The following is a 115,343-nucleotide window of genomic DNA, read 5'->3' on the forward strand; positions in this document are numbered from 1 at the left end:
TTCTTTACTGAATTTAGTCATAAAAAAGTACACCTCCAAAAGCTAGATTTTTCATCCAACATTTGGGGTGCACTTCACTTCCAAGCAGTTCTTTACATAATGGGTCATTACCATGATGACTCTATTTTCAACTCATTACTATTATTCTTGATGATTCCTGAGAGTTCTTAATCAACCTGTCGTTTATTCCAGCTTGAGAATAGATACTTCATAAGCGATCTTCGTTTCCACATTGCCTTCTTCATCCCGTTTCCGGTACTCTCTGCTTTGTATTCTGCCGGTGATGATAATTTTCGTTCCCACTGCAAGGTTTGCCGCATAGCCTGCGTTTCTTCCCCAGGCAATGCATGGTATGTAATCGGATTTGTTATACATTCTATTGACAGCCAACATAATATCGCAGATTTCACGACCCAGCGGGGAGATTCTGCCAATGGGCTTTTTACAGATGAATCCTTCCAGATTGATTTTATTTTCATGGGCAGGGAAAGGATCCTCGGTAATCAATTTGAATTCCCGGGCAAAAACCACTACGTTGAGTTTATTTCTTCCGTCCTGTTCCTCATTGTAGGTCCTGATCTGCCCCAGGACTTCAACCAGACTGCCGGTTCCAAGCTCTACATTCCAAATCAGCCTTTCAGATACGATGATTTGTATCATGTCCCGATAGCCGCTCTTCCGATCCACCCCTATAGAAAAGCAGTAGAATGTTTCTCCATAGGATTTATGACTGACCACCGGTTGTGTTAATACGATCCCTATCAAAATTGCGCTGTTTGTTTCAAATCCCTTTTCTTCCATACCTTCCATCACTTTTCCCCCTTTTATCTTTTAAAGGTTGCCGTCCCTTCTATTATCCTTTTGCTCATGCATAAGAAACCGATCTCTATAGTTTATTCACCAATATTTGCGATATTACATATTTTTCGCGTTGAGCTGGGAAAGTCTCTGACATAATTGGGCATCAATTTTATTTTATGACGGAAAAAGAAAAAAACGGACAAAAGTCCGTTTTCTATGATTCTATTTTTGGAATTTTCATGCCGGTTTGGCTTTCTGATTTTCAATGATTTTGTTTTTCTATTGATTGATCGTGAGATCCTTGATGACTTCTCCGGCAAGAATCAATCCTGCAACGGAAGGCACGAAGGCAATACTTCCCGGAACTTGTCTGCGGACGGTACATTTTCTCTTGGTATCAGGCGGACAAATGCAATTGGTTTTGCAGCTGTTTTCCTCACTTTCAATAGGCTTAAGCGGCGGTTCCTTGGAATAGACAACCTTCAGGTTTTTAATTCCTCTTTTTCGCAGTTCAAACCGCATTACTTTAGCCAGAGGACACATGGTTGTCTTATAAATATCCGCCACTTCAAATTTTGTGGGATCCAGCTTGTTTCCGGCTCCCATGCAACTGATTATAGGAACGTTGTTTTCTTTTGCTCTTTCTATTAAAACCAGCTTCGAAGAAACCGTATCGATGGCATCCACAATGTAATCATACTTTGTCAAATCGAATTCATCAGCATTTTCAGCAGAATAAAAAGTTTCATGCGCAGTCACTTCAACCTTTGGATTGATTTCCAAAATCCGATCTCGCATCATTTCCACCTTTTTTTGTCCCACCGTTTTCCTCGTAGCAATAAGCTGGCGGTTGATATTGGTAAGGCAGACTTTATCATCATCGAAAAGATCGATGGCCCCAACTCCGCTCCTTACCAGAGCTTCCACCGTAAACGTTCCGACACCGCCAATTCCAAAGACCGCTACTCTGGCCTGCTGAAGCCTATCCATACCTTTTGCTCCAAGCAGCAGTTCTGTTCTTGAAAACTCATTTAGCAATTCTATATTCCTCCGTTTCCGAAACACAATTCTCTATAACCCAATTCTTTAACAACATGATTCATTACAACCTAATTCTTAGCAATATTCTTTACGGTATTATTCTTTACAACATAATTCTCTGCAATACAATATCCACTTCGAAACAGAAGTGGATATCGCATATTATATATCTTAAACTGAGGAGTTGCAACGTTTTTTCAAAATATCTTATTCAGCAAATAATGGCGTTGACAGATATCTTTCACCGGTGTCAGGAAGAAGTACCACAATGGTTTTTCCTTCGTTTTCCGGACGTTTCGCAATCTGCGTAGCTGCGAATGCAGCTGCTCCTGATGAAATCCCGATCAGCAGTCCTTCAACCTTGGAAAGCTCTTTTCCGGTTTCAAAGGCTTCTTCATTCTCTACGGTATAGATTTCATCGTAAATCGAAGTATTCAAAATTTCCGGTACAAATCCTGCGCCGATACCCTGGATCTTGTGTGGTCCTGGGGTTCCCTTGGATAATACCGGTGATGCCGCCGGTTCAACCGCAATGATTTTCACATTTGGATTTTGGGATTTCAGATACTCCCCTACCCCTGTGACAGTTCCTCCGGTTCCGATTCCGGCTACAAAGATATCAACCTGGCCATCTGTATCCTCCCAGATTTCCGGACCGGTGGTTTCTCTGTGAACGGTTGGGTTGGCCGGATTGTTGAACTGCCCCGGAATAAAGGAATTCGGGGTTTGCTCTGCCAGCTCTTTGGCTTTTTCAATAGCGCCCTTCATGCCCTTTGCACCCTCTGTCAGTACAAGTTCGGCACCATAAGCCTTTAAAAGATTTCTTCTCTCAATGCTCATCGTTTCAGGCATCGTCAGGATAGTTCTGTAGCCTCTGGCGGCTGCAACGGATGCTAAACCGATTCCTGTATTTCCGCTTGTAGGCTCGATAATGACCGCACCTTCCTTGATCAGACCTTTTGCTTCCGCATCATCAATCATTGCTTTCGCAATTCTATCTTTTACGCTTCCTGCCGGATTAAAATATTCCAGCTTAGCGATAAGCTTTGCTTTCAACTCGTGCTTTGCTTCATAATTGGTCAACTCCAATAATGGGGTTCTTCCGATCAGTTCTGTTAAACTTTTATAAACCTTTGCCATAGTTCCATTCTCCTTTTCTAATCTCTGATATTTTAAATTTTAAAAACGCTGTGTCTTTTTCATTCATAGTTTTCATACCAAATTACTATGAATTTCTTTATAATCCTATTATATTCCTTTCTTTTTATTTGTCAACAACTTTTTTAATTTTTTTCATACTTTTCCTATATGAATTAAAGGTTATTGACTTATCCTTCTGATTTATATAGAATAATTTCATAATAAGATAACAAAAAAAGTCACAAACAATAGGATACGGAGTGTTGTTTTACAGAACATTCTCTTAGTATATGCTTATCGTTAGGAGATTAGAAATATGGATCATCAATTTGACGAGATTATAGACAGAAGTAATACCAATTCTATTAAATATGATTTTGCATCAGAAAGGGGTATGCCGGAGGATCTGATCCCTTTATGGGTAGCGGATATGGATTTCCGCACACCCCCTGCCGTTACCGAAGCCTTGATCAATGCCAGCAGCCATGGCATTTTCGGTTATTCCGAAGTAAAAATGCCGTACTTTCAAAGCTTGCAAAGCTGGTATCACAACTATTTCAACTGGGAATTGGAACGGCGCTGGCTGGTGAAAACCCCCGGTGTCGTTTATGCCATCTGTACTGCCATCCGTGCCTATACGAGGCCGGGAGACCGTATCTTAATACAGCGTCCGGTGTACTATCCTTTCAGTCATTCCATTTTGGACAACGACAGGGTGCTGGTTAATAATCCGCTGGTCTACCGAGACGGAAGCTACTCCGTTGACTTTGAGGACTTTGAAAGGAAGATCAAAAGCAATGATGTCAGGTTATTTATTCTTTGCAACCCACATAATCCGGTGGGACGTGTATGGAGCCGTGAAGAACTGGCCCGAATGGGAGATATTTGCCTGAAATACAATGTTATCGTCGTATCCGACGAGATCCATGCCGATTTTGTTTACCCTGGGTTTGTTCATACCGTATTTGCTGATCTGAAGCCTGAATTCTCACAGAATTGCGTGACCTGTACGGCGCCAAGCAAGACCTTCAACCTTGCCGGATTGCAGGTGTCCAATATCTTTATCAGCAATAAAGAGCTGCGGGATTCCTTTCGGAAAGAAATCTATCGTACCGGCTACAGCCAGTTGAACACCCTGGGTCTTACGGCCTGTTATGCCGCTTACACGGAAGGACGCCCCTGGCTTGAAGAGCTGAAAAGCTATCTGATGAAGAATGTAACCTATGTAAAGGAATTTTTACAAAAGGAGCTGCCTGAGATTCGATTGGTTCAACCTGAAGGAACTTATCTGCTCTGGCTGGATTTTCAGGCCCTTGGACTTTCCGAGGAGGAACTTGAAGATCTCATCGTAGGAAAAGCGAAGCTATGGCTGGACAGGGGCACTATGTTCGGGCCGGAAGGAAAGGGTTTTCAGCGCATAAATATTGCATGCCCGAGAAGTACCTTGGAAAAGGCCATGAATCAACTCAGGCATGCAGTAAAATCATAAGTGAGCGAGTGAATAGAATGCATAAAGTGAATAGGATGCATAATAAGAGAGCTAGTAAATGGGCTGCTCTAAATTAGAAAGAAGCCCCTCCATATTTCGTATGAAGCAGCTGATGGGATTTTCCGCCCAAGGGCTGCCCCAGGAATTTGTCGTACAGTTCTTTTATATCCGGATTTTCATGGGATTTTCGTATCGGTAGGTGCCTATCTATTTGATATAAGGATCCCATTCTTTTTTGCTTTACCTCATGGTTGGTGCCATAGGGCTGGCCCCCTCCTCCGATACAGCCTCCTGGACAGCACATTACCTCTATGAAGGTATACTCTGCCTGGCCGGCCTTGATCATTTCCATAACCTTCTTTGCCTGAGCCAGACCATGAACGATGGCTACCTTTACGTTTTCCGTCCCAAGCTTCAGGGAGGCGGTCTTCATTCCTTCCATTCCCCGGAGATCGGTAAACTCTAATTTTTCCAGGGTCTCTCCGGTTACGACTTCGTAAACGGTCCGCAGAGCAGCTTCCATAACGCCTCCGGAAGCACCAAAGATGGCGGCCGCTCCTGTGGAACAGCCGAGCGGGGAATCAAAGTCGCTGTCGTCCAGAAGGGTAAAGTCAATCCCGTCATGCTTCAGCATCCGGGCGAATTCCCGGGTGGTTAATACGATATCCACATCCCGGTACCCGCTTGCATTCATTTCAGGTCTTGCCGCTTCATGCTTCTTTGCAGTGCATGGCATAATGGAAACCACGGTAATATTTTCCGCCGGTATTCCTGTTATCTGAGAATAATATGTTTTTGCAATAGCTCCGAACATCTGCTGAGGGGATTTGCAGGAGGAAACATGGGCAAGGAGTTCTGGATAATATTTCTCAATATAGTTGATCCATCCCGGGCTGCAGGAGGTAAGCATGGGCAGCACGCCTCCCTTTTGAATCCTTCCAAGAAGCTCATTACCTTCTTCCATGATGGTAAGGTCCGCCGCAAAATTGGTGTCAAAGACTCTGTCAAATCCCAGACTTCTGGCAGCAGCTATCATTTTTCCCGTAGAGATGCTCCCCGCCGGCAGATCATATTCCTCTGCAACGGAAACCCTGACCGCAGGTGCGATCTGTACGATCACATGCTGTCTACTGTCAGCGATGGCTCTCCAGACTAGGTCCGTGTCGTCTTTTTCATGAATGGCTCCTACGGGACAGGAGATGGCGCATTGTCCGCAGAGCACGCAATCCACATCTGTCAGTTCCTTCCCGTATTCCGGTGAAATACAGACATCAATGCTTCTGTTATGGGTATAGAGAATTCCTACCTGCTGGATCCGGTGACAGACCTCCGCACATCTTCCGCATTTGATGCATTTGTTGGGATTTCTCACCAGTGATGCGGTGGATCGGTCCAAAGGCATATCCTCCAGCACTTTTTCCCCTTTGATATCACTGATGCCAAATCTGGCTGCCAGCTTCCGCAGCTCGCAGTTTCCGTTTCGGATACAGGTCAGGCAATCCTGGGGGTGATCCGCAAAGATAAGCTCCAGAATAGTCCGGACCGTTTCTCTTACCCTGGCCGTATTGGTCTGAATTTCCATGCCTTCCTGCACCTTTGTGGAACATGCAGTGACCAGATTCCTGCTCCCTCCCAGCTCTACCGAACAGATCCGGCAGTTTGCTTTCACACTTTGATCGGGATGGTGACATAAGCTTGGGATATAGATTCCGCATTGTTTTGCAGCTTCCATAATGGTAATGCCCTGTTCCACCTCAACCTGTCTGCCATTGATCATCATCTTAACCAGCTTCTTCAACTTACCACCTCCTCAAAATATTCCTCCGCATTCCAATCCACGCAGCACTCCAGGTATTCATTCTGATAATAATTCAGAGATGAGGCCAGACTGTTTCCTGCCGCCTGACCCAGGCCGCAGAAGGAAGCCTGCTGAATGGCACGGGTATATCTCTTTAAAGTGGATACATCTTCCATTCTTGCTTCGCCCGCAAGAATCCTTCTTATAAAAATTTCCGCCTGCCGCAGGCCCTCTCTGCAAGGCGTGCACTTTCCGCAGCTTTCATGCAGAAAAAATCTCACCCGGTTCTGCACGTTCTCCAGGATAGATCTGGTATCATCCAGCACAAAAATAGCTCCGGAACCGATGGTGATCCCGGCATTTCTGCATTTATCGTAATCCAGGGGGATGCTCAGCATGGATTCAGGGACCAGGACACCGGAAGCCCCTCCGATATTCACCGCCTTGATAAATCGCCCGGGAAGTGTACCCCCACCGTAGATCTCAATAATTTCTTTAAAGGTGGTGCCGAAAGGCACTTCGAAAACCCCTTTTCTTCGCACATCTCCGGAAAGGGAGATCAGTTTCGTTCCCCGGCTTGACTCCGTGCCGATCCTTTGATACCACCTGGACCCTTTATGTATAATCACCGGTATATTGGACAAGGTTTCCACGTTTTGGATCAGGGTTGGTTTTCCCCAAAGCCCCTGCTCGGTTGGATAAGGAGGCTTCAATCTCGGTCTTCCCTTTTTCCCCTCGATAGAGGAAAGAAGAGCTGTTTCCTCACCGCACAGATAACTTCCGGCTCCCGAGAAAATTTTAAGCTCCAGATCATATCCGCTTCCCATAATGTTTTTCCCCAGAAAACCGGCATCCATTGCCTGTCGGATGCTTTCTCTCAGTTTTTTCTGAACCTCAGGGTACTCATGGCGTACGTAAATATAGCCTTTTGAAGCTCCGGCCAGATAGGCGGCAATGGTGATCCCTTCCAACAGCTGGAAAGGCAGGTGGGTCATGACAAAACGATCCTTAAAGGTGCCCGGTTCCCCTTCATCAGCATTGCAGATGATATAGCGCTCCCGCTCCTTATCTTGACGGACATTTTGAATTTTTTGCCCTGTAGGGAAAGCCGCTCCTCCACGGCCTCGGAGTTCAGCATCCTTAAGTTCAGCCAGGGACTCTTCTTCGGAACCACTCAGTACTTTTGCCAGCGCCCTGTATCCGTTTCTTTGCTGATACAAGGCAAGGCCGACGTATTCATCCATTTTGATATTAAAAATCAATTGATGATTCTCCTGTAGCATGTTCTTCTTCCTCCTTTCTTTCTTTACGGAATTTCTGAATAATCCCCGGCAAATCCTCCCTTGTCAAATCACCAAAGATCTGATCATTGATTTTAATCGCCGGCGACATGTAACAGGCACCCAGACAATTCACGCTTTCCATGGTAAATTCTCCGTCATCGGTAGTTTCTCCGATGGTAATCCCAAGGATTTCCTTTAACGCTTCCAGAATTTCTTTTTTCCCTGCATTTTCACAGGGGGCGTTGATACAGACTCTAATGATATTTCTCCCCCTTGGCGTAAGAGAAATTTCGCTGTAAAAGGATGCAGTGGAATAAACTCTGCCTCTGGTAACGTGCAAGGCTCTGGCGATTTCACCCACTGCACTTTCACTGATATAGTGATTTGGGTTTTCATCCTGAACTGCAAGAAGCACCTGAAGCAGCGGCGGATATCGGTCATCCGCCTCAAAGGCAATCTCATTTATCTGACTTAAATTCATACCGTAAATCTCCTCCGTCGTTATTTATGAGGATCATTTTATGGGATAGAATTTCATTTGTCAATAATTGTTATTTTTTAAACTTTTTTTCATAATAAATAATTTGTGAAAGTTTAAACAAGAAGTTAAATGGCTGAATTTCAACGTTGTCATTAAATTAACGGGATGGAATTTGATATATTAATAATTTATCAATAGGCAAAAGAAATACCTGAAATAAAAAAACCCACTCCGATGCATGACCTGCATGAGTGGGTCTTGATTTTATTAATTTGCAACCTGTTTTCCCGCATGATCCATATGATAATTTTCTTTCATAATCAACTGGCCTACGGGAACGATCTGATACCCATCTGCCTGAAGCTTCTGAATGACCAGCGGCAAGTACTGCTCCACATGTTCCGCGTTGTTGTGGAAAAGAACGATGGAACCGGGTTTTACATTCCGGGTTACCCGTTCAACGATCTGCTCGGCGGAGATATCCTTCCAGTCCAGACTGTCTACATCCCACTGAATCACATAATATCCGCTGGCTTCGCAGGTCTCAATCAGGCCATTGCTATAGGCGCCGAAGGGAGGACGGAAAACCGTTGGTCTCACTCCTGTAATCGCTGCAATTTTCTCTTCCGGGCCCTTCAATTCCTTTACGATTTCTCCCGAAGACAGTTTTGACATATTGGGATGGCTGGAAGAATGGTTTCCGATCTCATGACCCCTTTTATGAATTTCTAATACATCTTCGGGGAATTTATCCACCCAGAACTCTACCAGGAAAAAGGTAGTCTTTACACCATACTGGTCAAGAATATCCAAGATCGGCTTTGTATGCTCATTGCCCCAAGCTGCGTCAAAACTGATGGCCACCTTTTTTTCTGTTGTATCTACCGAATAAATGGGCAGCTTTTTGCCCTCTCCAAATACGGTATGAAAACCCAGAAAGCTTGATCCTGCCGTTAGAACCACTGCGAAAGCTATAAAAATGGCAGCACCTTTCAGAAACACTCTATATTTTTCATGAAATCTCACCTTATGCACCCCCATAAAGACGTCAGAAAGACGTTATCGTTACAGTTTATTCGGACGCTTGGCTATTATTACTTATATTTGCTGTAAGATATTAACATCTTCCGGCTTTTCCGACATAGCCGCCAGCTGCGGAACGATTTCTTTAAAATGATCTGCTTCCATATGCCGGTTCAGCAGCTCCATGCTTTCCCATTCCTCTATAAAAGTGAAAACCGTTGGGTTGTTTATATCCTGATAGAGCTGATATCGTATACAACCCGCATCTTTGCTGTTTGTATCTTCCACAAGCTTTTTAGCCAAAGTCATAAAATCATTGACTTTCTCTTCCCGAATATAATTTTTTGCCACTACATATATCATGTAAAATTCTCCTTATCAGTTGGCGGTCTTACAATGTTTGCTGCTGCGCTGCCATTGTAAATTGGCCTTATTATAGTTATGATTTTCTAATAGTGTACTCTATCCACATAAAATTTACAATACCCGGCCTTTATTCCGCCCTGTCTTTGTTGTGACTTGCGGTAAGATGCTTTATACTGAGATTAGAAATGAAAAAGAAACTCTTACATGCGCAATATCATGCAAGAACCGGTTTCCTTATTTATGCTATTCTTAAGTCAACTGTTAGGAAGGGAGTCCGTTTCAATGAAAAACAAAAGAAATGAAGTCCGAACCGTGTGTTATGATCAGGATTTGAATATAGATGCTTACCATTTTGAAGGCATTATGCAGAAATTCCCCAATCATTTTCATGATTATTATGTCATCGGCTTTATAGAAAAAGGCAGCCGGTATCTTTTATGCAATCAGCAGGAGTATCAGGTCAATTCAGGTGATGTCGTGATATTTCATCCTCGGGATACCCATACCTGCGAACCGGTGAGCGGAAAAACGCTGGACTACCGCTGCATCAATATCCAACCGGAAACGATGCGGCAATCGGTCATGGAAATCACCGGAGAAGAAACGCTCCCCCGTTTTACTCAAAACGTGATTTACCATAGTGAAATAGCCTCCTCTTTGAGAGAGCTGCATCTTATGATTATGGAAGGGGAAAGGGATTTTAAGAAAGAGGAGCGGTACTATTTTCTGCTGGAACAATTGATTACAGAATATGCCGATCCTTTTGCCTACTCTATTTCACAGAATTCAGCAGCGGCAGAGCCTTCAACGATTGTCAGAAGTCTCTGTGAATATCTTGAAAAAAATTACGCCAAAACCATATCTCTGTCGGATCTAAGCTCTCTGGCAGGCTTAAGTAAATATCATCTTCTGCGTTCTTTTACAAAAGAGATGGGCATATCTCCCTACTGCTACCTTGAAACAGTAAGAATAGAAAATGCAAAGAAACTGCTGGAGAAAGATATGCCTTCCATTGAAGTAGCATACCAGACCGGTTTTTCAGATCAGAGTCATTTTACCAACTATTTCAAAAGGCTTATCGGTATTACACCGAATCAATACAGAAAGATATTTGCAGATAAGGGGAAAAATATTTAGCAAACTGGAGGTTATTTATGCTGGAAAAACATAGAACAGCTGCCGGTCACCTGGCGGCATTGATTACCATTCTTATTTGGGGAACTACATTTATTTCAACAAAGATATTGCTGATTGATTTTACTCCGGTTGAAATTCTGGTGACACGATTTGTTATGGGATATTTCGCATTATTGATGGTATATCCTCATCGTATCAAAACAAAGGGGATCAAAGAGGAAGCCCTTTTTCTATCCGCCGGATTATGCGGTGTCACATTATATTTTCTGATGGAAAACATTGCATTGACTTATACGCTTGCCTCTAACGTCGGCGTGATTGTTTCCGTTTCTCCTTTATTCACTGCGATATTAGCCCATTTTCTTTTAGAAGGAGAATCCATGCGTACCTCCTTTATAATAGGATTTATCATAGCCATTACTGGTGTTATCCTGATTGTTTTAAACGGAAGTTATATTTTGAAGCTGAATCCGATAGGCGACCTTCTTGCCACTTTGGCGGCATTGGTCTGGTCTGTTTATTCCATTCTTATGAGAAAAATCAGTGATCTGGGCCAAAATTCCATCGGCTGTACCAGAAGGGTCTTCTTCTACGGACTGATCCTGATGACGCCCTGTCTGTTTTTTCTGGACTTTGATCCGGAGTTCCGCCAATTCGCAGAACTGCCCAATCTCTTGAATCTGCTGTTTCTTGGCTTAGGTGCATCAGCCCTTTGTTTTGTCAGCTGGAACTGGACCTTAGGGGTTCTTGGCGCGGTGAAAACCAGCTTATACATCTATGTCATACCGGTTATCACTATCGCTGCCTCTGCACTGATTTTACGGGAAACAATCACTCCGGTTGCCTGTGCCGGTGTTGTACTTACGCTAGCCGGGCTGTATTTGTCCCAGAGAACACCGCAGAGAACATCCCCGGATACATCCCAAGAACAGCCTAAGGCTGTGCTGGAAGAAGATCTGGATCTATGATTTTATTTGCTCGTCAGTGCTGCCTCGGAGAAGCCATATTTGACAAATATTAGGTTCCGTCCTATAATTTATACTACAAAGATCTGATAAGTTTAGATTTCTATTATTCAAATAAAAAGTGCATAAATCGAAAAAGGCAGAAAGCGGTGCAGGTATGAAGAAATTATATCAGGAAATAGAAAAAAAGCTGGAGCAGGGTGAGAAAACAGCCTTGCTGACCTATATTCCCCAATCCGGGGGCAGTCTTGAAAAAAAGATTCTCGATGAAGCGCAGGCAGATCAGGAGCTTACTCTGGCGGCAGCCCAGGCTTTCCAGAAGGGATATCCTCTTACCGTAGAGCAGGATAACAGAACTATCCTGGTGGAACCTTTTTATCCCAAGGAACGGTTAATCATTCTGGGGGGCGGTCATATTGCGCTGCCCTTGGTTGAGTTTGCTGCCAAGACGGGTTTTTCCGTCACAGTAGCGGACGATCGTCCTTCTTTTGCGAACAAGGAACGGTTTCCCCTTGCCGATCAGGTGATCTGCGAAACCTTTGATGACTGTTTTGATCTTTTAAAACTCACGGAGTATGATTATGTGGTGGTGATCACCAGAGGCCATAAGCACGATGCTCTGTGTCTCAGAAAAATTTTGTCACAGAAGGAAACCGTATATCTCGGAATGATTGGATCCAAGCATCGGGTAAATGGAATCAAACAGCTTCTGGCAGAGGAAGGTTTTGATCAGGAACGGATCGGCAGGATCTGCACACCCATCGGACTGCCTATCGGGGCAATTACACCGGAGGAAATCTCCATTTCCATACTGGCTGAAGTCATCGGCAGAAAACGTCTCGGAAATAAGGACAAGGGATCCATCAACCGATCCGAAATCGATCTGAATGTATTGCATACCATCGGCAGTCAAAAGACGGATACCTGTTCTATCGTAACCGTCATCTCTACAAAAGGCTCCGTACCCAGAGGGGCCGGGGCAAAGATGATCGTGTATCCCGACCGGAGCATTTCCGGCAGTATTGGGGGCGGGTGCAGCGAGGCGGCAGTCATCTGGGATGCCATGTCTATTATCGGTACGGGAAAACATGAAATCAAAACCATTGATCTCACTGGAGATGTGGCAGAAAGTGAAGGCATGGTATGCGGCGGTATCATGAAGGTCTTGATTGAAGATATGATCTCCCATCAGTAATCAAACAAACAAAGTAAATAGGGGAGCAAAGAATTGAAAGGATGTGCAGAAAATGACAAGAGAAGAAGCATGGGAGCTTTTAAATGAATATAATAAAGATCCGTTTCATCTAAAGCATGCCACCATTGTAGAAGGTACCATGAAGTATTTTGCAAAGCTTTTGGGTTACGAAGAAGAAGCGGATTTCTGGGGAATTGTGGGCCTTCTCCACGATCTGGATTTTGGCATGTATCCGGATCAGCACTGCATCAAGCAGGAAGAAATCATGAGAGCGCGCAGCATAGACGAAAAAATCATCCATGCAACGGTGAGCCATGGATATGGAATTACGGTGGACGTGAAACCCGAGCATGAAATGGAAAAAGTCCTCTACGCAACGGACGAACTGACCGGTTTGATCGGGGCTGTAGCCCTGATGAGACCCTCAAAAAGCGTATCCGACCTGGAATTGAAATCTGTCAAAAAGAAATTTAAGACTCCAAGCTTTGCCGCCGGCTGCTCCAGAGAGGTTATCCAAAAAGGCGCCGAAATGTTAGGCTGGGATTTGGATTACCTGATTGAACAGACCATCTTAGCCATGAGAACAGTTGAAGAATAATAAAAACAAAGAAATACAGAATTAGAAAATCATAGAAGTTCCAGAATATAAAAAGATTAAAATTTGAACCACTGGAGGTTAGTCCAGTGGTTCTTTCGTTATAAAAAGCTTATTTAAAATTCAGGTATATTATTTGCTTCTTGCCCGGTATTTCAGTCCAGCCCCTCCGGCTGCCAGTAAGGCTCCGATTCCATAGAGTGCCAGTGCCGGAAAACCGCCGGTCTTCGGCAGCGGTGCTGCGGGAATCTCTTCATCCAATACCGGAATTACCGTTTCGGGTACAGGTGCTGCAGGTGTTTCCTCATCCTGAACAGTTACGGTTCCTCTGTATTTGTTAGGGGTATTGTCGGTGCCGCCGCTGCTGTAAGTAACCGTTGCAGGATCATCATCACTTATCGACTCCTGACCATAATAGCCTGTGGCTGTAGCTGTATTAGTAAATGTATTTCCATTCCAGCTTCCGTAATTGGATGTTCCAAGCAACCCTAAATTAAAAGTAATTGATTTTGAAGTAGTTGCTTCTGCTGCTAGGCTTCCAATATCTTCATAAATACCAATCTGTGGATCTGACAGTATCACTTTGTCAAAATCATAATCCCCATTGTTTGTTATCTTAAACGTGTAGGTTACGCTGGCTGATTTTGAATTTACAGTAGCAGGGGCCACATCTTTTACAATTTGTATTGCCGCTTCACTTGTATCCGGATTATTTATGATCAGTGTGTTTACAAAAGTTACCTCTTTAATATTTCCCGATACAACAATGGCTTCTTGTGTCGTTATTAGTGTTTCATATCCTGATGCGGATTCTTCTTCAACAACATAAGTTCCTGGTTCCAAATCCTGAATCAACAGGCTATCAACCTCGGCTGCAGAGCCCGTTGCAACGACATTGTTTTCAGCATTATATACGTTGAAGTTAAAGTAAACAGCTGAATCGGTTACATTTGGTACATTCTTTATGATTCTAAGTTTGCCAGGGGCTATATATTCAGGATTATAAGTGACTGTAGCCTGGTATGAATCTGATACCGTTACCTTTCCATATTTTCCCGAAACTTCTGCTGTATTTGTAAATGTGTTATCTTCATCCCAACGATCTTCGCTAAGATTACTTAGATTGAATGCAACTTGAGTGGTGTAACCAGCACCTTTCACAAGTTTTCCAATGTTAATATCTATCCCGAGGAGCTCATCTTTCAAAACTACTGCCTTCAGGTCTGTCTCACCTGAATTTAATACCGTAAAGGTATAGATTACTTCAAAGCTTTTGGAGTTAACTATACTTTGGTCAACGGACTTAACTAAACTCACTTCAGGGTCAAGATTTAATATACTATTTAGCCAAAGATTTATAGACCCGGAACCTTCTGCAGAATACTCCATTGGTTCTACTATTCCATGACCTTGCGGGCCAAGATCACTGCCTTGATATGTTATATCACCATATTCACTAAAAGTAACGACAACTTTTGTAAGCTGCGATAGAATGTAATCCTTTGAATCAGAGCCATCCCAAACGTTGCCACTACCTTTTGTCAAAGTTATTGTATCATTTCCAAAATATACAACAACGTCGGTAATCGTTTCACTTAATCCATCCATAAAATGAACAGAAGTATTTCCAATAACTGACTGTACTTCGAAGCTCAGGTTTTGTAGTTCTTCACCATCAGGCTGTAATCCTTCACTTGTACGCTGTATTTGTTCATCTAATTCCTGTAGTTCACCTTCACCTGTTTCTTCAGCAAATACCATTGCCGCGGAACTAAAAGCTAAAAGAATTGTTAATAGGAATGCAATTATTACCTTATATTTTTTTCTCATTTTATACACCTCTCTTTCTTTTTCAGACACACTTATTTGACAGAATTATTACGTCCCTCGAAATATGCAAGGTTTTCCTTTCGTTTTATGGTAAAGAACATGTCTGAACCATCTTTCGTTCAAATGGGTAGCCCTTATCACCTCCAAGTTTATTTTTTAGAGATGCGGAGATATGATATAATTTTGTCCAATAAAAAAAGCCATCATGTTTCATTTCTCCACTCTCCGTATAGAAGAATATGGTAATGAAATATGTGGCAGCCGGACAACCATTTCAGTTTTTTAAGACTGATTAAGGTTCCTGGCTTTGCGTCCCTACCTTTCGAGAGGTTTGCCGTTTCAATATTTCTAATTTAGATATATTTAACTACTTCGTTAAGCACTTAATAAAAAATGGGGTCGGTTTTTATTTTTTTCAATTTCTTTATAAGGAGATTGTACCCAATATCTTTATTACTAATCATTGTATTTCTATATTACTAGTCACTGTATTTCTATCATGAAAAATCGCTTCTCCACTTCCAGAGAAAACCAACGGTCAGCTAAAAAAAGATGCACTTGTGTGCATCCTTCATCATCTGTTCTCTTTCTAGTTACATTATTTCAATGTCTCATTCATGCTTCCGGTACGATATCCCATCATATCCAGAGCGACATAAGTAAAACCGATCTTTTTCAATTCCTCATGGATTCTGTAACGGGTCTCCCTTTCCATGATCTTTTCGATTTCCGCTTCAGCAACTTCAATTCTTGCAAGCGTATCATGATGGCGTACCCGAACCTGACGAAAGCCCAGATCCAGCAGCAGTTGTTCTGCTTCATCCACCATTTTGAGCTTCTCCGGAGTAATGCTTTCTCCATAAGGAAATCTTGAAGAAAGGCAGGCAAAGGACTGCTTCTCCCAGGTGGGAAGGCCCATTTCTTTCGATAACTGACGGATTTCATCCTTATTTAAATCGGCATATCGAAGAGGACTTTTGATTTCTAATTCACGGATAGCCTCAAGGCCGGGACGGTAATCCCCCATATCATCCATGTTGGAGCCCTCGATGACCTCCTTCAGCCCTTTTTCCGCTGCCACCTGCCTGATCTTTGTAAATAGTTCACTTTTGCATAAATAGCAGCGATTTACCGGATTTTGTGAAAATCCTTCGATATCCAGTTCCTCCGAATCCACAATGATATGTTCGATACCATGGTTCTTTGTAAAGTCCATGGCTTCCTTCAGCTCCCGTTCCGGAAAGCTGCAGGAACGTGCGGTAACTGCCACAACCTGATCCCCGAGCACCTCCTGAGCTGTCTTCAGTAGAAAAGTGGAATCCACCCCGCTGGAAAATGCTACGGCAACACTGCCGAGGCTCTTCAGGTATTCTTTTAAATTGTTATATTTCTCTTGTATATTGTTCATACTTCTTCCTTTACTTTTTCAGATGCTGTTCCACGGTTTCTACGATGAGCTCCACATCGGCCAGAGCTCCCTTTCCCAGATCACCGCAGGCCAAATAGCTGGATTTCGGTTCTATAAAGTAGTATCCCAGTTCGGAAAGCGTTTTGATATTTCTCTGAACGATAGGATTTTCATACATGTTGGTGTTCATGGCAGGGCAAATATAAACCGGAACGTCCTTCAAAGCCATGACGACGGTAGTAACCATATCATCTGCAATTCCATTGGCAATTTTTCCAATGATGTTGGCGGTGGCAGGTGCGATGAGGCACAAGTCTGTTTTTTTGGCAAGGGATATATGCTCTACCTTATCAGGCTCATATTCCTGAAACATATTGGAATACACCCTGTTTTTCGTCAATGTACGAAAGGTCAAAGGAGTAATCAGTTCCTGGGCACTTTCGGTCATCACCGCTTCTACGTGGTAGCCGTCCTTTGTCAGTCTGTTGGCGATGTCTGCAGCTTTATAGGCAGCGATGCTTCCTGTTACACATAATAAAACATTTTTCATAGGCCGTGACTCCTTTCCCTGAGTTTTTCATCGATGCTATTTACGATTCCCTCAGCAATCTGCTGTTTCGTACTGAACGTTTCATACTCCCCGTCAGCAGAAATCAGATAGCCGATATGCTTGTCCCCTTCAATTTGTGTTAAATCATTGGCGAGAACAAAATCACAGCGGTTTTTTTCAAGCAGCCGGCAGGCGGTATCGATCAAGACTTTCTTTTCTACATTGGTAAGGAGCTTGAAACCAACTAAAAGGCTGCCTTCCTGCAGTTTTTTGATTTCTCCGATTACCTTTGGAGTTCTTTTTAAGAGGATCACCAGGTCGTCGATATCGGAGCTGATTTTCCCCTCTATGAATCCGGGATGCACTTCTCCGCCATTGTTTTGGATCTCTTCAAGAGTGGTGACACCTCTTACGGAGTAATCACTTACCGCCATGGAGTGTATCACCGCATCGATTTTATTTTCACTTAGAATTTGTTTTAGTGCATCCAAAAGTCCTTGGGTGCCGGATACTCTTACGACCTCAACTTTTTCATGGCTGGGTGCATGGGTGCTTTTGTCACAAAGGTAATAGATTTTACCGATTTCCATGCTTTCATTTTCGAGAAATGCTTTGGCAACGGCCAAACCGAGCTTTCCCGTCGCGAAATTGGAAATGACTCTTACTTCGTCTATTTTTTCACTGGTTCCCCCTGCAGTGATCAGAATATTTCTTACCACCTGGATCCCTCCATATTATTATAAAGTGTATTGATTTTTAATTTTTTCGGTAATATTTGAATGTCCAGCGGAAATTCGGCACCCTTTTCACCATCCACATCGGTGCTTACAAATTGATCGGATTCTACGCGCAGTTTCTTTGTTTGGAAGAAGACCACGTTTTTATTTTCATGATGCTGGCCTGTCATAACATTAAACAGTAAAGGCGGCAATTCTATAATCGGCATTTCTTTAAACAGCATCACATCCAGCAAACCGTCATTGACTTCTGCCTTTGGCGCGATTCTTTTAAACCCGCCTGCGGAGCGTCCATTCATGACCAGCATAAAATAAATTCTATCCTCTGAGCTGTATTCATCGCTGGTGATTTTTACAGGAATCGGCTTGATATTGGGTATTTCCTGTACCCCCTTCAGGTAATAAGAGATGACTCCCAGCGTGTTTTTCACATTGGGGTCTGTCTTTTGACTCACATCCACAAGAAAACCCATGGCCGCAACATTGATAAAATATTTGTCGTTGACTTTGCCGATATCCGTGTAGGTATAATTCTCGTCCAAAGCGATCCGCATCATGCTTTCAATATCATGAGGAAGATCAAAATAATAAGCGAAATCATTGGCTGTTCCCGAAGGGAATATGGCCAGCGGCAAATCAATCTTATGATTCAGCATGGCATTCACCACAATATTGATGGTTCCGTCACCGCCTGCCGCAATAATCTTTTTGTATTCCTTGGGATTGAGATCCTTCAGCACCTCGTTGAGAATGCCCTTACGGTCTGCTCTGACAGGAACTACAAAAAGTCTTTTCTTCTGAAACTTTTCTATGATTAAATCCAGGTTATTTTTAAAGAGTCCGTTTCCAGCGTTTGGATTATAGAACAATAACACCTTATTCTTCTTCATTTTTCAACAGATCCCTCACCTTTCCGATTAAATACAGCGATCCGGCAAATACTGCCACATCGTAGCGTGAAAGCCGTTCTGCAACCACCTGACAGGCATTTTCAGGATTCGGTATTGCAATGCAATGATTTCCAGCCTTTTGTACATGTCTGCAAAGTTCATTTGCAGAAAGCTTTCTTGGGTTGTCTGGTTCCGTGGCAATAAAGTCATCCGTGATGAGGCTGAATTTTTCTACCAGCTTGTCTATTTTCTTGTCTGCAAGCATCCCGATAACCATTAAAATTTTTTTTCCTGTGAAATGCTCCTTCAGCGCAGCCCCCAGGGCCTCAACTCCGGCTTCGTTATGGGCCCCGTCAATAATCACATAAGGATCTTTTCTCAGGACTTCCAATCTTCCGGTTTGTCTGGCTTTCTTCATGCCCGTATAAATTCTTTCCTTATCAACACATATTATATTCTCATTTTTTAAGACTTCAATTACCGACAAAGCACAAATTGCATTGCCTACCTGATGCATTCCGATCATAGAAATGGAAAGATTGCGATAATCTTCTTCCGCAATCCTTACATCAAAGGTATAACCATCCACGGTCTTCACAATATTTTCAGGCTGTATTGAAGAAACCGGGTAGCTCTTGCTGCCTTTTTCTCCGGCAATATCCAGTATTGCACGGGCGGCTCCCGAGTCTGAAACGTTAAAAATGACAGGTACGTTGGATTTTATGATGCCGGCCTTTTGTGTTGCTATTTTCTCCAAAGTATTGCCTAAATATTCCATATGATCAAAGGAGATTGAGGTAATGACAGATGCAACGGGATTCTTCATGATATTGGTGGAATCTCCTGTTCCTCCCAATCCAACCTCCAGAATAAGAAAATCGATCTCTTTTCTGGCAAAATAGGCAAAGCCGATAGCGGTAATCAGTTCAAATTCCGTAGGAGAGTCCATGCCCTCCGAAAGCATCTGCGATACTTTTTCCAGTACCGCTTCCGTACAGGCGGCCAGATCTTCTCCGGAAATTTCACTGCCGTTGTATTCAATTCTTTCTGTAAACCGCTGCAGATAAGGAGACGTATACAGGCCTGCCCGATAACCGTTCTCCTGCAATACAGAATACAGATACCGGCATACGGAGCCTTTTCCATTGGTACCGGCAACATGAATGATCTTCATCCTGTCCTGCGGATTCCCCAAAAGCTCCATAAGCCGAGTCATTCTTTCCAGTCCAAGCTTGCTGCCAAACTTCTGAAAACTATGAATCTTTTCAATTGCTTCCTCGTATGTCATGTTATTTATCCTTATTTCACTTTTTTCTCTACCAAGACCAGTCTGTCGGAGATCTTCACCAGCATATCTTCATATTTTGCCAATTTATCCTTTTCTTCCTGAATGACCTTCTCCGGAGCTTTGCTCACAAAGCCTTCATTGGAAAGCTTCCCTTTTACCCTTGCCACTTCTCCGGTGAGTCTGATTTTTTCTTTCTGGAGCCGCTCCAGTTCCGCCTTGTAATCTACCAGGTCATCCAAAGGTATATAGATTTCCGCATTTTGTATCACTGCGGACATGACTTCTTCCGGTACCTGAGACTTCTCCGTAATAAAGGTGATTTCCGTAATCCCAGCCAGACTCTTGATGAATCTTTCACCGGCTTTGATATCATCCATTTCCCTGCCGGATGACAGGATAACGGCACTCAGCTTTCTGGACGGAGCTGCCTCCGCTTCCGCTCTGATATTACGGATGCTTCGAATGGCTTCCATAGCCAGTTCCAGCCTTCTTACTTCTTCTGTGAATTCATAGGCTTCCCTGTATACCGGCCAGCTTTCCTTGATCAGGAAACCTTCCTGATTGTCAGACTCTGTATTCTTTGGCAGGAAGCCCCAGATCTCCTCAGTTATGAAAGGCATATAAGGATGCAGCAGCTTCAGCATGTCCTTCAGCGCTCTTACCAGTACCGTACGGGCAATCTGTTTATCCGCTTCATCATCTCCGTACAATCTGCCTTTTACCAATTCGATATACCAATCGCAGTATTCATTCCAGATCAGCTCATATACTTTCTGAGCAGCCAGAGAAAGTTCAAACTTATCCATATTCGCCGTCACTTCCTTGACAGCTGCGTTAACTCTGGATAGAATCCATTTATCCTCATCTTTTAATGCAAGCTGATCCAGTTCTTTCCCCTCCGCCAGAGGCTTCATATTGCCCTCTTCATCCTGAAGGTTCATGATCACAAACCGTGAAGCATTCCAAAGCTTGTTGGCAAAGTTTCTGGAGGACTCCAGCTTATCGGTTTTAAATCTCATGTCATTTCCGGGTGTAATACCGGTCATGAGCATAAAGCGTAAAGCGTCTGCTCCAAATTGATCGATTACTTCCAGAGGATCAACGCCATTGCCCAGAGATTTGCTCATTTTGCGGCCTTCCGCATCTCTTACAAGACCGTGAACATAGACGTATTTAAAAGGCACCTCGCCCATCAGTTCCAAACTGGAGAATACCATTCTGACTACCCAGAAGAAAATGATGTCATAACCGGTTACCAGAACATCCGTCGGGAAGAAATACTTCAAATCTTCTGTTTCTTCCGGCCATCCTAACGTAGAAAAAGGCCATAGTGCAGAGCTAAACCAGGTATCAAGAACGTCCTCGTCCTGTTTGATATGGGTGCTTTGACACTTCGGGCATCGCTGTGGAGCAGTGGCTGAAACCACCATTTCGCCACAATCCTGACAATAGTAGGCAGGAATTCTGTGTCCCCACCATAGCTGTCTTGAGATACACCAGTCTCTTATATTTTCCAGCCAATGCAAGTAAATCTTCTCGAAACGCTCGGGCACGTGGATGAGATCCTTGGTCTTTGCCGCCTGTATGGCAGGCTGAGCCAGATCATACATTTTTACGAACCATTGGTCGGAGAGCATCGGTTCGATAACAGTATCGCAGCGATAGCATCCGCCGATAGGAATTACTTTTTCTTCTATTTTTACAAGGTATCCGGCATCTTCCAGATCCTTCACCCATGCTTTTCTGCACTCAAAGCGGTCCATACCCTCATATTTGCCTGCCAGTTTGTTCATTGTAGCGTCTGCATTGATACAGGACAGACTTTCCAGCTGATGTCTTTCTCCCACTTCAAAATCGTTGGGATCATGAGCCGGCGTGATCTTAACGGCTCCTGTTCCTTTTTCAGGATCCGGATACTGGTCTGCAATAACGGGAATTTCTCTTCCCACCAGTGGCAGAACAACCATTTTACCTACAAGATCCTTGTATCTTTCATCATCGGGATGCACTGCGATGGCTACATCGCCGAACATGGTTTCCGGTCTTGAAGTGGCAACGGTGATTCCCTCACCGCCATCAGCACCGGGATATCTGAAATAGTAGTACTTTCCGGACTTGTCCTCATGTTCCACCTCGGCATCGGAAAGTGAGGTTCCGCAGCTTGGGCACCAGTTGATCAGCCTGTTTCCCCGATAGATAAGGCCTTTTTCATACAGTTTTATAAAGGTGTCGATTACAGCCTTGTTGCAGCCTTCATCCATGGTGAAACGCTCTCGGTCCCAATCGCAGGAATTGCCCAACTTTCTCACCTGCTGGGTGATCTTGCTGCCATAGGTGTGTTTCCATTCCCAGGCACGTTTCAGGAATTCTTCTCTTCCCAGTTCTTCCTTGGTTTTCCCCTCTTCCGCTCTGATTTTATCCGCCACCTTTACTTCCGTGGCAATGCTGGCATGATCCGTACCGGGCAGCCAAAGGGCACTGAAGCCCTGCATTCTCTTCCATCTTGTCAGAACATCCTGCAGAGTCTGATCGAGAGCATGACCCATATGAAGCTGACCCGTTATATTTGGAGGCGGCATGACGATGGTGAATGGTTTCTTGGTTTCGTCTATTTCCGCTTTAAAAGCATGGTTCTTTTCCCACATTTCATAAATTCGATCCTCAAAATCTTTCGGATTGTATGTCTTTGCTAAATTCTTCTCCATGTTATCTCCTCTTTACTATCTCATAAACTTCATTCAGTGACAGATGATTTTCTCTTGCAAGTCTTGCACAATCTTCGTATTCCGGCTGGATTCGCTCCAGCCCTGAGACCGTAACCGACTTGACTCTGATTTCACCAAGCTCTGTTTTTACCGTTTTGATTTCCCGGTTTAATGTGATCCGGCGGATTTCCCTGACTCGAATGCCAATACTTGAAGTTTCCCGAAAGATACATTGGGAAAGCTTGTTTACATCGGCACTTTTAGACAAAAGTGAAAGCATATAGGCCGGTCTGTTTTTCTTCATATAAATAGGGGTAAAAAACACATCCAATGCACCTGCATCCATAAGCAGTTTCATGGTATACCCCAGTGTTTCTCCTGTACTGTCATCAATATTGGTTTCCAGCAGGCTTACTGTATCCCAGCTGATCTCAGGATTTTCAAATCCCGCCGGGTGCGGATTCTCCTGCTGCGAATCTGCCTTTGACTTTGTCGTTCCAAGCACCACCCTCAGGGCATTTAATCTGCCTGTCTCTGTTTTACCGAAGCCATATCCGACTCCTTCAATGGCCATTTCCGGCATCTTGCCGCAGCTTTCCGAAACCGTTTTCAGGATGCCGAAGCCGGTAGGTGTTACAAGTTCCGCTTGAATATCCTCGGTAACGATGGAAATGCCGCTTCCCTGAAGCATCTGGATCACCGCCGGTACCGGTATGGGGAGCCTTCCATGTCTGCAGTTGACAAAACCCTGCCCTTCATGCACCGGAGAACAGTAAACTCTGTCCACCTGAAGCATATCAATGCAGACTGCAGCCCCTACGATATCCACGATGGAGTCAATGGCGCCTACTTCATGGAAATGCACCTCTTCTATGGTCTTGCCGTGGACCTTTGCTTCTGCTTTTGCAATTTCCGTAAAAATGGCTATGGACAAAGCCTTGGCTTTTTCACTTATGGTACTGGCCTGGATAATCCGGGTAATATCCGAAAGACTTCGTTCTCTTTCATCATGTTCATGATGCCCGGAATGAATATGTTCGTGGGTGTGGGGATGGTCGTGGTCATGGCTGTGGCCCTGCAGATGGTCATGGCTGTGATCCTGCAGCTGGTTGTGGCTGTGATCCTGCAGCTGGTCATGGCTGTGGCCCTGCAGATGCTCATGACTGTGGCCGCTGGTGAGAGTCACTTTCACATCGGTACCCGAAATGGAATATCGATTCATTTTCCGGATCTCGATCTGATAGCCATCGATCCCCAGTTTATTAATTTCCGAAATGACGGTTTCCGGAGACAGACCTAAATCGATCAAGGCGCCGATACTCATATCACCGCTAATTCCGGCAAAGCAATCAAAATATAATATTCTTTCCATCTTTAATCCTCTATCTATGAAAACCGGGTTTCCCCGTTATTCAGCATACCCTAATTTATTAATGTTGGATGCAAGATATCCGGCTCCAAAGCCGTTATCAATATTTACGACCCCTACCCCTGATGCACAGCTGTTCAGCATGGTCAGCAGTGCGGAGATTCCTCCGAAGCTGGTGCCGTATCCGACACTGGTAGGCACCGCAATCACCGGCTTGTCCACCAAGCCTCCGACTACGCTGGCTAAAGCGCCTTCCATACCTGCAACTACTATGATTACGTTTGCAGCGCGAATCAGGTCCAAGCGGGCAAAAAGCCTGTGAATTCCTGCAACGCCAACATCGTAAATCCGCTCCACCCGGTTGCCGATGGTTTCCGCCGTAACAGCGGCCTCCTCAGCAACGGGAATATCTGCAGTTCCGGCAGAAACCACAGCTATATAGTGATCTCTTACAACAAGCTCTTTTCTTTTTATGACGATGATCCTGGCTGCCTCATGGTAAACTGCATCCGGAACCATCTGCTTCACGAGTTCATACGTCTCTTGAGATGCTCTGGTAGCCATAATGTTGGTATTACTCCGCATCATCTTCTCAACGATGGCGACTACCTGTTCCGGTGTTTTTCCTTGGCAAAAAATAGCTTCCGGATAGCCGGTTCTGAGGTTCCTGTGCTGATCAATCTTCGCAAAGCCTAATTCTTCATAAGGAAGATTTTTTAATAGTTCCAGGGCCTCATCCGGCATTTTTTCGCCTTTGGCCACCATATTCAGGATATTTTTCAAATAGGATTGATCCATAATAAACTCCTAAAAGGTTTCTTCATTTGTAGATTGCTACTCAAGAAATTTTATATGAAAAATAAGGAATTGTCAAAGTTTATCTATGTTTGCGGATTCTTTGCATCAAGCTGCCTTTGAAGACTCAAAGGCACCTCCAGCCCGCATTCCTCCATAAGTTCCTCATTGCGAAAGAGTTTATAGGGGCTGCCATCTGCAAATACGGAACCTTTCTTTAAAATAACCACTCTGGCACATAGGTCCAGTACCAGATCCAGATCGTGGGTGGCGATAACCTTCGTAAGCGAAAGCTCTCCCAGCAGCCGAATCAAATTGCGCCTGCCCCTTGGATCCAGAAAGGAACTCGGCTCATCCAGCAATACAACCTCCGGCTTCACAGCCAAAGTCGCAGCCACTGCCGCACTTCTCTTTTCCCCGCCGGATAATTTATACGGCGCTCTGTCCAGAAGATGCTCAATTTGAAGGAGCTCTGCCGTCTCTTTCACGCGCCGTTCCGTTTCATCCGCACTGCAGCCATAGTTTCTTGGACCGAAAGCGATATCTTCGGAAACCCTGGACATAAACAACTGATCATCCGGATTCTGAAAGACAAATCCCACCATTCGTCTGATTTTGTCCAAATTGCTTTTATTTAAAACCAAATCATTAATTGTTATCGTTCCCTCTTTCGGCATTTGGATCCCTACCAGGAGCGAAAGCAGCGTGGATTTGCCTGCACCGTTAGCTCCTACAATAGCTACCGTGCTGCCTTTATCAATATTTAAGCAAATTTGATCTAAAGCCTGATTCCCATCTGGATATGCAAAGCCTACATCTTGTAATCGAATCAATTTAACTTCCCCCTTCCTGTTTTAACCGATTGCAGTTCCTATCAATAAACTGAAATTTACAAATCGCAGCAGTAAAAATAAGCTGCATAACAGAATCCAATAAACGGTATCCTTCCATTTCATGCTTTCGGAGACTGCGTTTGGAAAATCTCCCTGATAGCCTCTGCATTTCATTGCGAAATAGATACGGTCTGCCTTATCAAAGCTCCGCAGCAGAAGCTGTCCCAGAAAGGAGCCTGCATGATGGAGCTGGATTCCCTTTTGCTTTAAGGAACGAAGATGATAGGCCGTAACCATATGACCGGCTTCCGACATAATCAGGCGCAGATAGCGAAAGGTCAGCATCATCTGTACAATAAATATTTTGGGAACCTTTTTCTGTATTAATTCATGTGAGATTTTATCCATAGGAGTGGTAGCAATCAGGATCAATACGGACATTACCGTCAGAACGGTTTTCAGGATAATAGAAAAAAACGAAAGAAGTCCATAGGTTACAGGGACCTGAAAAAGCATAAATACAATTTGCCTGTCCAGAAACAGATTGGACAGACCTGCAAAAAATGAAAAAGGCAATGCCACCAATAATCGTGACAGCACCAGGCCATAAGGAATCTCTCCCAGGGACATGATCAGGATTGGATATAAAAAGAAAGGGATCATTCCGCTAATATCATATTTATCAAAGGAAATTACAACCACCAGATAAAAGGCGGTTGTAATCATTTTTGCCATTGGATGAAGAGAATGAACCCAGGTTTGGCCCTCGGAAAGTTCATCCAAATTCTTTATTTTATTTAAGGACTGTGTTAATTTTGACATTTAACCTTCTTCTTTGAACGAGTTATAAAATATCCGGCAAGCCCTGCTGCACCCAGTGTAATGGCTCCTCCCAGAATTCCGGATGCTGCCGTTCCGGCCAAGGCACTTGATTCATCGCTGTTCTTAAATCCGTAATCAGGAAGGAAAGCGGTTCTTCCCTGGATATCTGCTGCGGCATGATACGCAGAACCCCCTCTTTCCAGCTCAGCCGTGCCTGCTACACCTTCCATGGACCATTCCAGCCCGTCCGGATAGGCAGAAGCAAACGAAGACAGTACACCTCCTATAAAAACTGTTACCGCAATCAATACTGCCAGAACTTTTTTCCCTGTCATGGTCCCGCTTCTTTCCATGTCGGCTTCACCATCCAAAAGTACCGGATTTGCCTGATAGATAAAGCAGAGTACCGCAGCGGTTGCAATCCCTTCTACCAGACCGATAGCGAGGTGTATCGGCTGCATGAGCATCAGAAAGGAAAGGAAAGGCAGTTCAGTAACACCTGAGATCAAGGTTTCCAATACTACGGAAAATGCTCCCAGCTGCAGCCCGACGATGACTGCTGAAATAGCTCCCAGGGTAATACGCTTCGGGGTAAAGGATTTTTTAACAATTGGTTTGTATAGCAACGGATAAGCAACAAAACAAGCGAAAAATCCCATATTTATGATATTGCAGCCCAGAGCCAACAGGCCTCCGTCAGCAAAAAACAACGCCTGAATCAGCAAAACTGCGGATAAAACCAAAAAGGCGGCATAGGGTCCCAAAAGGGCTGCCAGAAGGATGCCTCCTCCGATATGCCCGCTGGATCCGGTTGCAGGAATGGTAAAATTGATCATTTGTCCCGCAAATACAAAAGCCCCCATGACTCCCATCAAGGGAACCTTTTTCTCGTCCAAATCCTCCTTTACTTTTTTTACTGAATATCCTATGGTGCCTGCGCTGACCGCCAGCATCACTCCGCCGACCGCAGGTGTAATTAACGCATCTGCCATGTGCATAATCTGACACTCCCTTCTTACGCAAAAAAATACCATGAAGCATGAAATTCATAAAATCATCACGCACCTTCATGGTACTAATCAGCAATCAAACAAATATATAAAGGTTTCTTTCATATATTTTCAAATACCGGGGGTGCCTTCTTGACACCTTTTCAACATTTTAATTATATACTCCCTATTCCGCATTGTCAATAAGGTATGGAAGATCAAGAAAGCTTTTCCTGTGCAGCGGGCAGATTCCATGATCGTCAAGCCCCTTATAATGCGCTTTTGTGCCGTATCCTTTATTTTGCTCAAAGGCGTAGTAAGGAAATTCTTTCGAGAATTCCTTCATCATGTGATCTCTGGTAACCTTTGCAATGATGGATGCTGCAGCGATTGAGACGCTTTTGCAGTCTCCTTTAATGATGCCGTTCTGAGGAAGTTTCACATCCTTTAAGGTGAGTGCATCTACCAGAAGGTATTCAGCTTTCGGCTTCAGCGCCAGGACGGCCCGCTTCATGGCAAGTTTTGTTGCCTCCAGGATATTGATCTCATCAATCACTTTATTATCGACCATTCCGACACTATAGGCGATTGCTTTTTCCTTAATTATGTAAAAGAGTTCTTCCCTTTTTTTCTCGGACAGCTTCTTGGAATCATCCACTCCGATTACGTCAAAATCCTCGGGAAGAATTACGGCGGCAGCCACAACGGGACCTGCCAAAGGTCCTCTGCCCACCTCGTCAACGCCGGCGATATAGCGAATGCCTCTGGCGAACAATTCCTTCTCAAAAGCCATCATTTCCAGAAGCTTTTGCCTCGCCAGAAGCTCTCTTTCTTCTTTCTTCACTTCGATTACTCCTTCGATTAAACCTTTTCCAAGGTAATCCTCCCGATCACTCCTGCTCTGAATTCATCCATGACGGTTCTTCCCGTTCTTTCATAGTCGATTTTCCTGCCGGCCTGGATAAACCCTCTCTTTTCTGCGATTCGTTCCATAGTTTCCAGGGGTGTTGCGCCCAGCTCCTCCAGCTTGTATCGGTCCTTCAGAAGATCCGCATAATCGTTCTGCAAAACGGTGATCAATTCCAATGCAAGGGTGGCGATATCGAGAATTTCATCCTTGATAGAACCGCAAAAAGCCAAGTCCAAGCCTGCGCTGGGGTCTTCGAACTTCGGCCATAAAATACCCGGGGTATCCAAAAGCTGCATATCATTTCCCAGATTCAGCCATTGTTTCCCTCTCGTAACGCCGGGTTTGTTTCCGGTTTTGGCACTTTTTTTCCCCGTAAGGCGATTGATCAGCGACGATTTTCCCACGTTGGGAACACCGACAATCATCATTCTCAGTGCCTTCTTAATGATTTTCCCCTCATTCTTTTCCTCCTGAATGGAATTCAGAAGCTTCATAAGCTGTGGCGTACCCGCTCCGGAAGCACTGTTCATGATCAAGGCATAATACCCTTTGGATTTGAAATGCTCCACCCATTTATCCGTTGCCTGAGGGTCTGCAAGATCACTTTTATTCAGGATGATGATTCTTCTTTTATTCTTGACTAATTCGTCTATAATGGGATTTCTGCTGGATACGGGAATACGGGCATCTATGACCTCAATAACGGTATCCACCATTTTAAGGTTTTCCTGTATCAGCTCTCTGGTTTTTTTCATATGGCCCGGATACCAGTTGATATGTTCCATCTTTCCTATCCTTTCTTGTTCCCATAAATTGAAAAAAGTGGCTGAGCCACTTCCGCTAGGGAACCCAACGGCTTCGCCTCCTACGCAAGCTACGCTTGCTTCGCTGTCCGTTTTGCCAAGCCAAGCAACGGCCTGTGGCCTCCGACTCGCTTTGCTCGCTGCTGTCCGTTTTGCCATTGCGGCTAAAGCCGCGGCAAAAAGGCAAGCTTGGGGCAAAAAGGCTATGGTTCCCTTCGGCGGCCGCCAAGCGGCCTGAGCATCCTCCTTAACGGCAGAGGGCGGGCCCCTCTGCACTCCCTCTTTTTATCGAATAGGAAACGATATTTCCCTATTCGATAAAAAAGGGGAACCGTAACGGCTCCCCACATTTTTTTATTTCATTTCTTTGCTCTTAATCTTAGCAGCTTTTCCTGTTCTTTCTCGCATGTAGTTGAGCTTCGCTCTTCTAACATCGCCTTTTCTCACTACTTCGATCTTGTCGATTCTAGGTGAATGAATCGGGAATGTCTTTTCCACACCTACTCCGGAAGCAATTCTTCTTACCGTAAAGGTTTCTCCAAGCCCGCCATTCTGTCTTTTCAGAACAAAGCCTTCAAAAATCTGAATTCTTTCTCTATTTCCTTCTTTGATCTTAATGTGTACTTTGACTGTATCTCCAACTGAGAACTGTGGGATATCTTCTCTCACATATTCCTGTGCAATGACCTTCATTAAATCCATTATATATTCCTCCTTTCCTCATAGACGTTCTTGGTATCCTAGCATGTACTTTCCTGTCCGGTACACGATATCCAGAGGACCGCCCGTAATACACCAGAAACTATTTTAACATAATCCAAAATCCAAATCAAGTCTAAATTTCTATTCGAATTACACCGGTTATGCTGATTTTCAATTCTGGTTAAGCTCTTGGATGTGTTTTATCATAAACCTCTTTAATACGATTTTTTGAGACGGAAAGATAAATTTGGGTAGCCGTTATATCTTCATGTCCCAAAAGCTCTTGAAGAGACTTTAAGTCCGCACCGTTTTGGATCATATGGACGGCAAAGGAATTCCTGAGGGTCTGAGGGGTTAATTTATTTTCAATCCCCGCTAGTCTTGCATATTCCTTCAGCAGTTTCCAAAGTCCCTGTCTGGTAAACCGTCCGCCGGAGTAATTCAGGAACAGCGCTTTTTCACCGGCTTGATCCTGATGTATTAATTTTGACCTGATTTCATAAATATATTCTTCAACCGCTGCTCTTGCGGGTCTTCCCATGGGTATGATTCTCGCTTTGCCGTGTTCCCCGGTGCAAGCCACGAAACCCATTCGAAGGTTCACGTCTTCCACATTCATTTCAATGATTTCACTGACTCTGAGACCGGTGGCATAAAGCAGTTCAAGAATTGCCCTGTCCCGCTTTCCCTTTACGGACTGATCCGGCTGCTGCAAAAGTCGGTCGACTTCTTCCAGAGATAAATACTCAATATTTTTTCTTTCTATTTTCGGCGACTTTATGTTTATGGTGGGATTTAAGGTTATGTAATTCTGTACTGTCATAAATTGATAGAATCCTCTTAATGAAGCAACTTTCCGATTTACGGTTGCGGCTGATTTTCCCTCATTTTTGAGCTTTAATAAGTAAGCTACCACTTCGGTATTGCTGATCTGGGTCAAGTCCGTAATTCCTCTTTCACCCATCGCGGCACAAAACTCAAGGATATCACGCTGATAGGCTTCCAGCGAATTTTTGGCCATCTTTTTTTCTGTTTTTAAATACTGCATAAATTCATTTAAATATCGGTCCATAGGTCACTCCATAATGTAATTTCTATCGTCTTTTCATCGCCTTTTTATAGGGTACGAATTTAGTATAGCGTAAGACTTTTAAGTTTACAATAATATTTTTTATGTTTCGATTTAACAAATAATAATTTGTGAATCCGGGGCTGCTGTATAAGAAAAACCTGTACTAAATGCTAGCTGTTGTACATACCTTAAATAGAGAGGTATGAGAGGAGGATCATAATGAAAAGACATACGTTAAATCATACATCAAACCTTGTAACAGGAAGCAGTACCAGCTTTGCAGCTGCTTTGTTTTTTTTCATGTTGGGGATATCTGCAGGTGTTTTCACAGAGCTGTTAATGAATAGTACGGAAAAGGAGAATATGATAAATTATTTAGGACAGTATCTTCTTCTGTCAAACTATAACGATGTTTCCTTCTCAAAGATTTTTTTCAGTTCAGCAGGAAACAATCTTATTCTTTTATTGATCATGGCCGTATCAGGCCTGACCGCCATCGGTTTTCCCATAGCACTTGCCGCACTGACCTATAAAGGCATGGCACTGGGATTTTCCGCTGCATTGCTCATAGATTCCATGTCCTATAAAGGCGTTGCACTGATCTTCACCTCTATGCTGCCGCAAAATCTCATCTTGATTCCCGCGATTCTCATAGCCGGAATTGCCGCATTGAATGTAGCCTTCCATACCATCTCCAACCGTAGGTTCGGGATGAAGAAGAGCCTGGTTGAAAGCTCCGGCTCCTATACCTTTATAAACATTATCCTGATCGTCGCCGTGTTAGCCGGCAGTTTTATAGAATCCTTTATTTCTCCATTATTGACTCAACTAATAGTATAGCAGCAATGGTTTTCGCATCTTCTATCTCCCCGCTCAGTACCATTTGTTTTAGTTCGGATCTGTCATATTCCAGAATGTCAATGGATTCATTATCATCAAAATCCGTCTCGCCAGGGGTAAGACCCGATGCGAGATAAAGATAGATCACTTCAGTGGAATATCCGATGGAGGAATAAAAGGATGTGAGAAAACGAATTTCCCTTGCGGAATAGCCGGTTTCTTCCTTCAATTCACGTTCTGCGGTTAATCGGTGATCCTCCCCTGCCTCAATTTTTCCTGCAGGAACCTCCAGCACTGCCTTTTCGGCAGCTTTTCTAAACTGTTTTACCATCACCATTTTTCCGTCGTCGGTAACTGCAGCCAGTGCCACGCCGCCATTGTGCTCAATAATTTCCCGGTAAGATGTCTGGTTGTCTTTTACCGTTACTTTATCCCGGCGAACATTTAAAATCCTGCCTTCATAGATACGTTCACTGGAAATGGTTTTTTCTTCAAATACCATGGTTTCACCTTCTTTGTTGCTTGTCCGCCCAATCTGACTGTTTAGTAAAGCAAATTGCCGGCAAACTATTTCGTCATCATTTTCGACTTTTCTGAAGCAGCTTCGGCTGCTTTTTTTACAATATCCTGAAAACCTCTTTCCTTCAGGACCTGTACTGCCTCTATGGTAGTACCGCCGGGAGAGCAGACATTCTCTCGCAGTGTCACAGGATCAATTCCTGTTTCCAGCACCATTCTTGCAGCGCCTAAAACTGCCTGGCCGGCAAAGACCACCGCCTGTTCTCTTTTCATACCGCCTGCCACTGCACCGTCAATCAATGCTTCAATAAACATGTAGGTATAAGCTGGACTGCTTCCACTGACACCTATTACCGTATCCATCAGACTTTCATCCAATACTTCCGCCTTGCCGATGGAGCGGAACAGCTCTGCAACACCCTGAAACTCTTCATCATCAAGATGATCGTTTTTCGAAATTGCCGTCATTCCTTCGTTTACCATAGCCGGAGTGTTTGGCATAACCCGAACCACTTTCGGATTCTGATGCTTGATAAAGCTTTCAAGATAACGGATGCTGATGCCTGCAGCGATGGAAACAAGAATCTGGTGCGGTTGATACACTTCATTGATTTCCGGCAAAATCATTTCAAAAATATTCGGCTTTACGGCAAGAACGATAATCTCACTTTTCGTCACCAAGTCAGCGATGCTTTCACAGCTTTGGATTCCAAGATCCCGGGATAGTGCATCCAGCTTGCTGTTCTCTTTATCGTAAGCATAAAGGTCGTGATTGCTGTTCTCATGTACCGAAAGGTATCCCTTCATAATAGCGGTGCCCATATTTCCTGTTCCGATAAAACCAATCTTCATTATCTTTCCCCCTGCTTTCCAAAGAATACAGTACCTTTTCCCGTACCTGCCATGGCATTTTTAATAACGTCTTTCTTTTTTCCGTTCACAAGCACCATGGGAATCCCGTATTCGTTTACTCTGCGGGCAGCCTGAATCTTTGTCACAATGCCGCCGGTTCCGAAACTGCTCTTGCCTCGAGAATCTATTTCATCGAGCAGACCGTCAATATCATATACTTCATCGATGAGTTCCGCGTCTTTGTGATCCTTCGGATTTTTATCAAAGACACCGTCGATGTCACTCAGGACAATCAGCAGATCCGCATTCCATAAGGTAGCAGTCAAAGCTCCCAGGGTGTCATTGTCTCCGATCTTGATTTCCTCAACACTGACGCTGTCATTTTCATTGATGATAGGAACCACACCTTCATCCACCAAAGTAAACAAGGTATTTCTTATATTCAGCGTTCTGATGTGATCGCCAAAATCGTCTCTGGTGAGGAGCATCTGTCCTACATGGAGATCATAGTCCCCAAAAAATTCCTTGTACGCATTCATCAATTCAACCTGTCCGATGGCGCAGAGTGCTTGCTTATAGTTGATATCCCCTCTTCTGCTCCATTTATTGATGGCAGCTACGCCGCAAATTCCTGCGCCGGAGGAAACAATAATCAGGTGCTTTCCCTGTCCGATAAGCTCTGCCACCTGCTCCACAATATTGTGAAGCGTTTCCTTATTGACATGTCCTTGATCATCTGAGAGTACATTACTTCCAATTTTAATTACAATTTTCTTACTACTGTGAATTACTTCTCCTATTGCGCTCATACTAAACCCTTAATTCTACCTCTCCGCCAATAAAGGCCTCATTTTCCCTGAGTATTGGCATGATATATTCTTCTATAAATTCCGATGTCTGTTCTGCCGATCTGCCGATATAGTCCGACGGCTCCAAAAGCCCTTTCACATCTTCCAGTGTTAATCCAAAGGTTTCATCTGCAGCGATTCTTTCCAGCAAATCGTTTTTAAGACCTTCATCTTTTACTTTTTTTCCGGCTTCCATAGAATGCACTCTGATCCGCTCATGGAGTTCCTGTCTGTCTCCGCCTTTTTTTACAGCCTCCATCAGAATATTCTCCGTTGCCATGAAAGGAATCTCATTCATGATATGCTGATGGATGACCTTGTTGTGTACGATAAGGCCAGTTGAAATATTTCTGCAGATATCCAGTATTCCGTCTACTGCCATGAAGGCCTGGGGAATCACGATTCTTCTGTTCGCCGAATCGTCCAGGGTTCTTTCAAACCATTGGGTACTGGCGGTATCTGCCGAATTATCGGTGCAGTTCATCACAAATCTTGCCAGGGACGCGGCTCTTTCACTCCTCATGGGGTTTCTCTTATAGGCCATGGCGGATGATCCGATCTGATTGGCTTCAAAAGGTTCTTCCACTTCCTTCAGATGCTGCAGCAGTCGGATATCGTTGGTCATTTTATGAACACTTTGACCGATTCCGCTTAATACAGCCAGAACCATAAAATCCAGTTTTCTGGTATAGGTTTGTCCTGATACGGCTACCGCCTTCCGGAATCCCAGTTTTTCCACCACCATTTCATCCAGCTTTTTCACCTTCTCCATATCTCCGTCAAAGAGTTCTACAAAGCTGGCCTGCGTGCCGGTAGTTCCTTTTACGCCCAAAAGAGGCAGCTGTTCGATCAGTCTTTGACATTCCAGGTAGTCGAAGTAGAAATCCTGAAGCCATAAAGAGGCTCTTTTGCCCACCGTGGTAAGCTGTGCTGCCTGAAAATGAGTGAAGCCCAGGCAAGGAAGGGATTTATATTCCAGCGCGAAATTGCTGAGTTTTGCCATGAGATGAACCAGTTTTTGCCGAATCAGCTCTAAAGCCCGCTTCATGACGATAATATCCGTATTGTCACCAACATAAGCGCTGGTAGCCCCCAGATGGATAATCGGTCTTGCTTTCGGGCATTGCAGTCCGTAGGCGTAAACATGGGACATAACATCATGCCTTGTCTCTTTTTCTCTTTTTTCAGCATCTTCGTAATTGATTTTATCTTGAAATTCTTTCAGTTCAGAAATCTGTTCTTCCGTAATAGGAAGTCCCAGTTCTTTTTCCGCTTCTGCAAGAGCGATCCACAAAGCTCTCCAGGTTGAGAACTTGACATCTGATGAAAAAATGTATGCCATTTCCTTACTGGTATATCTGGTAATCAATGGGTTTTCGTATCTGTCTCTGCTCATTTCACTTCCTCTTCCTTCTTATATATTTATAATATCTGCATTTTTAACAACCAATTATATAATATTTTTCACTCAAAATCAAGAACGGCTACCTTTGTTTCTCACAAAAATAGCCGTTGAAAAAGAGGCTGTGCAAGCAAAACACAGCCTCTCAAGTTTTTCCGTTCAGATTCAACCTATCTCGGTTCAATAATAAGTTTAATTGCAGTTCTTTCTTCTCCGTCTATTAATATGTCCGTAAATGCAGGTATACACACTAAGTCTATACCACTGGGTGCTACAAAGCCCCTAGCAATGGCGATTGCTTTAATCGCTTGATTTAGAGCCCCCGCTCCGATTGCCTGGATTTCTGCCCCCCCTTTTTCCCTCAATACGCCTGCCAAAGCTCCTGCTACAGAGTTAGGACTTGACTTCGCTGATACTTTTAATACTTCCATTGTTGTAACCTCCCTTAATACTTGTTAAATATTCCCTTTTGAATAGGTTTTGCTTTACTATATTCTTTGTGCATTATTATATTCCTCTTTTTTCCTTTTAAAAACCGTTCGACATAAAAAAATTTTTTTATTTATTTTTTTGTCGAAGACTTGCATTTCGTATCATAATTAGTTATAATGTGTTCGTGGTTATCCCCCTGATAACCTCATTAATCTCTAATCCCAATACCCCTTTTGAACAAAACAAACTGCTCCCCTGCAGTTTGTTTTGTTTTTTGCAGCTTTAAAAGGCCGATTTATGTTACAATAAATCAGAAAGGTGGTGATATATTGCATATTGAAGAAAAAAACTACCAGGATCCTTTTTATCATTCCAATATTTTTAATTTTTATTTTAAAAATTTAAAAATTGGTATTCTGGATATCGAAACTACAGGATTAAATCCGGATCGGAACAGGGTGATTCTCGGCGGCCTTGTCACAAAAGAGGACGACGGCATTCGCTCCCTTCAAATTTTTTCCGAATCCAGAGAAGAAGAAGCCACCTTATTGGAAGCGTATCTGAATGAGATTAAAAAGCTGGATGTTCTGGTCAGCTACAACGGGGACCATTTTGACCTGCCTTTCCTGAGTAAACGATTTCACTTTCATGGGCTCTGCAAAGAATTTCACAAATCTCCCCTGCATTGCTTTTCCATGCATAAAAGTTTGGATTTATACCGAACCGTAGACCGCTATTCCAATATCAGAAAAAGCCTTCCCAACCTGAAGCAGAAGACCCTCGAAACCTATCTGGGGCTGTGGTCTGACCGTTCCGATGAAATTTCCGGAGCAGACAGTGTTGAAATGTACTATGACTATTTAAAAACGAAGGATGAATCTCTGCGTGAAAAAATCCTGCTGCATAATAAAGATGATATATTACAGCTTACAAGGCTCATGAAAATATTGGACAAGCTGGATCTGCATGAAATCATGTTCCACACCGGGTTTCCGGTTTTCCTGGAAGACAAGCGGCTTCTGATAGAATCCATAAGCTTGAAAAAAGACGTCCTTTACATAATTGGCAGACATAAAAATATCCCTATGGAATATCGCTGCTACAACAGTGCCTATGCGGCGGAGCTGTCTCATCGAAATCAGCAGCTGTTTATAAAAATACCCTGTCGGGCTGCTCTGGATTGTCTTTATATCGACTTGGAGGACTTCCGGATTGATTCGGCACAACTGGAAAAGTATCCGGGCTATCAAAGCGGTTACCTCCTGGTGAAGGAAACGGACGCGTTGAACTATTTGGAGGTCAACCATTTTCTAAGGCTTTTGCTGGAAGAAATTTTAAAAGAACTTTAATCTGAATGGTCATAAACTTCCATCATTTTATGGTATAATAAAACGTAATATGAAAATCAGTCAATGAAACCAATGGCTCGCAGTACCAGACTGAATCAAGAAACTAATAGAAGAAGGATTCGAAAACTATGAATACCCGTTCCAGACTTGATGAAGTGTTTACAAAAGCATTTCCGGTACCTTTTGATGATGCCTCAAAATTTGTCTTTTTTGGAGATGTCCATAGAGGTGACGACAGCTTATCCGATGAATTCGGAAGAAATCGTCATATCTATTATCATGCCTTGAATTATTACTATCAAAACGACTTTACTTATGTGGAGGTTGGGGATGGAGATGAGCTCTGGGAACATCCGAAATACGATCATATCCGTTCCGCTCATGTTTCTGTTTTTGAAATGCTGAAGAATTTCCATAAAGCCAATCGATTTTATATGCTCTTCGGCAATCATAACATGCAGCTTCGTGATCCTAAATATGTTAAGGATCACCTTTATCATATCTATGACGAATATCTCGATTTAAAAGAGGACTTGTTTCCAAATTTAAATGTCCATGAAGCGCTGATTTTAAAGCACCGCAATTCCGGTCAGGAAATCTTTGTTGTACATGGACACCAGGGGGATCTCATAAACGATCAGCTTTGGCGTGTCTCCTATGTATTGATTCGCTACATATGGCGTTTTCTGCATGTCCTTGGAGTGAAATATGCTGCAAGCCCTGCAAGAAACCGCACGAAGCGGCATAAAATAGAAAAAAGTTATAATAAATGGAACGAACAGCGTGATATTATGATTATCTGCGGCCATACACACCGGCCCAAATTTCCGTCCTGCAGCGAGCCTGCTTATTTTAATACGGGCTGCTGCATTCATCCGAGGGGCATCACCTGTCTGGAACTAATGTACGGAAAAATCATGCTGGTTTCCTGGAACATGCACAGCAAGAAGGACGGGACCGTATATATCAAGCGGACTCTGATCAAAGGGCCTGAGCCGATTTCCACCTACCGAACCCAGGGAGTATGCGCAGCCAAAAAAACGAAGGGCATTCTCAAATTTTTTCAAATAAATCCCGGGGAACCGGTCAGTGAAGCAGAATAAAATTTTATTAAAGGAGATGGAGATAGATTCATGGATCATATCATAGAACTTACCAAACAAATCAAATCCGACAGTTTTCTGATGGCAAACCTGAGCGGCGAAGTAAGAAATCAAGCCTTGTCCAAAATAGCCCAGGCTCTGTTGTCAAATCGTGATCAAATTCTGGAGGCCAATCAATTGGATTTAGACCGGGGAATAGATGCAAAGCTCTCCTCACCTATTATGAAACGGCTAAAATTTGACGATCAGAAATTATCCGATGTAGTTGACGGAATTCAGAGTTTGCTTTCCCTGAAAGATCCTCTATGGACGAAGCTTTTGGAGCGGGAGCTGGATGATCAGCTAAAATTATATAAGGTAACCTGCCCTATCGGAGTGATTGGGGTCATCTTTGAGTCCCGTCCCGATGCCTTGGTGCAGATTGCCTCCCTCTGCTTAAAAAGCGGAAACTGCGCTATTTTAAAGGGCGGAAGCGAAGCTGCCCACACAAATAAGGTTCTATTTGAAATCATTCATAAAGCCGGAGTTGAGGCCGGTATTCCGGAGGGCTTCTTGACCTTGATTGAAAATAGAGCAGATATCAACGAGCTTTTAAAATGCCACGAATCCATCGACCTGTTAATTCCAAGAGGCTCCAATGAATTTGTGCAATACATCATGGAACATTCCAAAATCCCCGTAATGGGTCATGCTGACGGTATCTGCCATATCTTTGCAGACAAGGATGCAGATCCGGACAAAGCCATACCCATTATCGTAGACGCCAAGACCCAATATGTAGCGGCCTGCAATACCGTGGAAACCCTGCTGGTCCACCGGGACGTTGCTGAAACGCTGCTGCCTGCTGTAAAGGAAGCCCTGGAGAAAAAAGATGTGATTATCAGAGGCTGTGAGAGAACTAGAGAAATCATATCCTGTGAAACGTCCGAAGAGAAGGATTTTGAAACGGAATATCTGGATTATATCATCTCCGTTAAAGTGATAGACAGTCTGGAGGATGCTATTTTCCATATCAATAAATATGGCTCCCATCATACGGACAGTATCATTACGGAAAATTCAGAAGCCGCCGAAAAGTTTATGCTTCTTGTCGATTCCGCAGGTGTTTATCAAAATTGCTCCACCCGTTTTGCAGACGGTTTCCGTTACGGCTTTGGAGCGGAGGTCGGAATCAGTACCGGAAAGCTGCATGCAAGAGGACCAGTAGGGCTTGATGGTCTTGTTACCTATAAATACAAACTATACGGAAACGGACAGATTGTTGCCGATTATGCGGAAGGCAGAAGCAGTTTTAAATTTAAAGATTTATAAAAGAATATATTATAATAAATATAATTATGAAATAAAAAAATAAAACTGACGGAATCAACGAAAGCATCTGCCGGAGCAGATGCTTTTATTTATGAATTGCCATATTCAAACCTGTTTTGAAACCGTATCATTTAAAGCTGTTATGGATTTCTTATATTGAAAGCTGTTTCCCTTCCATTTTCATCACATAGTCTTTAATGGCTCTGACAGCATTATCAATATGAACGCCCAGCGGCTGCTCCTCTACACTGACAACATGTATATTGCACCGGTTAATTGGCAGCAGCACTTTAAATGCCCTGCTTTCACCGATGGCACAGGCCATTTTCGGGCTCAGTTCTCCCAGCATTGAATTTGCGTTGATGATGGCGATGACACCTACGACGATATCAATATATTTCATATTGTGGACAATGGCATTTTCTCCTGTAGCACCGTCATCGGCTCCTGCCCTGAGCATCTGGCCTGTAGCCACTGAATTTGTTCCCAACGCCAGGACTTCTTCTCTGGGCATTTCTAATTTTATTTTTTCAACGATAGCTCTTCCAATTCCGCCGCCTTGTCCGTCTACTACTGCAATTCTCATTTTCTATCCCTCATCTCTTCATGTTCTCCCTCTATTATATACAAAACTGCAATAAAATCAATGCAGCATGAAATTTCAAGTATACTCTACCATATAGACTTTTCCATTTCTCCGTGTTATTCTGTGAAATAGATAACATGATTCTAATGAAATTTTAATCTTGGTCAAATTTTTCTTGAAGGATTCGACCCTATAATGAAACCATATTAAAAATATTCTATCAAGGAGGAATTCAATATTATGGTAACATTAGAACAAGTAGAAAAGCTTCGAGAATATGCAAATATTTCTTATGATGAGGCAAAAATAGCGTTAGAAAATGCGGAAGGTGATATTCTTCAGGCATTAATTGATCTGGAACGTCAAGGGAAAGTGGAATCACCGCAGGGCGGAGGTCAATATGTTTCCGGTGCAGTCAATGTGATCAGCACTGCCGGAAGCGAAAAAGAAAACCGGAATCACCACGGAAAAGAGAATGTCCATTACGGGAAGGAAAACGGCCGTGAAGGCTCCAGCTTTGGTCAAACCATGAATCGTTTTTTCAAATGGGTCGGCAGAGTCATCCACAAAGGAAATGTGAATGCTCTGATCGTGGAAAAAAACGGTGATCACATCATCAAACTCCCGGTCACCGCATTGGTTCTGCTTCTTGTCTTTGCATTCTGGTTCGTCATTCCGTTAATGATCATCGGTTTGTTCTTCAGCTTCCGTTATTCTTTTCAGGGACCTGACCTGGGATGCGACAAAGTAAATGATGCTATGGACTCTGTAGCCAGAGCCGCAGAAGATTTCAAAAATGATATTCGCAAATAAAATGTAAATGAATTGCTATGGGAGGATGTTATGCAGGAACGCATTTTAATCATTGAAGATGAAGAAAAGCTTGCCCGCTTTGTAGAGCTGGAACTGGCTTTTGAAGGATATGTAGTGGAAAAAGCAATGGATGGAAGAACAGGCCTTGCTCTGGCACAATCAAAGGCCTTTGATCTCATCGCACTGGATATCATGCTGCCCGGACTCAATGGTCTGGAAGTATTAAGGCGGATTCGCCAGACTTCATCAGTGCCTGTCATCATGCTGACTGCCAGAGATGCTACCATGGATAAAGTTGCCGGATTAGATGCCGGAGCCAATGATTATATTACCAAACCCTTTGCCATCGAAGAGCTGCTGGCCAGAATCCGTGCAGTTCTTCGAAACAATGGCGCCAATCACGAAAACAGCAGACAAAATAAAAGTGAGGGTCACTGCCTGGTTGCAGGTGAACTGGTAATGAACCCCGACAGCAGAGAAGTATGGGTAAAAGACACATCTGTAGACCTTACCAAACGGGAATTTGATCTGCTGGCCTATCTGCTTCAAAACAAAGGCCTTGTCATGAGCCGGGAGCGGCTGCTTGACCGGGTTTGGGGTTATGACTTCGCAGGCGAAACCAATGCAATCGATGTTTATATCCGCTATCTGCGGGCAAAAATTGAAGAACCCTTCGGTTTGAAAATCATTCAAACCATACGGGGTGTGGGGTACGTGATTCGTGAAGAATAAGGAAACGCAAAATAAAAAGAGAACTTCGGAAAACAGCAATACTGCAGGAAAAGTCAGACTATCCCTGGTGATGAAACTGAACCTTCATACCTTCAGCTATGCAATAGGGGTATTGATCACGATAAATATTTTAATTTGTATGATGGTTTTATTCTATTCTTTATGGGTTTCTGAAGAAAATGCAGTTATCATAATGGGAGCAGATGCCTCTTCAGAAGTAAAGAATCTGGATTTTCAGGTGGAAAAAACTGATGACAAAGAGCTTGGTATTGATTTATGGCCATACCTTCATGAGAAAACTCCTTTAAAGGATTATGAAGTGCTCAGAAAAATCGGCTATAAAACGAAGGGAGACCCTTCCCGATGGCTTGAGGGCTACTATTACCAAATGAACTTTCCTGAGGAAAACACACTCATCACTTATGATCTGGGTGCTGCTTTGAGTCGGCCGATTCCTCTGTTTTACGTTCTGCTGGTTCTGGAAGCACTGATTCTGTTAAACGGCTTGCCTAAAGGGATAAGAAGCGTACGCCGGATTCTCCGTCCTCTTTCCGATATGACTCAACAAGCGCAAAATCTCTCTTCTGTCGGTTCTCTTCCTCCTGAGGAAATGAAACGACTGCGCGAACTGGCAGGAACCATAAGCAACATCGATGCCTCCAGGCTGGACAAACGGCTGCCGGTAGACGGTTCTCAAAGTGAGCTTTCCGCTTTGGCCTCTGCCATTAACAGTATGCTGAACCGAATTGACGAAGCTTATGGATCTCAGGTTCGTTTTGTATCTGATGCATCCCACGAACTGCGAACACCGATATCTGTCATTCAAGGCTATGCCAATCTTTTGGATCGATGGGGTAAAAACGATCAGGTCACCATGCAGGAAGCTATCGACGCAATAAAAAGCGAGTCCGAAAATATGAAAGAACTCATCGAGCAACTGCTATTCCTAGCAAGGGGAGACAACGAAACCCTCCACCTTTATCCTGAGGTCTTCGATGTTTCAGAGATGATTGAGGAAATTATAAAGGAAACACAAATGATCGATCCCCTGCATACTTTCCGGATGAAGGCTACTGAACCCAATCTGATCTATGCAGACCGTCAGCTTATGAAGCAGGCATTGCGGATCCTCATTGACAACAGCATCAAATATACACCTGAAAATGGTGAAATTGTGGTTGGTGTAAAGGGTGAAACGGATCAGATAAGAATTTCCGTACAGGATAACGGTATTGGAATCGATGCGCAGAATCTTCCCTACATCTTCGATCGATTCTATCGATCCGATGAGTCCAGAGCCAGAAAAACAGGCGGTTCCGGTCTCGGGCTTTCGATTATGAAGTGGATTATTGACAGGCACGGCGGGACCATTGAGGTCCTCAGCAGGAAAGACATTGGAACCCGTACCACCATTCATCTTTCCAAAGCAGCGCTGCCGGCGGAAGATTGGATTCAGAAGACGGAAGCTGAAACATCATAAATATTGATATAGATCGTGTAAAGGAAAGAGCGTCTTTCGCTACTTTCCTTTTTTCTTGTTTTCATACATGAGTTGGTCTATTTGCCTGATAAACTCCTCCACTTTCATCTTGGAAGAATAGTCATAAACACAGTATCCCATGCTGAGTTTTATTTCATACGGCTTTCCGCTGGTCTGATTATATGCCCTCACATTGTTGTTGATACGATAGATGATCATTTCCAGATGTTTAATACTGTCAATATCCAGCACAGCAATGAACTCGTCCCCTCCGAAACGGGCAATAAAGCTCTCCTTTTTTAAACTGCTCTTCAGCAATCCAACCGTCTCCTGAAGAGCCTCATCTCCCACATGATGACCAAAGTTATCATTTATTTTCTTAAAGTCGTCAAGATCGATGAGAATGGCAGAAAAGGTCTTGTTTTTAGAGGTGTTATTGATTTTATCTCTCAAATGATAATCCAATATCCTTCTGTTAAAAACTCCGGTTAAATAATCCGTATTCAGTCCCATATCCTGAATATTAAAATATACAATCAGTAAGGAAATGGTCAGGCCGCTCCAATTCAGGGAGATACCGTAAAATGCCACCTGCAGCGCACTCCCCACCAGTTGAGGAATGGGAAACAAAAGCAGAGATTTATAATATCGTTTATCTATTTTTCTACGGTTAAAGAGGATAAAGAAAAATGTGTAATTTACCACAGAATAGCATAACAGCACATGAACCCAGAAATAAGGGCCTCTGTGATATACGTTATTAGAATCGATAGAATAATACCATCCTGTTTTAATACTCATGAGAGAGAGTAATCCGTTAACAAAGACTAAGAGACAAGCCGCAATGATGACTCTTGTAGCTCTGTTTCTATTGTGAATTACTTGAAAATAGACATAAAGCAGCCAAAGAGCAACCGGCACAATGGCAAAAATATAGAGAATCAGATTACTGATTTGGTTTCCGAATAAATTAAGATTCCCAGACTTTTCATTGAAGTACCAGGCCGAGGTATCAACAATCAACAGAAGCATGCCTACCTTGACGATAAACTTAAATATTTTATAGGTAACCAGCTGTTCTTTCATCTTCCGTTCATTAGAGTAAATCAGAACCAGAATTATGAAAGAAAAGATATTCAGTTGAATGATTTGAGCCAGTTCCATGAACGACATATTCCTTCCCGTTTTTCCTTTATTCTACCATAAGGTATCAATTTCTTCCAGTTTTTCGTTTGTCAACAAGTTGGTATCATTATCCATTTAATTAAAATAAATTTTTTTTGTTTTGACAAAGCATTTCATTCTGTAGTATAATTTACACCGTACTCTGAATTTCATGAGGTATGCGCCCATAGCTCAGCTGGATAGAGTCGCTCACTACGAATGAGAAGGTCGGGGGTTCGAATCCCTCTGGGCGCACCATTGAAAAAATGAGATATCCCATAAAAAATTAGGGGTATCTCATTTTTGCATTTAGTCAGGCGGTCCGCAGACCTACGGTCAAGGACGGCAAACACGAAGTGTTTGTGGAAATCCCTCTGGGCGCGGATAAAATAAAGATGCCGAGCAACGAGAAGTACATTGGAAATGTCGTTATTGCTCCGGGAAATTGCTGTTACTGCTAAATTGATTAAACTTATGGCCGATATTATAATTAGCACTAAAATCCTGATGTTAAAACAGGAGAGAATTACGAAAGGCAAGCCCATGATGAGGAGGGTTTTATAATTTGGACAATGTCGATATGGTTTATACACTGCTGATTCTATCCACATTGGTTGTGCTATATTTTTTATTGTTAGTAGCACAAAGAAAACAGAAAAAACAAATTCATTATGCTGTTTTAAGTATAACGATAAGTATTCTAATATGGAATGTTGCAGTATTATTGTATCAGACTTTTGACAATGTCCCGTGGATATTGTCAATTTGTGAACGATTGTACTTTTTGGGTACGATTCTAATATCGATTTCAATATTATTTACCGGGTTAATATTTGCTCGAACCAAAATAAAATTTACCTGGAAGCATACATTGCTGTTTATCGTTCCCGTCATCTCTATCGCGGTTCTTCTTACGAATCAGAGTCATCACTTGTTTTATACTACTTTTAGCCTGATACCCTCCGAGCAAAATTTTGGAATCTATTTTACCATACATACGATATATTCCTATCTGTGTATCGGGATCGGGTTGGCTTATCTTATAGTTTTCTCTATTAAAAATTATGGCGTTTTTTCTAAACAATCATTGTTAATATTTATTGGCCTTATGATTTCATTGATCATTGATGCTATAAGCACATTTAAGATCTTTGATTGGTCAACAGCAATTGAAAATATTGCCTTTGCCGTTACCATTAGTTTCTTTATATTAGCGACGGTAAAGTTTGATTTCCTAAATGTAATACCCATCGCCTTGCAAACAGTCGTTGATTTGATTTCTGACAGCTATGTGGTTATTAATGAGGATTTTGAAATCATTGATTACAATAAAGCTTTTGTAGGTGGTTTTGCCGGGGCAGCCAGAAAAGTTGGCATTATGGAGATAATCAAAAAAAATTATAGTGATTCCGATTTTAAGAAGTTTATGGATGTTTTAGACGAGGCAGTTCATGAGCAAAAAAAAGTAAGCTTTGAAATATCCAGATCCGTAGGTAAAGATCTCACCTATTATATGGTGGAAATCACACCTATTTATATCAGCGGCAATCATATAGGAACCATAATTTTAAAAAAAGATATCACGGAGCATAAAAACAATTTAAAGAAAGTCATGCAGCTCAATGAAAAGCTGCAGAGTTTGGCAACTCGAGATTGGCTGACGCAGTCATATAATAGATATTTCTTTGATGAAAGATTACAACAAGAGATTGACCGTGTAAACAGACTACAGATCTATGGTCAGGAACCATGCAAAGGAGCTAATAATTTTGGATTAATTATGTTTGATATAGACTATTTTAAAATCTATAACGATAACAACGGTCATCTGACAGGAGATGAACTTTTACAAACAATTGTTACTGTTGTTAAAGAAGTGTTGTATCCAACTGATATATTATGCAGATATGGTGGAGAAGAGTTTGCCGTTATTTGTTGCCAAACTTCAGAGGAAGGGATTAGAATAGTTGCAGAGAAGATAAGAAAAGCTGTGGAAAATTATGATTTTATGTTTCAGGACAAACAGCCAGGCGGCAACCTGACAGTTAGTGTTGGCGCAGTATGCTGCTCAACAAATGCAAAAAAAGATGACTTAATAAAAAGAGCTGACAATAATCTATATTTAGCCAAAAGCGGCGGAAAGAATAAGGTTGTTTTTTAACGCAGGTTAGCACTTGTTTTTAAACAGGCTTGCATTTATTTTGTCAACATTAACCAGGGAGCTGTCACACTAGCGTTGAAAAATCGCTTGTGCCCAGCTCCTTTTCACATGTTTTGGGGAGGTTTTCAGGGTATTTGAAGTTTATTATATAGTTACACAGGGCCATAAATTTGATGGCTATTTATCTTTGCTGATAAGAACGGTTTTTGTGACCGAATCCCAGACCACTTCTCCGCCAAGAGCAACAACAACCGATTTGATAGGCAGATATATCCTTCCGTTGACGTTTTGAGCAGCGGTATCGATGGTTTGCTGTACTCCGTTAACAATTATATAATTTTTCCCAACTGGTACTTCCACCTTTATCCCGTTTTTCTCGACGATTGCCGTCTTTGTTGAGCTATTCCAAGAAACTGTTGCACCATAGCTTTCCAGCGTTACTCTAAGCGGAACTTGGGTGCGGCTGGCGCCATCAATGAAGGGAACCCCTGATTCGGTTATAAATTTGACATCATAACCATCAATATTAATATTAACAGCTCCTTTAATCGTTTGGTATGGTGTTCCGTTTAGTATGTATGGATATGTTGTGATCCCAAGACCCCCCAAGGAACTTATTTTTGAGGAATCTATCCAACAAGCAGGACGAACCCCATATAACTTTAACTCAATAGATCTGCCTTCTGCTCCGGTATACCCGCCTATGCTCCTATAATCACCTATATACTGGGTACTCATAATCATATTGTAAGGGATCAGATTATCATCAGACATATAATTATCCCTTAATAGATATGCCTCCATATTACTTGTAAAATTATAATTATCCTTCAGCATATTTTTTACAGTCGGTAGTAAGTCGGTTTTACCAACACGATCTCCCATAACCTCATACGCCTTGATATATTCAGAGAGACTTAAAAGAAATACTTTATCGGAAACCGTCCTGCTGTATGCATTATCAAAGTATTTTGCCGCATCATACATATCCCATGTACCTTGGGGTATTTCAATATAACGACTTCCGCTTTCTTTTAAATTTTGTTCGTATTGAATTAAATAGGATTTGTTATTTACTTCTTTTATTAAGCTAGCTTCAGCTGTGGAAAAATTTTTGGCACTGAGAAATCCACCTTCACCCGGAATGTATCCGGAATCAAAACTACTCTCATACGGATTTACTTCTGTTGTATATTTAATCTTTGAAGCATCCGATTCTACGGAATTCAACCAGTCGCGCAAAGTACTGACTCCCCATTCAAACCTTGCGTAAAGCTTTGAAGTTGCAGTTTCGGTTGGGGAATGCCATGTATAAGTAAATTGCTTATTAAAATCCGGAACATCATACGCCTTTGACCCGATGAGGTTATCAGCAAATATTAAGGGGTTTCCGGCTTCATCAATGTCAATGACAGTCCAGGTCAATTTTTCGCCTAAATATGAACCGAATTGAATCTTATCACCCTCTTTAAAGGTGTTTCCAGCGGCACTAACCGAAATTGGGTTAAGTAACATAGCTGCAATCGTCAATACTGAAATTATTGCGCATATTTTTTTGATTTTCATAACTTCCTCCTTCTGAATAAACAAATGACCTATTTATTTTACTCCATATTTTGGTAATTTTCAACATATAATGGTTTCTACCGCCTTGGAAAACCAAAGCAATAAACTTCGATTTGGTGGCAGCACCTCCGCATTACGACGCCATCTTTTCTCGGAGAAATTAAAACACAAAGGCGTCCTAATGGTATTACCAAATACCAAAGGACACCTTCGCGTTGAGGAGTTAAATTGCATTGTTTAGAGGACACAAATTGATATAATGAGAGATTATTCTATTATTTATACTGCCAAACTTCAGGAAGTCGCGTTTCTGAGCTGTTTTTAACGTCCCAGCAAACCCGCTTTAATTCATCCAGTCGTTTACAGCCAGTGAGCTGCCACGATTACGCTCCGTAGCGGAAATAACCAGCTTCTGATCCGGTGTGACAAACACTCCCGCACCATAACGGAAATGCACACCAAAAGTACCGATTCCGCCCCCTGTGCTGATCATATGAATTTGGTCAAGCTCTTCTCCGATGGTCCAGTTTCGCGTATCGATTTGATACAGATATGCATAATCTGCATAGGACACCCCTTCACTCCGGGACCATAATCCAATCAGATAAACATCATTGGTATCTTCTTCAGTGACCAATCCAAACCCCTGAAAATCCTTTTCGAAACCAAAGCTTCCCACCTCAGAGAAGGATGCATTTTCAAGCCCTCCGGCAGCTGGCGCACGATAAATATGATAAACACTGTTACTCTCATCCAAATGAGCAACAATCAGCAGATAGTATGCGGTCCCCGTTGCGTCTTCGTAGGTGGTAATGCCCAAAGCCCCTGCCTTATGATTCACCGCCAGGTCAAAGGATTCAACCCTGCGCAGCTCCTGCACCGGCAGAGAACGCAGATCATACAGCGCGATATGAGCCTGAGTCTCCTGCTCAGTTGGCACCAGAAGATAATCGCCTATCCCCTGTACCCCTCCCGGATGCCTCCAGTCCTTTCGATAGGTCTTAAACCCATACTTGTCATTACCATTCTTCGTACCGGCAACGATATGGGCATAAGAAGCAGTTGAGACGCTGTGTGTCAAGAGGGCGTAGCGGTTTCCTTCCGCATTATCATACTGTGTATACCCCTGAACGTGACATGAAACAGCATCATAATTTCCGGTAAATCCCTGGAGGTTTGTCAAGCTGCCGTTAACAGGCAATGCATCGAAAGCAGCCTTGACGTTGGGAATCGCTGCTGCGCGGTCTGCCGCAGCGCTGGGAACATACAAAGCTTCCAGCGACACTGTGCTAACAGAATTTCCTCCTCGTAAAAACGAAGCATACACCGTGCGTCCGCTGCTATCGGTACCAAACGCAAGCACGCGGTTAGGACCGTCACTGTCACGTGTGTGCTGCCCTTGCTTCTGCCCAAACCACCAATTATTGCTCAGGCCGGATTTGCCTTGGGCAAAGGCAGCATCTGAAAAGGTAACCGTTATACCCTGGGGAAAGCCCGGAGCGGTAAGCGAAAGCGTCAGGTCTCCAATGAATGCAAAATTGAGCTCTCCTGCCGTGTGGTCAAAGGTTGTGCGGTCTCCGTTCACACTGTCGTCATTAAATCCTGAAAGCCTTGCATTGAACCAGGAAGCCACAGTCTCCGATCCGCTGCGCCCGACCTCAAAGGAAAACTGCCCGTTCGACAAGGTATGAACCTGTCCGACATAGTTACGCCCATTAGGATCTTGTCCCGGAGTAATACTCAGTTCTTTCACTGTGAAAGTGCCGTTTGTAATCTGGATTCCCCCTGAACCCTGTAAGGTCACAGTATTGTTTTGATATGACATTGAGGCGCTTACCTCCGCTTCTGGGGTAACCTCTTCTCCTTCCGGCGAGGTGGCTGCGGCCATACCTCCCATGCTCAAAACTAATCCTGCTGCGAGCAAAATGCTCAAAAATCGTTTGGTGCGGTTTTTCATTGATTTCTTCCTCCTTTCATCTTCGAGCAGTAGAAATCTACAAATCAAAGATTTGTGATTTCCTTGCATAAGTTCGCTAACAATTTGCTTCACGAATTGAGCGAGCTAAGAGCAGTAGAAATCTACAAATCAAAGATTTGTGATTTCCTTGCATAAGTTCGCTAACAATTCGCTTCACGAATTGAGCGAGCTAGTAGAGGGAAATTCAAAAATCAGCAATTCTATTCCCATCAATGTCATAGTTTTTACTTTTCTCCGGCTAACTCCGCTTCACTTTGCGCCTTTACCTTAGCACGATGATTTTTCCAGGCAAACAGGAGCAGTGAGCCGGCCGCAATGAGCAAAAATGCGAGACTGATCGGACGAGTGACGAAAATACTGAGGCTGCCATCCGACAGAATGAGTGCACGCCGAAAATTCATTTCTGCAAGGGGTCCAAGTACAATTCCAAGAAGAATCGGTACGAGCTGAAAATCCATCCGCCGCAGGAAATATGCCAAAATTCCTACCACAATGATAATATAGACGTCATACAGGCTGTTGCTGGTGGAATACGCACCGGCAACACAGAACGTCAGCACGATGCACGCGAGAATCTCATATGGAATACGAGTGATGTGCGCATAGAATTTTGTAAACACACTGCCGATGAGATACATAAAGATATTGACCACAATCAGCCCCAGCATGATTGCATACAAAATATTTCCTTGATCCCGAAACAGCATCGGACCCGGCACCATTCCGTGTATCATGAATGCACCCATAAGAATCGCAGTCGCACCATCACCCGGCACACCAAGTGTCAGCATCGGAATCATGGTTGCACCGCAGGCACCGTTATTGGCCGATTCTGAAACCGCAACACCTTCGATTTCACCTTCGCCGAATGTTTCCGGATGTTTGGAGGTCGTTTTGACCTGATTATACGCGATAAATGCCGCGAGGCCGCCTCCGGTCCCCGGTGTTGCACCGATAATCATGCCGATCAGCGAACCAATTCCGATGGGCTTGCGGCAGCGCTTGTATTCCTCACGAGTCACCTTGCATTTGGTGATGCTGGATGCGTTGACGGTTTTTCTATCAGTACGCGGATTATACTGCGATTTCACCATGATTTCCGAAATCGCAAAGAGTCCAATCAGCGCAATAATCAGATTGATCCCGCTCATCAGATTAATTTTTTCGAAAGTAAAACGCGTTGTTCCGCTGATATTGTCCATACCGATGGTAGAAATGAAAATACCGATGCACGCGCCGATCAACCCCTTGAAAATGCTTTTGTTTGATACCCCGGCAATGACGGACAGGCCAAATACTGCAAGGGCAAGATACTCCGCCGGACCGAAAAGCAAAGTAATTTTCGCAATCTGGGGTGCAAGGAACATCAGCGAAAGTGCACTGACCAAACCGCCGATGGTCGAAGCAAACAACGCCATAGAGAGCGCCTTATATGCCTCTCCTTTTTTGGCCATGGGGTAACCGTCAAACAACGTGGCGGCATTTGCCGAAGTGCCTGGCGTGTTAATTAGAATTGCGGTAATCGAACCGCCATAAGTACCGCCGCAATAGATTGCAAGCAGCATCAGAATTGCCATTGTCGGCTCCATGCCATAGGTTAGCGGGATGCAGAGAATGATACCCAGGTCCGATGTCAGCCCCGGGATTGCGCCAACGACGATGCCAAGCGCCAACCCAATCGGGATAATCAAAAAGTTCTGCCACTGCAGAAGCGTCTGCAGACCGGCAAGGAATAAGTCCATTTTTCTCCCCTTTCCTGTTACGGCAGCGAAACTCTCAGTAACATCTTGAATACGAAATACACGACGCCTACCATTGCCAGCGGAATCGCATAATAATACCACTTACGCGCACCATAAAACAGCAAAATCGCAATGGTCAGCAGCACAGTGGAAATCAAAAATCCCATCCAGGTGAGCGCTGCCAAATAGGCCAAAAGGATGATCGCGTAAACCACGCTTTTGAGCTCCTTGCGAAAGCAGTCTGAGATCAGGCCGGCCCTTGTTAGGACAACTTCTTTCTTTGGCAAGGTGAAGATGCCTTGCAGGAGCAGACCGAGAGAGAATAAACCCATTCCTCCAATTACGATTTTAGGCACTGTCTGTGCATTAATCGCCGAGGTTTCCATTGTATTGATCTGACTTGGGATCAGCAGCCACAGTACCGCCGCTGCAACCAAAAATACAGCCCCCGAAATAATTTCCGAATTATATTTCAGCTTCATTCTATCACCTCGTCTTCACAGGGGCGGCAGCGGGACCCGATCGGAAAGCGAGTCCGCTGCCACACTGAACGCTTATGTAGTTGTTATTCAAGGAGTGTGATATAATCTACCATTGCCTTGCTCTGTTCATCAATCTTTTGCAGGATTTCAACTTCCGTACCATCCCATGCCTTCATACCCATTTCAGACATGAATTTCTGGAAATCAGGATCGGCATACACATTCTGGATAAACTCGGTAAGAACCTTTTTCTTTGCATCATCCACCGTGGAGCGTACTGCGAAATAATCCATACCGATAAACTCAGCGTCAATCCCCTGCTCCTTAAAGGACGGAATGCGTCCAATGCCATCGACCTCGATACCATCCGGAATGAAGGTGCCAAGACAAGCCAACTCTCCGCTCTTGACATAATCACGATAAACCGGAGGTGACCCAATGGCAATGTCGACATGTCCGCCGACCAGCGCATTGATCGCATCCTGACCACCATCATACGGAACGGCCTCTGCCGGCAGACCCAGCCGCTTAAAGAGCACTGAAATCATCGTATAGCTGTCGTTGCCCGGTCCGCCGGTCGTCGCATACTTAATGGTCTTTCCGGATGCGGCGTATTCCTTTAGCTGATCCAGCGTTTCGATACCGCTTTTGCCTGGGTTTGACAGCACAACAAACTCAACCTCACGCATCCCGATGAGAGGCGTAATGTCGTCTATTGAATAATTGACATTCTGAAAACTTGGGGTCAGCGAAAACAATGGGCCGTTTGCCACGATCATGGAATAGCCGTCATCTGCGGCCTGCAGCGCCGCCGCCATTGCGATTGTGCCCGCACCGCCGGTTTTGTTCTCTACAATCACAGGTACACCAAGATATTTCTCACCATAGGATGCGATTTGACGTGCAATCGTGTCCGGTCCGCCGCCAAGACTCCATGGCATAATAATGGTAACCTGCTTTTCGGGAAAACCATCCGCAGACTTTGAGCCTTCTTCCGCTGAACCATCCGCCGCGGTATTTGCACCACAAGCGGTCACCGACATCAGCAGAACAAACGCCAAAAGTGCGCTGAATAATCGTTTCGTCGTGCGTTTCATTGTAATTCCTCCAATCTTATCCAAACAAATTTATTTGATAAATTCCGTGTGAATACCACGAGAATCAATCACAAGCTTTATGGCGCGTGCGCCATCCGGGTTTTTGAAATAAGGGAGATAATCCCGCTCATCTGTAAAGAGTAAAGTCATCTGGGGATTCAAGCGCAATAGCGTGTTATAGACTTCCGGGTTCGCACTGTGATAACGCCGATCTGAAGATGCGGTCGTGATTACATGCGTAAGTGGTATTTTACTGATGATTTCTTCGCATACACTGTCCTTTTGCCCATGATGCGGCAATTTGAGAACGTTTACATTTTTGAGCGTTGAAAAATCCTCCAAATTCCATTTATCCGGGCAATTGTCCGCTGCCAGCAACAATTCGGCGTTCCCCGTGCACAGCTTGAGAAGCAGGCTGCTGTCATTTGCGGTACGATCCAGCTCAAGAAGAGCGTCCGTGGGATCATGCGCTGCGAACGACTCGGCAAGCAGCCGCTCAAAGTCTTGCCGCACTGCCGTGGACGGTGCGAGTACAGCAAGCTCTATACCTGACGGCAAGGACAACCGATCTCCAATTTGCAGCACCTCAACCGGAATTGCCTGAAGCTTCGCCGATTCCAGAATACGCATAGTGGCACGGAACGCAGCGGCAAACAGGTGCACACTAGGCGGTGCAGATGCATTGGGAGCCAGTGCCCGAGCTTCTGAAAACAGCGCGGGATCATACGGCAAGCGGATTTCACCCACCGAAAACTGATTAAGAACAGCCTCTAAGCCGCAGACATGATCCTCGTGAATGTGCGATAGGATCAGTAAATCGATATTTGACAGCCCGGCTTGTTTTAAGTATTCTGCCGCGCGTATGCGGTGCGGGAAATGCTCAAACTCCCCTGCCATTGCGCTGCCGCCATCCAGCAGCAGTGAAAATCCATCTGATTGCACTAAAATTGCATCACCATAGCCTACATTGATAAATGTTACTTCCAAGACATCACCTCACCACAGTTCTTTTTTTGTTAAGACTTAAGTAGTCTGACGTATCACCAACTCTACCGGAGTTTGAATCACTTGTTTTTGCGGCGGCGCCCCCTCGATTTGGGCAATCAGCCGCTCTGCCGCAAGGCGGCCCATCGTAGCCTTATCTACACGCACTGTAGTCAGTTCAGGCTCCACCAAATGGCTGATTTCGCTGTCATCAAAGCCTGCGATGGCAAGCTCCTTCGGAATGCACAGTCCAGCACGCAGTGCCGCCTTCATTGTTCCAACGGCTATTGTATCATTGGTACAAAAAATAGCGGTAGGACGGTCGGGCAAAGACAGCATCATCGACGCGCATTGCATGGCCTGCTCTGCTGTTGGTTCTATCGTCTGCACGAAGCGGAAATCAATCGTCTGCCCGATCTCACGCAGCGCGTCACAGTAGCCGTTGTAACGAGAAGTGCACACGTGAGGTGAAAAAGCGCCCGCAATAAGCCCAATTTTACGGTGCCCCCGCTCGGTCAGATGACGCATGGCAAGCAGAGCGCCCCCATACTGATCAGTAGTAACACACGTCAAATCATCTACATCAAGCGCATTGTTGAGCACCACAACCGGCATATTCTGCCGCCTCAGATCCATCACCATTTGCGCGTCAGATTGCCCGGCAAGAATGATGCCATCCATTTGCTTTTTCACACAGGTCTGTCCGTTCGGCAAACGCAAATCCCGATCGGATGAGATGAAAAGGCTGTAACCCTTGCGAGCACACGTCTGCAGCACACTTTCAAAAATCGGAGAATAAAACGGATTCAGTACCACAGGATACTGCTTTTCATAAATAACAAACCCAATATTGTCCGTACGCCCACGCACCATCGCGCGGGCAATCGCATCCGGCGTGTAATTCAGTGCACGTGCGGCTTCATATACCTTTTGGCGCGTTTTCTCAGTGACCTGATCCGGGCTGGCAAACGCGCGCGACACAGTCGCCTTGGAATATCCACACAGTCTTGAAACATCTAAAATTGTTGCAGCCATATCTTATCGCCCTCCAATGAAAACGTTCTCATTTTTAAGGAAAAGAAAATTCTATAAGTTTCAGATGAATTTTATAAAATCAACTTATAGAACAGTAAAAGCATTCAATAGGAATGCGATCGTTCTCATGATGTTATATTATATATTTTTCTAAATAATGTCAAGTGCATGTTTTCACCAAATCCCTAAAATTATTAAGAATTCCCTAGTTTTGTCACATTACTTCCTCTTAGGACCTATTTGTTCAGGCAAAAATTCCATGGGAATATTTGAGGACTATCTTTAACAACACCATTCCGATATGATTATATATGTGACGGGGGAAACATTAGAATTTCATATATGAGTTATTTCAATTTTATAAACTATGATGATAGTTTCTATATGATTTGGAGGATGTTTATGAAAAAACAATTCATGAAAATGACGTTAGCTGCTGCTTTTATGCTCCTGATGGCTGTACCTGCACATGCTTTGACACTGGATTCCGTTTTAGGCAATCAGTCGGAAAATACAGCGAACACTGCGGTATCCGCGCCATCAACGGAAGGTGTCGGCTCCTATGAGCAACAAGTTATTGATCTGGTAAATAAAGAGAGGGCCGCTGCAGGCTTACCCGCTCTTACATTAAATACAAAGTTAGCAGGAGTTGCCGAGAAAAAAGCGGAAGACTTGAGGGATAAAAATTATTTCTCACATACATCACCAACGTACGGGTCACCCTTTGATATGATGAAGCAGTTTGGCATCACATATAAGGCAGCCGGAGAAAATATTGCCAGGGGTCAGCAGACACCATCTGCAGTAATGAATGGTTGGATGAACTCTCAGGCACATAAAAATAATATTTTAAATAAAAACTTCACTCAAATCGGCGTCGGATATGTAACAGACAGCAATGGCGGTACCTATTGGGTACAGATGTTTATCAGACCTTAATAATATAGTTATACCGGTAGTTTACAAGAGCAGTCCTTAACGGACTGCTTTTTCCTTTTGCCTCTTTCTATTCGTCCCGGATTGCAGGCCATTCATTTTGATTCTCCACTTTTGCCCCTTTCAGCCACTGTAAAAAAGACCCAAAACGTTGTATCGGGAATGACTTAAAGGAAATCATCTTCTCTGTAAATTTCATCTCGGTTCTTGGCAGGGTTCTTGCTCTTTGAATTGCTTTATCGATAAAAAGCTCCTGAATGTTGATTTTGTTGAGCCGATCCGGTTTCCTGCAATAGGATCCGTCCGACTGCATGACTCTGGCCTTTACGGTATCATAAAACATAGAATCAAACATCTCATTGATTTTTTCTTTTATGGACTCCGAATAAATAGGACACGCAACCTCTACCCGCCTATGCATGTTTCTTGTCATAATATCCGCCGATGAAATAAAAAGACGCTGTTCCTTCCCGATTCCGAATCGAAAAATTCTTGAGTGCTCCAAAAATCTGCCTACAATACTGGTAACACTGATGTTTTCCGTTTCACCGGGAATGCCGGGCAAAATACAGCAAATTCCTCTTACCATCAAATGTATCTTCACACCCGAACAGGAGGCATCCCTCAGTTTTTCAATAATATCAATATCCGTAACCGAATTTACCTTCATGGCAATTCTTCCCTCTCCCCCCTTCTCTGTTTCTTCTTCTATCAATTCCATGATTCTTTTTTTCATGTTATTGGGGGCAACCAAAAAGTGAAGGTAATTTCCTGCCAGATTGGAAATCGTCATATGGTGAAAAAAATTAGCAGCATCTTTACCAATTTCCTGGTTGGCAGTAATAAGGGAAAAATCGGTATAGAGTTCGGCAGTCTTTTCATTATAATTTCCGGTTCCGACCTGGGTAATATACATATAATCCCCGTTCGCTTTTCTCGTAATCAGGCAGACTTTGGAATGTACTTTATATTCTCCGAGCCCGTAGATCAACCTGCATCCCGCTTCTTCCAAACGCTCGGACCAGTCAATATTATTCTGCTCATCAAATCTGGCTCTTAATTCAATAAGAACAACCACTTCTTTCCCGTTTTCGGCCGCATTGCAGAGATACTCTACCAGTTTGGCTTTCTGCGCCAATCGATAAATAGTCATTTTGATTGAGACCACACTGCTGTCTTCAGAAGCCTCCCTGATCATTCTAAGAAATGGTTCCATACTATCATAAGGATAGGTCAACAGAATGTCCCCTTTACAAATCTGTACAAACATGCTCTCATAAGGGGAAACCTCCGGAGGAGGCTGGGGTACAAAATGTTTATAATAGAATCTGTTTTTTAACTTATCGTCCAGGAACACTGCGATTTGAGAGTCGAAGTTCATTGATACGGGTGCACTGCATATAAAGATCTGCTCCTTACGTATTCTCAGTTTGCTGCATAATATGTCCTTCAGCCACCCATCGATTTTCTGTTCACATTCCATCCTAATGATCTCCAGATGTCTCCTTTTCTTCAGAAGCTTTTTCATGGCACTTCTGAAATCTTCATTCATTTCTGCATCCTCATCTTCAAGGCTGATATCCGCATTACGGGTAACATAAAAGATAATTTTATCGCGTATGGAGTACATATCAAAGATCAGTTCCGAATACTCACAGATGACCTTTACAGAAGGTACAAAACGAATTTCCTCACCGGGTAGGAATATCAATTCCGGTACGGTATTCGGCACTGGAATTAACCCAAGGAGGTCTTGGTTTTTATTTTGCAGATGCAATGCAATTAGAGGTTTTTTATTTGGAATAAAAGGAAAGGGATGGTGATTGTCCACAATTTGGGGAGAGAGAATCGGCATGATATGCCGTTTAAAATATTCTTTTAGATATCGGTCTTCGTGTTGGGTAAGCTCATTCAGAGCAAGATGCCGAATTCCGTATTCCTTCATCTCTTTTTTGATAGTGAAATAAGTTTTGTCTCTTTGTATATATAAAGGTCTCACCGCTTCATAGATTTTTTTCAATTGTTCTTTCCCTGTCATGCCGGTTTTATTATCAATTGTATCATCTTCTTCACCTGACAAGGCAAATAAGCTTCCTACCCGAATCATAAAAAATTCATCCAGATTATTAGAAAAAATTGAAATAAATTTTAATCTTTCAAAAAGCGGCACTTCCGGATCCTGAGCTTCCTGCAAAACCCGTTCATTAAATTTCAGCCATGACAGTTCTCTGTTTTGCATATAGGGCCGGAGTAATCTGCAATCATTCTTCTCCATTTTCCCACTCAATTACCGTTTTAATCAAATACCCTTCTCTGACTCCGTATTCACTGACGATCATTTTCTCGCATTGATACTGTTTCGAAATGGTTTTTAGTATTGTCATACCCGGTATGATGGTATGGATACGCTCGGGAACCACTCGCAAAACTCTTTCAATTCCATCTTTCTCTTGATAAAAAGACTTTAAAAGTTTTTTAATATGGTTCAGTTCCATACTGCGGTTAGACAGCGGCATATTAAAGTAGTCATTGCTCAGTTTGCAGGCTGCCCTGTTGGTTCCTCCTACTCCGCAAAGAATCGTGGTGGGGACTTCTCCCGGATCAATGGACTCCAATTGTTCACGGATATATTTTTTCATTCTTCGGTATTCTTCTTTTGTAGGCAGCAGACCCGACACAAATCTTACATAAAGATCCAGGGATCCCATGGGAATGGAATATACTTTGCAGATTTTCCTGTCTTTATAAAAAACCAACTCTGTGCTGCCTCCTCCGATATCAACCAAAAGGCCGGAATCTACGTTGACATTGTAGGCGGCTCCAATAAATCCGCAAATGGCTTCTTCTTCACCGGAAATAATGGTGACATCAAGATTAGCGGCTTCTTTTATTGCTCTTACTACCAGTTCCCGGTTCTGTATATTGCGAAAAGAAGCAGTGGCAAATACATAAATATTTTCAACTTCTATATTGTCTATTATTTTTTTGAAGTTTGATAAAACAGTTATGGCTTTCTGAATTCCACGCTCGGTCATACATCCCTTTTCATCGACATAACCGATCAATGAGGACATATTTTTACGGTGGAACATGGGTTTTATATGATTATCCTGAATCGTGTATACGGAAAGTCGTATCGTATTAGAACCAATGTCAATTACTGCGTACATAAGCATACTCCTTCATAAAATGATAAGCCAATCAGCTTTATAATCATTTTATCTGCAGGATGTAAAATTTATATTAACCTTATGTTAAAATATGGATTAAAAAACACAGTTCTTACCGAACTGTGTTATCGAACTATGTTTTTGGGGCTCTATTAAGAATTAAAAAATTAATTGTACAAGAACCATATAAATCACCGTACCGCCCAAAATGCTCAAGAGATTATTTTTTCTCCAAAGGTGAAGAAAGATGACAGCCAAAACGGCAATCCCTTCAGGGATTCCAAAAGGACGGCTGAAAAAGTCTACATTCCGCAAACAGTAGATAATCAGCATTCCCATGACTGCCGGCGGGAGGGCATTTCCAAGGTACGTGATTACCTTCGGTGTCCTGCCGGTTCTGCTGAACAGCAGAAAGGGAGCCGCTCTCAAAGCAAAGGTTATGGACGCGATGACAAATATAATCAGGAGAGAATAGCCAACACTCAAGGTCATGGAATCTGATCCTCCTTTTCATCTTTCCGCTCTACGGTTTTCGGTTCGATCCATTTCCGACCCAACATTAGTGCCAGCAGGATCAGAATCATTGCAGGAATGGCCAGGTTTCCCGGACCAAAGATTGTCAGAGCGGCAATGGTGCAGAAGACTCCAATGAGAGCTGGAATATGGGTGGCATAAGCTTTCCATTGATCCAAGAAAATCACAATAAATAAAGCGGTCATGGCAAAATCCATTCCTTCGGTATTAAAGGTTATGAAGGAACCTGCCAGAGAGCCGATCACGGACCCCAAAATCCAGTAGGATTGGTTCAGCATCGCCACACAGAGGTAAAACTTCTTCCCGTCAACGGATGGAGGGATGTTGATACCGCAAAGAAGAGAATAGGTTTCATCGGTAAGGGCAAAGGCCATATACCACTTTTTCCATCCCATATTGGTGAATTTGTCCAAAAAGGATAAGCCGTAAAAGATATGGCGGATATTGACTACAATTGTCATGATTGCGATCTGAATTAAACCGATACCGCCATAGAAAAAGCTCACCGCAATGAACTGCATGGCCCCGGCATATACAATCAAACTCATAAAAAAAGCCCATAGAAAATGGTACCCTGCATTTTCAAATAGTAATCCAAAGGCGATGCCGATGGACAGATAGCCCAGCATGACCGGGACAGTGACGGGAAACGCCGCTTTTATCGCTTGCTTCATAAACTACTCTCGCTTCTTTTTCTTCTCTGTTAAAATCTTCTAAATTATAGTATACTATAGAGAAAGAGCTTTTTTCAATGTTTTAATTCAAAGGGGATGAATCAAGTGAACAATATTAAAAAAGCAGGCATTGTAACCGGTGCTGTGGTTGGCGGTGTGATTGGGGGCACCATTTCAGTTATCGGCAAAGTGTCTAAGAAGAAATTTATTGATGATTTAGGAGAAAGCGTCGTCGATTCCACCATACTCACCGGAGGAATTGCGGGGGATATCGCCAGCGGAGCAGCTTCCCTGGTATCCGGTAAAATAACGAATACGCCTCAAAAAATCGAGGAAGGAAAAAAAGACCTGAAATCAGCAGGCAACAGAGTCATTCAGAACTTCGTCGGCAATGTGAAAACCGTAGTGAATAACAGCGGTGAAATACTTGAAGGTGTAAAAGAAAGAGACCGTAAAAAAGTAGTCAAGGGAACGAAGAATCTGGCAAAAGTGATAGCAGTAGGTGCAATTACGGTAGGAACGATCAAAATTAAGCCCGAAGCAGATGAAGATACACAAGCAGAAGACGAAGCAGATGAGGATACTAAAGCGGAAGACAAAGCAGATGAGGATACTCAAGCGGAAGACAAAGCAGATGAGGATACTCAAGCGGAAGACAAAACAAAATAAGAACGGCATCTTGAAATAGTCCATTTATCATGCTATTTTAAGATGCCTTTTCAATTTATCGGAACAGCTTATTTTGGTTTCAGTTTGATTGGCTTTCGATCGGTAATTTGCCGGCCGGCTCCCGGCAGCTTTCAGAAACCCAAGCCAGGGTTAATCCGGTCGATATTCTTCCAGCTGCATAGAAAGTTGTTTGGTATTACCGTTTCTGACTATCGTTATTTTTACCGTGTCACCCACCTTATATTTTTCCAGTGCCTGAGTCAGAACGGCGCTGCTGCTGATTTTGGTATCGCCAAGATAGGTAATCAGATCGCCTGCCTGAAAACCGGCTTTTTCCGCATTGGATCCCCCATCTACTTTTTGGATATATACGCCCAGTTGTCTTACCCCATAAAGAAGTGCCTTTTGCGCAGTAGTAAGGTCCAGAAAGGTCATTCCTGCATCAACCCGCCCTTTTACGTAACCATACGCAGCAAGCTCATCGATGACAGCCTTGGCCGCATTGCATGGAATGGCAAATCCCAGCCCCTCCACATCAGAACCTGAGGATTTCGCCACCACGATCCCGATCAATTCTCCTTTATCATTAAACAACCCGCCTCCGGAATTTCCCGGATTAATGGCAGCATCCGTCTGCAGCAAAGTCATGGTCTTTCCGTCAATGACGAGCTCTCTGTCAAGTGCACTGATAATCCCTTCGGTAACGGTACCTCCCAGTTGTCCCAGCGGATTTCCGATGGCTATAGCGGTTTGTCCTACCATGAGGCTGTCCGAATCACCCAGAACTGCGGCCGTTAAGCCGGAAGCGTTAATTTTTAAAAGGGCAACGTCAGTTTTGCCGTCTGTCCCTATTAGCTTCGCCTCGTAAACGGTACCGTTTTTTAATCTTACAGATATTTTCCCGGCTCCGTCTATAACGTGATTATTGGTAGCGATATATCCATCACTGGAAACGATGACTCCACTGCCTGCTCCATTTGTGACATACTGCTGCATCCAGCTGTCTGTGGTTACGGTTTCTGTCGTAATCTCCACTACGGAATTAGCAGTCAGCGCGGCTACTTCCGCTACCGACAGCGTGGCATTCCCGGAAGACGCGGAGGTTAGATACGCTTCATTTTGCTGTGTTAAGAAAAGATTGGCCGCAGTATTTTCTTCAAGCCCTGTTTTGCCCGCATAACTGCTTACCAGCATTCCGCCGGAAAATCCAAGTGCGGAAGATGTGGTTATGCAAAATGACAGGATGATAGCAGCCCCTTTGGCAGTTATTGTATATCTTCTTGATTTTTTCATTGTTGAGCCTCCTTCTTTTTTTCATAAAAAAAGATTATCCTTTTTTATAAGATAATCTTTTTATGTGTAGAAATTTTGAAGGTCTGATGGTTCCTTTCTAAATTTCAGAATTTAAATTCACTCTACCTTTGCAACGGTATAAAGGGAATTTAATACTTCTGAAGCCCCATAAGGGAAAGGCCTCATAATCGTCCAGATGCTGGCTCCTGCAAGGCCATACTCGTTGATCAATCTAAGTTTCGCTTCTATGCTTCTCGCATTTTCAAACCAGACTACATGCTGACGCCCCTGCTCATCAGTATACTCAAAAAAGGGGGATTGAGCGGTTTCGTCAAATTGGATTTCCGCACCATATCTGGCTGCTCTCTCTACAGCCTCTATGTTTGATATATTCTCAGCAGCGGACTCTCCCTGTACAAAAGGAAGGGTCCAATCATACCCGTAATTCGGTATCCCCATCAGGATCTTTTCCGGCGGTATTTGCGTGATGCCGTATTCAATAACCTGGCGTACATTGTTTAGCGGAGCTACAGCCATCGGGGGTCCCATGGTTGCAAAAACACACCGAATTATCGAAATGTCGGGCGTGAATTTAATAAAAAATTCATAAAGATTCATTCATCATGAATGGTCTTACTGTTCCGGAAGATAGCAGCAGGTTTGATATCCTCCGCCTCTTCCCTTGATTTCATACCCTACAAGGATTGGATCAACTTCATATTTAAAATAAATTTTTAACAGGTTTTCCGGGTAAAGAATGACCCTTTCAATCAATTGTCCATATAACTCTCTTGTGGGTTCTTTCTGTGCCAGAATATCCTTTATCTTATTCTCAATCTGCAGTATCGTATCCTCTTCCGCGATCCCCTTCTTTTCCTTTTCTTCCGTCTCTTTCCTTTTCTTCTCCCACCTCAAAAGTTCCTGATTATATTTCTGCTCCATTCGGTTCCTTTCCTCTTTGGTGATTTCTCCTTCCAGCAATAAATCAATCAGTTTCTCTTTCTTGCCTTCAATATGGGCGACTGCAGCTTGAAACCCGGCATCATCCTCCGGCTTTCTCTCTTTGGCCTGAATCGCATGGATTTCCTGAAGCAATTCATTCAGGACGGAAGCATCCAACAGCTCTGCTGATTGTAACGCAAACTGAATACAGGCTGCAAGGGCTTTCTCGTTTATCTGCCGGTTCCTACACTCAGCTTCCTTGCATCTCCAAGCATAATAAGTATTTGTCTTTAATTTTTTCGATCTGATATAAAACCGGGATCCGCACAAACCGCAAAACAGCTTTCCTGAGCACCAGTATGCATTGGAATGCCTTGTTTTCGTCACTGTCATCCCAGAACGCCTTATCCATTCCTGCTGTGCCTGCTCCCAGGTTGCACGGTCAATGATCGGCTGATGATGATCTTTCATAAATACCTGCTCTTCCTGCCCTCTGTTACGTACTGATCTATGGTCCAAATAGTTGGGTGTAAAGGTTTTTTTTTGCAGGAGATCCCCTGCGTATTTTTCATTTTTTAGAATACGGGTAACGGATACCGCACTCCATCTCTTCATTCTTTTTTCTGCCGAGACAGGAACTTTATCCGCTCTTAATTCGTTGGCGATGGTATAGGCACCCTTCCCTTCATGAACAAACTTGCTGAATATGGTCCTTACCACCCGAGCTTCGTCTTCATTTACAAACAATTGTCCTTTACATAGGTCATAGCCGTAAATCGTACCTGCAAATACGAATCCTCGTTCCATTTTTCGCTTCATTCCCCATTTTACGCGCTCAGAAGTTTTTCTGCTTTCCTCCTGAGCAACGGAAGCCATAATAGTTAAGCGGAATTCGCCGTCCGAATCTCTTGTATCGATATGATCATTGATAAAAATAACTCCGATGTTTTCACACCGCAATTTTCGGGTGTAATACAATGCATCCACCGTGTTTCTCGCGAATCTGGATACTTCTTTTGTGATGATCAAATCAATTTTATGCTGGAACGCGTCTGTAATCATCCGGTTAAAACTGTCCCTTTTTTTTGTGTTGGTCCCTGTAATTCCTTCATCTGCATAAACTTCTGCAAGCTCCCAGCCTTCATGTTTGTTGATGTATTCGGTAAAATAACGAATCTGGCTGTCCAGAGAGTTTATCTGGTCTTCTCGGTCTGTAGATACTCTGCAGTAGACTGCCACTCTTAGAGTCATCGATCGGCTCTCCATCAGTTAAAGCGCTTAGTTCGTTTTAGTAATTTAGAATACTGGGCCTGGGTCAGATAGTCCTCTTTGTAGAGCTGCTGAATAATTCCCGTCTTTACCGCATTCCGAAATTCTCTTTTCTCATTCAGCAGTCTTGTCACCTTTTTCGGCTCTTTCATTTTTCCATCCCCTTTTTTTATTCTTACACTAGAATATTCTTCGCTCTGCCTGTTTATGATTATGAAAAAAGCCGAGAACACGTCTATTTCCCAACGTGTTCTCAGCCTTTATACGAAAGTATTATCCTGTACTTTTTATCCGTATCGGAAATACGGTCCTATACTTTTGATCCGCATTGTTTCTACTTGTAACGGCTCTCTAGTACTTCCCCATTCCCTCATCTTCCAGCGAAATTTCCATAGGATCCATTTCCGGGGTCACAGGTCCTTCTATTGTTAATCTGGTTTCCTGTGCCAGCATTTTAGCAGCTTTATTCAATTTAAAGTCATTTACCATACCTTTTAACAACTGGGCCTGTCCCGCCATTTCCTCGCTGGCAGCGGCACTTTCTTCCGCTGTAGCAGAATTGGTCTGTGTAACCCTGGAGATCTGGTTGATGCCGCTGTCAATCTGGGCAATGGCTCCTGCTTGCTGAACAGACGCTTCTGCAATTTTTCCAACGATATCTGCAGCATCGGATACGCTGTTTACAATCTGATGTAAAGCATCCGCAGTATCATTCGCAATTTTACTTCCATCGTCGACCTTTCTGATGGAACTGTCAATTAATACCGTGGTTTCATCCGCAGCTTTTGCGCTTCTGGCAGCCAGACTTCTGACTTCCTCCGCTACAACGGCAAATCCTTTTCCATGTGCCCCTGCCCTCGCTGCCTCTACTGCGGCATTCAGTGCAAGGATATTCGTCTGAAAAGCGATGTCATCAATTACTTTTATGATTTTGGAAATATTCTTTGACGATTCTTTCATGTCATTCATAGCGGTGAGCATCTCCACCATCTGATCATTCCCTCGCTGGGCATCCGATTTCACCCTCATGGACAATTCGTTTGCCAGATTTGCATTGGACGCATTCTGTTTAGTGTTTTCCGCTACTTCGGAAATGGTGGCGCTGATTTCTTCCACTGAGCTTGCCTGCTCTGCCGCACCCTGTGAGAGGGTCTGGCTTGTTGCGGCAATCTGTTCTATACCTGTATCTACCTGCTCCACTGCGGAATTGATTTCTGAAAGGGTGACATTGAAATTTCCAATGATGACATTGATAGAATCCTTGAGTTTGGCAAAATCCCCTAGATAGTCTCTTTCAATTCCACCGGTAAAATCCTTGTCTGCCAAATTGGCCAGCACATCGGAAAGCTCTTCAATATATCCCTGCAAGGTTTTACCCAGATAATTCAAGGCATCTTTCGTTACCGCGTGATCTCCTTTGTAGTCTCCCACAACCCTCTGACTGAGATTTCCTATGGCAATTTGCTGAAGTACATCCGAAACTTCAAGTGCAGGCTTGATGACCGCATCCAGCGTATCATTAACACCTTTCACGATACGGGCAAAATCTCCTTCATGCCGGCTGATATCTGCCCGGACATTCAGTTGACCTTCGATTCCGGCATTCGCGAGCATTCCTGCATCCTCAATGAGCTTTTGAATGGCATCAATACAAATATTTAAATTATTCTTTATAACATTAAAATCTCCATGGTAATGATTGTCCGTAATCTTTTCCGGAAGATCTCCTTTGCTGATTCTTTCAACATATTCCGCTGCAATGTTGAGAGGATGAATCACCGCATCCAGGGTATGGTTAACACCGATAATAATTTTTGCAAAGTCTCCCTCATGCTTGTCAGCCTCGGCTCGAACATCCAATCTTCCTTCTTTTGCCGCTCTGGCAAGCATATCGGCATCGGATACAAGCTGGTCTACCGCATCGATACAGGTGTTGATATTATTTATAATCACATTGAAATCACCCTGATATTCTTCGGTTATCTTTTCAGGGATGTCTCCTTTACTGATTCGCTGGAAATATTCTGCGGCTACAGTCAGCGGATTCACTACTGAATCCAGCGTTTCGTTAACTCCTTGAATGATTTTGGCGAAGTCACCGCAATGTCTTTCCACATCCGCTCTGACATCCAATTTACCTTCAATAGCAGCCCTGGAAAGCATGTCCGCATCGGAAACAAGACTGTTTACGGCCTCAATACAGGTGTTCAGATTATCAATGATCATCTTGAAATCGCCCCGGTACTCTTCTGTAATGAGTTCCGGAATATCGCCTTTGCTGATTTTATCAAAATAATCTGCAGCCATATAGAGCGGATTCACCACAGCATCCATAGTTTCATTGACACCCGCAATGATTTCTCGGAAGCCTCCGTGGAACTGATCTGCTCTTCCTCTGACTGCAAGCTTTCCTTCTACCGCGGATTTTGTTAAGATTTCCGATTCTTCAATGAGCTTTTTCAATTCCGTCACAACTTTTTTCATACTGAAAGACAAAATATCTTTATCCGATTTGGGAGTGATTTCAATCGACAGGTCCCCGTCTGAAATGCGCTGGGCATTTTCTGCTTGTGCCGTAATGTTTTCCACCATCATTCCGAAAGCGGTCATGAGCTGACCCACTTCATCCTTACTGCGGGGTATTATGGTAACATCCGTGTCTCCCAGGGAAAGTTTCGTAGAGGCGTCTCTTAAGAGAATGATTGGCTTGCTGATGATTCTTGAGATTAAGATTCCTAACAGAACAGACAGGAGAAATCCTCCTGCAATGAAAACGCACATCATAAAGATGGATTTTTTAGCGATTTCGTTATTTGACTTTTCCAGATTATCTGCTTCCACATCCTTTAACCGGATCAATTCGTTCAGACTGTCCTGAACTCCTTTAGCAGCAATTCCACCTTTTCCTGCTTCCTTAATCATTGCATAGGCGCCCTGACTGTCGCCGGATATGGCAGTATCGATAGATTCCTGCATTAAAGGTTTCACATTTTCCCAGGCGACGAGATATTTATCAAAGGCGGACTGCATTTTTTCAGATTGAATCGTCTTTTTAAATTTATTATTAAGTACTTCAACTTCCGCAATTCTCTTATTGAAGTTATCCAGCTGTGCCTGCTTCTCTGACGGGTTTGGGTTTAAGATGATTTCTCTCACATTTACCCTCATTTTTTGAAACGCTACATCCACATCTGCCAGATATTGAATCGGTATCATCATCTGGTTATATAAGATGGTATCATTGCCCGAAACCGTATCGATGTTATAGATACCAATTCCACCTACCAGGCAGGCTACGAAGGAGACAAGTACAAATCCAATGATAATTTTAGTGCTGATTTTGCGATTTTTAAACATGACTCTTACCTCTCTGAATATTAAAATGAAAGAAAATTAGATGAAAGCCTCCCTCCTGTAATTTATGTTAGCGCAACATGAAGCTAAGGCCCATGCAGAAACTACTGTTTGCCTGTTTTTTTACTCATTTTTGAATTCGTGAAGCGGATGCTTCCAAATGAAAAAACTCTTTTAGATTGCTGAAACAACATTTCGAGAATGCATGACTGAATGGAAATTCAATTCTTTCACGAAGTCTATTGTGACGAATCGTCAGATTCTATGTCTATTCTAGTAATAATTTGTCAGAATGTCAACCAAATTTTGTTAGACCTATCAAATAAAAAATGTATGAAAAAAACAAAAAAAAAATAAAGGTATTAAATTATTACCTTTTGGGGTCCATAGGTATAACCCCATTCGTAAGTCATCAGTAAAACAAGATTCGCTGCACTTCCTAAACCTTGATAATCGTGGCCTTCATAAAGAAGTCCCGGCTGTTCCGTATAGGTCTTCGGAGCCAAGGCAACCAAGACAATATAACCTGCCGGATTTAACCTGGCTGCAGTTTGGGAAACCAGTTGGACATAGTCATCCCTATCGTCTGCGTAAATAAACTCTAAATCGAAATCTACCCCGTAAAAGTTTTTTGCATCTACCATTGTATAAATGTTATTTACCAAATTGTCTCGAGCTACTGGATCCGTTAGTACCTGATGAGCCAGTTCGCTGCTGAATTTTCCCTCTGCATCCATAGCCGTCAGCACCAAGAGTGTTGCCACACCGTTATTCATAGCCGTCTGCAGCAATTGTTCATCATTCGGATTCGGCGGAATCAGCTCTCCAGCCCTGTTAATGCCATAACTGAAGGATGAAACATAGGTTAAATCCGGAAGCCACTCTTCCAATACCCCCTGTTGGATGAATGGATAGGCATAACCATTTACTAAAATTGATCCGTATTGTGAAGCCCTAATATTGTACCAAGGCATTTTATGTAATCACCTCCCTATCCTAAAGGATATGTCTCCTACAGGTGATTTATAACTGCTTATTCCACCTTCTCCTCATCATAGGATACTTTTACATTCTCATCCATCGTTAAAGACGGCTGCGCCACCGCTGCAAATGCCGTAGCGGACATAAACGCGATAACGAGCAATGCAAAAGTAATTATTTTAAGTGTATTTCCTGTTCTCATTTTCCCCTCCGTAGTTCTTGTAACACCTTTTGTAATAATATAGACGGAGGAAAGAGAGAAAAAGTTCCGAAAAATTTTAAAAACCATAAATTTCCAAGAAAAGAAGCACAGAAGGTTTGCTTATAAAGAAATGCTAAGTTACCAGTGCATTTTAATCGAATTGGTTTGTTTCAACTTGAACGCATAAATGGAAAAGTGCTGATGTTGCTTTCATTTGATCCCGGTTCATATCTGATAAATGTTGCTCTATAGCGGTTATCATAGTTAAAATTTCGTTTTTATCGTTGTAGTCAAAAGAGTACATACTCTCCCGGATTTGTTCAATAGAATATTTTTGGTGGTTCGAATAAAGAGAAAGTTTAAGTGCATATATCGTTAAGATTTGTTTAATATGTTCTGTTGTAAAGATTCGATAGTTATTTTCCGGAGAACGCTTCACAGATATAAGGCCAACCCTGTCCCAATGACGGATCGTAGTGGCAGGTACACCGGTTTCCTGGCTAATATCATTTATAGTCAACTCTTTGCGATTCACATTGATTTGATGACCATTTCTACGAAGGAGACTTTTCGCTATTTTCTCGGCTATCAGTTTTTCCCGATATAAGTCTGCTTGCTTTTTGTTTGCTATCCATAGGGCAGTATCAATTTCTCCTGACATAACCGCCTCAAAGATTTTTGTGATTTCTATCAAACTAAAAGCAGGCAGCATCTCTCTGACGCAGGCGATATATGCGACATGCTCACTGGAAAAAACTCTGTATCCCGCGTGTGAACGAGATACGGGAGGTGTCAGTCCAAGCAGCTCATATTTTCGTATTGTTGCAGTGCTGATTCCAAATTTACGGGAAATATCGACTGGACGCATCATGACGTCTCCTTTCCTGATGGTGACAACATTATAATATAGGTTCAAACTTTTTTCAATATAAATGCGTGATTCCAATGGTTCTATGTCGATAAGGTTTACGTATTGCATTAAGGTAGTATAATGAAGATAAAGGGTTGTTAAGAAAGCAAGGAGGAATTATATGTCTAATATCATAATCAGTGGTGCCAAAGAAGGAAACCTAAAAAATATTTCACTGGAGATACCCCGCGATAAACTGGTTGTTTTTACCGGATTATCAGGCTCCGGAAAATCTACTTTGGCCATTGATGTTATTTTTAATGAATGTCAGAGGCAGTATTTAGAGGCAATAGGCCTTCAGGGAATTCATAAACCCAAAATTGATTTTATTCGCAACGTGTCTCCAGCAATATTAATTACGCAAACAGAATCGAATAAAAACCCACGCTCCACCGTTGGGACACTGACCGACATTTATACAGACCTGCGAATGATCTATGAAAAGCTGGGATTACGGGCTTGTCCCCACTGCCATGAAGTTATATCAGCCGCAGAGTGTAAAGAAGAACTCGAAAAAAAGGATGGGGACTTTACGGTATTTATGTATTGCAGTCAATGCAATTACCGGATGGAAAAACTGACCAGAACGCATTTTTCCTATAATACCAGAGAAGGGGCTTGCAAGACCTGTGAAGGGTTGGGAAAGGTTCTTACAATCAATAAAGATCATGCGGTGCACGAATCTTTATCATTGGAAAACGGTGCGGTGGACTTTTGGGAGCAGAAATATAAAGAATATCAAATTTCGTCCTTATACAATGCCTTCCGTCACTATAACATTCCTATAGAAGATCATACCCCTATCGTGGATTTCAGTGATATTCAAAAATCCATTCTTTATAATGGGGTCGAAAGTGATGATGTAAAGCGAGCATTCCCCGAAATTCAACCACCAAAGACCGTTGCGGCAGGCAGATTTGAGGGTGTTCTACCGACGCTTTGGAGGCGGATGTCCGATAAGGGCGGCGATGCAAAACAACTGAATCATTATTTTGATTTCAACACTTGCCCGGATTGCATGGGAGAGCGGCTGGGAGAACTAAGCCGCAGTGCAACGGTGAAAGAGACACGGCTCCCGGAACTGTCTACACTCACTTTGGAAGAATTATATGGGTGGATACGAAGCCTGGAAAGCTCAATGAGCGATACCGAACACCGTCTCGTCGAAGCGTATTTAGTGGACTTAAAAACAAAAATTCAAAGAATTGTAAACGTAGGTCTGGGATATCTTTCACTTGACCGTCAGACCATTACCCTGTCAGGCGGTGAGATGCAAAGAGTAAAACTCGCTGCTGCTTTGGATTCTGATCTGACTGGGATCATTTATATTATGGACGAGCCAACGATTGGTCTTCATCCCAAAGATACCGAGGGAATGATAGCGATACTCAAAAATCTGCGTGATATGGGCAATACCGTTATCGTGATTGAGCATGACCCTGACGTTATGGTACAAGCCGATTATATCGTGGATATCGGCCCCGGCGCCGGGAAACATGGCGGTGAGATTATCGGTACAGGGACGTTAGCTGATCTGAAAAGGCAAGAGACTTCCGTAACAGGAGCGTACTTGCGGAAAAACAAGCCGGATGAGCCGCAATTGAGAAAAGGAACCGGAGATGTAATCGAAGTTAGAAATGCCAATTTGTATAACTTGAAAAACATTGACGTTCGTTTCCCTGTTGGCTGTCTCGTTTCCGTTACAGGAGTATCCGGTTCCGGAAAATCTACGTTGGTATTTGAAGTGCTCGCAGCGGCAAGAGGTCAAAAGCACACTTCCAGCAATATCGTATCCGGAATCGAGCAATTTGACCAAATTGTCACCATAGAGCAGTCGGCAATCACCCGAATGAAACGTTCCAATGTTGCAACCTATTCGGAGGTATACGCAGAAATCCGCAAAATTTTTGGCGGGTTAAAAGAAGCTCGTGATAAAGGACTTTCCGCCAGACACTTTTCCTTTAATACGCCGGGAGGCCGCTGTGAAAATTGTGAAGGTTTGGGATATGTGACCAGCAATATGCTGTTTTTTGCAAATATTGAAGTAACCTGCCCGGTCTGCGGCGGAAAGCAATTTAATGACGAAGTCTTATCCGTAAAGTACGAAGGGTACACGATAAAAGATATCCTTAAAATGAGTGTTGAAGATGCTCTGTATACCTTTCACGCGTATCCCAAAATCAAGAGAATTCTGTCATTGCTTCAAGACGTGGGGTTAGGCTATCTGGAGCTTGGACAAACATTGACGACGTTATCCGGCGGTGAAGGACAACGCTTAAAATTGGCAAAAGAACTGATTAACAATACCGGCAGGCACAGTTTGTATTTGTTGGACGAGCCCACAACCGGCCTGCATCCGGTAGACGTTGAGAATTTCCTCACGCTCTTGAATCGTATAGTAGATTCAGGGAACTCGGTTATTGTAGTAGAGCACAATCAACAGGTGATTAGAGCCTCCGACTGGATCATAGACCTTGGCCCGGAGGGTGGGGTAAATGGAGGACAAATTATGTTTGAAGGAACTCCTCAAGAATTAAAACACTGTGATCAATCAATAACGGCGAAATATATCGCGCTATAAAGTTGTCATCTATACAACGATCAAAAATAGCCGGAGAACAGCAAAGGCAGACAGCTAAATCTACTGTCTGCCTTACTAAAATCCTATGGTTCAGAATGTGTCCCTATGCACACGGTCATCATTCTCTGCACACTTATTCTTTATCATCGGCTTTTTTATGTCCATATTTTGCTTTCCCTTGAATTTCAGGTACCGGCGGTGCATCATTTTTAGGGATATGCAATTTGTGATTACTTTCCGTACCATGCGGATCTTTAGGATCCGGTCTTCTCATACCTGCTTTTGCCATTGTATTCACCCCTAAACATCATTATTTTTAATAGATTGCTTTTTTGCATTCCTATTTTGGTTCTGATTTTCACGAGTGATCGGCGTCTGATTATTTGCTTTTTCTTTTCTTGCCTGTTTATTATCCGGCTGACTGTCCTTTGTCATTGGCGGCCTCCTCACGATTATTTTATTTAGCTTCCCTATCTAGTATTTCTCTTCCCGGCCGTAATATGCAAGATTCAGCAAGATGCAAAACAAATAGGCGGTATTATTGCAGTTCGATGCTCTGAATCGGTGTCAGGTTTTCATATTGATAGGATGTGATTCGACCATCCTGAATGTAGTAAAGCTCATCACCTATATAGAGAACTCGTCTTGCATAAGGAACATATTTCCCAAATGTCTCCATGGGTTTGAAGTCTAAAAATCCTTTTAATGCTACTTTTTTATCATCATAGCCTATAATAGCGGCACCCTGCTTATACTCGCCTGTTTTCTGCAATCCGGAGACCGTGGCTTCAAACGCTATATTTTTTCGGCTTTGATCCACCATAACCGCTTTATGGTTGTAGAAGGCCTCCGTATAGCTTCCCGAGTCTCCCAAAACCAGTTTAGAAATCTCTTTCGGCTTGTTTGGTTCCGATACGTCAAACAAGGATAATTTGATTCCTCCCTGCTGGTTTCCGATAACTACATCTTTGCCGTTTTCATCTTTTCTGTAAATCTCATAGGTTTCTGCTCCGATTCCCAAAAGCAAATCCTCCCCAACCGGGTGCAGGTAATTGCTGAACCCCGGAATCTTCAGCTCTCCGGTAAGCTTCGGCGATGTCGGGTCGGAAAGATCAAAAACAAAGAGCGGATCCATATTTCGGAAGGTTACGACATACCCCCGGTCTCCCATAAATCGGACTGAATAAATTCTCTCATTTTCGGCCAGCCCCGCTATCGATCCGCATACATTCATGGAACCGTCTAATATATACAAACCGTTATCGTTATTCCAGTCAGTGGTTGCCACGCGAAGATGCTGGTCATACTCATCCATGGAAAATTGATTTAACAGAGTTCCCTTTACCTTCCCCGACCCGGCATATCCTACCTTTGTACCATTTATTTGAAGCTTTGTTATGGTAGTTCCGTCATAAGCATTGGATGCCAGATAGAGAGCATGATCATTCATATACGTAATAGAACCCCAGGCTGCCACAGCCTCCACTTCTGTCTTTTCCTGGTTCTGAATATCTAAAGCGGAAACTACAATATATCCTGGAGAAGGCATGGAGGGCAGAATCATCACATCGTCAAGCTTCATGCTGACAGGTTCTGTTCCCGTTACCGTATCCCGCATCATGGGCAGCAGGATATCCCCATAGAGGCTGGTATTGGTGATCATATATACAACATCTTCCTGTTTCCGGCTGGTTTGATAGAGACCTTCCATTTCATGCCCTTTTACAAATACAGGGCGTTTTGGATCTGATATATCATAAACATCGATAAAGCTATAATTTTGGGATCGATAAAATGGGGGCATCATCCGTAAGGAATCCTCTTTCACGGAATATGGCAACATATCCGGATAAATCTGCATAGGCTCCGATCGATTCCCCAGCAATATCAGCCTGTCTTTATCAACATAAATTTCCTGGATATATTTACTCTCAGCCATTCTGATCATGGCATCGTCACTGAGCTTCCCCCGGTCTGCTCCTACAATGCGGATGGCATTCCCTCCGGCTATATAGAGATATTTGCCGTCGGTTTTCACGATGTCTGCCTCATCTACTCCTTCCACCTGGGTGTTTGTTGCAGAATATTGGCTTCCCTGATCTGCAGTATTCATTGACGGAGCAGCTTCCTTTGCCTCTGCCATATCATTTTGAGCCGTGCTTATTTCAGACTCACTGGTAAAGGTTAGCTGGCTGCCATGCAGCGCAATCTTTAATTCTTTCAAATTCGGTGCTTTTATCGCTGTACCGATTTTCGACTTGACCGCAGCCACCAGCTCCTTGTTTCCTTGCAGATCAATCTCCTTTTCAGCAATGGCGATAACCCTGTCATAATAGGACACCTTGAGATTCAATATATCTTCACAGATAACCCGTATCGGAACCATGGTTCGCTGGTTTAAAATTACGGTTTTGGAATCCATGGCAACAGCTTTCCGGTTTCCGCCCTCTACGACATAATACTGCTTCTGATTGATCGGAAAGGCATACTGCTTTCCATGGATCTCGAGGATTGCTTCCCGTGTATCCGCTTGATAAGCAACCTTGGCCTGAAAATATTCCGAAAGGGCCCTTAGGGGCAGCAGCGTGTGTGATTGCACTACAGTAGCAGCCACATCCGGATTCTCCGAATCAAGTGTTTTTATTTCTCCCTGATCCAGCAGCAAAGGGCTTCCAACATGAAGAAAGATTGCCTGATCCGTCGTTTGTGCCCCATTCGATGCGAAAGCTAAGATGCTTCCCAGCAGCAGAAATATAAGCAAAACAGCCAAGGAGGTATACATGGTCTTTTTCATCATTTTTTCGTACTCCTTTCAAATATTCATAAGTAGAGCCTGCTTCATCCAGCCGCTGCAGCTCTAATTATTTCTCCGTTTATTCCAAAGTTAACCAACTACCATATAAGACGTAAGGAGCTTCCACAAAGTTCCATCCTTCAAAGGCGCATGAAATATATTTGTAACTTGACCTTTGCAGTGCAGTTCGATACGATAGCATCATTCAAAGGCGAAACTGCAGCGAAACAAAAAATGAAGTTCGTATTACCAAAGCCATCAAATTGTATGGAGAGAAGGAGGGTATCATGAAGAAGCGGATCCTGCTATTCTTGATAATAGCACTTGTATTTACCGGATGCGTGAAGCAAAAGGACGATGTGTCTGTAAACGAAAAGCAATTACAGGAGTTCCAAAATCTGATTGCGCAGACGGATGAACCATTTAAAGTGAAAGATTATTTGGATCATGAAATTCAAAATGCCGGCCTCAAAACAGCCGACGCGTTGGTTTTGGAATATTTGAATTATATGGAATCGCTTATGTATAATGGTTTCCCCGGATATGAGAAGCAGATGCAGAGTCTGAAAGACTATTTCGATTATGATACCTGGACGATAGATGAAAGCTCCATACAGGATTCAGATACTATGAAAGTCTATCAAACCTTTAAGAATGCCGGTTTTAAGTTTATCCATGTAGAAGGCTTTATTACTGCAATCATTGACTATCATTTTCTTGAAGCCTATACCGAAATGGTATCTCCTGAAATTTCAGATTACAGCAAATTTATGATTTTGGATTCCGAGGAGCCTTGGGCTATCGATGCCGGAATCATCATTCCGCTTACAGATTTGGCCGACCGAATTGCAATGGCTGAACAATACATACATACGTACCCCGAATCCATATTGAAGGATAAAGTCATCCGTCAATACAATTTTTATCTGCGGGCTTTCCTGGGAGGTCTGGATAATACCCCTTTGGTTCTCTATGACACCAATAAAGTAGATCCGGGATTCGTGGAAGCTTTTGATTATTTTATTGCAACATACCCTGATCTTGATACTGCCGTAACAGTGAAAACGTTTCGTGCCGAATTAGAGTCGAAGCACTTTAAAGCACCGTATACCTACAACGAATCGGATAAAAGAATGGCTTTTATGAAACATGTAGATGAGCTTGTATCAGAAATGACAAACAAGTTTTAAATGAGCTTCTTACTCCATGAGGTTTTCCCAGGAAGAGAAATTCTCCTTTTGTTGTTTTGCCTTTTTATTTTTATACATGATGCTGTCTACATGATGCAGAAATTGTTCGATGCTGGAAAACTTTGAGCTGTAAAGATCCGCTCCAAAGCTGCAATCCAACAGATATTTTTGGTCGGCATTCTTGCCGAAATTCTGAAAAGAAAGCTGAATCGCTTTGATTCTTTGCTTTAGTACTTCAACTTTATCACAATTTACAATGATCAGGAATTCATCTCCGCCAAATCGAATCAAAATATCGGATTTGCTGATTGCTGCTTTAATCAGTTCCACAGAGGTTTTGATTGCCGAATCACCCTCGCAATGTCCAAATTCATCGTTGATTCTTTTTAAGCCGTCCAAGTCAATAAAGATTACACCGAATCGGTCTTTTTCCTGATACTTTATTCTTTGGGATATGTAATAATCAAAGGAACCTCTTGTCCACGCGCCTGTTAATTCATCCAGATGAATCATCCTTTGCTGGAGAAAATTATATACCACTACCAGAGAAAAGGCCGTACTGCTCCACATTAAGAGGACCCCATAAAAGAGCGTTTGGAGTATCCCCCCGACCATGGGCAATATCCCCAGAATCACCATCGGAAAAAACTCATGTTTTATAAAATGTTTTCTGTGCTTTATGACCAGCCCTAGACAATATACGATATAGAAGTAAATGATAACTGCCGAAAGAATGAATAAAGATCCCCGATGATAAACATTATTCGAGGGGTCAATACTGAATACAAATCCATAAAAAGGTGATAGTACGGAGATCACCGCATTCACTAAAACCGGAAGAATCAAAAAGGACTTAAAACTTAAATAGGATGCTTTTTCCGGAAGAATCCAGCTATAGATGAAGCGATACCAGAAATAGGTCAAGATGGGAGCTCCGACAAATAAGCAGATGTGTAAAATATTGGATATCACGTAACTCCAAGTCCCCGGTTTTCCATTTATCATACAAGTGGCAGTTTCGAAAAAAAGTTCTACCACAATGATCAAGGAAACTCGCAGAAAGACTTTATTCATCTCTTCTTCACGATCAAGACGATGATAGGCCAGAAATATTACAATTCCAAGCAAAATCATTGCTATCACATTCGTGTCAATTCTCAAAAAAAGGTTCATGCAATTCACCCAGTACTCTTATCCCCAACAATCCAATCGTAACGGAAAGGTTATCCCTTTCTAACATTTTATCTACTAAATCGACGGCTGTCAACAGGAGCACCGGGTATACATGTCCGGCAAATTTTACTACTTTGCTGCGGCGGTTAAGAGTGTACTTCCGATAATATCATCAACGGATGCCCCTCTGGACAAATCACTAACCGGAAATCGAAAACCCTGCAATATGGGTCCGTAGCATTTTGCACCGGCCATCTGCTGCACTAATTTCGAAGAAATATTGCAGGCATTTAAATCCGGAAAGATTAAAATGTTTGCAAAACCTGCCACCTGACCAGCCCCGCCGGTTTTTTTCTTACCGATTGCCGGATTGATCGCTGCATCCGCCTGAAGCTCTCCGTCGAAAAGAAAATCGCAATTTCTTTGTTTCAAGAGTTCTACGGCGTTCTGTATTTTTGTAACGCAAGGGTGGTCGCCGCTTCCCTTCGTAGAAAATGAAAGAAGAGCTGCTTTTGGCTCCCATCCCAGAAGTGTCCGGGCACTATGAGCCGTAGTGCAGGCAATGTCAGCCAATTCCGCAGCATTGGGGTCAGGGTTCATGGAGGGGTCGGAAAAAATGATCATGTTTCCCTGAGCACCTTCCCAATTTGGAATCTCCAGCAAATAAAAACTGGACGGGACACTGATGTTTTCCTGTAGTCCAAAGATTAATTCGCTGGCCATAATGACCTCTTCCGTCGGATGATCAATTCCTGCTACCATGCCCATAGCAGCTCCTTCTTTTACCATCATGGCCGCAAAGTACAGCGGCTGGGAGATAATGCGCTTTCCTGCAGCTTCCGGCATCTTGCGTTCTTCGCAATATTTGCCGATATAATCGGGCAGCAATTCATTCTTTACCGGGTCAATGATGACCAGGTCTTTCGTAACCAGTTCTTTCACAGCCAGGCCTTTCGCAGCCAGGTCTTTTATCGTGTCTTTCATTACAGGGTCGTTTTTTAAAAGCAGATCCTTCATGATTTCCTTTATTCTTTGAACGGAGCCGATCAAAATGGGATCCGCCAGACCTTCCTTCTGCATTTTTACAGCGGCTTGAATAATTGCAGGGTTTTCCCCCTCTGGAAAAACAATGGTCTTTACATTCTTCTTCGCTTCAGCTTTTAAGCGGCTTACCAGATCCATAGAAAGCTCCTTTCCTTCTGTAAAATGAGACGGGCACGGAACCATCCCTGCCCATCCCAATCTTCACTTTACTACCTTACTATGCAGAGCTTATAGCTTGCTATTTACCAGTTGAATCACTTCTTCAACGGTTTTCGGCATACGGATTTCAAAGTTGTTCAAGGAAATTTTAAATTTATCACACAGCAGCGCAGCCAGCTCAATTCTGCTCATTGATTTCAATATTAAATCTTCTGCAAGCCTTGTTTCCGGGCAAAGCTCTTCCGTATTTTTTCTGGCTACCTGTGCAACAATCTCCATTACCTCTTGATCGATTTTCGTCATGATAAACACGTATAATCCAATTATCTTAATTTTTAAGTGATTGGATTATTTCTTTCTCCTTCCTATCTGGTTGTACCGTCACCTCATTTAATTTTGAAAGCCAGGATAGAGAGACCTTCCGCTTCAATAATATCAGGGACCACTTTGACGGGGCACTTCTGGTAAAATTCCAGTAAACTCTCCGGGTCGATTCCTACACCGGTAATGATACCCTGTACAAAAACTCCTTCCTGCAGACGAACATGGCCGTAGGCATAGGGAGCGATTTTATTAAATCTGGGATTTGGAGGCGGTGCCATGCTATGGGAGACAAAGAGAAGCTCTCCTTCACCCGACAGCTCAAAGGCATCGATCTCTCTGCTTCCGCAATGCTCGCAGATCGCGGTGGGCGGAAAGGTGATTTTGCCGCATTTTCTGCACTTTTTACCGATTAGTTTCTTTTGCTCCAGATCTTCATAATATCCTCTTATGATTGACTTTTGCATACCGTTACCTCCTTCCATAGACCATGACGGTGCTGACCATTGCGTATCCATGGGTATGGATCACTGATATATCCGGGATCTTCTTGATTTGTCTTTCCCCGCATAATCCCCGCATCTGCTTCACAGCTTCATAGGTATCGGCTCCTGCACTGGCAGCCCAGGCATGCCCGAAAGCGTGGCGGCCTCCATGTGTGCTCATCGGACGGTCGCCATCGAACCGTAATCTCCCTGCTTCTGCGTATTTCAGACCTTCCCCTTTTGGCAGATATCCGCATAATTCCGCGGTGCAAATACTGGAAATGTGAGAACAGTCATGAACATGGAGGTAATCGATGTCCGCAGCCGTAATTCCTGACATATCAAAGGCTTTCTCAAAGGACAAGGTATCATAATGCATATAAGTGGGATCTTCTTCATACCATGGCAGGTCACTGATGGTAACTCCCCAGCCCTTTACCTCGACAGGCAGGTTAGGCGCATTCCCGATGCCCTCTTCACTGCTGATTACGATAGCGGAAGCACCGTCCGCTGCGGAAACAGCGCTCCTGAGTCTTGAAGGCCAGGCCAGGAAAGGATTATAATTGGATAACCAGAAGGCGTAGGGATCATCAAATCCGAAGCGCTTCGCTTCGTCTTCCAACGTCTCCTGAATGATCGCCTTTCTATTCATGGATCCATGAAGTCTCCTTGTTCTGCAGAGCTCATACATACCCTTTTCGAATTCTTCAATGGTGTATCCGTATTTTTTGCAGTAAGCCTGTGCAATGATACCGTTATAGCTGGGGAAAATATCATACCCCTGAGGGACTGAATATGCCTGGTTTACGCAATAGTCCGTCCAGAGCCACATTTCTTCCGTAGGGATTGTCTCCCTGTCGAAGGGGCTCAGCTTTTTCGGCTGGCTTAATGTTGATTCCAGGCCGACGACGAGGACCTTTCTGTACACCCCGGATGCGATTCCCATAGCCCCTAAGGTGATGCCGATATTTGTCGTAGAGCAGGCCCCGTCAAAATGAACCCCTGCCTTGAACTGCATTCCTGTCCACTTGGCGATCTGGCTATAGGTGGCAGGCAAGGTTGAAGTATGCATTGTGACGTTTCCTACAAAGATTGCATCAATTTCTCCCGGATCAGTTCCGGAATCTTCCAATGCCTCTTTTACCGCTTCCGCGGCCATTTCCTGAAGAGTCAATCCTTTGATTTCAGGTGTTTCCAATAGATTTCCAAATCTGGTACATCCGACTCCTAAAATGTACACCGGTTCTTTGAGTTTGTTTTTCATCCTCTTCCTCCTCTCAATGGTTCGGTTCTCTACCCTGTTGGATTCATTCATTGACATTCCCACAGTGTAATGATAGAATTTGCTTGCAACAGCCAAATTCTGATTTACTTAAATTTTAACTTCATGAAATATACATATCTTGTCTGTCAGAGAAGTATTTTTATAATGAAAGGGAACTATTTCCTATTTTTAAAAGACAGGAGGATACCCAATGAGATTTGAATCAAAAGAACTTTGGCAGGAATGGAATTCTTTGGAATATGCGCCTCAAGATCAGTTTGAAGCCTGGTGTTCAGCTTTGAGTGATTCCCATCTGAAATGGGCGCTGAATAATTCATCCCCCGCACAATTTTACGGTAAAATAAAAATGCGTCATCTAGGAGGTATCCGGCTGTTATGCTGCGACTGCGAGCCCTGTTACGGAAAGCGTACCTCAAGAGAAGTCAATCTGAGTGACGGTGAATACTATGGCCTGCTATACATATACGATGGTGCGGAAGTGGTTTTTCACGAAGGTCAGGCGGTTGAGCTGAAAAAAGACAGTTTTATGATCTGGGATTCTACTAAGCCAATTGAATTCAAGCTATTTTCAGCCACGAAAAAAGTCACCCTTCTGGTTCCGCAGGATCGAATGAGAACACAATTGCCCCAAGTGGATGACTATCTGGGTAAGCATATTGATTTCAGCCGTGGTTTACATGCCGTAGCTGCGTCTCATATTGCAGCATTGGGAAACGAAGTCAATGCCATCGACAAACGATTAGGGGATTCCGCAATTGACCTGACCCTTGAGCTCATCACAACCTGTTTGCAAACCAACTATACCTCTCGGCCAATGACGAAAGTCAGACAGGATCTTTTCGATGATATCGTCAAATATATTCAAAAGAATTTAGATCAGCATGACTTAGGTCCATCCTCTATTTCCGGTACCTTTCATATTTCCACACGGTATCTGCATTTGCTCTTTGCGGAAAAAGGGTTGTCTGTCAGCCACCTCATAATGGATAAAAGGCTGGAACAATGCCGCAGGCAATTGATTCACTTAAATGCCTATAAGGATAGCATAACAAAAATAGCCTTCCAATGGGGATTTAATGACTCTGCTCATTTCAGCAAGGTTTTTAAAAAGAAATATGGGATTACACCCAGAGAGTATCAGAACAGGCACTTGAATAACTGAACCCGGCCAAAAATAAAAGCGATCCTTTTCGCGGGATCGCTTTTTCTATAAATCAGACCTTTGCCTCAAAGGCAGCAACCATATCAATGTACTTTTTCTGTAAATCTCTATCTGCCGCCGCCTGTTCAAATTCAGCGCATTTCTGATTGAGTTCCTCTAGGTTTTCCTTTGATATATTGTTTTGGGCGTACCGGAAAACGACGTTGTCCTCTTTGTCAATATGCCTGTACAGCAAATGCGTATAGGAGATTGCATTTGCTATGACATCAAGCCGGGCCTCATCCTCTCCGCCCATCACCCGTTTTACAGCGGATTCCAAATCCTGCATATAGAGTCTTCCCAAATCATGTTCAACCAGCATGCCATGCTTCACCAGTTTCTCAGCCGGTGTTCCCAGTTCTTCTATCATTTTGTCAAACAAGAGGATCTCTTCTTTGCCATGATGATGCTTATCAGCATAGTTTCTTACAAAATCAATAAAAGAAAAAAAATCTTCATACTGAACATCTTCGTTTTTTATGATCTTGTAGCAATATTTCCGGATGATTACCAGCATTCTCTTAATATACTTATGCTCGTCTGTCATTAATTCCAAACAGTTCATGATTTCCTTCTCCTTTATGATTTTACAATCCTATGTTCACCATCCGTCTTTTCATAGGTGAATTCCGGGTTTAATTTTTTTATAAAAGCTTCTGCCCATGCTTCTCTGAGATCATAGAAATGGTTCACATCTCCTTTTACCTCATCCCAGTACGGAGTGTGTATGCATGTATTGGTCTTCCAGACATATTCATTGCTGTCTTCGAATATGGCTTCATTTACCCTGTCACAGGGCATTCCCTCGAGGACAAAATCATTGAAAGCCTGGTACATCCCTTCCGGGGAATCAGGCTGAGATCCATACTCCAAGGCTGCAGCCTCCCCTTGTTTCTTATAGATTTCAAGGAGATCCTTCTTAAAGTCTGGGTCTTCTGCCAGGGTTAAGGTTATCAGGGCTGCCTGCCGCAGTTCGGCGCTTTTGATTCGCTCCTGAAGCCATCCATGAATATTTGATGTATCGATGACCTCTTCCAGCGGCTTTTCTTCTGTGGGTGCTCCATACTTCTCAATCCCTTGTCTTACCCAGTCTTCTGCCGGGAGATTGTGATCCTCCGCCCATCGGACGATTTCTTCTTCTGTTTTTTCTGACCAAATAATCTTATGATACAGCCAATAATGAATTTTTCCTAAAAACAGGCTCATCTACCTATCCTCTCATTTCGATATTGCTTTATTTACTTTATCTACCAGTTGATTGATGTCAATTCCATGAATCATTGCCGCTTCCTCCAGGGTTTCAGCCTGAGCGGAAGGACATCCAACGCATCCCATACCAAATTCCATGAGAATTGGAATCGCTTCCGGATGCTTTCTAACCAGATCGCCTATAGTCGTATCTTTTGTTATCATTTTATTTTCCTCCTGAGTATTTCTTTGTTTTATTTTCGCTTCCTGTCAATTTTCAACTTTTGAAACGATATCTGATTGATAGTATTTGCAGCTTTTCTCTCATCATGCAAAAAAGAAAAACGGAGAAACGCTCAATGAAACGCAACCAAAACCTCCCGGCTATGTGTTTATTTCACATAACCGGGAGGCTTTTAACGGTTCAGAAAATGATTCTTCCTTTAGTACTTGCTGAATTCGTCAGTCCCAAGCATGATTTGGTGGGCACCGGAATTTGGCTGGGGCAGCATATGGCTGTGATTGTTTTTTCTCAGCTTAAATCTTCCTACCATGCCCTTCAGGATCTCTGCCTGGCCGGATAGCTGCTCACTTGCCGCTGCACTTTCTTCAGCCGTAGCCGAGTTGTTTTGAACAACCTGAGATACCTGCTCAATTCCCTTATTGACCTGGGCGATACCCGTTGCCTGCTCATTCGATGCAGTGGCGATGTTTCCTACCAGGTTGGCGGCCTTTTCAATACCGATCACGATATCATTCAAAGCTGCTGCCGTATCATTGGCGATCCTTGTTCCTGTTTGTACCTTGTTAATAGAGCCCTCTATCAATACCGTGGTTTCCTTTGCCGCATCTGCGCTTCTGGCTGCCAGGTTTCTGACTTCTTCTGCTACCACCGCAAAGCCTTTGCCATGCTGCCCGGCTCTGGCTGCCTCTACCGCCGCATTCAGTGCAAGGATGTTGGTCTGAAATGCAATATCATCAATGACTTTAATGATTCTTGAAATATTCGTTGAAGATTCATTGATTTCTATCATGGAATTCAGCATTCCCTTCATTTGTTCATTGCCTTTTTCGGCATTCTCTCTGGCGTCTGTAGCCAATTCATTGGCTTCATTGGCATTCATTGCATTCTGTTTCGTTTGCGTTGCGATTTCCGCTATGGATGCCGTCAGCTGCTGTATCGCACTCGCCTGTTCGGTGGAACCCTGGGAGAGTGTCTGGCTTCCAAGGGATACTTGAACGGAGCCTGAGGAAACCTGCTGTGCCGCCTCGTTGAGTTCTCCCATTACTTGATTTAATGATTCAACGATATTGTTCAGAGAGTTTTTAATTTCAACAAAGTCTCCTTTATAGTCTGCCGTAATGGCGATATTCAGGTTCCCGTTTCCGATTTCTGAAAGAACATTAGAGATCTCGCTTACATAGCTCAATATATTTTTTACGGTATCGTTTAGCGCATCCTTGATCTCCGCATGGTCACCCTTATAATTGCCGTCCATGGTTACATGAAGATTGCCTTTTGCAATTTCCTTCAGCACGGCCGAAGCCTCTTCAACAGGGGCGATGACTGCGTCCAGAGTCTTATTGAAACCTTCCATAATCCTTGCGAATTCACCACCGTGTCTGCCGACATCAGCCCTGTTCTTCAGATTTCCTTCTACTGCTGCAGTGGTCATCATTGCAGCATCATCAATGAGCGAACCCACCGCTTTTTTTACTTCTGCAATACTCTGCCCAATGGCTTTAAATTGCTCACCGACTTCTGTCGTATACTCATCGGCAGCTTCTATGTTGAGATCGAAATCAAGGTTACCGCTTGACAACAGCTTTAAATTCTTTTCAAGTCTATGTACTTCATTCCTGGTATAGTTTCCAACTCTTATGATCGGTGTTAAATCTGTCACAACCTCCACAAATCCGATCTTTTCGCCTCTTCGGTCTTTCAGATAAGCGGTATCCTGCTTATTGCTCTTTCCGCACCATTCGAAGAAGCTTTCCGTCTTTCCTTCATCCACAAGCTGACGGATACCGCAACCCTTCGTGTTGCAGATATTTGCTCCGGCATTACAGCAATCCATTCCATAGGCCGACTCACGATTCTTGATAACGCCTTGTTGGATCATAAGCTTTTCAAAGGCTTTGTTCAGGTATGTCCATTTCATATTGGCATCTGTAACATGTATCGGGAAAGGTATCGCATCGATAATGGCCATATACCAGACGGCTTTATCGGCAACCACATCCAGCGTATCATTAATGCCCTGGATCGCCTTTTTAAAGTCCCCCTGATGCTTCTCCAGATCTGCCCTTTTCAGGAAGTCGCCGTTAATAGCCGCTTCTGACAGCATTTTGGTATCCGCAACCAGTTCTCCTATAGCATCCATACAGGTATTGAGACTGATCTTTATTTCATTAAAATCACCTTTGTACTCTTCCGTAATTCTGGGAGGGATATCTCCCTTGCTGATTCTGTTTACATATTCTGCTGTAATATTGATTGGGGCCGTAAAAGCATCGGCTAATCCGTTGATACCGGTCAGCAGCTCTTTCCAGGTTCCTGAATATAAATCGGCTTTTCCTCTAGTGTCCAGCTTCCCTTCCGTAATTGCATGAATAAGGCTCTTAATCTCGCTGTTCAAGCTTCGGAGGGTTTCCGTGGTTTTGATCAGTGCAGGTGTTATTTCATCTTTATCATCTACGGCCTTTAGATTTGCACTGACATCCCCTTGAGAGATTTTGTTTAAGGTACCTATTAAATCTGACTGCAGCTTGTCTGCGAACGCATTCATAATTTCTGCCATATGCCCGATCTCATCATGTGAATCTACGGATAAGCGCTCTTTATAATGACCTTTCCCCATTTCTTCAATCATGTAAACGACCTTTTTCAGCGGATTCACGATTCTTCTTGAAACCATATAAAGGACCACGATAATAATGATAAGTGCCAGACCAAAAATACCTAAAATAGTAATCCTTACAGCATCGTAGGTACCGCCGAATTCTTTATCCGGTAATCCGGACGCAACTACCCAGCCCGTGTTTCCAACGGGGGACACATAACCATGAATTTTTTCCTTCCCCATTGTATAGGTGATATCACCTTTTGTTTTCTTTAAAAATGCATCTTCTATGTTTTCCGACAGATCCGCATCAGCGACATTCTGATTTATGAGTTCTTCATTGGGATGGTAATAAATCTGACCGCTTCCGGTAGTTAAAATAAAGAATCCTGTTTTGCCGATAGTCTGTTCCTTTAGCATTGCTCTAATGGGATCAATGGATACATCAATACAGGCCGCACCGATTATTTCCTGGGTTCCTTTCTTAAATACCGGAGCTACAACACTGACGATAATGCTCTTTGTTACGGTATCTTCATAAGGCTCTGTAATAAAAACTGATTTTTTTTCTACGAGATCCTTGTACCATGATCTTTCCGTAATTTGATAGTCTGCTCCTGACACATAGCCGTCTGATTGTGTAAATTGGCTTGAATCAACATCTGCAATCCAGGAAACCATAATCTCATCATCATTCGTTGCTTTTACATTATCCAGGGTTTTTTTCACCTGGGGAAACCCCTCAACAGAAGTGATCACCATGCCAGGCGCAGTCCTCAAAAGGAGATCTTCTATCTGACTGTTGGCAGCCATTTGATTGGCTATCTCCAAATATTTCGTAAAAAGAATCTCTATTTCGTTTGCGGTTGAATGCGATCTGGCTGATAATTCATTGGTGGTTAATTTCGATACGGAATGATTCACCGAATTTAGTGTGATGAATGCGGTAATACAAAATGCAAGTGCAATAGGGATTCCGATAAAAACAAGAATCTTCTTCATAAGGCTTATATTTTTTAACATTTTAGTCTTCCTTTCCGGTTATAAATTCCCTTTTCATCAATTACGCTGGCCTTTGCAGCCTTTCCCCTTTTGATTTTTCTGCCCCCAAACTGATCCATTTACATTTTTTTTATACAATTCGGTCACCTCCTTTATGTTCTTCTTTAAATGCTACTTGTTACCCCTCCTTATGAGCTTGTAATTAATTATCGAAATTTACATCTGTAACTTAAGCAAATTAGCAGGAATTTTCACAGGTAATATTATCCAATATTTAAAATTGCTGTTTTCCTCATCGTGATAGTACTGCAAAGAAAAGAACCCCGATAAGTGTTATAAAACAAAAAACCTTCAAAAACAGAAAAATGTTTTTGAAGGTTTTGACTCTGAAAATGATAACCTTAATTCGATTTACGACAATCCGATTTTGAAATTCTTTCTGATATCTCTTACATCCTCGTTTACATCTCGTAAATTATTAGTGCTGCTGCACTGAGTATTGTTTTTCCGACTATTTTTCAAGTCTTTGTTTTTCTTCTTACCCATCTATTATCACCTCCTGTAATAGTATTTGTCCTTTCAGATATACTATTACAATGATAATTTGGCATTTATGGATAGCAAATGCAAGATTCCCTGTTTACACTTAAGTTAATTTCCGTTCTGCAACAATTTTTCCAATACCGGAAAATGTTTCTCCCAGACAATTAAAAAGCAACATGTTTGCATATTGTTTGTCGTAATGATCTCTGATGTCTATTATAGAAGGAATGTAGACGGACAGTTCATAAAAAGGATTATTCACTGCGTCTTCAAATGGTAATGTCAATGCTTCCAAAATTTTATCTTCCATAACAGAAATACAGTCATTCAGCAATTCTGCTTCTTCCTTCGAAAAACTGTAATGAATCCTTTCATTCATTAATGAAAAAAGCTTTGCAGATACTTCTTTGTTATTTTCACCATACTTATTTAACAAAAAGTAGTTTACAAGGTCGATTCCGTAAATCAGAAAGAAAGTAACAAATAGGGTCACATGGTAATCCCTGGCTATATTTTTTCTGAAAGCCTTATTATTTTCCTTCGCATAATACAAAATCGTTTCAAACATATCCTCTGCAAAATCCTCGGTTCCGCCATTATTGTTATGTTTATTGTTATGTAATCCCATGTTATCCCCCATTTTTTTAACATTTGCATAGTAAATTACTCTATAAATCTAACATGATTTTATCTGATAGTCTAATATTATCGCTATTTTCCAATAATATCAACTTCTAATTTCAAATATTTTACACCAGAAGAATAAAAATCAGAAAAAAATATTTTCTGTTAGATAGAAAAAAGTGGCTGACGCCACTTTTGCTTATCAAAAAACGAGTATTCGATTGCCCAGGAGGATATTGCTTAGGTATGTTTGTTTCTGATGAGATTGTTAGCTCTGCACACCAGTGACATTGGATGTTTCGAATTCGAAATTAATATATTATATTTTAAAGCCTGTCCTATTAAGTGACATATATTTTTTACAATATTAAATTCCTCAAAATAAAAATCGTTATAAAACACCTCATATTTTGAGATTGTTTTGTCATACTTTTGGAAGAATTCTTCATAGGTTCTGAATTTTTCTATTTGATGTTCTTTCTGATTCGTTTGATAGGGAAAAAGAGATAAAGTAGAATTGACACATAGAATCATTGCAGACCAGACTTCTTTTAGGATAATGGAATCATTATCATAATGAAAGTTTATGAGATATAATTCTTTTTCATATTTTTTAGATAACTTTACAATTTGTCTGTTTAATTTTTTCAGGTAATGTTCTATCTCATTATTTTTATTTAGCCCTCTTTTTTTTGAAGCTTGCTTTTTATGAATCAAATCGCCTGAGATCATTGTCACACCTAATCCCCATAATATTGCTGTAAAAGAAGTACCTATCATGTTAACTGCATCCTTTCTCATAACAATGGCGGAAGAAACTCTTATGTTTACTCGATCGAATTGCTACAGTCTTTACTTTTAGGTCACCTAATACTTTCGTAACGTTCTATCAAAAAAATGGGGCAGCAAAAATATTTGGTTGAAAAGAATTGAAAAAATCAGTTCCCGGACGAGAATAGCAAAACTCTCAAACCTTATTTGAAAGGCTTGAGAGTTTTCGCTGGAGTTAAGGAAGATTGAAAGCAAGCAACAGTTTGCCTGTTTTTTAATATTTATCAAATGTACTGCTTGTTAAGTCTATTTTCATGCTAAAATCATCTGTTATCGAGACCTTGCCTGCCGGCAGTTCAGCAGCAGCTGATGCAAGGGCCCCTGTTCGATTGCTTAACTGAAATCTGCTCACCATTTCCTTCAGCATCTCAGCCTGACCGGACAATTCTTCACTTGCTGCGGCACTTTGCTCCGCAGTGGCAGAGTTGTTTTGCACTACCTGTGAAACCTGTTCTATCCCTTTATTGATCTGGGCAATCCCGGATGCCTGTTCATTGGAAGCGACCGCAATAGTTCCTACCAGGTTTGCTGCCTGGTCCACACCTTCTACAATATCATTCAAAGCTGCAGCTGTATTATTGGCGATTCTCGTTCCTTCCTGAACCTTGTATATGGATCCTTCAATCAGTTCTGTTGTCTCCTTCGCCGCATCCGCACTTCTGACCGCCAGGCTTCGAACCTCTTCTGCCACAACGGCAAACCCTTTACCGTGCTGGCCTGCTCTGGCTGCTTCCACTGCGGCATTCAGCGCTAATATATTTGTCTGGAAGGCGATATCATCTATTACCTTTATAATTTTAGAGATGTCTGCAGAAGACTGGCTGATGCCTTCCATTGAATGGAGCATCTCTTTCATTTGACGATTTCCTGTCATTGCATGTTCTTTTGCATTTGTCACGATTTCACTTGCCTGATTTGCATTGACGGCATTTTGCTTTGTTTGTCCCGCTACTTCTGCAATCGATGCTGTAAGTTCTTCAATAGAGCTTGCCTGTTCTGTGGAGCCTTGAGACAATGCCTGACTTCCGTCAGAGACCTGTCTGGATCCGGAGGTTACCTGATCAGCTGCATCATTAATATCACCCATGATTTGGTTCAAAGATGAGATTATATTGTTCAGGGAATTCTTAATCTCAACAAAATCACCTTTGTAATCGGAAGTGATAGATAGGTTCAAATTGCCGCTGCCGATATCGGTCAGCACATCTGAGATTTCACTGATATAGCTTTGCAGATTATCAATCGTTTCATTCAGGGCTTTCTTCATAACGGAATGATCCCCTTTATAGTCACCGATCATCTTGATCTGCAGATTGCCTTTTGCCATTTCTTCCAACACGGCAGTTGCTTCTTCGATAGGTGCAACAACGGCATCTAGGGTGTCATTGATTCCTTTGATGACCATTGCAAAATCACCGCTGAACTTGCTCATGTCACCTCTGGCATCAAGCTTGCCTTCTACTGCTGAGCGGGACAATTCGTTGGTCTCCTCCAGCAGCCCCTTAATGCTCTCGATAAAGGATATTAAAGTCGGAACCACACGATCATTTTCGCTTCGTTTTCCGCCATCTATTATATTCTGCAAATCGGAAAGGTCGCCGGACGCCACATGATCCAATATGTCCATGATACGATTAACCCGATAATTCAGCAGATTTGTGGACTGGCTTATCTCATTGTAAATGCCCAGATATTCTCCTTGTACTTTTTCCGTATAGTCATTTAAACTCATTTTTCTGAGAATGTCACTTCCTTCAACCAGCCCTCCCAGACCATCTATGCAGGAATTGATGCTTTCTTTGATATCATTAAAATCGCCGTAATAGGTATCCGTAATAGCAGGAGGAATCTCTCCTTTCCCGATTCTATCGATATACCCGGCCGCCACTTTGAGCGGGCCAACGACAGAATCCAGCGCCTCGTTGATGCCTCCCACAATCTGTGCATATCCGCCCTGAATCTTGCCCACATCGGCCCGATAGGACAAATCGCCATTTGCAGTTGACTGGGTTAATTTTGCAGTCTCATCGATTAGCGTATACAGAGACTCTCTTACCATGGTTAAATGATGGATTAAAACGCCATATTGCCCGGGGAAGTTGTTTTCGATTGCTTCCAGCTCATCACCATTGGCCATCTTTTCAATATAGGCAAGAGCAACCTGCAGCGGATCCACGATGGCATCCAAGGTATGATTGAAGCCTGTGATAATTTCCTTGTACCCGCCGTAAAGGCCTTCCGTATTTCCCCGTTTCTCCAGTCTTCCTTCAACGGCTGACTCAGTCACTCCCTGTACTTCCGATACCAATTTTTGTAATGTTTCCGTCATCGATACAAGGCTCATTCCAAGTACATCCTTGTTGGATTTGGGGTTTACCACCAAAGATAAATCTCCCGCAGAGATTCTCTGCACCGACTCCGCTTGAAGCTTGATGTTCTCAATCATTTTGCCGAATGACTCCGTAAGAATTCCAATTTCATCCTTTGTGGATGATGCTACCGCAACGTCAATATCTCCTTCCGATATTCTAGAGGCAGCCTGAACCAGTGTATTGATGGGTTTACTGATCATTCTTGTTATTGCAACACCCAATATCAGTCCAAGCAATACGACAGCCAATGCCATCCCGATGATTAAAACAGTGGATTGTCCGCTGCTGTCGCTCGCATCTTTCGAAATTGCATCTGCATTTTTTACTTTTTGAGCTGCCAGCATATTGATAGAATCCTGAACATCTGAAAAAGCCTTTCCCAGATTGGAATTATCCTTGATCATGACCCTGGCCGATTCAACATCTCCTTTTTTAACGGCTGCAGTCAGTTGATCCAAAAGCGGATATAAAGTGTCTAAATGGTCAATATAAGCTTGATAAAGCGCCTTATCTTCTTCCGTACGCCATGTGTCCGCTATCTGTGAGTTGAATTCCTCAATTTCAGCTTTGCGTGTTTCCACCTTCTCAATTTCTGTCAGCCGCTCTTCCATAGAGTCGGCGATAATGGCATCTCTTATGACAACCCGCATACGGTGAAAAGAATCTACAATACCTGTAATTTGTTTCATGGGAGCAATTGCTTCCTGCATTAATACTTCATTGCTCTTTTTCATTTGAAAAACGGTTATAATCCCGATTGATCCGATAACACCTGACAAAATAGATACAATTAAAAAACCACAGAGCAGTTTTGTTCCTAATTTTAGATTTTGATATGCTTTCATTTTCTTTCCCTCCCGGCAATCCTTTCGTAGATCCATTTCACGTTAAAGATAACATGTTCTGAATTTGTTATCGACGTTAAAACCACTTACTATATTTCGACTTAAACCGACATAACTTTATACAAAAAATGGAAAAACCCCCGATTTAGCATTGTTAACTAAATGAAGGGTTCCCGATACCTTACCGGTTAGGTTCTATAGAGAAATGTTTAAAGCGAATTAGGGGATCTCTTGTAAGCGATCTCCAGTAACTTGGCTCGGCTGACGATGGCTCTCTCGTGTTTTCCTCTGCAGAAAATCCCCTCATCATCATGCCCTTCAATTGTAACCACAATCGTATTTTTTTCTACGTTTATCACTTTTAGCACAAGTGACACGGTGGATCCGATAATCGTCGGATGTTCATGGGATAATTCTATGTTCTTTCCCACAGTGATATATTCTGCCGGAACCAGAGGATCAAGCATTCTGCTTGAAGCTTCGATAATCATCGAAAGCACCGCCGGAGTTGATAGCAGAAAATCAAGCGCCATGGTTTCGGAACTGGTGACGCTGTCTGAAACAGTTGTTTCCCTTTTGTAAGTTGTTGTAAGACCTTCTTTAATACTGTGTTGAATCATGTTTTTTGCCTCCCTTGATTTGTAAACTCTTTCGTTTTGTCTAGTTTATATATTTCTTTTTACATGCTTGCCTAATATGATTATCTATACTTTACCCATTCATATGCATATTAAATGCATAATTTGTACAATTATATCATGTTCAAATATGGAAGTACAGATGAGTTTGTTAATATTTTAACTTTTTTATTCTTTAGATACCAATAAAAAATAACCTCCGATGTGTTTCTGTCTCCAATCCGAAGGTTATTTTCGTTAAATATTAAACTTAAAGTTTCTGTTAATCATCAAGATCTGCGTAAAATTCCATAGGAGTTAAATCCCAAAACCCTGAAAATAAAACTGCAGGGAAACTGATTATGGCGGAATTATAATAAGTAACATAGTCATTATACATTAATTTTGAATTTAATATGATGTTTTGTGATTCCTCAATCTGAGCAAGGGCATTCGTTATATGTTTATCTGCTTTCAAGTCGGGATATTTTTCAATGGTCACCTTCAAGTCCGACAAAGAACCTAATTCCGTATTATAGTTAAACTCCGGGTTTCCCGCTCTCGACATTGCCACTGTTTTTTGAATGTCACTTTCGTGATTTAAAAATTTTGATATAATTCCCTCAGATTTTGTCAGCAGCTCTTTTTCCCGTTTTTTATAAAAACTCATGTTGTTATACAGTGCGCTCGTAGTCAGCTGTAATCTCTTCAAATAATTGAAATCACTGAAAATACTGTAAATCACCATTGTGAAGAAGGATAAAATCATGGAAAGATACACAAATTTATCAGGTATCTCCTGGTCTCCTTCCGTAAATACTGCGAAAATAAACAAATAGAAAACCCAACCGATAATCAAACCTACAATAAATGACAGGAGTTTTCTGGCATAGGTTCTTTCCTTAATTCTTTTTAAATTCATACTTTACCTCCAAGTATTTTGATGCTTAGATTCTAATATACCATAATTATCCATAGGATAAAAGCATTTAAACAGTAAAATGTGTCACCTTTCCTGGGTTTATTCCCTTTCATGCATTGGTTAATATTGGTTCTGAAAAATATCCGTTGACCGTGGTAAAATGGTATTACAAAGTTTCAGAGTTCTTTATAAGACAGGAGGTATTCAATGGGATTTACAAATGACGTGGGGATCGATCTCGGGACAGCGAATATTTTGGTCTATCTAAAAGGGAAAGGTGTAGTGATAAACGAACCATCGGTAGTTGCAATAAATTCAGACACAGACGACATACTTGCCGTCGGGGAAGAAGCAAGACAGATGCTTGGCAGAACGCCAGGCAACATCATCACCGTCAGACCATTAAGAGACGGCGTTATTTCCAATTACAGCATAACCGAAAGGATGCTGAAATATTACATCAGAAAGATTTGCGGAAACAGCAGGTTTTCTAAGCCGAGAATCATCGTTAGCGTTCCCAGCGGAGTAACGGAAGTAGATAAAAAGGCCATCAAGGAAGCTGCTACGCAAGCCGGGGGCAAAGCTGTATATCTGATAGAAGAGCCTGTTGCCGCTGCAATGGGTGCAGGTATAGATATTGCAAAACCCGACGGAGTTATGATCATTGACATCGGCGGCGGCACCACTGACGTTGCTGTAATTTCCCTTGGCGGAATTGTGACAAGCACTTTAGTAAAGGTAGCCGGTGATAACTTCGATGAAGCAATTATGAAATACATACGCAAGGAGCACAACCTCTGCATCGGGGAACGTACTGCCGAAGAAATAAAAATGTCCCTTGGCTGTGCGTACCAAAGAGAAGAAGAGATTGTAAAGGAATGCAAAGGAAGAGATTTGGTTTCCGGTTTGCCAAAATCCGTCAACATTACATCTGCTGAAATACGGGAAGCGCTGGAGGAATCCGTACAGGTTATCTGCGGAGCTGTTCATGAAGTTCTGGAACGAACACCGCCTGAGCTGTCGGCTGATATTAACGACAGAGGTATTGTCATCAGCGGCGGCGGAGCACTTCTCTACGGCATCGATAAAAGGATTGAAAAAAGTACGGGCATAAAAGTGGTCGTAGCTGACGATCCTAAATCTTGTGTGGCAATGGGCACAGGAAAAGCCCTGAATTCTATTCATGTGCTTGAGAAAAACCAATTAAATCAGAGAAGAGAATTTAGATAAGACATGAGGTCTGTTTTAAGATATTAGATCCGTATCTAATAAGGGGAAAGGTAACACTTTCCCCCTTTCATTCATAATATCAAATAAACAATTCCGGTTCTCTTCGATCCGAAAATTCTTCCTCCAGCTCATATTGATGCCTCAGATAGTCCGGATCGTCATAATACTTCGCTCCAAAGGGACACTTTTTGATGCAGGCGCCGCATTTAATGCAAATGCCGTTTAATTTCGAAGGTTGAACGGGATCTATGGAGCCCATTGGACAGATATTCGCACATATCCTGCAGTTTTTACAGTTTATATTTGTTCTGGGTGTCACTTTCCTGATATCAACAGGGTTTCCGGCTTTGTCCCTGGGCATATAGTATTTTCTGTAAGGTTCATTTCCCTGAACTGTTATCGTATCATGAACAGAACCTTCCGCCAGTTTTTTGCAGATCTGATCCGCAAACCGGTCAACAACAGCCATATCTTTTTCATCAGGCCTGCCCATAGCCAGGATTTTCGAAAATGAGTGTTCTCCGACGAATGCACCGGCGGCAATTACTTGAAATCCATCCTCTTTTATGATGTCTCTCAGTTCAATTAAAGCGTCATCATAATTTCGATTTCCATAGACAACAACACAAACTGCCATAGCACCGTTTCCTCTCATCGAGTTCAAATAGTTCAGCAGTACATTGGGAACCCTTCCAGCATAAACAGGAACACCAACAATAACAAGATCTTTTTCATGAAAAGATAGAGCTTCGTCTCTTGCATTCTTCAGTGTAAAATCATTGATATAATAGGTATTTTCAGATAAAATTCTAACTATTTTCTGTGCAATACCTTCTACGATTTTCTTTGTTGTTTCCGTTGGGCTGAAATATACGGCATTTACATTCATCTGATTATCACTTCTTCCTTATTTTAGATTATATTTAGCCAGTCTGTCATAAAAGGCAGATCTGCTCAAGTTAAGCATTCGTGCCGCCGCACTCCTGTTTCCGTTGGTTTTTTTCAGAACGTCCAGCAGCATCTCCTTCTCGAAATCGACCAGTGAACTGCGATAGGCGGAGGCAACCGTTGGTTTATGCTCTAACTGTATAATTTGTCCGGGCAGGTTTTCAATCCCGATTTCACCCTCCCACACATAATTGGCCGCACGTTCGATGGCATTTTCAAGTTCCCGGATATTGCCGGGCCAGGAATAATCCTGCAGGGCTTTCCTTGCCTGTTCGTTGATCCCCGTTACTCTTGAACCCAAAATATGGTTGTATTTTTCAATGAACGACTCGGCCAGCGCAGTAATATCTTCGGCTCGCTCTCTAAGGGGCGGCAGGTGGAATTCGATGACATTGAGACGATAGAAAAGGTCTTCTCTGAAGGTTTTTTTGACGATGGCTTCCCGTAAATCCCGATTGGTAGCTGCAATAATTCTCACATCTACGGTTTGCTTCGTAGTCCCTCCCACGCGCATAAACTCCTTTTCCTGCAGTACCTGCAGCAGCTTTGCCTGTATCGATAACGGCATATCGCCGATTTCATCCAAAAAAATCGTTCCCAGATGGGCTCTTTCAAAATAACCCGGTTTTCCGTTTTTCAGCGCACCCGTAAAAGAACCCGGGGCATATCCAAAGAGTTCGGATTCAAATAATGTTTCCGGGATGGACACACAGTTGACTTTCACAAAGGGACGTTTTGCCCGGGGGCTTGCTTCGTGAATACCCCGTGCAAACATATCTTTACCGACTCCGCTTTCTCCGGTTAACAGAACTGTGGAGCTGCTTCGTGCAATAAATTGTGCCTCTTTCTTGATTTTTTTAAATTCCGAATTGTTGGTGACGATTTGATCAAACCGGTTGCAATTTCCATTGCGTTTTTCCAGTTCATCGCGGTAATATTGCACCTGCTGATTTAAATAGAACCATTTTCTGGCGATTTCCTCTGTCACCACATTGTCATTCAGATATACGGTGCTTACGATACCGGTAATTTCAGCATCCTGCTTCGTGCTTTTTTTAAATGGGATGTGTGAGACAATACATTTTTTCCCATAGATATCACAGGAGTCTACTTCGGCAGACCCTGATTTGGTTATTTTGATAGGACTGTTTGTTTGAAGAATGCTTTGTATCGGATTGCCGATAATTTGCTCCGGCGTCTGGGAAACCAGCTGGCAAGCCCTTTCGTTCACATATTTAATGGCACCTGAAATATCGGATACGAAGACCCCGTCGGAAGAAGCGCTGAGAACGCCATCGATAGTAGTCTGCAATTCCTTTACAATTTCCAGTTCCTGAGCGATTTTTTCCATATCGGAAATGTCCAGGAATGCAAAACTGGAACCGATCTGTTCATCATTTTCAATGATCGGAACCTGGTTGATAATAACAGGCAGAGATTTTACAGTTCTTTTTAATCCAATATGTAATTCATCGGAAATCATAATCTCAGGAAGAACCTCTTTCAGGGGTTTTCCTTTTACTTCGGTAAAGTTCAGTTGGAACATTCTTTCGGCAGCAGGATTTATCCGTAGTATGTAACCTTCCCTGTCAATAATGATAATGCCCTCATTATTGACTCTGAACAGGGACTCAAGGAGTGCAGATGAGGCCATAATCACATTCAGGCTTTCACGAAGATATTCTGCTGTTCCAATCATACCAACCACTTTATTGGAACTATCAAGGACAACCACATTGTCAACCCGGCTTTTTGTCACTCTGACTACAAGCGAGTACTCGTCATAGGTTCTGTCGACTGTGATAAAAACCGGATTATCAACCATATATGTTTTGCAGGGAGCATCCAGACCGGCACCTTCCAACAATGCCTTAAACAGTCTTTTTTTAGGAAATACACCTATTAACTTTTCATTTTCATCAACTACTGGAAGTGTATTAATCTTGTATTTCTGGTAGTACTCGACAACTGTTCGTAAAGTGTCTCCAAGATGCAGAACCTGAAAATTTTTATTCATCATCTGTCCTACGGTTAACCATGCAGTAGGATTTAAAGAATTGGAATGATCCATTTTTCTCCTTCCTTTCATCGCGGCTGATTCTTATGTAATTCTTATAATACACTTATCCATAATTAGTACTGTTTCATTTTTATTCTTGTTATAGTATAAAATGAAAGTCTCCCCTTCGTCAAGACGAAGGGGATCCAGCAGTAAAACATTGTTATCAGCCGGAGTTCCGCTTCCGGCTAGCCCTTGATCACCCTGGGAGTCAGCATTTGATGAACTGCGCAGATGGTCTTCGGATTCTGATAGTAGGATCCTACAAAGGCCTTACAGTAATTTCTCAGATTTGGAAGATCTACGATCTCGTCAACAAATCCCTTTTTAGCACAATAAGCTGGTCTGGATTTGTCATTGTATTGTTGAATGATATCATTCATTTTTTCAATGGTAGCATCCAAAGGCTTTCCTTCCTCCTGATCTTTTACCAGTCGGCGTGCATAGGATGCCGCGGCGGCTGTTTCGCCATGCATGACATAAATTTCGGTAGCGGCAGTTCCAAGAGTAAATGCATTATTGTTGTTGGCCTGAGGACCGCCCAGTACATAGTGGGCTGCCGCTGTGCCCTTTCGTAAAACAATGGTCATCATCGGATTATCCGATTGCTCGATAGAATAAATCAACGCCATTCCAAGACCCAGCATCTCCGCTTTTTCCGCTGTGTCGCCTACGTCAATACCGGTTGTATCCTGCACCCAGATCATAGGGATGCGGTCACGTCCGCACAAAGTCACGAATTCATTCATCTTAATGAGTCCTTCTCGGTACAGCTTTCCGCCGATTCCCTCGTAATCCGCATATTGAGGATAACCAGATCCCAGTCCTCCCTGGTTGTTGGCTACAAATCCGCACAGGAAGCCGTCTATTTTGGCCAGGCCGCAGTACATTTCCGGTCCGTAATCAGGTCTGAACTCCATATGCTCACTGTTGTCAAAAAGCCGTGCCAGTACTTCGTGCATGGAATAGGTACGTTTTTGGTTGAGCGGTACCAGACTGTAAAGATCCGATGCGGAGAATTTCGGTTCAACAGGTTCCGCAACCCTGAAGAACTGCGGGTCATAGGCCGGCAGTGTACTCATATACCGTTTGATATCATCCAGAACTTCCTCTTCCGTATCACAAACGTCTCTTATAAACCCGGTTCCATTGTGATGGATCTCTACCCTGCCCGGAGGCGTTGCTTTGAACTTTTTGGTCTGCTCAATCAAGGCATCGGCGACTTCATCGTCGATATATCCTTTCGGAGCCATACCACTGACGATACCCGCCCCGCCAACCGCCATATTACATTTTTTATGTCCGATCAATATGGTTGGGCTTATTGCATGATAACCCCCCCCTGCCGGGTTGGTTCCGTATATGCCGACAATAATGGGAATGCCAAGTTTCTGGAGTTCGGCATGCCGGAAAAATGGTGTGCCGCTGCCTCTTCGATTCGGGTAAAGCCTTTCCTGTTCCATCAGCTTGGCACCGCTGCAGTTCAGCACCCATACCAGAGGCAGATGGAGTCTCTTGGCGATATCGGTAACCCGCAGAACGTTGTCTGCCTGGCCGGAAAGCCAGGCTCCTGCCATAACTTTATTATTAGACGCGATAATAATAGCCCATTTGCCTGCGATTTTGCCCAATCCGTCAATAACGCCGGTATTGCCTTCTTCATTTCCCAAAGGATCATAGATCGTATGCAATGGGCACCAGGTTCCTGGATCCACCAGATATTCCAGACGCTGCCACGCCGTCCACTCACCCTTTTCATTCATAGCTTCTGTAGCTTTGCCGTTATTTTTTACCCGTTCCACTTCTTTAGCAATAATCGCTTCCTGCTCCTGCATCTCCTCGATATTCTTCTTTAAAGTACGGGGCAAATCACTGCCAATACCCGGCATTTCTTTAAAATAGGGATGTAAAGGATATCCGTATTCTGACATTTTCATTCTCCTTTCAATATAGTATCTTTACAGATAAGTTCCGTCGATTATCTGTTTTACCTGCCGATTACCAGCGCTTTTGGCCGGTCGGCCGGTTACCTGGGCTGTGTTTGGCCGGTCGGCTGCCTGCTATCTGTTTGGCCGGTCGGCTGCCTGCTATCTGTTTGGCTGATAACCTAGCTCGATTCCCGCGACAATCCCCATATGTATGTTGGAGGTTCCTTCCAGCGTCTCGAACTGTTTGGCATCACGCAGCCATCTGCCGCAGGGATATTCCGTGGAATAACCATAGGAACCGTAGATTTTCATCGCCATGTTGGCTGCATGTACGGCAGCGTTGCAGCCGAACAATTTTGCCATGGATGTTGCCTGCTGGCTGGGCAGCTTATTTTCTTTCAGCCATGCAGCCCTGTATACCAGGTACTTGGCTGCGTCGTCTTCCAGCTTCATTTCGGCGATCTGCTGCTGAATCATCTGGAACTTTCCGATCTGCTGACCGAACTGTGTCCTTTCGTTTGCATAGTTGACCGAACCTTCCAGACAGGCTGCCGACAATGCTGCAGCACCTGTTGCACAGCCCATACGGGTGTTATTCAGCATCCACATGCAGATCTGGAACCCTTTATTCACTGGACCCAGCAGGTTTTCCTTGGGAACCATTGCATTCTCAAATACGATTTCTGAAGTGGGTGCCGTCCACATGCCCACTTTCTTGGTGATGGGGATTCTGGTAATTCCCGGCGTGTTATTATAGTCGATGATAAAGCAGGACAGCCCCTTGGGTCCTCCGCCCTCTGTGGTCACCGCATAGACCAGTCCCAAATCACTGGCATGACCACCTGATATCCACATTTTCGAGCCGTTGAGCAGCCAGTGATCACCCTTGTCTGCTGCGAAGGTCTTCATGCTGCCTACATCAGAGCCGGAGTTTGCTTCCGTCATGGCAAAGCTGCCTACTGCTTTTCCGCTTACCAGATCGGGTATGTACTTCTGCTTCTGCTCTTCTGTTCCCCATTCATTGATGGTCATAGCAGGTCCCCAGCAGTTACCGCTGATGCTCAATCTCCAGGCTGTATGAACTTTGGCAATTTCATACAGTGCCGTTACCGCTTCCATCCAGCCCATGCCGTTACCGCCGTATTCCTCCGGTATACTCCACCCTAAAAGGCCTAACTCTCCCATTTTCGTCAGGATCTCTCTGCGATAATAGTGGTTTTCCTCATCCTCTTCAACATAGGGTGCAATTTCCTTTTCAGCAAAGTTGCGGGCCATGTCCTGAACCATTTTTTGTTCTTCCGTCAATCCAAAATCCATTACGAAACCTCCTCTTACATCATTTTTTTATTCAGTGTCAAAGATATCATTTTAAGGTCAGTCCCCCGGCACCAGGCTGTCATCCGGATCGAGGCCAATGTCCGGTTGAATCCTTCCCGGGCCGGGGGTATTCCCCTATTCAATTACCGCCAGCAGCTGGTCTTCTTCAACTCGGTCGCCGACGTTGACTAAAATTTCTTTTACCACACCGGGTTCTCCGTACACTACGGTTTCCATCTTCAATGCTTCCACGATGAATACTTCATCATCTTCGGTGATCATCTGACCTACCTTCGCATTGATTTCCTGAACCTTGCCTGCTATTGGGCTTGTTAATTCCGCCATTATATGTACCTCCTAATTGATTAAAAAATAGTAACCTAATGATATGAATCGCAAAAACTATGCCACAATCATGAGAATTCAATATTTGACTTTGATATTTGGTTATGAATTTTATCAGAACCGCAGAATGCTCTTCCTGCAACGTTTTCAGTCCTTAAACCAGATATATCAATGGATTTTTATCGTTCTAAATAATGATGTCGGATTCAATTTGTTGTCCGGTTTCTTCCTGAACTGTCCGGTATCTTCTTGAACTGTCCGGTTTCTCATACAACTGTACGGTGCTTAAAGATCTAAAAAACGGCAGATGCACGATGAATTGTTCTGCCGTTTTTCATTTTTCCGTGTTCTTACGATTTAAGCTCATGTCTAAAGTAACGGGATCAGTGTAACATAAATGCCTGTGAGGATCGCCGAAGTTATGACGCCGCAGATGCTTGCCCCCATGGCATACTGCAAGATTACAACACGTTTATTGATGTTGGCAGCTTCATGCTGGGCTATTTTCGCTGTTGATGGAACACAGGATACTCCTGCGATTCCGATGACCGGATTGAATTTCTTATGATTGATCAGATAGACAATATAGCCGCCAATAATTCCGCCAACCCCGGAAAGGGTAAGTGCAATAATTCCGAGTACCAGAAGAATTAAGACTTTAGGATTCATGATGGTGCTTGCTTCACAAAGCACACCAAGCATCAGGCCTAAGAAAAATGTGGCCGTGTAGAGAAAAACATCCTCAATCAGTTGTGAATACTTGATTATGCCGGATTCCTTTATGGCATTACCCAGGAAGAAGCTTAAAAATAACGGCCCGGCCACTGGGAACAACAAGCTTAAAAGAGTGCATGCAATGATATCAAAGGCAATTTTCTGTCCCGATGATATATCGTTCTTTTTAGAAGTTTTTACGGCAATACCTCTCATTTCCTTTGGAATCATCAGCCGTACGAGGAATGGATATCCTCCGTAGGTCAAGCTTAAATAGAGATAGGCAATCACGGTGATAGGAACAAAAAGTTCCGGTGCCAGCATCAACGAAGTAAAAAGTACCATTGGTCCATCAGCGGTACCTACAATGGAGATAGCGGCGGCTTCACCGTAATTCAGTCCCATTGCAGTTGCAATAGGGAACGTGACGATTGTACCCAGTTCAGCAAATAAAGCGATAAGCATGCTGGTAAACGGATAACGCAGGACATTGCCCACATCTGCCAGAACACCGACGCCCATAAATACAATGCAAGCGATCAGACTATTGCCGAATGCAAAGGTATAAATCGGCTGCAGAAAATCAATTTGAAGGACTCCCATCAATCCGTCGGTATCAGAAACAAGTGGATCTACAAAAAGAGTTCCGGTTTTCGCAGCCGAGAAAAACAAAACACCTGCATTTACGGCTGACATTCCAAAACCCATAGGGATCATGATCAAGGGTTCCAAAGTGCCTTTTTTTCCCAAATATACCAAAAGTATACCAATGGCAATTAATACTACCCTGGCAATGGCAATTTTAGGTTCTTGATAAAAAAGAGTTCCAAAACCTTGAAATAAAAAGGATAAATTCATATCGACACCTCACTTTCCTTCATCTATCATTTCTTTTCCCCGGGCCACACGCCGCAGCACGGCCTGCATTCCCTTAATTAAAGCTGCAATGAGTATCGAAATAACAAATCCAATGAAATAAACTTCTAACGCAATCAGAATGGATTCTTTCATAACTCTTTTTCCTTTCCATATCTTAAAAAATCTACTTGAGTTCTTTTCTTATGTTATAGATAAAAACAAACGCAATGAATAAAGCCACTCCTGCTCCTATTACCAGATTCAACGGTGTCAATTCAATCATTGTATTCCTCACTCCTTACTTCATTTGATTATCATTTCAGGCTTTCGCCCTCACCGATATTTCTTGAGTTTCTATAACCGCGGCCTTTACTCTATGTAAAACCGCCAAGCGCAGAACCACTCTTCCGGATGCGCATCGGGAGGGCATCCTATACACTCAGTTTTGATTCTGGAATCAATGGCTCGTGCGAAGTTGGTATACTCGACCATTCCTGCCGATTTGCAGGGGTAGTCATCCATTCCCTTCTTTTTTCTGGCTGCTTGTACCCGGCAATCGTTCATCTGGAATAGTATGCTGTTCGGACTTTCATCGATAATGGTCTGAACATTGATTTTGGCGTACATGCGCAGCTGCAGCGCTTTTTTCAGTCCCTCGATTCCCGATTGTTCCGGAAGGTTTAGAAGTCTCTTTACAGACCATGCCTCAAAGGGGGAAAACCATGCCCAACAGGAATCGTTGCACCTTTTTGCCTCAAGCATACCGTGCCTGGACTCTACCGTCTGGAACCAGACGCCATCTCCGGCCAGCCAGTTTACTGCCAGACCTTCGATGAGTTTTTCAAGCTTTTCTTGCGGTAAGTTCAAAAGCGGTTCGGGAATTCCGTCACTAAGCTCGAAACCAAGCAGTTTACCCAAACGGTTCAATTGAATCCCCAGGCTTCTTTCATACGCCGTTCCCATGATTTCAAGGGCTTTTTCAAATCCCATCTGATGCTCTACTTCCTTGAACCAGAAGATGTGATGTACCATCGTCCTGTGCAGCATATCAACGGCAAGCCGGGCAAGCTCTTTCCGATCAGCTTCTCCGGTAATTTGATCTGCTTTTTCAGCAGCCTGAGCAGCCTTGCCGACGCTCTGGTCAGTCTCTTCAGTATTATGTAGTTGACGCTCCATGGAATATCTCCCCCCGTATCATCTTTAAAAACGCGGAGAGGGTTTCCGCTCCGCGTTATCGTACGATTCTATGCCGAATCGGGCAATTTCCCTTTCTCAGGAGAGCTTCTTGAATTCTTCGGTCAATAGAGGGATGATTTCAAAAAGATCTCCTACAATGCTGTAATCTGCCAGATTAAAGATGTTCGCCTCAGGGTCTTTATTGATTGCCACAATTACTTTTGAAGATCCCATTCCTGCCAGATGCTGAATCGCTCCGGATATTCCGCATGCTATATAAAGGGTAGGCGAAACCGTTTTTCCCGTTTGCCCAACCTGGAACTTCTGCTCAATCCAACCCGCGTCTACCGCTGCACGTGATGCTCCTACCGCTGCGCCCAGGACATCGGCACATGCTTCCAGGATGCAGTAATTTTCCGGCCCTTTCATGCCACGCCCGCCGGATATGATGATATTTGCTTCGATCAGTTCAGGACGTTGTGAAGTCGCAATAGCGATTTCCTTAACGATTGCTCTGAGATCTTCAGGATCGATCGCCGCAGTTTCGGTGACCACTTCTGCCTGGCGGGATGCATCCGGCTGTGCCAGCGGGAAGGTATTCGGCCTAATTGTGGCCAGTACCGGCCTGACTTCCGAAACCACCTCTGCAAAAGCTTTTCCGCCATAGATCGGGCGTTTAAAGGACAGGAAGCTGGCATCATCTATTTCTATTCCTGTGCAGTCGGAGGCCATGCCTACCCCCAGACGCTGGGCCAGACGGGGTGCAAGATCTTTTCCGACAGCCGTGTTTCCAAGCAGAACAGCTTGGGGTTCTTCCTTCCGGATTAATTGATTCAGTACTGAGGTATAAGCGCCAGTCGTATAATCGGCTAATTTCTCATTATCAACGAGTATGACCTTATCCGCTCCGTAGGGAATGACCTCTCCTGCGAGTTCTGCCACACCCTTTCCCAAAATGACTGCTACCAGCGGCTCTCCCGTTTTGTCGGCTATAATACGTCCCTGGCTCAGAAGCTCTAGAGAAACCTTGCGTATTTCCAATTTACTTTGTTCAACAACAATCCAAATTCCTTTTGCCATATGAATTCCTCCTCTCTAAATAACCTTTGCCTCTTCACGCAAGAGACGGGCTAATTCTCTTGCAGCATCCGCCGCTTCACCGGAAATCTGTTTGCCTCCCTTGCGAGGGCTCGGTAAACTGAATTTTGTGATGCTCATTTTTCTCTGCAGATCGGAAGCATTCAATCCCAGATCTGACAGGGACAAAACTTTTATTTCTTTTTTCTTGGCTTTCATAATCCCGGGCATGGTCGGATAACGGGGTACGTTCAAGCCTTTCTGAGCCGTCAGGACTGCCGGCAGGCTAACTTCGATCACTTCGGTTCCGCCGTCTATTTCCCGTGTTACCGTTGCCTTGTTATCTTCCACTTCAAGTTTCAGGATGCAGCTGACGGAAGGAATTTTTAAAGCATCAGCCAATCGGACCGCCACCTGGCTGGATCCGTCGTCAACGGCTATGCGCCCTGCCAAAATAATGTCATAGGGCATCTGAGAGGCCACTTTTGCCAGTATCTCGGCGGTGACCCATTCATCGGGACTATCCAGGGCAGGATCATTTACCAGAACAGCCTTGTCGCAGCCCATGGCCAGTGCGGTCCTTAGGGCTTCCTGAACCCGCTCGTTTCCCATGCTGATCAGGGTGACTTCTCCGCCGAACTTTTCTTTCAGCTTCAGTGCCTCTTCAACAGCAAATTCGTCGTAAGGGTTCATGATTAAATTTACTCCATTACCATCAATGTTACCTTTGCTGTCCAATACGATTTTCGCTTCCGTATCAAAGGTTTGTTTCAGACAAACGACAATATTCATACGATTTCCTCCTTACTTACTCCAATCTATCAATCTTTCAGGATATTCGCCGCGATAACAATGCGTTGTATCTCGCTGGTGCCTTCATAGATTTCCGTAATCTTGGCATCACGCATCATTCTTTCCACAGGGTAATCACGTGTATAACCATATCCGCCTAATATTTGAACTGCCTGGGTAGCTACCTTGTTTGCTGTCTCAGCTGCAAATACCTTAGCCATGGCAGAATGTTTTGAAACAGGTCTGTGTTCCGTAGCCAGATAACAAGCCTGATACAGGAGAAGACGGGCAGCTTCAATCTGCAGCGCCATGTCGGCCAGTTTAAATTGGGTCACCTGAAATTCCGAAAGGGTCTTCCCGAACTGGGCTCTTTCTTTTGAGTATTTCAGCGCCTGCTCGTAGGCCCCTTGTGCAATTCCCAAAGCTTGAGCCGCAATACCGATTCTCCCGTAATCAAGGGTCACCATTGCAATTTTAAATCCCTGGCCTTCTTCTCCAAGCAAATTTTCTTTCGGGATACGGACATTTTCAAAAACCAGCTCATAAGTGGCGGAAGAACGAATTCCCATCTTTTTTTCTTTTTTGCCGAAAGTGAATCCGGGGGTTCCTTTTTCCAGAATGAAGGCTGCTATACCTTTATTGCCTTTGCTCTTATCCATTTGAGCTGTGATGACGTAGGTATCCGCATAGTAACCGTTGGTAATGAAAATCTTAGAACCGTTTATGATATAATCATCTCCGTCACGAACTGCGGTTGTACGGGTTCCGGATGCATCGGAACCGGCCATGGATTCGGTCAGGCCGAACGCCCCCATCTTTTCACCGGTGGCCAGAGGAACCAGATATTTCTGCTTTTGCTCTTCCGTTCCGAAGAGATAGATCGGGTTGGCGCATAGGCTGGAATGGGCAGAAATAGTAACCCCTAAGGATGGGTCCACACGGGACAGCTCTTCAACAGTAATCGCATAAGAGATATAGTCCGCTCCTACGCCGCAGTATTCTTCCGGGAAGGTAACTCCGGTAAGGCCAAGCTCACCGCATTGTTTCCATAGATCCATCGGAAATTCTTCATTCTCGTCGCGCTCTTCCATTCCCGGTGCACATTCTTCTTCAGCAAAGCTGCGTACCATTTTACGCATCATCATGTGGTCTTCATTTAAATCAAAATTCATATCTCATACTCCTCTTTATAAAATTTTAATTTTCATCAAATGCCCGCACTTTCCCTTGAAAGCTCGGCCGTCGATTATCTGTTTTACCTGCCGATTACCAGCGCTTTTGGCCGGTCGGCCGGTTACCTGGGCTGTGTTTGGCCGGTCGGCTGCCTGCTATCTGTTTGGCCGGTCGGCTGCCTGCTATCTGTTTGGCTGATAACCTAGCTCGATTCCCGCGACAATCCCCATATGTATGTTGGAGGTTCCTTCCAGCGTCTCGAACTGTTTGGCATCACGCAGCCATCTGCCGCAGGGATATTCCGTGGAATAACCATAGGAACCGTAGATTTTCATCGCCATGTTGGCTGCATGTACGGCAGCGTTGCAGCCGAACAATTTTGCCATGGATGTTGCCTGCTGGCTGGGCAGCTTATTTTCTTTCAGCCATGCAGCCCTGTATACCAGGTACTTGGCTGCGTCGTCTTCCAGCTTCATTTCGGCGATCTGCTGCTGAATCATCTGGAACTTTCCGATCTGCTGACCGAACTGTGTCCTTTCGTTTGCATAGTTGACCGAACCTTCCAGACAGGCTGCCGACAATGCTGCAGCACCTGTTGCACAGCCCATACGGGTGTTATTCAGCATCCACATGCAGATCTGGAACCCTTTATTCACTGGACCCAGCAGGTTTTCCTTGGGAACCATTGCATTCTCAAATACGATTTCTGAAGTGGGTGCCGTCCACATGCCCACTTTCTTGGTGATGGGGATTCTGGTAATTCCCGGCGTGTTATTATAGTCGATGATAAAGCAGGACAGCCCCTTGGGTCCTCCGCCCTCTGTGGTCACCGCATAGACCAGTCCCAAATCACTGGCATGACCACCTGATATCCACATTTTCGAGCCGTTGAGCAGCCAGTGATCACCCTTGTCTGCTGCGAAGGTCTTCATGCTGCCTACATCAGAGCCGGAGTTTGCTTCCGTCATGGCAAAGCTGCCTACTGCTTTTCCGCTTACCAGATCGGGTATGTACTTCTGCTTCTGCTCTTCTGTTCCCCATTCATTGATGGTCATAGCAGGTCCCCAGCAGTTACCGCTGATGCTCAATCTCCAGGCTGTATGAACTTTGGCAATTTCATACAGTGCCGTTACCGCTTCCATCCAGCCCATGCCGTTACCGCCGTATTCCTCCGGTATACTCCACCCTAAAAGGCCTAACTCTCCCATTTTCGTCAGGATCTCTCTGCGATAATAGTGGTTTTCCTCATCCTCTTCAACATAGGGTGCAATTTCCTTTTCAGCAAAGTTGCGGGCCATGTCCTGAACCATTTTTTGTTCTTCCGTCAATCCAAAATCCATTACGAAACCTCCTCTTACATCATTTTTTTATTCAGTGTCAAAGATATCATTTTAAGGTCAGTCCCCCGGCACCAGGCTGTCATCCGGATCGAGGCCAATGTCCGGTTGAATCCTTCCCGGGCCGGGGGTATTCCCCTATTCAATTACCGCCAGCAGCTGGTCTTCTTCAACTCGGTCGCCGACGTTGACTAAAATTTCTTTTACCACACCGGGTTCTCCGTACACTACGGTTTCCATCTTCAATGCTTCCACGATGAATACTTCATCATCTTCGGTGATCATCTGACCTACCTTCGCATTGATTTCCTGAACCTTGCCTGCTATTGGGCTTGTTAATTCTGCCATTATATGCACCTCCTTTATTTATGAAAAATACTTCGGACTTTAAATAGCCGAAAAATAACTGCAGGTAAAGTATTCGTATAACATTTGATATCGCGGATATTCTTCGTACTCATCAACCTCTTTCAGAGCTTTTTTAGCTGCATTCAGAGAATCAATGATGAGCACTTCATCATCTTCGTTGATCACCTGGCCTACCTTCACGTTGATTTCCTGAATCTTGCCGGCCGTAGGACTAACCAATTTACTCATGAAAAATACCTCCTTTTTATTGAAATGGTGCTGGACCCATTTAGCTCCCGATGAAATCGAATGGTATTCACTCTTTGTAAAAGGATACAGCAGAGAACTAAAAATAATTGCTTACTTGATACTTTAATGTCGCAAGAACTATGCCACTGTTTCAGAAGAGTCCATATATTTATTTATCCTTTAAAAATCACTGTTTAATCAGGGCCAGAACCGTATAAAATTCCATGAGTTCTGCCGATAACAAGCTGTATGATCCGGCCATCTGCCCATGGGGTTTTTCATGAACTGTACGGTTACCCATACAACTGTACGGTTACCCTGTACGCTTCCTGACCGGTTGTGCGCTAGCCGGTCAGAGATACAATAAAGGGGTAGGATACCTCCACCGGGATAAAAAAAGGCAAAAAAAAGCCCCGATGGATTGATTCTACCAATCCATCGGGACGATCCAACAGCCTTACCGTCGCCGGTATCGTAACCGTAGCGGCTCCTTAGATTCTTGTATAAACTACCCCTTAGCCCCAAATTTCTTCCGGGGTAGGGATATGAGCGTTGGAGTTTGTATAGGCAATTCTGCTGATATTGATCAAATGCCTGTAGTTGAGATTTTCGCTGATACTGTTATTCCCCCATGATCCGCAGCCCAAGGTTCCTGTTGGCGCCAGTCCGTTTGTATAAGCTCCGCCAAGTCCGCTGGAGCCGATTCCGTTGACCAGGAAACGGGAAACCGGGATATTCTCTGCTGCGTATTCAATATGTTCTTTCGTAAAGGAATGGATTACCATACTGTGGCCTTTGCCTTCATAATCAAGATTGGCATTGACGATGGCAACTCCCTCTTCCCAAGCCTTGTAGCTGTAAGCCGATAAAATCGGGAACAGCTTTTCTTTGGCAAAGGGATCGACAGTACCAGGACCGTCAGCTTTTACGATCAGTAATTTCGTACCTTCATCTACCGTGATTCCAGCCATTGAAGCGATCTTTGCAGCGCTCAATCCTACGCAGATCTTGTTCAGTGCTCCTTCCGGGAATACGACGTTTCTCAACGCTACAACCTCGGCGGGCTCTGAGACATAATAAGCTCCCTGGCTTTTAAATTCGGCTATGATTTCATCATACCTGCTTTCAGGACAAATAATACTTTGCTCACAAGTGCACAATACACCGTTATCGTAGATTCTGCCCCTGATAATCTTCGGAACGGCATCCTTGATATCAGCATCCATATCGATCAGGCACTGATTGTTTCCTGCTCCTACACCAAAAGCCGGTTTTCCGCTGCTGTAAGCAACTTTTACCATACCCGGTCCTCCTGTGGAGATGCAAACATCTGTCATCTTCATGACCATATTGGAAATCTCAAGTGTCGGATTTTCCACTACCTGAACCAAGTTCTCCGGAGCGCCCAGTTCCTTCAGATATTCATTTATGTACTGAACGGTTTTGACTCCGCAGTCTTTTGCACTGGGGTGCGGACATATTACAATAGCATTTCTTCCTTTTAATGCGATCATTGCATTGTGCATCGGTGTCATTACCGGATTCGTGACAGGTGTTACAGCTCCGATAATGCCGATAGGCTTTCCAACCTCCACAATCCCATCCTCTTCAAAATACTGGAGAATCCCAACACTCTTCTTTCCTTTCAGATAGTTCCATGTGGCCATGGCTTTGCCCTTGTTCTTCATGACCTTGTCTTCATAGTTACCCATTCTAGTCTCATCAATCGCCATTCGGGCCAGCTCCTCACCATTGTCGTAGACTGCCTTGCCCACTGCACGAACCACCTGATCCACCTGTTCCTGTGAATAAGTCTCAAATACCTGCTGCGCCTTTCGAGCTCGGTTAATGATTTCGGATACATATTCCCTATCTTCTTCCATGTTTCCCATCTCCTTTTTTAAGATTTTCTTAGAAATTTTGATTGAAAGCTATGAAGCATTCATAACCTCTGATGATAGCTCTACTGTGGTGTTTCCACAAATTTATTACTTTTGCTGCTTTCAAAGATCGATTTGATTCTTTCTTCTTCGGATATCGCTTTTCTAAAGTTGCTGGTTGCTGCATAGAATACCAGGCCGATGATCGTCCATACAATAAAGATGGTGATTGCAAGAGATCCCATAAAGCTTGGTAAACCCGGCACGAAAGATATCAGAATGACGATTCCGGATACAACAGCGGCGATCCCCATGCTTGCTTTGCCCCCCGGCACCCTGTACGGCCGAAGCATATCCGGCTCACTGGAACGGAGCTTGATGGCGGACAAAGAAGTCACAAACCAGCCGATAACAAAGCCTACGCCTCCGGCTATGGTCAAAGGATCAATAACTCCCATTCCAATAAATGGTCCTGCGAAGCATGCAATGGAAAGGAACAAGTTTGCTCCTCTTGGAGTGCCATATTTGGGATGAACTGTTGCGAAGAACTGAGGAATTAATCTGGCACGTGCCATACCCATAAGCAAGCGGGCAGATGCAATAAAGAACCCGTTCCATGTTGTGAGAAGTCCGGCCAAAGCACCTATAAGGGATGCCCAGTACATGAATGTACCGAACGCACCGCCATAAAGCGTTAGAAACATTAAGGACGTAGCCGGTCTTTTGTATTCAAAAAATTCAGCCCAAGGGATTGCTCCGCCTGTTGACAAGAGAATCAAAGAATAAAAAATACCTGCCGATAGAACTGCCATTACAATGACTTTACCAAGGTTATTGACGTTCAGTCCTGAATCTCCTTCTTCTGCAGCCTGCGGAATCGTATCAAATCCCCCCAGGAAGAATGGTGCGACGACCATCATTGCCATGATTCCGGTAAACATTGATGTATGGGTGCCTTTTCCTACGTTCTGGTAAATAGGTTGGAGATTTTCCGGATTAAACTTCAGGAAAGCAAATACGATAACAAATAGCCCGGTAACGGCCAGGATCCATGTCAGTGTGGTCTGTACCTTTCCGGCCAGTCTTGCACCGCGCCAGTTGACAATGATGAGTCCGCAGGATAAGAGAATTCCTACGATCAATCCCTGACCGTAGATTCCAACGCCTGCTATGGTATAAAGCGGTTCACCTGCTTTTAATGCCGGAAAGATGAGAGCCAATACATCATTGATGTAGATTGCTTCCCAGGGCAGAATAATGACATATGCCAAAGCGACGAACCAGCCTCCGAGAAATGACGGAAAAGTGCCGAATGCCTTATAGGAATAAGCAACGACTCCTCCGGCAACAGGCATAGCACAAGTTAGCTCCGCATAACAGAATCCGATTGGTATAATGAATAAAGTTACAAATATATATCCTAAAACTGCAGGGATTACTCCGCCGCCAGATCCCATCCAGCCGTTTACAGCTACCGACCAGCCTACACCAACCATGGAACCAAAGCCTAACATAAAGAAGTCAAGTAAATTTAAACCCTTTTTCTTTTCAGCCATATTAGATACCTCCTAATATTTTATTGGCCTCTTATTTTATTTTCTGGTCTTACTTCCATTTCTGCATATTTTAGTAAATTTTAATTGTCAAAGTTTTGTAATCAGTTATTTCTAGCATCTTTCAATGCTCTGAATGCACTCGTTATGTAGTAAGCTGTAATGCCAAAATAAGGCACCGTAAGATAAGTAGTATACTCAGGCGGTACAGAACGATTCATGATATATAACAATAGACATACCGATACAATGGAGTTGAGCAGATTGGATATAAAGTTAGGCAGTCTTAAATTTTCATAGCTTTCACTATGAACACCCAACTTTTTTTTCACAATTTGATGAAAAAATGATGTAACTCCATATGTAAAAAGCCAAAGAACCAATGGAATTAGCAGTAAAGGATCATTCAATGATTTTTACCTCCTAGCCCCTTTCGGAATTCAATCAACTTTACACAGCGTGCAATTTGCAGTATTTCCATATACAATTTGCAGTCATTCTAAAAAGTATTCTCTCAGCCTTCTGTTTTATTGATTACTTCCTCAACAGAAGCCTTTAAGATTTCATATGCTTTGTCACAATCTTCTTTCGTTGCAATCAAAGGTGGTACCATTCTAATTATACTTGTACCGATTGCCGTAACCAGTAGTTTTCTGTCGATACATCCATGTTTAATATCTGCTGCACCGCCAAAGTCAAATTCTACTCCAACCAGAAGTCCCATTCCCCTGACTTCTTTTACACGAGGCAGTGATCTGAGCTTATCCATAAAATAGTCTCCAACCTCTTTTGCGTTCTCAGCCAGTTTTCTGTCCAGCAGTTCGTTTACTTGAGCATAAGCTGCCGCACAGCATAATGGGCTTCCTCCGTAGGTAGTGCCGTGAGCTCCTAAATTAAAAGCTTGCGCAACTTCTTTTGTAGCACATATTGCACCGATTGGAACACCGCCTCCTAAAGCCTTTGCCATGGATACGATGTCCGGTTTGATATCATAGTTCATATATCCCATAATTTTACCTGTTCTGCACCATCCGGTCTGGATTTCGTCGATCAGCAGCAACAGTCCCTTTTCTTTGCACAGTTCCTGAATTCCCTTCATAAACTCCTTTGTTGCCGGAACGACGCCGCCTTCACCCTGAACGACTTCCAGCATGATAGCGATGGTGTTTTCTGATACTTCAGCCTTAAAGGATTCAAGATTATTTAATTCTGCATAGGTAAAGCCTGGTAACATTGGTTTAAAGCCCATCTGGCATGCATTGTCCGGCTGACCGGTTGCTGACATGGCCCCAAAGGTTCTTCCATGGAAGCTTTTCTTTGCTGTGATGATATGATATTTTTCCGGTCCATATTTGTCAGTTCCATATTTTCTAGCCAGCTTGATCATAGCCTCGTTGGCTTCCGTACCGGAATTTTGGAAGAAAATTTTGTCCATTCCGATGGTTTCGCAAACCAGCTTTGCAAGTATTGCCTGCGGTATGCTGTAAGGATAGTTAAAGGTATGTATAATGTCTCCTGCCTGATCCCTGATTGCCGCAACCACCTTTTCATTGCAGCTTCCTGCATTGTTTACCGCAATGCCGCCATAGAAATCCAGATAAGGCTGCCCTTCCTCATCATACAAGTACATATCCTTTGCCTTCACCGCAACGAAAGGAAATCTCTGGTAGGTCTCAATCATGTACTTGTTTGTCATGTCCATTAATTCCTGGGCTGTTAATTTTACGTCTGATAGTTTCATTTTGATCCTCCTTAAACTTAAAATTTCTTAAACTCACCCTTGTCTTTTGCGTTGCTTCTTCTATATGAACCGCAAGAACTATGCCAAACAATATCATCCCTTTTTTTATACCTTAAAAATTGCTTATCAATTTCACGAAGGGCTATTCATCCCTTTCCTACATTTGGCCTC

General features: G+C 43.3%; 105 protein-coding genes, 1 tRNA gene and 1 riboswitch. Of the genes, 20 read left to right on the forward strand and 86 right to left on the reverse strand.

Features of this window, described 5'->3' with window-relative positions:
* Window positions 1-183 precede the first annotated feature (183 nt).
* The 3 genes from KCX82_RS03005 to cysK form a co-directional block, all read right to left on the reverse strand.
* Window positions 184-810 (reverse strand): single-stranded DNA-binding protein, encoded by a 627-nt coding sequence (locus tag KCX82_RS03005; protein WP_227016970.1) that lies wholly within the window; start codon window positions 808-810, stop codon window positions 184-186.
* Window positions 811-1,080: 270 nt separating this feature from the next.
* Window positions 1,081-1,839: a tRNA threonylcarbamoyladenosine dehydratase gene (locus KCX82_RS03010; protein WP_227016971.1), complete on the reverse strand. Its 759-nt coding sequence runs from the start codon at window positions 1,837-1,839 to the stop codon at window positions 1,081-1,083.
* A gap of 210 nt (window positions 1,840-2,049) precedes the next feature.
* The gene (gene cysK, locus KCX82_RS03015) at window positions 2,050-2,982 is read right to left on the reverse strand and encodes a cysteine synthase A (RefSeq protein WP_227016972.1); all 933 of its coding nucleotides are present in this window, start codon (window positions 2,980-2,982) and stop codon (window positions 2,050-2,052) included.
* A gap of 316 nt (window positions 2,983-3,298) precedes the next feature.
* Between cysK and KCX82_RS03020 the strand changes: the two genes are divergently transcribed.
* Complete coding sequence (locus KCX82_RS03020; RefSeq protein WP_227016973.1) at window positions 3,299-4,471, forward strand: MalY/PatB family protein; 1,173 nt, start codon at window positions 3,299-3,301, stop codon at window positions 4,469-4,471.
* 73 nt (window positions 4,472-4,544) lie between these two features.
* Here KCX82_RS03020 and KCX82_RS03025 read toward each other — a convergent pair whose 3' ends face one another.
* The 5 genes from KCX82_RS03025 to KCX82_RS03045 form a co-directional block, all read right to left on the reverse strand.
* A complete protein-coding gene (locus tag KCX82_RS03025) occupies window positions 4,545-6,269 on the reverse strand; it encodes an NADH-dependent [FeFe] hydrogenase, group A6 (RefSeq protein ID WP_465250617.1) in 1,725 nt (574 codons plus the stop codon).
* Window positions 6,266-7,552: a complex I 51 kDa subunit family protein gene (locus KCX82_RS03030; protein ID WP_227016974.1), complete on the reverse strand. Its 1,287-nt coding sequence runs from the start codon at window positions 7,550-7,552 to the stop codon at window positions 6,266-6,268. The genes KCX82_RS03025 and KCX82_RS03030 overlap by 4 nt, the downstream gene beginning before the upstream one ends.
* Window positions 7,521-8,033: an NADH-quinone oxidoreductase subunit NuoE family protein gene (locus KCX82_RS03035; protein WP_227016975.1), complete on the reverse strand. Its 513-nt coding sequence runs from the start codon at window positions 8,031-8,033 to the stop codon at window positions 7,521-7,523. The genes KCX82_RS03030 and KCX82_RS03035 overlap by 32 nt, the downstream gene beginning before the upstream one ends.
* Before the next feature lie 267 nt (window positions 8,034-8,300).
* Complete coding sequence (locus KCX82_RS03040) at window positions 8,301-9,059, reverse strand: polysaccharide deacetylase family protein (RefSeq protein WP_227016976.1); 759 nt, start codon at window positions 9,057-9,059, stop codon at window positions 8,301-8,303.
* A gap of 72 nt (window positions 9,060-9,131) precedes the next feature.
* Entirely contained in the window at window positions 9,132-9,419 is a 288-nt protein-coding gene (locus KCX82_RS03045; RefSeq protein ID WP_227016977.1) for a putative quinol monooxygenase, read from the reverse strand.
* Window positions 9,420-9,704: 285 nt separating this feature from the next.
* Between KCX82_RS03045 and KCX82_RS03050 the strand changes: the two genes are divergently transcribed.
* The 4 genes from KCX82_RS03050 to KCX82_RS03065 all read left to right on the forward strand — a co-directional run bounded on the left by KCX82_RS03050 (window position 9,705) and on the right by KCX82_RS03065 (window position 13,317).
* Window positions 9,705-10,559: a helix-turn-helix domain-containing protein gene (locus KCX82_RS03050; RefSeq protein WP_227016978.1), complete on the forward strand. Its 855-nt coding sequence runs from the start codon at window positions 9,705-9,707 to the stop codon at window positions 10,557-10,559.
* Between the two features lie 17 nt (window positions 10,560-10,576).
* Window positions 10,577-11,527, forward strand: coding sequence for a DMT family transporter (locus tag KCX82_RS03055; protein WP_227016979.1), 951 nt, complete (start codon window positions 10,577-10,579; stop codon window positions 11,525-11,527).
* Window positions 11,528-11,681: 154 nt separating this feature from the next.
* Window positions 11,682-12,719 (forward strand): XdhC family protein, encoded by a 1,038-nt coding sequence (locus KCX82_RS03060; protein WP_227016980.1) that lies wholly within the window; start codon window positions 11,682-11,684, stop codon window positions 12,717-12,719.
* 52 nt (window positions 12,720-12,771) lie between these two features.
* Window positions 12,772-13,317, forward strand: coding sequence for a hydrolase (locus KCX82_RS03065; RefSeq protein ID WP_264373181.1), 546 nt, complete (start codon window positions 12,772-12,774; stop codon window positions 13,315-13,317).
* A 129-nt stretch (window positions 13,318-13,446) separates the two neighbouring features.
* On the opposite strand, the gene KCX82_RS03070 is transcribed toward KCX82_RS03065, so the two are convergent.
* From KCX82_RS03070 to xerD, 16 genes are all read right to left on the reverse strand, one after another.
* A complete protein-coding gene (locus KCX82_RS03070) occupies window positions 13,447-15,144 on the reverse strand; it encodes a DUF7507 domain-containing protein (protein WP_227016982.1) in 1,698 nt (565 codons plus the stop codon).
* Window positions 15,145-15,397: 253 nt separating this feature from the next.
* Window positions 15,398-15,490, reverse strand: a riboswitch (cyclic di-GMP riboswitch).
* A 252-nt stretch (window positions 15,491-15,742) separates the two neighbouring features.
* Window positions 15,743-16,552 carry an ATP-dependent sacrificial sulfur transferase LarE gene (gene larE, locus KCX82_RS03075; RefSeq protein WP_227016983.1) on the reverse strand — a complete coding sequence of 270 codons (810 nt, stop codon included), beginning with the start codon at window positions 16,550-16,552 and terminating at the stop codon, window positions 15,743-15,745.
* A 10-nt stretch (window positions 16,553-16,562) separates the two neighbouring features.
* Window positions 16,563-17,102 carry a bifunctional phosphopantothenoylcysteine decarboxylase/phosphopantothenate--cysteine ligase CoaBC gene (gene coaBC / locus KCX82_RS03080; RefSeq protein WP_227016984.1) on the reverse strand — a complete coding sequence of 180 codons (540 nt, stop codon included), beginning with the start codon at window positions 17,100-17,102 and terminating at the stop codon, window positions 16,563-16,565.
* Window positions 17,099-17,821, reverse strand: coding sequence for a phosphopantothenoylcysteine decarboxylase domain-containing protein (locus KCX82_RS03085; protein ID WP_227016985.1), 723 nt, complete (start codon window positions 17,819-17,821; stop codon window positions 17,099-17,101). The genes coaBC and KCX82_RS03085 overlap by 4 nt, the downstream gene beginning before the upstream one ends.
* Entirely contained in the window at window positions 17,815-18,729 is a 915-nt protein-coding gene (locus KCX82_RS03090) for a YegS/Rv2252/BmrU family lipid kinase (RefSeq protein WP_227016986.1), read from the reverse strand. The genes KCX82_RS03085 and KCX82_RS03090 overlap by 7 nt, the downstream gene beginning before the upstream one ends.
* Window positions 18,716-20,017: a bifunctional folylpolyglutamate synthase/dihydrofolate synthase gene (locus KCX82_RS03095; RefSeq protein WP_227016987.1), complete on the reverse strand. Its 1,302-nt coding sequence runs from the start codon at window positions 20,015-20,017 to the stop codon at window positions 18,716-18,718. The genes KCX82_RS03090 and KCX82_RS03095 overlap by 14 nt, the downstream gene beginning before the upstream one ends.
* Window positions 20,018-20,028: 11 nt before the next feature.
* Window positions 20,029-22,722, reverse strand: coding sequence for a valine--tRNA ligase (locus tag KCX82_RS03100; protein WP_227016988.1), 2,694 nt, complete (start codon window positions 22,720-22,722; stop codon window positions 20,029-20,031).
* Between the two features lies 1 nt (window position 22,723).
* On the reverse strand, window positions 22,724-24,094 hold the full coding sequence (larC, locus tag KCX82_RS03105; protein ID WP_227016989.1) for a nickel pincer cofactor biosynthesis protein LarC: 1,371 nt from the start codon (window positions 24,092-24,094) through the stop codon (window positions 22,724-22,726).
* A gap of 36 nt (window positions 24,095-24,130) precedes the next feature.
* A complete protein-coding gene (gene larB, locus KCX82_RS03110) occupies window positions 24,131-24,889 on the reverse strand; it encodes a nickel pincer cofactor biosynthesis protein LarB (RefSeq protein WP_227016990.1) in 759 nt (252 codons plus the stop codon).
* 83 nt (window positions 24,890-24,972) lie between these two features.
* Window positions 24,973-25,719, reverse strand: coding sequence for an energy-coupling factor ABC transporter ATP-binding protein (locus tag KCX82_RS03115; protein ID WP_227016991.1), 747 nt, complete (start codon window positions 25,717-25,719; stop codon window positions 24,973-24,975).
* A 21-nt stretch (window positions 25,720-25,740) separates the two neighbouring features.
* Entirely contained in the window at window positions 25,741-26,541 is an 801-nt protein-coding gene (locus KCX82_RS03120; protein ID WP_227016992.1) for an energy-coupling factor transporter transmembrane component T family protein, read from the reverse strand.
* A complete protein-coding gene (locus KCX82_RS03125) occupies window positions 26,529-27,539 on the reverse strand; it encodes an energy-coupling factor ABC transporter permease (RefSeq protein WP_227016993.1) in 1,011 nt (336 codons plus the stop codon). The genes KCX82_RS03120 and KCX82_RS03125 overlap by 13 nt, the downstream gene beginning before the upstream one ends.
* Before the next feature lie 178 nt (window positions 27,540-27,717).
* Entirely contained in the window at window positions 27,718-28,374 is a 657-nt protein-coding gene (locus KCX82_RS03130) for a ribonuclease HII (protein WP_319633329.1), read from the reverse strand.
* 17 nt (window positions 28,375-28,391) lie between these two features.
* The gene (gene ylqF, locus KCX82_RS03135; RefSeq protein WP_319633330.1) at window positions 28,392-29,519 is read right to left on the reverse strand and encodes a ribosome biogenesis GTPase YlqF; all 1,128 of its coding nucleotides are present in this window, start codon (window positions 29,517-29,519) and stop codon (window positions 28,392-28,394) included.
* Between the two features lie 78 nt (window positions 29,520-29,597).
* A complete protein-coding gene (rplS, locus tag KCX82_RS03140) occupies window positions 29,598-29,945 on the reverse strand; it encodes a 50S ribosomal protein L19 (protein WP_227016994.1) in 348 nt (115 codons plus the stop codon).
* A gap of 181 nt (window positions 29,946-30,126) precedes the next feature.
* The gene (xerD, locus tag KCX82_RS03145; RefSeq protein ID WP_227016995.1) at window positions 30,127-31,017 is read right to left on the reverse strand and encodes a site-specific tyrosine recombinase XerD; all 891 of its coding nucleotides are present in this window, start codon (window positions 31,015-31,017) and stop codon (window positions 30,127-30,129) included.
* A gap of 219 nt (window positions 31,018-31,236) precedes the next feature.
* On the opposite strand from xerD, the gene spoIIM reads away from it, so the two are divergent.
* A complete protein-coding gene (gene spoIIM, locus KCX82_RS03150) occupies window positions 31,237-31,857 on the forward strand; it encodes a stage II sporulation protein M (protein ID WP_227016996.1) in 621 nt (206 codons plus the stop codon).
* Here the strand turns inward: spoIIM and KCX82_RS03155 are convergent.
* From KCX82_RS03155 to KCX82_RS03175, 5 genes are all read right to left on the reverse strand, one after another.
* Complete coding sequence (locus KCX82_RS03155) at window positions 31,823-32,359, reverse strand: NUDIX domain-containing protein (protein WP_227016997.1); 537 nt, start codon at window positions 32,357-32,359, stop codon at window positions 31,823-31,825. The two genes, spoIIM and KCX82_RS03155, sit on opposite strands and share 35 nt — an antisense overlap.
* A 65-nt stretch (window positions 32,360-32,424) precedes the next feature.
* The gene (gene proC, locus KCX82_RS03160; RefSeq protein ID WP_227016998.1) at window positions 32,425-33,228 is read right to left on the reverse strand and encodes a pyrroline-5-carboxylate reductase; all 804 of its coding nucleotides are present in this window, start codon (window positions 33,226-33,228) and stop codon (window positions 32,425-32,427) included.
* Complete coding sequence (gene proB, locus KCX82_RS03165) at window positions 33,228-34,037, reverse strand: glutamate 5-kinase (protein ID WP_227016999.1); 810 nt, start codon at window positions 34,035-34,037, stop codon at window positions 33,228-33,230. The genes proC and proB overlap by 1 nt, the downstream gene beginning before the upstream one ends.
* 1 nt (window position 34,038) lies before the next feature.
* On the reverse strand, window positions 34,039-35,472 hold the full coding sequence (gene purB / locus KCX82_RS03170; protein WP_227017000.1) for an adenylosuccinate lyase: 1,434 nt from the start codon (window positions 35,470-35,472) through the stop codon (window positions 34,039-34,041).
* 176 nt (window positions 35,473-35,648) lie between these two features.
* Window positions 35,649-35,909 carry a stage V sporulation protein S gene (locus KCX82_RS03175; RefSeq protein WP_227017001.1) on the reverse strand — a complete coding sequence of 87 codons (261 nt, stop codon included), beginning with the start codon at window positions 35,907-35,909 and terminating at the stop codon, window positions 35,649-35,651.
* Window positions 35,910-36,239: 330 nt separating this feature from the next.
* Between KCX82_RS03175 and KCX82_RS03180 the strand changes: the two genes are divergently transcribed.
* From KCX82_RS03180 to KCX82_RS03190, 3 genes are all read left to right on the forward strand, one after another.
* A complete protein-coding gene (locus tag KCX82_RS03180) occupies window positions 36,240-37,259 on the forward strand; it encodes a ribonuclease H-like domain-containing protein (RefSeq protein ID WP_227017002.1) in 1,020 nt (339 codons plus the stop codon).
* A 128-nt stretch (window positions 37,260-37,387) separates the two neighbouring features.
* The gene (locus KCX82_RS03185; protein WP_227017003.1) at window positions 37,388-38,362 is read left to right on the forward strand and encodes a metallophosphoesterase; all 975 of its coding nucleotides are present in this window, start codon (window positions 37,388-37,390) and stop codon (window positions 38,360-38,362) included.
* 30 nt (window positions 38,363-38,392) lie between these two features.
* Entirely contained in the window at window positions 38,393-39,673 is a 1,281-nt protein-coding gene (locus KCX82_RS03190; RefSeq protein WP_227017004.1) for a glutamate-5-semialdehyde dehydrogenase, read from the forward strand.
* A gap of 151 nt (window positions 39,674-39,824) precedes the next feature.
* On the opposite strand, the gene KCX82_RS03195 is transcribed toward KCX82_RS03190, so the two are convergent.
* Window positions 39,825-40,259, reverse strand: coding sequence for a DUF3842 family protein (locus tag KCX82_RS03195; protein ID WP_227017005.1), 435 nt, complete (start codon window positions 40,257-40,259; stop codon window positions 39,825-39,827).
* A gap of 240 nt (window positions 40,260-40,499) precedes the next feature.
* On the opposite strand from KCX82_RS03195, the gene KCX82_RS03200 reads away from it, so the two are divergent.
* Genes KCX82_RS03200 through KCX82_RS03210 form a run of 3 tightly spaced genes read left to right on the forward strand, consistent with a single transcriptional unit; the run spans window position 40,500 to window position 43,284 of the window.
* The gene (locus KCX82_RS03200; RefSeq protein ID WP_227017006.1) at window positions 40,500-41,072 is read left to right on the forward strand and encodes a DUF4342 domain-containing protein; all 573 of its coding nucleotides are present in this window, start codon (window positions 40,500-40,502) and stop codon (window positions 41,070-41,072) included.
* A gap of 30 nt (window positions 41,073-41,102) precedes the next feature.
* Complete coding sequence (locus KCX82_RS03205) at window positions 41,103-41,804, forward strand: response regulator transcription factor (RefSeq protein WP_227017007.1); 702 nt, start codon at window positions 41,103-41,105, stop codon at window positions 41,802-41,804.
* Entirely contained in the window at window positions 41,794-43,284 is a 1,491-nt protein-coding gene (locus KCX82_RS03210; RefSeq protein ID WP_227017008.1) for a sensor histidine kinase, read from the forward strand. Before KCX82_RS03205 ends, KCX82_RS03210 begins: the two co-directional genes overlap by 11 nt.
* A 39-nt stretch (window positions 43,285-43,323) precedes the next feature.
* Here the strand turns inward: KCX82_RS03210 and KCX82_RS03215 are convergent, their stop codons facing one another.
* A complete protein-coding gene (locus KCX82_RS03215) occupies window positions 43,324-44,448 on the reverse strand; it encodes a GGDEF domain-containing protein (RefSeq protein ID WP_227017009.1) in 1,125 nt (374 codons plus the stop codon).
* Window positions 44,449-44,629: 181 nt separating this feature from the next.
* Between KCX82_RS03215 and KCX82_RS03220 the strand changes: the two genes are divergently transcribed.
* A tRNA-Arg gene (locus tag KCX82_RS03220) sits at window positions 44,630-44,706 on the forward strand.
* 307 nt (window positions 44,707-45,013) lie between these two features.
* Complete coding sequence (locus KCX82_RS03225; protein ID WP_227017010.1) at window positions 45,014-46,609, forward strand: histidine kinase N-terminal 7TM domain-containing diguanylate cyclase; 1,596 nt, start codon at window positions 45,014-45,016, stop codon at window positions 46,607-46,609.
* Window positions 46,610-46,786: 177 nt separating this feature from the next.
* Here KCX82_RS03225 and KCX82_RS03230 read toward each other — a convergent pair whose 3' ends face one another.
* From KCX82_RS03230 to KCX82_RS03260, 7 genes are all read right to left on the reverse strand, one after another.
* The gene (locus KCX82_RS03230) at window positions 46,787-48,175 is read right to left on the reverse strand and encodes a stalk domain-containing protein (RefSeq protein WP_227017011.1); all 1,389 of its coding nucleotides are present in this window, start codon (window positions 48,173-48,175) and stop codon (window positions 46,787-46,789) included.
* A 343-nt stretch (window positions 48,176-48,518) separates the two neighbouring features.
* Window positions 48,519-50,132, reverse strand: coding sequence for a hypothetical protein (locus KCX82_RS03235; RefSeq protein ID WP_227017012.1), 1,614 nt, complete (start codon window positions 50,130-50,132; stop codon window positions 48,519-48,521).
* Between the two features lie 245 nt (window positions 50,133-50,377).
* Window positions 50,378-51,895: a tripartite tricarboxylate transporter permease gene (locus KCX82_RS03240; protein WP_227017013.1), complete on the reverse strand. Its 1,518-nt coding sequence runs from the start codon at window positions 51,893-51,895 to the stop codon at window positions 50,378-50,380.
* Between the two features lie 17 nt (window positions 51,896-51,912).
* On the reverse strand, window positions 51,913-52,377 hold the full coding sequence (locus KCX82_RS03245; protein WP_227017014.1) for a tripartite tricarboxylate transporter TctB family protein: 465 nt from the start codon (window positions 52,375-52,377) through the stop codon (window positions 51,913-51,915).
* A gap of 83 nt (window positions 52,378-52,460) precedes the next feature.
* The gene (locus KCX82_RS03250) at window positions 52,461-53,474 is read right to left on the reverse strand and encodes a Bug family tripartite tricarboxylate transporter substrate binding protein (RefSeq protein ID WP_227017015.1); all 1,014 of its coding nucleotides are present in this window, start codon (window positions 53,472-53,474) and stop codon (window positions 52,461-52,463) included.
* Window positions 53,475-53,504: 30 nt separating this feature from the next.
* Window positions 53,505-54,461 carry a ComEC/Rec2 family competence protein gene (locus tag KCX82_RS03255; RefSeq protein WP_227017016.1) on the reverse strand — a complete coding sequence of 319 codons (957 nt, stop codon included), beginning with the start codon at window positions 54,459-54,461 and terminating at the stop codon, window positions 53,505-53,507.
* A gap of 36 nt (window positions 54,462-54,497) precedes the next feature.
* Window positions 54,498-55,493 carry a LacI family DNA-binding transcriptional regulator gene (locus KCX82_RS03260; protein ID WP_227017017.1) on the reverse strand — a complete coding sequence of 332 codons (996 nt, stop codon included), beginning with the start codon at window positions 55,491-55,493 and terminating at the stop codon, window positions 54,498-54,500.
* 402 nt (window positions 55,494-55,895) lie between these two features.
* On the opposite strand from KCX82_RS03260, the gene KCX82_RS03265 reads away from it, so the two are divergent.
* Complete coding sequence (locus KCX82_RS03265; protein WP_405127663.1) at window positions 55,896-56,432, forward strand: CAP domain-containing protein; 537 nt, start codon at window positions 55,896-55,898, stop codon at window positions 56,430-56,432.
* A gap of 67 nt (window positions 56,433-56,499) precedes the next feature.
* Here the strand turns inward: KCX82_RS03265 and ppk1 are convergent, their stop codons facing one another.
* The 4 genes from ppk1 to KCX82_RS03285 form a co-directional block, all read right to left on the reverse strand.
* Window positions 56,500-58,704, reverse strand: a complete 2,205-nt coding sequence (gene ppk1, locus KCX82_RS03270) for a polyphosphate kinase 1 (RefSeq protein WP_227017018.1) — start codon at window positions 58,702-58,704, stop codon at window positions 56,500-56,502.
* Entirely contained in the window at window positions 58,691-59,599 is a 909-nt protein-coding gene (locus tag KCX82_RS03275) for a Ppx/GppA phosphatase family protein (RefSeq protein WP_227017019.1), read from the reverse strand. The genes ppk1 and KCX82_RS03275 overlap by 14 nt, the downstream gene beginning before the upstream one ends.
* 159 nt (window positions 59,600-59,758) lie before the next feature.
* Entirely contained in the window at window positions 59,759-60,091 is a 333-nt protein-coding gene (locus tag KCX82_RS03280) for a branched-chain amino acid transporter permease (protein ID WP_227017020.1), read from the reverse strand.
* Window positions 60,088-60,807 carry an AzlC family ABC transporter permease gene (locus KCX82_RS03285; RefSeq protein WP_227017021.1) on the reverse strand — a complete coding sequence of 240 codons (720 nt, stop codon included), beginning with the start codon at window positions 60,805-60,807 and terminating at the stop codon, window positions 60,088-60,090. The genes KCX82_RS03280 and KCX82_RS03285 overlap by 4 nt, the downstream gene beginning before the upstream one ends.
* A gap of 105 nt (window positions 60,808-60,912) precedes the next feature.
* Between KCX82_RS03285 and KCX82_RS03290 the strand changes: the two genes are divergently transcribed.
* Window positions 60,913-61,476 (forward strand): hypothetical protein, encoded by a 564-nt coding sequence (locus KCX82_RS03290; protein ID WP_227017022.1) that lies wholly within the window; start codon window positions 60,913-60,915, stop codon window positions 61,474-61,476.
* A gap of 150 nt (window positions 61,477-61,626) precedes the next feature.
* Here the strand turns inward: KCX82_RS03290 and KCX82_RS03295 are convergent, their stop codons facing one another.
* The 8 genes from KCX82_RS03295 to KCX82_RS03330 all read right to left on the reverse strand — a co-directional run bounded on the left by KCX82_RS03295 (window position 61,627) and on the right by KCX82_RS03330 (window position 70,385).
* Entirely contained in the window at window positions 61,627-62,769 is a 1,143-nt protein-coding gene (locus tag KCX82_RS03295) for a S1C family serine protease (protein WP_227017023.1), read from the reverse strand.
* Window positions 62,770-62,886: 117 nt separating this feature from the next.
* A complete protein-coding gene (locus KCX82_RS03300; RefSeq protein WP_227017024.1) occupies window positions 62,887-63,387 on the reverse strand; it encodes a glycosyl hydrolase family 18 protein in 501 nt (166 codons plus the stop codon).
* Window positions 63,388-63,402: 15 nt separating this feature from the next.
* Window positions 63,403-64,962, reverse strand: coding sequence for a recombinase family protein (locus tag KCX82_RS03305; RefSeq protein WP_227017025.1), 1,560 nt, complete (start codon window positions 64,960-64,962; stop codon window positions 63,403-63,405).
* A gap of 14 nt (window positions 64,963-64,976) precedes the next feature.
* Entirely contained in the window at window positions 64,977-65,132 is a 156-nt protein-coding gene (locus KCX82_RS03310; RefSeq protein WP_227017026.1) for a hypothetical protein, read from the reverse strand.
* A gap of 199 nt (window positions 65,133-65,331) precedes the next feature.
* Window positions 65,332-68,337: a methyl-accepting chemotaxis protein gene (locus tag KCX82_RS03315; RefSeq protein ID WP_227017027.1), complete on the reverse strand. Its 3,006-nt coding sequence runs from the start codon at window positions 68,335-68,337 to the stop codon at window positions 65,332-65,334.
* Window positions 68,338-68,696: 359 nt separating this feature from the next.
* The gene (locus KCX82_RS03320) at window positions 68,697-69,308 is read right to left on the reverse strand and encodes a glycosyl hydrolase family 18 protein (RefSeq protein ID WP_227017028.1); all 612 of its coding nucleotides are present in this window, start codon (window positions 69,306-69,308) and stop codon (window positions 68,697-68,699) included.
* A gap of 59 nt (window positions 69,309-69,367) precedes the next feature.
* The gene (locus tag KCX82_RS03325; protein WP_227017029.1) at window positions 69,368-69,517 is read right to left on the reverse strand and encodes a hypothetical protein; all 150 of its coding nucleotides are present in this window, start codon (window positions 69,515-69,517) and stop codon (window positions 69,368-69,370) included.
* 151 nt (window positions 69,518-69,668) lie between these two features.
* Window positions 69,669-70,385 (reverse strand): MerR family transcriptional regulator, encoded by a 717-nt coding sequence (locus tag KCX82_RS03330; protein ID WP_227017030.1) that lies wholly within the window; start codon window positions 70,383-70,385, stop codon window positions 69,669-69,671.
* A 163-nt stretch (window positions 70,386-70,548) separates the two neighbouring features.
* Here KCX82_RS03330 and KCX82_RS03335 point away from each other — a divergent pair, with 163 nt between their 5' ends.
* Entirely contained in the window at window positions 70,549-73,008 is a 2,460-nt protein-coding gene (locus KCX82_RS03335; RefSeq protein WP_227017031.1) for an ATP-binding cassette domain-containing protein, read from the forward strand.
* Between the two features lie 133 nt (window positions 73,009-73,141).
* Here KCX82_RS03335 and KCX82_RS03340 read toward each other — a convergent pair whose 3' ends face one another.
* The 3 genes from KCX82_RS03340 to KCX82_RS03345 form a co-directional block, all read right to left on the reverse strand.
* Window positions 73,142-73,297: a hypothetical protein gene (locus KCX82_RS03340; protein WP_227017032.1), complete on the reverse strand. Its 156-nt coding sequence runs from the start codon at window positions 73,295-73,297 to the stop codon at window positions 73,142-73,144.
* An 11-nt stretch (window positions 73,298-73,308) separates the two neighbouring features.
* Complete coding sequence (locus KCX82_RS22895; protein ID WP_264373182.1) at window positions 73,309-73,443, reverse strand: hypothetical protein; 135 nt, start codon at window positions 73,441-73,443, stop codon at window positions 73,309-73,311.
* A 103-nt stretch (window positions 73,444-73,546) separates the two neighbouring features.
* Entirely contained in the window at window positions 73,547-75,805 is a 2,259-nt protein-coding gene (locus KCX82_RS03345; protein WP_227017033.1) for a beta-propeller domain-containing protein, read from the reverse strand.
* Window positions 75,806-76,089: 284 nt separating this feature from the next.
* Between KCX82_RS03345 and KCX82_RS03350 the strand changes: the two genes are divergently transcribed.
* Window positions 76,090-76,992: a hypothetical protein gene (locus tag KCX82_RS03350; protein WP_227017034.1), complete on the forward strand. Its 903-nt coding sequence runs from the start codon at window positions 76,090-76,092 to the stop codon at window positions 76,990-76,992.
* A 9-nt stretch (window positions 76,993-77,001) separates the two neighbouring features.
* On the opposite strand, the gene KCX82_RS03355 is transcribed toward KCX82_RS03350, so the two are convergent.
* From KCX82_RS03355 to KCX82_RS03375, 5 genes are all read right to left on the reverse strand, one after another.
* Entirely contained in the window at window positions 77,002-78,165 is a 1,164-nt protein-coding gene (locus KCX82_RS03355) for a GGDEF domain-containing protein (protein WP_227017035.1), read from the reverse strand.
* Window positions 78,166-78,294: 129 nt separating this feature from the next.
* On the reverse strand, window positions 78,295-79,347 hold the full coding sequence (locus KCX82_RS03360) for a phosphate acyltransferase (protein WP_227017036.1): 1,053 nt from the start codon (window positions 79,345-79,347) through the stop codon (window positions 78,295-78,297).
* A 90-nt stretch (window positions 79,348-79,437) separates the two neighbouring features.
* A complete protein-coding gene (locus KCX82_RS03365; RefSeq protein ID WP_227017037.1) occupies window positions 79,438-79,671 on the reverse strand; it encodes an acyl carrier protein in 234 nt (77 codons plus the stop codon).
* A gap of 83 nt (window positions 79,672-79,754) precedes the next feature.
* Complete coding sequence (locus tag KCX82_RS03370; protein WP_227017038.1) at window positions 79,755-80,156, reverse strand: Zn-ribbon domain-containing OB-fold protein; 402 nt, start codon at window positions 80,154-80,156, stop codon at window positions 79,755-79,757.
* Window positions 80,157-80,160: 4 nt separating this feature from the next.
* Complete coding sequence (locus tag KCX82_RS03375) at window positions 80,161-81,438, reverse strand: thiolase family protein (protein ID WP_227017039.1); 1,278 nt, start codon at window positions 81,436-81,438, stop codon at window positions 80,161-80,163.
* Window positions 81,439-81,649: 211 nt separating this feature from the next.
* Here KCX82_RS03375 and KCX82_RS03380 point away from each other — a divergent pair, with 211 nt between their 5' ends.
* Window positions 81,650-82,621, forward strand: a complete 972-nt coding sequence (locus KCX82_RS03380) for a helix-turn-helix domain-containing protein (RefSeq protein ID WP_227017040.1) — start codon at window positions 81,650-81,652, stop codon at window positions 82,619-82,621.
* A 52-nt stretch (window positions 82,622-82,673) separates the two neighbouring features.
* On the opposite strand, the gene KCX82_RS03385 is transcribed toward KCX82_RS03380, so the two are convergent.
* The 10 genes from KCX82_RS03385 to KCX82_RS03425 form a co-directional block, all read right to left on the reverse strand.
* A complete protein-coding gene (locus KCX82_RS03385) occupies window positions 82,674-83,225 on the reverse strand; it encodes a hemerythrin domain-containing protein (protein ID WP_227017041.1) in 552 nt (183 codons plus the stop codon).
* Between the two features lie 14 nt (window positions 83,226-83,239).
* On the reverse strand, window positions 83,240-83,866 hold the full coding sequence (locus KCX82_RS03390) for a hypothetical protein (RefSeq protein WP_227017042.1): 627 nt from the start codon (window positions 83,864-83,866) through the stop codon (window positions 83,240-83,242).
* 12 nt (window positions 83,867-83,878) lie between these two features.
* Window positions 83,879-84,073: a DUF1858 domain-containing protein gene (locus KCX82_RS03395; RefSeq protein ID WP_227017043.1), complete on the reverse strand. Its 195-nt coding sequence runs from the start codon at window positions 84,071-84,073 to the stop codon at window positions 83,879-83,881.
* 218 nt (window positions 84,074-84,291) lie between these two features.
* Window positions 84,292-87,693 carry a methyl-accepting chemotaxis protein gene (locus KCX82_RS03400; protein ID WP_227017044.1) on the reverse strand — a complete coding sequence of 1,134 codons (3,402 nt, stop codon included), beginning with the start codon at window positions 87,691-87,693 and terminating at the stop codon, window positions 84,292-84,294.
* A 411-nt stretch (window positions 87,694-88,104) separates the two neighbouring features.
* Window positions 88,105-88,239 (reverse strand): hypothetical protein, encoded by a 135-nt coding sequence (locus KCX82_RS22900; protein ID WP_264373183.1) that lies wholly within the window; start codon window positions 88,237-88,239, stop codon window positions 88,105-88,107.
* 100 nt (window positions 88,240-88,339) lie between these two features.
* Entirely contained in the window at window positions 88,340-88,864 is a 525-nt protein-coding gene (locus KCX82_RS03405) for a hypothetical protein (RefSeq protein ID WP_227017045.1), read from the reverse strand.
* Between the two features lie 236 nt (window positions 88,865-89,100).
* On the reverse strand, window positions 89,101-89,661 hold the full coding sequence (locus KCX82_RS03410) for a hypothetical protein (protein WP_227017046.1): 561 nt from the start codon (window positions 89,659-89,661) through the stop codon (window positions 89,101-89,103).
* 244 nt (window positions 89,662-89,905) lie between these two features.
* Window positions 89,906-92,908 (reverse strand): methyl-accepting chemotaxis protein, encoded by a 3,003-nt coding sequence (locus KCX82_RS03415; protein WP_227017047.1) that lies wholly within the window; start codon window positions 92,906-92,908, stop codon window positions 89,906-89,908.
* Between the two features lie 209 nt (window positions 92,909-93,117).
* Window positions 93,118-93,528: a thioesterase family protein gene (locus tag KCX82_RS03420; protein WP_227017048.1), complete on the reverse strand. Its 411-nt coding sequence runs from the start codon at window positions 93,526-93,528 to the stop codon at window positions 93,118-93,120.
* A 280-nt stretch (window positions 93,529-93,808) separates the two neighbouring features.
* Window positions 93,809-94,447 (reverse strand): LemA family protein, encoded by a 639-nt coding sequence (locus tag KCX82_RS03425; RefSeq protein WP_227017049.1) that lies wholly within the window; start codon window positions 94,445-94,447, stop codon window positions 93,809-93,811.
* A gap of 207 nt (window positions 94,448-94,654) precedes the next feature.
* On the opposite strand from KCX82_RS03425, the gene mreB reads away from it, so the two are divergent.
* Window positions 94,655-95,677, forward strand: a complete 1,023-nt coding sequence (gene mreB, locus KCX82_RS03430; protein WP_227017050.1) for a rod shape-determining protein — start codon at window positions 94,655-94,657, stop codon at window positions 95,675-95,677.
* Window positions 95,678-95,756: 79 nt separating this feature from the next.
* On the opposite strand, the gene KCX82_RS03435 is transcribed toward mreB, so the two are convergent.
* The 18 genes from KCX82_RS03435 to KCX82_RS03520 all read right to left on the reverse strand — a co-directional run bounded on the left by KCX82_RS03435 (window position 95,757) and on the right by KCX82_RS03520 (window position 115,172).
* Window positions 95,757-96,566 (reverse strand): EFR1 family ferrodoxin, encoded by an 810-nt coding sequence (locus KCX82_RS03435; protein ID WP_227017051.1) that lies wholly within the window; start codon window positions 96,564-96,566, stop codon window positions 95,757-95,759.
* 18 nt (window positions 96,567-96,584) lie between these two features.
* On the reverse strand, window positions 96,585-98,696 hold the full coding sequence (locus KCX82_RS03440) for a sigma-54-dependent Fis family transcriptional regulator (RefSeq protein ID WP_227017052.1): 2,112 nt from the start codon (window positions 98,694-98,696) through the stop codon (window positions 96,585-96,587).
* A gap of 176 nt (window positions 98,697-98,872) precedes the next feature.
* On the reverse strand, window positions 98,873-100,615 hold the full coding sequence (locus KCX82_RS03445) for an acyl-CoA carboxylase subunit beta (protein ID WP_227017053.1): 1,743 nt from the start codon (window positions 100,613-100,615) through the stop codon (window positions 98,873-98,875).
* A 156-nt stretch (window positions 100,616-100,771) separates the two neighbouring features.
* The gene (locus tag KCX82_RS03450; RefSeq protein ID WP_227017054.1) at window positions 100,772-101,929 is read right to left on the reverse strand and encodes an acyl-CoA dehydrogenase family protein; all 1,158 of its coding nucleotides are present in this window, start codon (window positions 101,927-101,929) and stop codon (window positions 100,772-100,774) included.
* A gap of 135 nt (window positions 101,930-102,064) precedes the next feature.
* Window positions 102,065-102,274 (reverse strand): acetyl-CoA carboxylase biotin carboxyl carrier protein subunit, encoded by a 210-nt coding sequence (locus KCX82_RS03455; RefSeq protein ID WP_227017055.1) that lies wholly within the window; start codon window positions 102,272-102,274, stop codon window positions 102,065-102,067.
* A 369-nt stretch (window positions 102,275-102,643) separates the two neighbouring features.
* Entirely contained in the window at window positions 102,644-103,846 is a 1,203-nt protein-coding gene (locus KCX82_RS03460) for a sodium ion-translocating decarboxylase subunit beta (protein WP_227017056.1), read from the reverse strand.
* Window positions 103,847-103,855: 9 nt separating this feature from the next.
* Window positions 103,856-103,999: a hypothetical protein gene (locus tag KCX82_RS03465; RefSeq protein WP_227017057.1), complete on the reverse strand. Its 144-nt coding sequence runs from the start codon at window positions 103,997-103,999 to the stop codon at window positions 103,856-103,858.
* A 216-nt stretch (window positions 104,000-104,215) separates the two neighbouring features.
* Window positions 104,216-105,022 carry a DUF6125 family protein gene (locus KCX82_RS03470; RefSeq protein ID WP_227017058.1) on the reverse strand — a complete coding sequence of 269 codons (807 nt, stop codon included), beginning with the start codon at window positions 105,020-105,022 and terminating at the stop codon, window positions 104,216-104,218.
* Window positions 105,023-105,118: 96 nt separating this feature from the next.
* Window positions 105,119-106,102 (reverse strand): electron transfer flavoprotein subunit alpha/FixB family protein, encoded by a 984-nt coding sequence (locus tag KCX82_RS03475; RefSeq protein ID WP_227017059.1) that lies wholly within the window; start codon window positions 106,100-106,102, stop codon window positions 105,119-105,121.
* A 15-nt stretch (window positions 106,103-106,117) separates the two neighbouring features.
* A complete protein-coding gene (locus KCX82_RS03480; RefSeq protein ID WP_227017060.1) occupies window positions 106,118-106,891 on the reverse strand; it encodes an electron transfer flavoprotein subunit beta/FixA family protein in 774 nt (257 codons plus the stop codon).
* A 29-nt stretch (window positions 106,892-106,920) separates the two neighbouring features.
* Complete coding sequence (locus KCX82_RS03485) at window positions 106,921-108,063, reverse strand: acyl-CoA dehydrogenase (RefSeq protein ID WP_227017061.1); 1,143 nt, start codon at window positions 108,061-108,063, stop codon at window positions 106,921-106,923.
* Window positions 108,064-108,246: 183 nt separating this feature from the next.
* A complete protein-coding gene (locus tag KCX82_RS03490) occupies window positions 108,247-109,404 on the reverse strand; it encodes an acyl-CoA dehydrogenase family protein (protein ID WP_227017054.1) in 1,158 nt (385 codons plus the stop codon).
* A 135-nt stretch (window positions 109,405-109,539) separates the two neighbouring features.
* Window positions 109,540-109,749 (reverse strand): acetyl-CoA carboxylase biotin carboxyl carrier protein subunit, encoded by a 210-nt coding sequence (locus KCX82_RS03495; protein WP_227017055.1) that lies wholly within the window; start codon window positions 109,747-109,749, stop codon window positions 109,540-109,542.
* A gap of 39 nt (window positions 109,750-109,788) precedes the next feature.
* Window positions 109,789-109,998, reverse strand: a complete 210-nt coding sequence (locus KCX82_RS03500; protein ID WP_227017062.1) for a biotin/lipoyl-binding protein — start codon at window positions 109,996-109,998, stop codon at window positions 109,789-109,791.
* A 515-nt stretch (window positions 109,999-110,513) separates the two neighbouring features.
* Window positions 110,514-111,881, reverse strand: coding sequence for an aldehyde dehydrogenase family protein (locus KCX82_RS03505; RefSeq protein WP_227017063.1), 1,368 nt, complete (start codon window positions 111,879-111,881; stop codon window positions 110,514-110,516).
* 80 nt (window positions 111,882-111,961) lie between these two features.
* Window positions 111,962-113,434: an APC family permease gene (locus KCX82_RS03510; RefSeq protein ID WP_227017064.1), complete on the reverse strand. Its 1,473-nt coding sequence runs from the start codon at window positions 113,432-113,434 to the stop codon at window positions 111,962-111,964.
* A gap of 101 nt (window positions 113,435-113,535) precedes the next feature.
* Window positions 113,536-113,763: a hypothetical protein gene (locus tag KCX82_RS03515; protein ID WP_227017065.1), complete on the reverse strand. Its 228-nt coding sequence runs from the start codon at window positions 113,761-113,763 to the stop codon at window positions 113,536-113,538.
* Window positions 113,764-113,945: 182 nt separating this feature from the next.
* Window positions 113,946-115,172 carry an aspartate aminotransferase family protein gene (locus KCX82_RS03520; protein WP_227017066.1) on the reverse strand — a complete coding sequence of 409 codons (1,227 nt, stop codon included), beginning with the start codon at window positions 115,170-115,172 and terminating at the stop codon, window positions 113,946-113,948.
* Window positions 115,173-115,343 lie beyond the last annotated feature (171 nt).

Source organism: Sinanaerobacter chloroacetimidivorans (genome assembly GCF_018128545.1).
In the GTDB taxonomy this organism is placed as follows: domain Bacteria; phylum Bacillota; class Clostridia; order Peptostreptococcales; family Anaerovoracaceae; genus Sinanaerobacter; species Sinanaerobacter chloroacetimidivorans.

What these genes read in the sequence shown, in the direction of transcription:
- xerD (WP_227016995.1), bottom strand. Translation starts at nt 31,017, where the DNA reads ATGGACCGATATTTAAATGAATTTATGCAGTATTTAAAAACAGAAAAA.
- KCX82_RS03315 (WP_227017027.1), bottom strand. Translation starts at nt 68,337, where the DNA reads ATGTTTAAAAATCGCAAAATCAGCACTAAAATTATCATTGGATTTGTA.
- KCX82_RS03345 (WP_227017033.1), bottom strand. Translation starts at nt 75,805, where the DNA reads ATGATGAAAAAGACCATGTATACCTCCTTGGCTGTTTTGCTTATATTT.
- KCX82_RS03265 (WP_405127663.1), top strand. Translation starts at nt 55,896, where the DNA reads ATGAAAAAACAATTCATGAAAATGACGTTAGCTGCTGCTTTTATGCTC.
- KCX82_RS03445 (WP_227017053.1), bottom strand. Translation starts at nt 100,615, where the DNA reads ATGTCAGAATACGGATATCCTTTACATCCCTATTTTAAAGAAATGCCG.
- KCX82_RS03500 (WP_227017062.1), bottom strand. Translation starts at nt 109,998, where the DNA reads ATGAGTAAATTGGTTAGTCCTACGGCCGGCAAGATTCAGGAAATCAAC.
- KCX82_RS03090 (WP_227016986.1), bottom strand. Translation starts at nt 18,729, where the DNA reads ATGAAGAAGAATAAGGTGTTATTGTTCTATAATCCAAACGCTGGAAAC.
- KCX82_RS03340 (WP_227017032.1), bottom strand. Translation starts at nt 73,297, where the DNA reads ATGGCAAAAGCAGGTATGAGAAGACCGGATCCTAAAGATCCGCATGGT.
- proB (WP_227016999.1), bottom strand. Translation starts at nt 34,037, where the DNA reads ATGAGCGCAATAGGAGAAGTAATTCACAGTAGTAAGAAAATTGTAATT.
- KCX82_RS03420 (WP_227017048.1), bottom strand. Translation starts at nt 93,528, where the DNA reads ATGATTCAACACAGTATTAAAGAAGGTCTTACAACAACTTACAAAAGG.
- KCX82_RS03400 (WP_227017044.1), bottom strand. Translation starts at nt 87,693, where the DNA reads ATGAAGAAGATTCTTGTTTTTATCGGAATCCCTATTGCACTTGCATTT.
- KCX82_RS03390 (WP_227017042.1), bottom strand. Translation starts at nt 83,866, where the DNA reads ATGAGCCTGTTTTTAGGAAAAATTCATTATTGGCTGTATCATAAGATT.
- KCX82_RS22900 (WP_264373183.1), bottom strand. Translation starts at nt 88,239, where the DNA reads ATGGGTAAGAAGAAAAACAAAGACTTGAAAAATAGTCGGAAAAACAAT.
- KCX82_RS03280 (WP_227017020.1), bottom strand. Translation starts at nt 60,091, where the DNA reads ATGACCTTGAGTGTTGGCTATTCTCTCCTGATTATATTTGTCATCGCG.
- KCX82_RS03045 (WP_227016977.1), bottom strand. Translation starts at nt 9,419, where the DNA reads ATGATATATGTAGTGGCAAAAAATTATATTCGGGAAGAGAAAGTCAAT.
- KCX82_RS03235 (WP_227017012.1), bottom strand. Translation starts at nt 50,132, where the DNA reads ATGAAAAACCGCACCAAACGATTTTTGAGCATTTTGCTCGCAGCAGGA.
- KCX82_RS03155 (WP_227016997.1), bottom strand. Translation starts at nt 32,359, where the DNA reads ATGGTATTTGAAGAAAAAACCATTTCCAGTGAACGTATCTATGAAGGC.
- KCX82_RS03190 (WP_227017004.1), top strand. Translation starts at nt 38,393, where the DNA reads ATGGATCATATCATAGAACTTACCAAACAAATCAAATCCGACAGTTTT.
- KCX82_RS03330 (WP_227017030.1), bottom strand. Translation starts at nt 70,385, where the DNA reads ATGCGTCCAGTCGATATTTCCCGTAAATTTGGAATCAGCACTGCAACA.
- KCX82_RS03325 (WP_227017029.1), bottom strand. Translation starts at nt 69,517, where the DNA reads ATGAGAACAGGAAATACACTTAAAATAATTACTTTTGCATTGCTCGTT.
- cysK (WP_227016972.1), bottom strand. Translation starts at nt 2,982, where the DNA reads ATGGCAAAGGTTTATAAAAGTTTAACAGAACTGATCGGAAGAACCCCA.
- KCX82_RS03405 (WP_227017045.1), bottom strand. Translation starts at nt 88,864, where the DNA reads ATGGGATTACATAACAATAAACATAACAATAATGGCGGAACCGAGGAT.
- KCX82_RS03350 (WP_227017034.1), top strand. Translation starts at nt 76,090, where the DNA reads ATGAAGAAGCGGATCCTGCTATTCTTGATAATAGCACTTGTATTTACC.
- KCX82_RS03335 (WP_227017031.1), top strand. Translation starts at nt 70,549, where the DNA reads ATGTCTAATATCATAATCAGTGGTGCCAAAGAAGGAAACCTAAAAAAT.
- KCX82_RS03240 (WP_227017013.1), bottom strand. Translation starts at nt 51,895, where the DNA reads ATGGACTTATTCCTTGCCGGTCTGCAGACGCTTCTGCAGTGGCAGAAC.
- KCX82_RS03480 (WP_227017060.1), bottom strand. Translation starts at nt 106,891, where the DNA reads ATGAATATTGTCGTTTGTCTGAAACAAACCTTTGATACGGAAGCGAAA.
- KCX82_RS03415 (WP_227017047.1), bottom strand. Translation starts at nt 92,908, where the DNA reads ATGAAAGCATATCAAAATCTAAAATTAGGAACAAAACTGCTCTGTGGT.
- KCX82_RS03065 (WP_264373181.1), top strand. Translation starts at nt 12,772, where the DNA reads ATGACAAGAGAAGAAGCATGGGAGCTTTTAAATGAATATAATAAAGAT.
- KCX82_RS03230 (WP_227017011.1), bottom strand. Translation starts at nt 48,175, where the DNA reads ATGAAAATCAAAAAAATATGCGCAATAATTTCAGTATTGACGATTGCA.
- KCX82_RS03245 (WP_227017014.1), bottom strand. Translation starts at nt 52,377, where the DNA reads ATGAAGCTGAAATATAATTCGGAAATTATTTCGGGGGCTGTATTTTTG.
- KCX82_RS03510 (WP_227017064.1), bottom strand. Translation starts at nt 113,434, where the DNA reads ATGGCTGAAAAGAAAAAGGGTTTAAATTTACTTGACTTCTTTATGTTA.
- proC (WP_227016998.1), bottom strand. Translation starts at nt 33,228, where the DNA reads ATGAAGATTGGTTTTATCGGAACAGGAAATATGGGCACCGCTATTATG.
- KCX82_RS03455 (WP_227017055.1), bottom strand. Translation starts at nt 102,274, where the DNA reads ATGGCGGAATTAACAAGCCCAATAGCAGGCAAGGTTCAGGAAATCAAT.
- larC (WP_227016989.1), bottom strand. Translation starts at nt 24,094, where the DNA reads ATGGAAAGAATATTATATTTTGATTGCTTTGCCGGAATTAGCGGTGAT.
- KCX82_RS03410 (WP_227017046.1), bottom strand. Translation starts at nt 89,661, where the DNA reads ATGAGAAAGGATGCAGTTAACATGATAGGTACTTCTTTTACAGCAATA.
- KCX82_RS03305 (WP_227017025.1), bottom strand. Translation starts at nt 64,962, where the DNA reads ATGACTCTAAGAGTGGCAGTCTACTGCAGAGTATCTACAGACCGAGAA.
- purB (WP_227017000.1), bottom strand. Translation starts at nt 35,472, where the DNA reads ATGAGCAGAGACAGATACGAAAACCCATTGATTACCAGATATACCAGT.
- KCX82_RS03260 (WP_227017017.1), bottom strand. Translation starts at nt 55,493, where the DNA reads ATGGCTGCAACAATTTTAGATGTTTCAAGACTGTGTGGATATTCCAAG.
- KCX82_RS22895 (WP_264373182.1), bottom strand. Translation starts at nt 73,443, where the DNA reads ATGACAAAGGACAGTCAGCCGGATAATAAACAGGCAAGAAAAGAAAAA.
- KCX82_RS03195 (WP_227017005.1), bottom strand. Translation starts at nt 40,259, where the DNA reads ATGAGAATTGCAGTAGTAGACGGACAAGGCGGCGGAATTGGAAGAGCT.
- KCX82_RS03120 (WP_227016992.1), bottom strand. Translation starts at nt 26,541, where the DNA reads ATGTCAAAATTAACACAGTCCTTAAATAAAATAAAGAATTTGGATGAA.
- KCX82_RS03385 (WP_227017041.1), bottom strand. Translation starts at nt 83,225, where the DNA reads ATGAACTGTTTGGAATTAATGACAGACGAGCATAAGTATATTAAGAGA.
- KCX82_RS03035 (WP_227016975.1), bottom strand. Translation starts at nt 8,033, where the DNA reads ATGAATTTAAGTCAGATAAATGAGATTGCCTTTGAGGCGGATGACCGA.
- KCX82_RS03020 (WP_227016973.1), top strand. Translation starts at nt 3,299, where the DNA reads ATGGATCATCAATTTGACGAGATTATAGACAGAAGTAATACCAATTCT.
- KCX82_RS03005 (WP_227016970.1), bottom strand. Translation starts at nt 810, where the DNA reads ATGGAAGGTATGGAAGAAAAGGGATTTGAAACAAACAGCGCAATTTTG.
- KCX82_RS03050 (WP_227016978.1), top strand. Translation starts at nt 9,705, where the DNA reads ATGAAAAACAAAAGAAATGAAGTCCGAACCGTGTGTTATGATCAGGAT.
- KCX82_RS03370 (WP_227017038.1), bottom strand. Translation starts at nt 80,156, where the DNA reads ATGCAAAAGTCAATCATAAGAGGATATTATGAAGATCTGGAGCAAAAG.
- KCX82_RS03505 (WP_227017063.1), bottom strand. Translation starts at nt 111,881, where the DNA reads ATGGAAGAAGATAGGGAATATGTATCCGAAATCATTAACCGAGCTCGA.
- KCX82_RS03215 (WP_227017009.1), bottom strand. Translation starts at nt 44,448, where the DNA reads ATGGAACTGGCTCAAATCATTCAACTGAATATCTTTTCTTTCATAATT.
- rplS (WP_227016994.1), bottom strand. Translation starts at nt 29,945, where the DNA reads ATGGATTTAATGAAGGTCATTGCACAGGAATATGTGAGAGAAGATATC.
- KCX82_RS03275 (WP_227017019.1), bottom strand. Translation starts at nt 59,599, where the DNA reads ATGTACGCAGTAATTGACATTGGTTCTAATACGATACGACTTTCCGTA.
- KCX82_RS03310 (WP_227017026.1), bottom strand. Translation starts at nt 65,132, where the DNA reads ATGAAAGAGCCGAAAAAGGTGACAAGACTGCTGAATGAGAAAAGAGAA.
- KCX82_RS03365 (WP_227017037.1), bottom strand. Translation starts at nt 79,671, where the DNA reads ATGACGAAAATCGATCAAGAGGTAATGGAGATTGTTGCACAGGTAGCC.
- coaBC (WP_227016984.1), bottom strand. Translation starts at nt 17,102, where the DNA reads ATGAAAAATGTTTTATTATGTGTAACAGGAAGCATCGCTGCCTATAAA.
- larE (WP_227016983.1), bottom strand. Translation starts at nt 16,552, where the DNA reads ATGAACAATATACAAGAGAAATATAACAATTTAAAAGAATACCTGAAG.
- KCX82_RS03465 (WP_227017057.1), bottom strand. Translation starts at nt 103,999, where the DNA reads ATGAAAGAATCCATTCTGATTGCGTTAGAAGTTTATTTCATTGGATTT.
- KCX82_RS03185 (WP_227017003.1), top strand. Translation starts at nt 37,388, where the DNA reads ATGAATACCCGTTCCAGACTTGATGAAGTGTTTACAAAAGCATTTCCG.
- KCX82_RS03205 (WP_227017007.1), top strand. Translation starts at nt 41,103, where the DNA reads ATGCAGGAACGCATTTTAATCATTGAAGATGAAGAAAAGCTTGCCCGC.
- KCX82_RS03440 (WP_227017052.1), bottom strand. Translation starts at nt 98,696, where the DNA reads ATGGATCATTCCAATTCTTTAAATCCTACTGCATGGTTAACCGTAGGA.
- KCX82_RS03375 (WP_227017039.1), bottom strand. Translation starts at nt 81,438, where the DNA reads ATGAAAAACAAACTCAAAGAACCGGTGTACATTTTAGGAGTCGGATGT.
- KCX82_RS03285 (WP_227017021.1), bottom strand. Translation starts at nt 60,807, where the DNA reads ATGAAGCAAGCGATAAAAGCGGCGTTTCCCGTCACTGTCCCGGTCATG.
- KCX82_RS03495 (WP_227017055.1), bottom strand. Translation starts at nt 109,749, where the DNA reads ATGGCAGAATTAACAAGCCCAATAGCAGGCAAGGTTCAGGAAATCAAT.
- KCX82_RS03460 (WP_227017056.1), bottom strand. Translation starts at nt 103,846, where the DNA reads ATGAATTTATCCTTTTTATTTCAAGGTTTTGGAACTCTTTTTTATCAA.
- spoIIM (WP_227016996.1), top strand. Translation starts at nt 31,237, where the DNA reads ATGAAAAGACATACGTTAAATCATACATCAAACCTTGTAACAGGAAGC.
- KCX82_RS03450 (WP_227017054.1), bottom strand. Translation starts at nt 101,929, where the DNA reads ATGGATTTTGGATTGACGGAAGAACAAAAAATGGTTCAGGACATGGCC.
- KCX82_RS03250 (WP_227017015.1), bottom strand. Translation starts at nt 53,474, where the DNA reads ATGAAACGCACGACGAAACGATTATTCAGCGCACTTTTGGCGTTTGTT.
- KCX82_RS03425 (WP_227017049.1), bottom strand. Translation starts at nt 94,447, where the DNA reads ATGAATTTAAAAAGAATTAAGGAAAGAACCTATGCCAGAAAACTCCTG.
- KCX82_RS03070 (WP_227016982.1), bottom strand. Translation starts at nt 15,144, where the DNA reads ATGAGAAAAAAATATAAGGTAATAATTGCATTCCTATTAACAATTCTT.
- KCX82_RS03125 (WP_227016993.1), bottom strand. Translation starts at nt 27,539, where the DNA reads ATGCACATGGCAGATGCGTTAATTACACCTGCGGTCGGCGGAGTGATG.
- KCX82_RS03490 (WP_227017054.1), bottom strand. Translation starts at nt 109,404, where the DNA reads ATGGATTTTGGATTGACGGAAGAACAAAAAATGGTTCAGGACATGGCC.
- KCX82_RS03030 (WP_227016974.1), bottom strand. Translation starts at nt 7,552, where the DNA reads ATGCTACAGGAGAATCATCAATTGATTTTTAATATCAAAATGGATGAA.
- KCX82_RS03175 (WP_227017001.1), bottom strand. Translation starts at nt 35,909, where the DNA reads ATGGAAGTATTAAAAGTATCAGCGAAGTCAAGTCCTAACTCTGTAGCA.
- KCX82_RS03355 (WP_227017035.1), bottom strand. Translation starts at nt 78,165, where the DNA reads ATGAACCTTTTTTTGAGAATTGACACGAATGTGATAGCAATGATTTTG.
- ppk1 (WP_227017018.1), bottom strand. Translation starts at nt 58,704, where the DNA reads ATGGAGAAGAATGATTGCAGATTACTCCGGCCCTATATGCAAAACAGA.
- KCX82_RS03470 (WP_227017058.1), bottom strand. Translation starts at nt 105,022, where the DNA reads ATGGAGCGTCAACTACATAATACTGAAGAGACTGACCAGAGCGTCGGC.
- mreB (WP_227017050.1), top strand. Translation starts at nt 94,655, where the DNA reads ATGGGATTTACAAATGACGTGGGGATCGATCTCGGGACAGCGAATATT.
- KCX82_RS03095 (WP_227016987.1), bottom strand. Translation starts at nt 20,017, where the DNA reads ATGACATACGAGGAAGCAATTGAAAAGATTCATAGTTTTCAGAAGTTT.
- KCX82_RS03435 (WP_227017051.1), bottom strand. Translation starts at nt 96,566, where the DNA reads ATGAATGTAAATGCCGTATATTTCAGCCCAACGGAAACAACAAAGAAA.
- KCX82_RS03295 (WP_227017023.1), bottom strand. Translation starts at nt 62,769, where the DNA reads ATGAAAAAATCAAGAAGATATACAATAACTGCCAAAGGGGCTGCTATC.
- KCX82_RS03380 (WP_227017040.1), top strand. Translation starts at nt 81,650, where the DNA reads ATGAGATTTGAATCAAAAGAACTTTGGCAGGAATGGAATTCTTTGGAA.
- larB (WP_227016990.1), bottom strand. Translation starts at nt 24,889, where the DNA reads ATGGATCAATCCTATTTGAAAAATATCCTGAATATGGTGGCCAAAGGC.
- KCX82_RS03100 (WP_227016988.1), bottom strand. Translation starts at nt 22,722, where the DNA reads ATGGAGAAGAATTTAGCAAAGACATACAATCCGAAAGATTTTGAGGAT.
- KCX82_RS03060 (WP_227016980.1), top strand. Translation starts at nt 11,682, where the DNA reads ATGAAGAAATTATATCAGGAAATAGAAAAAAAGCTGGAGCAGGGTGAG.
- KCX82_RS03300 (WP_227017024.1), bottom strand. Translation starts at nt 63,387, where the DNA reads ATGAATCTTTATGAATTTTTTATTAAATTCACGCCCGACATTTCGATA.
- KCX82_RS03360 (WP_227017036.1), bottom strand. Translation starts at nt 79,347, where the DNA reads ATGGATCTGGTAAGCCGCTTAAAAGCTGAAGCGAAGAAGAATGTAAAG.
- KCX82_RS03520 (WP_227017066.1), bottom strand. Translation starts at nt 115,172, where the DNA reads ATGAAACTATCAGACGTAAAATTAACAGCCCAGGAATTAATGGACATG.
- KCX82_RS03485 (WP_227017061.1), bottom strand. Translation starts at nt 108,063, where the DNA reads ATGAATTTTGATTTAAATGAAGACCACATGATGATGCGTAAAATGGTA.
- KCX82_RS03475 (WP_227017059.1), bottom strand. Translation starts at nt 106,102, where the DNA reads ATGGCAAAAGGAATTTGGATTGTTGTTGAACAAAGTAAATTGGAAATA.
- KCX82_RS03055 (WP_227016979.1), top strand. Translation starts at nt 10,577, where the DNA reads ATGCTGGAAAAACATAGAACAGCTGCCGGTCACCTGGCGGCATTGATT.
- KCX82_RS03320 (WP_227017028.1), bottom strand. Translation starts at nt 69,308, where the DNA reads ATGCCTTGGTACAATATTAGGGCTTCACAATACGGATCAATTTTAGTA.
- KCX82_RS03395 (WP_227017043.1), bottom strand. Translation starts at nt 84,073, where the DNA reads ATGATAACAAAAGATACGACTATAGGCGATCTGGTTAGAAAGCATCCG.
- KCX82_RS03200 (WP_227017006.1), top strand. Translation starts at nt 40,500, where the DNA reads ATGGTAACATTAGAACAAGTAGAAAAGCTTCGAGAATATGCAAATATT.